Origin of the sequence: Arthrobacter parietis (genome assembly GCF_039530425.1) — a bacterium.
GTDB classification, from domain to species: Bacteria; Actinomycetota; Actinomycetes; order Actinomycetales; family Micrococcaceae; genus Arthrobacter_D; species Arthrobacter_D parietis.
Genome location: NZ_BAAAON010000001.1, coordinates 806,376 through 919,766, shown reverse-complemented (window position 1 = coordinate 919,766; position 113,391 = coordinate 806,376). Strand labels below are relative to the sequence as shown.

The following is a 113,391-nucleotide window of genomic DNA, read 5'->3' as shown; positions in this document are numbered from 1 at the left end:
TGCCTCCACTCTCGCAGCGACGGCCTGGGTGGAATCGGTCGACGGCGCCACCATGACTGAGCTGGGTGTCCTCGCCGGTCCGTCGCCGGTCAGCATCACGGAATCCGGGCTTACGGTGACCGGCCAGCCGGGGCTGGGCCTGGAGATCGTACCTAACTCACGGGGCTTTGTGGAGTGCGCGGCCGGCTGACGCGAGGAGCAGATCCACGAGTGTTATCAGCTCCTCCAGTGCCGCTGCCGGGTCCTCGTCCGGGAGGCTTCCCCGCCGCGGGGGCTCACCCTTCTCGATACCAGCGACGACGTCGACGGCCAGCTTCCAGCGAAGTGCAACCGCGGCGTCGAACCCCAGGCGGATGTTCTTGAACGTGACAGTGGGTGCTTCTGCCCTGAGGGCTGTGGAGTAGGTGTCCAGAGCCTCTTCAACCAGCGGCATCACCACGCTCGCGAGGGCATCGCCACGGCGGACCGAGGAGAAAAGCAACGAAGCCAGGTCTGCTCCCACGGGGCCGGGACCGATCGATTCCCAGTCGATCAGAACGGTCCGGCCGCGCGAGTGGAAGACGTTCGCGCCTCCAGCGTCGTGGTGGCAAAGGGTATGCGGAAGCGATTCCAGAATCCCGCGGTAACGGGCTTGGTTGAGGACCAGCTGCTCGGCGGCAGCCAGCCGGTCACCGAGATGGGCGGCTGCGCGTGGGTCCCGGCGACGCAGTGTGGCCAGGCCCTGCTCAATGGCCTCAGGCTGGCTATGGCGGTCAATCCACCCAGAGAAGTACCAGGGTTCTGGGAGCCGGCGCCCGGCCCACAGCCCACCCATACCGCCCAGATCATGCGCTGCGGCGAGGACAGTCTCCGCGTCCAGCGGCCTTGCACCCTCATGGCGGATTTCCTCAAGCCAGAGGGTCATCCCTCCCTCCGCATCACGCAATTTCCCGTGCATCCGTGGTGTGCCGATGCCGGGAGCTATTCCGGCCAGCACTCCGGAGGCGTATGCGTTGACCTCACGCCGTCCGTTGTCAAGAAGGTACGCGGAGGCCAGGGCCGGCCCCGCGGTGCGCTTCTCGATCATGGACCATGCAACGCGTTCACCCCCAACGAGCGCGTGTCCCTGGATTCGGCTCACCGTCCGGTGGGCGAGGAAGGCGTCGTAATCCAGCGGGATCCGCTCGACGTCAGCCAGAGCAGTAACGGGGCCACCCACGGCGTCGGTAACGGCTGCTTTCAGCTCGTAGAGCGCGTCGTTCACGGTCACACACTAGCGTCCGGTCCGGGGAATAAGCCCGAGGATGTATGCATTTGCATGTACAACGTCGACCGCCGGGGCCGACCGGAACCTTCCGGAGGATCACCATGACAGCTCACACCACGGGCCTGCACCACGTCACCGCCATTGCGGGTGACCCGCAGGCCAACATTGACTTCTATATCCGCGGACTCGGACTTCGGCTCGTGAAGAAGACGGTCAACTTCGATGACCCGTCCACCTATCACCTCTACTACGGCGACGACGCCGGCCGACCGGGCTCGCTGATGACCTTTTTTCCGTGGGGCCAGGTGGCGCCCGGGCGGATCGGTTCCGGGCAATCCACCACCACCGCCTTCTCGGTACCTGAGGGAAGCCTCGGCTGGTGGCAGAACCACTTCCGCCACCTCGGCGTGGAGTCCTCCATCTCGCGGACGTCCGCGGATGAGGAAAGGCTTTCGTTGCGTGATCCCGACGGGCTCCAGCTTGACCTCGTGGCCTCCTCGACCTCCGATCCACGCAACCCCTGGGACTCGTCCTTTGTCCCCGCCGAGCACGCCGTCCGCGGACAGCACTCATCCGTGCTGACGGTTACGGACCCCGAGCACACCCTGCGCGTCCTCACCGAAGACCTCGGGCTGCGAATCTCCGACGAGGCTCCCGGACGCACCCGTCTGCAAGCAGGCGTCGGCGGCCCAGGCAACATTGTCGACGTTCTTGCCGATCCTGCCGGGCCCTACGGACTCGTGGCGGGCGGAACCGTGCACCACATCGCCTTCCGGGTTCCGGATAAAGCCACGCAGGAGCTGTGGCGGCAGGATCTCGTTGAGCGTGGGTTCGCCGTGACAGCGATTCTCGACCGTCAGTACTTCACCTCGATCTATTTCCGGGAGCCTGGCGGAGTGCTTTTCGAAATTGCAACGGACACTCCGGGCTTCAACGTCGATGAGCCGCTCCTGGAACTCGGGCGCTCACTGAAGCTGCCGCCGTGGCTCGAGCCCTCGCGCGAGGACATCGAAGCCTCGGTGGCGCGTATCGAGGTTCCGGAAGACAACAACACGCTTGCCGAAGGCGAGGCCAGTGACGCGGCTACGGTCCCGTCCGGGCAGCCCGGAGGCGTCGCCTGATGACCACACCGCAGCTCACCGACTGGCCGCACCTCTACCGCGAGGGTGATTCCGGGCGCCCACTCCTCCTGATGCTGCACGGCACCGGCTCACACGAAGAGGACATTGCGGCCCTCGCGGCGCAGCTGGATCCGGCCGCAGCGGTGCTTGCGCCACGCGGCAGGGTGCAGGAGAACGGCATGCTGCGCTGGTTCGCCCGGCGCGCGGAGGGAGTGTTCGACGTCGACGACGTCATCCTCCGTGCCGGTGAACTGGCCGGTTTCATCGCTGAGGCACGGGAACACTATGACGTCGGCAACCGGGAGATCATCGCCGTCGGCTTTTCCAATGGTGCCAACATCGCGCTGGCCACCGCGATGCTGCACCCGGAAGCGCTGAACCGCGTAGTTGCGTTCTCGGGCATGTACCCGTTCGGTGAGCGGAGCACGGAGGTTTCCCTCTCCGGCAGCCGGTTCATCGTGCTGAACGGGCGGTCAGACCCGATGGCGCCGCTGAGCAGCGTTACCACGCTGATGTCCGAGCTGGAACGGCAGGGCGCCGATGTCGAACAGGTTCTTCGGGAGGGCGGTCACGGTATCGATCGCGCAGACCTGGAAGCGGCGGTTGACTGGCTGGGCCGCCGCTGACCTCCAGGAACTGCATCGAATATCAGTTCCCTAGATCTCGAGGGTCATTGGCCGCTGCAGGCCGTTCACCTCGACCGTCGGCCAGCGCTCGTCGACGCTGAGCACCCGGATCCCTTCGGCAGTGAGCAGCACGGTGTCTTCGATCTTCACTCCGGGGCCGGACGGGTTCCAGGTGAACGCCTGATTGGGCACCACCTTGTCATCCGTCGACGCCGTAACCCGCGGATCCCTGCCCGCATAGCCGGCGGGGCCGCCCTGATGGTGCAGCCGCCACTGATCCGGCCCGAAGCCGTGAGCGGCATAGGAACTGTGGATGACCTCGAAGATTCCGTCCAACCGCGCACCCGGCACGGTTGCCGCGAAAATGTCAGCCTCCACGGCAGCAATGCGTGCTTCGGCGTCGCGCTCGGCGGCCGTTGACCCGTCAAACCGGACCCAACGCGTGACGTTCGCAACCATTCCCCGACGCCGCGCGCACACGACCGCCATCGCCCGCCGACCCAATGGCGACGACGTCGGCAGCGGGTGCCGGAAAGCCGACCGCTCACGGCCGTTGCAGAGCAGGACCAGTGGCTCAGCGCCCATGGCGATGACCCGCGCGCCCAGCTCAGCGGCGATGCCCCGTTCCGGTGTATGCGGCCTGGCAGCGGAGAGCACATCAGTCAGCGCACCCGCGACCTCCCTGTTCAATTCTGTGTACTGCTCCACTTCCACGGGAAGCAGCGACTGCCTCGCGTCGCGCAGCTCCCGCCGCACGCTCGCCTCATCCAGCGGCCGCGACGAGGACAGCCGGCTCATCACCTCGTGCATGGATCCGTGCCAGGGAACAGGATGAACGACGACGTCGGCCGGCAGCTCCTCGCGGATCAGCCTGTCCGCTTCGTTATTGAACGTGACCAGGTGGTCCCGTTCGCGGTCAACGAGCAGCATGGCGATGGGATCCCCCGCGAGGCTGATGTGCAGACGGCTCCCGCCCAGGTACCACGTCATCGCCGTGTTGCTGGTCAACAGCAGGGACTCGTGGCCGGTACGGTCAAGAATCTCAAGAACCCGGTTGCGCTTGATGGCGCGCTCGTCGCCGGAGTCGTCGACACGCGCGGCAGTTGGCGCGGCAGTTGGAGCAGGGAGCGTCTCAAGGCCGGGGGCTGAGGTGGTGGTCATGGGTGCCTTTCTTCGGCCGCGAGGGTGCTCACGGCGTCAGGAGTCAGAGCGCCGTCGGCAATGAGGATGGTGACGGAGCGGGCCAGGGGAGCCTCGCGCGTGGTGGTGACCGGCCGGTCCCAGGCGAGGGCAAGCCCCACCCCGGGGTAACCCTCGGCCCTCACGAACCAGGGGTCGATGGCGTTGTCGTTGGGCAGGAAAAGGAGCGTCGCCGGCCGGCCCTCGAAGGTGCCCTGCCAGCACAGCCAATCCGACACTGTGCCGTGAACACCCGCCTCGCCAGAGGCGTCCGCCGTCGTAATAGTGGTGTTTTCGCTGGTGGGGAGGCGCCAGAAAAAGCCGCCGTAGCCGCCGCCGGACCGCCCATTCGAGCCCGGGCTCCCAAGGGCCACCGGGTTCTCGCCGGCGGGTGTCAGCGAGAAGTCGATCGTGAGCGCCCAGACGGCGTCGTTCACCGTACGCCAGCTGATGCGGCGGGCTTCGTGCAGCAGGGCGCCGCCGTCGGGGCGGCTCCAGCGCAGCGTCTCCTCGAGGGAACTGCGGTGCTGCGCCAGCCCCGTGCGGGTGATCCGGCCGTGGTCCGGGCGCCACACGTAGCCCTGCGCCTCGCGACGGTAGGTTCGGCCGCCCCAGAGGTTGACGCCGTCGACGTCCTGCACGGCAACGCCGGCTCCCAGGTGCCACACATGGTCTGCGGGGAAGTGGTCGGTGACGGTTACGCCGCGACGCGTTGTGACGGGATGCAGGTAGGGGCGCGGCGAAAGAAAGGGAGAGACGGCGGTGCCGTCCCGGTAGGACCCGACCTCGCGGCCGTCCAGCACAAGCGGTAAGGACGACGGCGACACGGACGACGACGACGGCCGCGCCCAGCCCGGGCCCAGTTCACCGATAGTCGCCTGGGCGAGACACGCCCGCTGCAGGAGTTCCTCGATGCCGTGCAACACGGGATGGGCTTCGTCGCCGTCGCCGATCCAGGTGACGTACGAGGGATCAATGGGTTGCGGCGGTGGGGCCAGCCGGACGGCGTCGAGCACCCGCATGAACGCGCCGGAGCAGGCGAGCGGGCTGAGCAGGGGAGTGCCGGACGCCCGGTGTTCGAGCAGATTCTCCAGCAGGTTGGCGCGCCCAAAGTGCTCAATGACGGTGCCGTCCGCCGTGGTGACGGCCAGTTCGTCCTCCGTGTAATACAGCACGGCGGTTCCCTGCGTGCCGTGGAGCGTGACGCTGGGTCGCGTCTGCTCCGCGGCACACAGGGTGAGTGCGAGCATGACCACCGTCCCGGACGCCGTCCGAACCCGGATGGTGGACGTGTCATCGCACTCGATGTCGTGGGCCCGGTACAGGTCCGTCTCGACGGTAGCCACGTCGGACGACTTCCGTGCACCGGCCACACGAAGGGCGGTCGCAACCGCATGGGCAAGCGGATTGGTGGCCACGCCGTCGACCACGTCCACTCCGTCCAGCGTCCGCTTCCCCGCCCAGCGGGAACGTCCAAAGTAACCCCGGGTCCGCACCCACGTACCCAGCGCACTGACGCCCCGAACCGAACCCAGCGTTCCCGATGCCACGAGATCGTCGAGCCGGTCAAGCGCCGCCGAACCCAGGCTTTGAAACCCGGTCTGCACGGCAACGCCTGCTGTGTCGGCAGCGGCGAGGAGCGAGTCGTATTGCTCCATCGACGCCACCGGAGGCTTCTCGACGTAGACATCCGCGCCCGCCTCGATCGCCGCATGGGCGAGCGGCGCGTGCGCCTGGATGGGGGTGGCAATAACGACGACGTCGGGCGCCACCCCTGCGGCGAGAAGGTCCTCCAGATTGTTGAACACACCGACCCCGGCACCCAGCGTCCCGTCCTCGGGCGGACGGGGGTCCGCCACGGCAACCAGCCGAGCGGCGCCGTCGTCCTCCAACCTGCGAAGGTTGTCGAGGTGCCGGGCACCGAAGCCATGAACGCCCACCAGGGCCACGCGTGCAACGCGGGCGGGGCCGTCAGCGACGGGGTTTCCTGTTCTGTGCCGGGAAGGCGTCAGACGGGATGCGGGGTCAAGCATGATCAATGTTCCGTTCCGGGACAATCAGCCTGCGCTGATCATCCCTTCGATTTCGGCGGTCAGTTTCTCCGTTGCCTCAACCGGAGTCAGGTTGTCGAAGAGGACCTCGGAGACGTAACGCTTGACCGCGTCCTGGACGCCACCGGCACCAACCGGGGAGGGCAGCGGTGCCGCAGCCATGTCGGGGCTGATCTCCTCGAGGAAGTCGACCACCGTCTGATCGGTTTCGTTCAGCTCGGGGGCGATGGCGGCGGCCATGTCCGGGTTTGCGGGTACCCCGCGGTCAACGAGCATCTTCTTCGCAGCCTCAGGGTTGTTCGCAAGGTAGTTCACGAACTCGGCGGCAGCTTCCTGGTCATCGGACTGGCTGGAGACGGACCAGTACATCGAGGCCTTGTAGTACATGCCGTTCTCAGCGGCGTTACCTGACTCCGACGGCGGACGAAGCATGGTCACTTCGCTGCCGCTGGCGGACTCCACAGCCGACAGCTGGTTCGACCAGTACCAACCCATTGCCGCGCGGTTGGTGGCGAAACCGCCGGCTTCGAAGGATCCCGACAGCTCCTCGGTATAGCGGGCGGCACTCGGGCCCCCGCCGTCGCGCACCTCCAGGAGGTGTTCGAACCAGGCGGTCAGAGTTTCCGGCGAGTAGCCCACCGTGCCGGGTTCATCCTCGTTGTAGAGGTTTTCACCCGGCTGGCGGAGCCAGATCCGCAGGTCGACGTCCTGGGCGCCATACTCGGTGCCGACGATGTCCCCGCCCAGCTTCTCAGTCAGCTCAGCTGAGATGCGGTAGTAGTCGTCCCACGTCCACGTGGTGTCATCCGGGAGTTCCATGCCTGCCTGCGCGAACAGGTCCTGGTTTGCCATGATCACGTAGGCGTTCTGACCGGTGGTCAGCCCGTACAGGCCGTCCTCATAACGTCCAAGGTTGAGGGCGGCGTCGTCGAACTTCGACGTATCAAGGCCCTCCAGTGTGCTGAGGTCCGCAAGCGCTCCCCGTCCGGCATACTCCTGCAGGTACTTTTCATCCATCGTGATGACATCCGGCGCATCCCGGCCGGCCGTCGTCGTCGCGAGCTTGTCCCAGTAGCCGCCGAAGTCGGAGTACTCACCCTCGATGGTGATGCCCTCGTTCTCGGCCTCGAACATGTCGATGATCTCCTGGTTCGCCACGTGGCGTGGATCCGAGCCCCACCAGGAGAAGCGGAGATTCCCGTCACCTGCTGCGGCGCTGTCACCGCCGCCGCCGTTGCCGCAGGCGCCCAGTGACACCGTGAGCACAACCGCGGCAGCCGCAGCTGTGAGAGTTCGCGTCGAGCGAGAGAAGTTCTTCATTGAATCTCTTCCTGTCTTATCGGGTGAATAGCAGTTCGGTCCGATGCTGCGTGGTCAGCCTGCGCTGATCATGCCTTCGATTTCAGCGGTCAACTGCTCGGTTGCTTCCTCGGGGGTGAGGTTGTCGAACAGGACCTCACCGACGTAGCGGACGATGGTCTCCTGGACGGTTCCTGCGCCAATGGGGGAGGGCTTCGGCGAGTCGGAAACCTCGGGCTCGATCTCCTCGAGGAAGGAGACAACCGTCTGCTGGGACTCATCGAGCTTCGGTTCAATCGCTGCAGCCATGTCCGGGTTGGCGGGAACACCGCGGTCCACGAGCATCTTCTCGGCGGCCGCGGGATCATTGGCCAGGAAGTTCACGAAGTCCGCTGCGGCTGCCTGGTCATCGGACTGGCTGGAGACGGACCAGTACATGGAGGCCTTGTAGTACATGCCGTTGTCCTCGGCGTTGCCGGACGGCGAGGGCACCCGGAGAATGCGGATGTCGTCACCGGTGGCGGCACGCAGGGCGCCGAGCTGGTTGGACCAGTACCAGCCCATGGCGGTCTTCTTGGTCGGGAAGTTCTCGGCCTCGAAGGTGCCGGCAGCAGCCTCGGTGAACTGCGCGGCGCTGACGCCGCCACCGGTGTCGCGGACGTGGAGCAGATGTTCGAACCAGGAGAGCAGGCTCTCCTGCGAGTAGCCCACGGTGCCCGGCTCATCCTCGCTGTAGAGCTTCTCGCCGTTCTGGCGCAGCCAGATGCGCAGGTCACCGTCGAGTGCGCCGTAGTCGGTTCCCGCAACCTCGCCCAGGTTCTCGCTGATCGTGGCCGAGAGTTCGTAGTAGTCATCCCAGGTCCAGGTGCTGTCATCCGGAATTTCGACGCCGGCTTCAGCGAAGAGGTCCGCGTTGACCATCACGGAGTAGGCGTTCTGGCCGGTGCTCAGCCCGTATACGCCGTCTTCGTAACGCCCAAGGTCCAGTGCGGCCTCAGGGAACTTGGACAGGTCGAGGTTTTCGAGTTCGGTAAGGTCAGTCAGGGCGCCGCGGCCGGCGTATTCCATGATGTATTTCTCGTCCATCGTGATGACATCCGGCGCATCCCGGCCGGCCGTCGTCGTCGCCAGTTTGTCCCAGTAGCCGGAGAAGTCTGAGAATTCACCGGCTACGGTGACGCCCTCGTTGTTCGATTCGTAGATATCGATGATTTCCTGCGTGGCTTCGTGGCGTGGGTCCGAGCCCCACCAGGAGAAGCGGAGGTTGCCGTCGCCGGCGGATTCACTTCCGCCGTTTCCGCAGGCGCCCATCGATAGTCCGAGGACCGCGGCGAGGGAGGCTGCGGTAAGGGTGCGGGCAGGACGCGAGAACTTCTTCATTGAATCTCTTTCCAATCTTTCGAGTTGTTGTCTTGTGACCGGAGCGGTCTATTTGATGCCTGTGGTGGCGATGCCCTTGACCAGGTACTTCTGGCCGAACAGGAACACCAGGAAGACGGGCAGGAGGGAGACGATGGACATGGCGAACATCGAGCCCCAGGAGGAGGTGGCGGTGCTGTCCACGAAGGAGCGCAGGGCAACGGGCACCGTGTACATCTCGGGGTCGGTCAGGTAAATCAGCTGGCTGAAGAAGTCGTTCCACGTCCAGATGAAGGTGAAGATCGTGGTTGTTGCCAGTGCCGGCATCATCAGCGGAAGGATGATGCGGGTGAAGATCCGCACATGGCCGCAGCCGTCAATCCGCGCCGCTTCGTCCAGTTCTTTCGGCAGCCCGCGGATGAACTGCACCATGAGGAACACGAAGAACGCGTCCGTGGCAAGCAGCTTGGGCAGCACCAGCGGAATGAAGGTGTTCACCCAGCCCAGCTCCGAGAAGATGATGTACTGCGGCACGATGATCACGTGAATGGGCAGCATGATCGTCATGAGCATGATGGCGAATAGCAGGTTACGACGGCGGAATTTCAGCCGGGCGAAGGCGTAGGCGGCCATTGAGCAGGACACCAGGTTCCCGATGATCGAGCCGACCACCACGATCATCGAATTGATCATGTAGTGCCCGAACGGTGATTGAAGGGCGTTCCAGCCTTCCGTGTAGTTGCTGATCTCGAAGGTGGTGAGCCAGAGGCCGGCCTCCCGGAAGATCTCGTCATTCGGCCGGAGCGAGCTCACCAGCATCCACAGCAGCGGGTAGAGCATGATGATGCCGAAAGCGATGAGCACAATGTGCTTCAGCAACCGGCTCCCGGTGCTTCCGCTCAGTTCCTCGTCGTTTCGCTTCTTCCGGCGGACCGGCGGTGCCGCTTTTGTCGGCGTTCGGGTGGCCGCAGGGGCTGTGTTGGTCTGGGGCGCGATATTAGTCGTCATAGAACACCCACCATTTCGAGGCGATGAAGTTGATGAAGGTGAAGGCCGCAATGATGAGCAGCAGCAGCCACGCCATGGCCGAGGCGTACCCCATATTGAAGTTGCCGAAGCCCTGTTGGTAGAGGTACAGCGTGAAGAACATCGTTGAGTCCGCGGGGCCGCCGGTGCCGCCGGAAACGACGAACGCCTGGGTGAACGACTGGAAAGCACCGATGATCTGGAGCACCAGGTTGAAGAAGATGATTGGGGTCAGCAGCGGGGCCGTGATGGTGGTGAACTGGCGCACCTTCGATGCGCCGTCCATTGCCGCTGCCTCGTAGTACATGGTGGGGATCTGGCGGAGACCGGCCAGGAAGATCACCATCGGTGCGCCAAACGTCCAGACGTTGAGCACCATCAGCGTGCCCAGCGCAGTGGAGGGATCAGCGATCCACCCCATGCCCTCGATACCGACCAGTGCCAGAAGCTGGTTGATGAGCCCGGAGGTTCCGAAGATCTGCCGCCACAGCACTGCGATGGCAACGGAGCCACCGAGCAGGGACGGCAGGTAGTAGACCGAGCGGTAAAAACTCAGGCCCCGCATGCCGCGGTCCAGGATCAGAGCAAGCGCCAGTGCTGCAATGAGCTGGAGGGGAACGGAGACAAAGACGTAGAGGAAGGTCACTCCCAGGGAGTTCTGGAGCCGGGTGTCCTCGAACATCCGAAGGTAGTTGTCCAGTCCGGTCCATTCCGGTGGCTGGAGGAGGTTGTAGTCGGTGAAGGAAAGGTACAGCGACGCCGCCATGGGGCCGATTGTGATGAGGGCCAGGCCCACCAGCCAGGGAGCGAGGAACAGGTAGGAAACCAGCTCCTCCTTCCTCTCGGCAGCTGTCAGCTTCCGCTTCTTTCCTCGCGGCTCTTTCTTCAGCCGGGACATCTCACTCAGAGCTGACATCACCGCTCCTTTCCGCGATCTGGCGGGCGCATTCCGGCGCCGCCGCGAACGCGTCGTTCGGAAGCTTCATGGGAACCTTCTGTCGGGTTGTAGGGCTCTTGCTGGCAATCCGAGAAAACGCTTTCTCAGGACTGCAAACGACCCTAGTGTGTGATGCACCACACGTCAAGGAAAACGTTTTCCAGTAGGGCTCACGCCGTCACACGCCATCGCAATTGCCGGCCGGACCTTATGAAAGGGAGGGAATGATCAGTTGCTGAGGGAATCAGCCAGAAACGTCAGGGCGTCCTGAAGCATGTCAACAGTGACCACATGGCCGGCGTCGTACCAGGATCCGGTATAGCGACCCGGCGCATCGTGCGCGAGGGCACCCAACACCGCGTCGGCGTCGTGCATGCCCTGGGGTGTGAAAAGTGGATCCTCACCGGCGTACTGGACGAGGTAGCGGCACGCGGTGTTGACGGCCGTGAGCTCCGGCCAGTCGAACAACCGCGACAGCCCCGGAGTGGCGAGCAGCCACGAGTGAGCGTCCAGGTGGGAAGGAGCGAGGCCCTCGAAGGTGGTCATCATGCAGCAGACGACGGCGGCACACACCTGAGGCGCAAGGGCCGACAGCACCAGCGCCCGGCCTCCGCCACCCGAGAAACCGCCGACGCCGACACGTTCCTTCTCGACGCAAGGCAGGGTGCGCAGGACATCCAGCGCAACCAGATCTTCGAAGGCCACCATTCCGGCGTAGCTGGTGCCGAGCAGGCCTGCGGTCTTCGCGATTGTGTGTTCGTGGAGGGCCGCAGCGGCGTTGTACTCCATTGATGGCGTTGGCTGCACGCCTTCCTGATGCCAGAGCGCCCGCCGTGCGTCGAGCCCCTCAGCTACGCGTTCCGGTGGCGGATTGAGCAGGAACCGCCGGCTGCCCCAGCTGAAGGAATCGTGAACGAGCACGGCGAAGCCTGCGCGAGCCAGGTCGTTGGCGACGGCGTGGCCTGAGTAGAGGTTCCGCTGAAGCGCGTCCACGTCGGCGCTGGTCTCAGCGCCGGCGTCGATCAAGCGCTCTGCACCCAGCCACTTGTTGCCGGCATGACAGTGCAACCACAGAACGCCGGGAAGGGGGCCCTTCGTTCCTGCAGGCGTCAGCAAGTAGCCCTTCGTGAGGGGACCGTACGGCAACTGCCACTCCAGTTCCTGCAGCTCGACGCCGTCGAACACTTGAGCGCGGCGCACCGTGACGGGCGGTGCGGGGATGGGTGCGGGTACGCCGAGGGCTTGGGCAAGACTGGCGCTCGCGGTGTTGTGTCCCTCGTGTCTACCGAGTTGCCGCAGAGCTGCGGGCCAGTCCTCGAAGCCGGCGATCGGGCTCGGGGTTGGCGTCATCGACGGTCCGCGGAGCATGAGGTGGGCCGGGCCACGAACCCGGCGGCCGGGTCTCCCAGGACCATCATTGACCATCTGCCGAGAATGAGCCGGGCCAGTCCTCGAGGCGAATTCGCCTGATCCGGCGCACCTCGCCGAGAGTTCCCCATTCGTCCCGGCCGAGGCGGGACAACGGTTCGAGTAGATCCACACGGGGGTGATCGCCGTCGAGCACCTGTTCGGAGACGGCTGCGTGGACCACCTCACCCAGGATCAGGGTGCAGTTCCCCACGGGAATGAGACTGTGCAGACGGCACTCCAGCGCAACGGGAGATTCGTATACGCGCGGTGTGCTGATCAGGGTGCTCGCCTCGCGTTGCAAGCCAGCGGCGTCGAACTCGCTCACCTCCGGCTCGAACGCGGTGCCCGTTGCGTTGACGCGCTCGAACAGGTTCTCCGGCGTGAAGTTCACGGTGAATTCGCCGCTTGCACGGATGTTTCGCAGGCTGTCCTTCTCGCCGACAGACGTGAACTGGATGATCGGGGGGTCTGTTGACGCGACGGTGAAGAAGGAATGCGGTGCGAGGTTATCGACACCGTTCGCCGACCGCGACGCCACCCATGCTATGGGCCGCGGCACAACCGTCGCTGTCAAGAGTTTGTAGAACGCGGCGGCTGAGTGCTGGTCGCGATAGAAGTCCCTGCGCATGTACCGAGCCTAAGGTGCGGCGGTGCAGCATCCCACTGGATTGCGGGTTTCACTGGGAATGTCCAGACACTCCCAGTGAAACCCGTTCTTGAGGGGGACGCTTGGCATCAAGCACGCGAGGGAAGGCTTGCAAGCAGTTCATCAAGGCGCTCATAGCCCTCGGTCATGCCGCCTTCCATGCCGGACTGCGCCATGCCGTCCCGGGCCTCCTGGGAGGGATAAACGGAATGGCCGACGAGCTTGCAACGCCCGCCGCCCAGGTCCTCAAAGGTCAGGAACTCAATGCTGACGACGTCGGGGTAGCCGAGAAACTCGAAGGTCTGGATAGCGAACTCGTTGTCCCGCACGGTGTGGAACACGCCGCTGAAGTCATAGCGCTCACCGTCCGGGCTGACATGGGTGTAGCGGTAGCTACCGCCGGTGCGGAAATCATAGTGGTCGATCTCCGCCTTCATTCCGCGAGGCCCGAGCCAGTTCGCGATCATCGCGGGATCCCGGTGCGCTTCGAAGACGGCTTCGACCGGGAAATCGAACTCCCGCTCGACGTCAATGTAGGGAACGCCTTCCGGCACGGAAAGCTTCAGTGGATTGCTCATGGTTGGTCCTTGGGTGAATGGCCATCTCTGGCCTGAGATCCGAGTAGATCATCGAGTGCGCGGAACTGGCTCTCACGGGTAAGCCTGTATTGGTCAATCCACGCGGTGAGCGACTCCAGCCGTGCGGGGTTCAGGTGCACGGGGCGACGCTGGGCATCACGCGAGCGGGTTACCAGTTCAGCCTGTTCAAGGACCTGAATGTGCCTGGAGATTGCCTGCTTGGTGATGTTGAACGGTGCAGCCAACTCGTTGACGGTTGCCGGGCCCCGGCTGAGATGAGCGATGATGCTGCGGCGCGCCGGGTCTGCCAGAGCCATGAAGGCCCGATCCAGACGATCAGCGTCCACGTCCATGGTCAACTATTTCCTTTATCAACAAATTGGTTGAATACAACGGTAGACCTGCCGCGTCACAGAGTCAAGGATCGTTCCCGGCACCGGGGCGGACGCAGGGGCCTTACCTCGTGAGCAGTGTCTCAAGATCCAGTGGTGCTGACCCGGTGAGTTCCTGCACCGCCGTCGTCGTCCGTTCCAGCTGGCCGGAGGCAATCGCCGTGTAAGTGCTGACCCACGCGTCCAGCTGCCAGTCCGGCACACCATAAGAGGCGCGCGAGGCATAGGCTTCCTCCACCGTCTCCTCCTCGTAGCGGGTTGCCCGGCCGGTCACCCGCGTGATGATTGCGGCAACCTCGCTGAGCGAGAGGGCTTCGGGGCCGGTGAGATCCCAGGTCCGCCCTACGTGCGCCTGCGGATTTCCAAGCACGACGACGGCGGCACGCGCGACGTCTGTCCGTGCCACTGCTGCCACCCGGCCGTCGCCGGCAGGTCCGCGCAGTACGCCTTCGTTCCCAGCGAAGAGGGGCAGTACATCGAGGTAGAAGTTGTCGCGAAGGAATGTGTAGGCCATCCCGGAGTTGCGGATGTGCTCCTCCGTTGCCCAGTGGTCCCGGCCCAGCGTGAAGGTTGCGTCCGGCGCGGCGGCAAGGAAGGAGGTGTAGACGATGTGCTGAATACCGGCTTCGGCGGCGGCATCGATGAAGGTACGGTGCTGATCCACGCGGTCCTGGGCTTCGGCGCCGGACACCATGAACAGCACCTCACTCCCGCGCAGCGCCTCAACCGCGGCCTCCCGCTCGGCGTAGCTGGCCTGGGCAAGCTTCGCTCCCGGCAGATCGGGCGCCCGCGCCGGGTCCCGAACAATGAGTTTCTGTTCATATCCTGCGCTGGACAGGAGGCGGGCTACTTCGCCGCCGACGTGTCCGGTTGAGCCGGTAACTGCGAGTCGTGGAGTCATGTTGGGTGAAGCGCGTGATCAAGCTCCAATATTCCGAATTCATCAAGACTTTCCCGCGGCGAAAGATGGACGACGAAGGGACGTCGTCCGTAATCCCTACCGTGGAGCGGTGTCCAGACTCTATGTCGCAATCGGTGATTCCTTCACGGAGGGAGTGGGGGACTGGGACTCCCGCTATCCCAACGGCGTCCGTGGCTGGGCGGACCGTGTTGCCAAACAGTTGAGCAAAAAGGACTCGAGCTGGCGCTACGCCAATCTTGCGATCAGGAGCAAGCGGCTTCGACAGATCGTCGACGAACAGCTGCAGCCTGCACTCGACCTCCACCCCACCGTTGTCAGTGTGTACGCCGGCGGAAACGACATCCTCGAACTGCGCGCGAGCATCACCCCGCTCATGGAGACCTACGAGGAAATGGTGTCGCGTATTGCGGCGGCTGGTGCCCGCCCGCTCCTCTTCACGGGCTTTGACGTGCGGCTCCACCCGGTCCTCGAACCGATGCGACGCCGGAACTGGATCTACAACGACCACGTCCGCCGGATCGCCGAGACGTACGGCGCACTCCTTGTGGATTACTGGTGCTTCGATGAGTATCACGACCCGCGTTTCTGGGACATCGACCGGCTCCACATGTCACCGGCAGGCCACAGGAACATGGCCGCCCACGTACTGCGCGAGCTCGGCATCGACCACACGCTCACGTCCAAGCCCCTGCGTCCCCGGCAGCGGCTGACCATGACCGAGCTGCTCCGCCGGGAATCAGTGTGGTGGGGCGAGTGGGTGATCCCGATGTTCGGACGGCGCCTGCGCAACGTGACCCTCGGAGATGACCTTGAACCGCGTTGGCCGGTGCCCATCCGCCCCGCAGACGGGTTGAAGCGGCTGGCAGCTGAACATGCCGCACGCCGTGCGTGCAGGGACTAGCACGACGTGCTTTGGCCTCTTTTCCGTACACTGGATTGATCATGACTTTCATCAACAAGTACCGCACCCCGATTGTCTGGCTCGTCGTTATCGCCATGGTGGCCTCCATCGGAGCCGGCTTCTTCGTCACCATTTTCTAGAGCTACTTTCGCTGCACTCACCACAGGCGGCCGGCACCCGGAACCTGAATCCGCAGCCACCGGTATCCGTAGGCGGGAAGTTCCACCGTGAGCGTCTCGCCCGGCTGGATTTCCGCGCGGGTGTCCTCGAGCAGGTCCGTGAGGATGCCGCCACCGCTCGGCACATCGCCGTCGTTCAGTTTCACCGATACTTCGGCGGGCTCGGCCGCAAAGTTGTGGAAGATGAACAGGGAGTTCTCCTCCCAATCACAACGGTGGGCCAGCACAGCGGGGTTGGGGGTGTCGATCAGCGAAAAGGTTCCCCAGCCCAGCTCAGGGCATTCCCGGTAGCGGCGGATCAGGATGCCCATGAAGCTGAGCAGGGAAGACGGATCTCGCCTTGCGGCCACCACGTTGACTTGGCCGGGCCCAAAATCGCCTTCCACGAGAGGTGCCACCAGCTTGTCCGGCGGCGCGGAGGAGAAGCCTGCGCTGTCCTCATCTGTCCATTGCATCGGGGTGCGTACTGCCAGCCGGCCCTCGGCTGCCAGGTTCTCGCCCATCCCGATCTCCTCGCCGTAGAAGAGCACCGGCGTCCCGGGTAGGGAGAACAGCAGCGAATACACCATGCGGATACGCTGCGGATCCCCGCCCAGCATGGGAGGGAGCCGCCGCTTGAGGCCGCGGCCGTACACCTGCATGTTCTTCTCAGGTCCGAAGGCGTCGAAAACTTCCTGCCGTTCGGAGTCCAGCAGTTTGTCCAGGGTCAGCTCGTCGTGGTTCCGGACAAATGTGGCCCACTGGCTGTCGGGATCGATCGAGGGCCGGTCCGCGAGAGTACGTGCCAGCGCGCGCGCATCGCCCCGGGCCAAGGACAGGTACATCTGCTGCATGGTCACGAAGTCGAACTGCATGTTGAGCTCATCAGCGGCATCCCCGAAGAACTCAACCTGCTGCTCATAGGGCAGATTGACCTCACCGAGAAGCACCGCGTCACCGGTGCGCCGGGAGAGGAACCGGCGGAGGTTGCGCAGGTAGTCGTGCGGATCCCCGGCCTGATGATCAATGCCCTTCGTCTCGAGGAAGAACGGCACAGCGTCCACGCGGAATCCCGAAAGGCCGAGTTCCAGCCAGAAGCCCATTGCCTTGGCGATCTCGTCGCGGACGATGGGATTCGAAACATTGAGGTCCGGCTGGTGCGAATAGAAGCGGTGCAGATACCACTCACCCGTCTTCCGGTCCTTGCTCCAGATGGAGTTCTCCTTGTCCGGAAACACCACCTCGCTGGAGGTATCCGGCGGCGGGTCTGATCGCCAGACATAGAAGTCGCGGTAGGGGTTGTCCTTCGAGGATCGGGCCTGTGTGAACCAGGGATGCTGGTCTGAGGTGTGATTGACCACCAGATCCGCAATGACGCGCATCCCGCGGTCCTTGGCAGTACGGATGAACTCCACCAGATCGCCGAGGGAGCCCAGCCGCCCATCTACGCCGTAGAAGTCCACGATGTCGTACCCATCATCACGCTGCGGCGAAGGATAGAACGGCATCAGCCAGATGCACGTAATGCCGAGTTCGGCGAGATAATCCAACCGCTGGGCAGCCCCGGCGAAGTCACCCACGCCGTCGCCGTCGGAATCACAGAACGTCTCGATGTCGAGGCAATAGATGACGGCGTTCTTCCACCAGAGGTCCGAGGTGTCCGTGACGCGCATCAGCGGACCTCCGGCAGGACATGCTCGGCAAAGGCCTCAATAAACGGCTTCTGCTCCGTCCCCACGTAGTGCAGGTACAGCTCATCGAAGCCGAGGTCTGCGAACTCCCGCAATCGTTGGGCATGGACCGCGAGATCTGCTGAGATTTGTACGGTGCTTCGAAGCTGCTCCTCGGTGACTTCCCGGGTTGCCTCCTCGAAGTCGGACGGGCGGGCGAGATCCCACGTAGTGGGTGGGGTCAGGGAGTTTGATCCCCATTGGACGCGCGCCACCTCGAGAGCTTCATCCTCGGTAGGTGCCCAGGAGAGGTGTACCTGAAGGATGAGTTTGCCCTGGCCGCCGTTGCTCCGGTAAGCAGTGATCATTTCCGTCAGCTTCTCGTGCGGCTGGTTCACGGTCACCAGTCCGTCAGCCCAACCGGCGCTCCGCGCCGCGGTTTCGACACTCACGGCCGGGGCTATCAAGGGTGGTTTGACCTCCGGCGCATCCCAGAGCCGCGCCTGTTCTGCGGTGACCAGGCCGCGGTGGGTAACCTCCTCGCCGTCGTGCATTCGGCGGATGATGTCTATGCACTCCTCCAGGCGCTGCTGTCGGATCTCTTTGGCGGGCCAGGAATCGCCCGTGATGTGTTCGTTCAGATTCTCCCCGCTGCCCAGCGCTGCCCAGAAACGGCCGGGAAACATGCTCGCCAGCGTGCCGCTTGCCTGCGCGATTATGGCGGGGTGGTAGCGCTGGCCGGGGGCAGTGACGACGCCGAAGCGCAGGTTGGTGGTGGCAAGCGCGGCTCCCAGCCATGACCAGGCAAAACCTGAGTGACCCTGGACCGCGGACCACGGCTCAAAGTGGTCGGAGCACATAGCGGCGTCGAAACCAGCCTGCGCAGCGAACTGCACATCGGCGAGGAGCTGTGCGGGGGCTATCTGTTCGTGTGAGGCGTGAAATCCGATGAGGGGCATGCGCGGACCTTTCCATTGGCGGCTCTTGAACGGGTGAACCGGTCCGTCCTAGTGTGATCAGTAGGCTTAGCAATATGTGTCGAGCCTAGCTGTACTGCAGAGAGCCCCTCAAGGGTGCTGCCCAAACTTCCATATGTACCAGGAGGAAAGCATGAGCGATCAGTACACCTTCCAGAACCCTGTGACCCGGTTTCCCGAGATCTCTCCGCCCAAGCAGGACCAGCCGGAGCCTGGGCTCGACCAGCAGCTTGAACCACAAAGCGACCGCGGGGAGGAGTCGTACCGCGGCACCGGCCGTTTGGAAGGCAGGAAGGCGTTGATCACGGGAGCGGATTCCGGGATCGGCGCCGCCGTGGCTATCGCCTTCGCTCGGGAAGGCGCCGACGTCGCACTCTCCTACCTCCCGGAGGAAGAGGCGGACGCCGACGAGATTGTGCGCCTGATTGAAGAGTGCGGCCGCACGGCGGTAAAGCTGCCCGGCGACATCAAGGACGGCGAGTTCTGCAAGGAACTGGTGACAAGCGCGGTGGAGGGCCTGGGCGGCCTCGACATCCTCGTCAACAACGCGGGCAAGCAGATCGCGGTGGAGCGGCTTGAGGACATCGACGACGAGCAGCTTGACCACACGTTCAAGACGAACATCTACTCGTTCTTCCGCATCACTCGGGAAGCGCTGAAGCACCTGCCGGCCGGGTCGAGCATCATCAACACCACGTCGATCCAGGCCTACAACCCGTCGCCCACCCTCCTCGACTACGCCAGCACCAAAGCTGCAATCAACAACTTCACCAAGGGCCTCGCCCAGCAATTGGCGCCGCGCGGCATCCGCGTGAACGCCGTCGCGCCCGGTCCTTTCTGGACACCGCTGCAGGTCTCGGATGGGCAGCCGAAGGATGCTCTGCCCGAGTTCGGAAAGTCCACCCCGCTGGGACGTGCCGGCCAGCCCACCGAGCTCGCGCCCGCGTATGTCTTCCTTGCGTCGCCCGAGTCGAGTTACGTGCTTGGCGAAACCCTGAACGTCAACGGTGGGAGCCCGACGCCGTAACCCGGCTTGTGCGCGCCGCTGTGGGGCCGCTCTGCAGCATCGGAGAAGAGAGCATCCGGAGTGATTCCCGGGCGGGGCCGTCTCAGTCGGGGAAACGGGACGGCCCCGCTCGGGGGGGCTCTGGCAATGCCAGTGCCGGCAGGAGGAGAAGGTGGTCTCGCCCTCCTCTGTCCTGCGCCTTCACTATGGCGAACGCACCTTGGGAAATTCTTGGAACGCCTTCGCAGCGAAAATAAGTGTGCTTATTACTTCCCTTCCGTCGGGGGCTCGGGTTAGCGTCGAAAAACGAGGTTCCGCGGTCTCCAGCCCGGACAGATGAGTTGGCCGAACAGATCCGGAGCCACAATCACGGAGGTATCCCCGTGTTCTTTCACAAGCAGGAACTACAGTTCAAATCCACACCCGACAAGCCAGACGCCGTGTACGCGAGGAAGCTGCAGGAGGTTCTCGGCGGGCAATACGGCGAGATCACCGTCGCAATGCAGTACAGCTTCCAGGCGTGGAACAGCCACATCCCGGGCAAGTACCGCGACTTGCTGTTCGGGATCGGATCGGAAGAATTCGGCCACGTCGAGATGCTGGCGACCATGATCGCCCAGCTGCTGGAAAAGGCGCCTCTGGGTATCACCGACGACGCCGTCCAGTCCGATCCTGCGATTGCCGCCGTCGTCGGTGGTACTGACATGCAACAGGCGATTGTCGCCGGCGCGGGCGCGCGGCCGGTGGATAGCATGGGCAACCCCTGGTCCGGCAGCTACATCACCGCGAGCGGCAATCTGCTGGCCGACTTCACGGCCAACGCCAATGCCGAGATGCAGGGCCGCCTGCAGGTTGCCCGGCTCTACCACATGACCGATGATCACGGCATCCGGGACATGCTCTCCTTCCTCCTCGCGCGTGACACCATGCACCAGAACCAGTGGATCGCGGCGGCTCGTGAGTTGCAGGAAGAAGGCTCGGAGAACCTTCCTGTGCCGAGTAATTTCCCCCTCAAGAAAGAACACCGAGACGTTTCCTACCAGTACTGGAACCTCTCCGATGGGAAAGCGGCCGCCGAGGGTTCCTGGGCCTCCGGTCCTGCGCCGGACGGCAAGGGCGAATTCACGTACCACGACGGACCCACGACATCGGCGCCGATGCCGCCGCCCACCCATCCGGATTCTCGGTTCTACGGAACGACTGAACTGCCGAACACCATGGAGAAGATGGCCGGGAGCATGCAGGACAAGCTGAACAAAGAGTAGGTTCCACCTTCGGTTGAACAGCCCGTCATGCCTTGTGCGGCGGGCTGTTCCGCGTGCGCACGTCCTAAAATAAACAGCAGGCTTAGTACTATGGTGGTGATGGGGACGACGTCGTCGGCCCACCGGGTAGAAAGGGGTTTGCCATGAAGAGTCCTGAACCACGCGGGGTCGCCAGCGCGGCATTGGTGGAGTTGCTCCCGCAGGCACCGGATGGTGAGGCCATCGGGACCCTCCAGAAAGCAGTGCGTGCCGGGCTTGGCAGTTCTGCCGGAATACTGGCAGATGAAGACCTTCAGCTGGCCCTCTTTTGCCTCTATGAGCTGCACTACGGCGGCATCGACGGAGCGCACTCCGCCTGGGAGTGGGAACCCGGCCTTCTTGCGGTCCGCCTGGAGATGGAGCGGGACTTTGAAGCTGCCCTCCGCGCCGCAGTGGAGCTTCCCTCGCTGGAGCCGCGCGACAGCGAGGGCGTGGCAGCCGTTCTGTTCGAGCTCACCGCGGGTGATACTGGCCCGAGCGTGTCCCGGTTCGTTGCGAAGAAGGCAACCCTTGAACAGGCGCAGGAGTTCCTGATCCACAAATCTGTCTACCAGCTCAAGGAAGGCGATCCGCACACCTGGGCCATCCCGCGGCTGAAGGGGCGCGCCAAGGCGGCAATGGTGGAAATCCAGGCGGATGAGTACGGCGGCGGGCGGCCGGACCGCATGCACTCGGCGCTCTTCGCGCGCACCATGCGCGGCGTGGGACTTGATGACACCTACGGCCGCTACATTGACGCTGTGCCGGCCCTGACCCTCGCATCCTCCAACATGATGTCCCTGTTTGGGCTGCACAGGCGGCTGCGCGGCGCCATTGTGGGGCATCTCGCAGCGTATGAGATGACCTCGTCCCAGCCCAACCGTCTGTATGGCAACGGGTTCCGGCGGCTCGGATTCGACGAGGACGTGACCTGGTACTTCGACGAACACGTCGAGGCCGACGCCGTCCACGAGCAGATCGCCGGGCGGGACCTCGCGGGCGGATTGGTGGAGGCCGAGCCGGAACTGCTCGAGGACGTCTACTTCGGAGCAACGGCTGCCCTCACCCTCGACGGCATGCTGGGCGAGCACATCATCGCCAGCTGGGAGAAAGGTGAATCGTCCCTCCGGGTCACCGCGCCCGTTCCGGTATGACACGGCCCGCAGCAACCTACATCCTGCCCCTGCGGTGGACTGAGGACTGCGGCCTGGCCGCGCTCGCTGTATACCTCGGAGAGGTTGCGCAGCAGGCTGAGGTGCTCGTAGTGGACGGATCGCCGGCTGAACTGTTCCACCGGCATGCAGCGGCCCTGTCGCCGGCGGTTCGCCACCTCCGGCCCCGGTTCACCTGCCGCAATGGAAAAGTGGCGGGGGTGCTGACCGGACTGGCAGAGGCCTCCTGTGAACGGATCATCATTGCCGACGACGACGTCCGCTACGATCCGCCTGCGTTCCGGCGGATGCTGGAGCTGCTTGACGACGCCGACGCCGTCCGTCCCCAAAACTACTTCCTCGCCCTTCCGTGGCATGCCCGCTGGGATACCGGGCGAACCCTGCTCAACCGCGCCCTGGGCTCCGATTTCCCGGGCACCCTGGGCATCCGGCGCTCCACCCTGAAAGCCACTGACGGCTATGACGGCGACGTCCTGTTCGAAAACCTCGAGCTCCTGCGCACGGTGCGGGCCGCCGGTGGGAAGGAAATTCGCGCGGATGACCTGTTTGTAGGGAGAGTCCCGCCTCCCGTCCGTCATTTCCGTCGGCAACGGATCCGGCAGGCCTACGATGACTTCGCTCAGCCGCCGCGGCTCCTCCTCGAGCTGTTCCTGCTTCCCGCGCTGTTCCTGCTGGTGCGCCGCTATGGTGCGCTTGCCGTCCCGGCGGTTGCCGCCGTCGTCATCGGTTTGGCGGAGACAGGACGACGACGGCGGGGCGGCAGGCTGGTTTTTTCGGCGACAGCCGCCCTGTGGGCACCGGCGTGGATGGCTGAGCGAATGCTGACCGTCTGGGCGGCCCTGTTTCTTCGCCTGACCGGCGGAATTCCCTACGCCGGATCGAAACTGGCGAAGGCCGGGAACTCACTGCGCTTTCTGAGGCTTAGACACGCGGAAGTAAGGCTGCCGGGCCACAGCGTGCCCTTGTGGGGCCCGGCGGGCTTCGCTACCGTCAAAGAGGACCCATCGATAAGCGCGCTGGTTCCGTCCGGCAACCAACACGCCCAGCAATCTTCACCGAGACACTGGAGGCGAGTGCATGACCAAGAAGGACCGCATAGCTGAACCATGGGGTACGCGGACCCCATATGCGTCGGGTGAGCAGTGGCCCATACGGGTGGACATGCACTTGGAGGAAGGCCTGAGCGCGGCGAACGTCGATCGCTGGGTGCAGACTGCCTCCATTCTTCACTCCAACGGTGATGCACTCGACATTGCCGTGAAGGATGACCGTATCGCCGGCGTTCGCGGGAGGGCTGATGATCGTGTCAACCACGGGCGACTCGGGCCCAAGGACCTGTATGGCTGGCAGGCCAACTCGTCTCCTGACCGGCTGACCAAACCGCTCATCCGCAAGCGCGGCAAGCTTGTCGAGACGGACTGGGACACCGCGATGGACAGGATCGTGGGGAAAACCCGGGACCTGCTCGACGAGCAGGGAGCCAGCGCAATCGGCTTCTACACCACGGGCCAGCTGTTCGCTGAAGAGTACTACACCCTCGGCATCGTCGCCCATGGCGGGCTCGGCACCAACCACGTGGACGGCAACACGCGCCTGTGCACGGCCACTGCGGCCGCCGCCCTCAAGGAATCGTTCGCGTGTGATGGCCAGCCCGGTTCCTACACGGACATTGATCACGCCGATGTGATCGCACTCTACGGCCACAACATGGCAGAGACGCAGACGGTGCTCTGGACGCGGGTCCTTGACCGCCTTGCCGGTCCCAACCCGCCGCAGATCATCTGCGTGGATCCCCGCCTGACCCCGGTGGCCAAGGCGGCAACGGTACACCTCGCTCCGCGCCCGGGGACCAACGTGGCCCTCATGAACGGGCTGCTCCACGAGATCATCGAGAACGGTTGGATCGATTCCGACTACATCGAGGCGCATGCAGTCGGCTTCAGCGAACTCGAGAAGCGGGTCAAGGAATACCCGCCGGAGGTTGTGGAACACATCTGTGATGTGCCGGCTGACAAGATCCGGGAAGCTGCACGGATCATCGGACAGGCCGAAAGGCTGCTCTCCACTGTGTTGCAGGGCTTCTATCAGTCCAACCAGGCCACGGCCGCAGCCGTTCAGGTCAACAACATCAACATCATCCGTGGAATGCTGGGCAAGCCCGGCTGCGGAATCCTGCAGATGAACGGCCAGCCAACCGCTCAGAACACCCGCGAGTGCGGCGGTGACGGGGACTTTCCCGCATTCCGCAACTGGTCCAATGACGCCCACGTGAAGGATCTCGCGAAGGTCTGGAACGTGGAACCCATGCAGATTCCGCACTACTCGCCGCCGACGCACGTAATGCAGATGATGCGCTACGTCGAGGACGGATCCATCCGCATGCTCTGGGTCAGCGGAACTAACCCGGCTGTGTCACTCCCGGAACTGCAGCGGGTGCGTTCAATGTTGACGCAGGACCGCCTGTTCCTGGTGGTGCAGGACATCTTCCTGTCCGAGACCGCGCAGCTGGCTGACGTTGTCCTTCCTGCGGCCACGTGGGGAGAGAAGACCGGTACCTTCACCAATGTGGACCGTACGGTGCACCTCTCTGAGAAGGCCGTCGATCCGCCAGGGGAGGCCAAGCCCGACCTCGACATCTTTCTCGACTACGCGCGCCGGCTGGACCTCCGCGACAAGGACGGCCAGCCGCTGGTCAAATGGCATGACCCGGAATCCGCATTCGAGGCCTGGAAGGAATGCACGCGTGGCCGTCCGTGCGACTACACCGGCATTACCTATGAAAAGCTCCGCGGAGGCTCGGGAATTCAGTGGCCCTGCAATGAGGAGAACCCGGAGGGTTCCGAACGCATCTATGCCGACGGCAAGTTCTGGAGTTCCCCGGAGTACTGCGAAAGCTACGGGCGTGACCTCGTGACCGGTGCGCCGCTTGAACCCGACGAGTACAAAGCCATGAATCCTGAGGGCAAGGCGATCATCAAGGCGGCTGAATACATGCCGCCGCATGAGATCCCAAGCGAGAAGTACCCATTCCAGCTCATTACCGGCCGAACCCTCTACCACTTCCATACCCGGACCAAGACGGCGCGAGCTCCGCAGCTCCAGGCCGCCGCTCCCGAGGTATGGGTGGAGATGTCAGACCACGATGCCAAGGCGTTCGGTATCTCAGAGGGAGATCAGACCCGTGTGTCCACGCCACGCGGGTCTGTTGAGGCGAAGGTGAGGATCAGCGGCATCCGCGACGGCGTGCTGTTCCTGCCGTTCCACTACGGCTACTGGGACACGGACGGGGGTCATAAGCCGGACAAGGCCGGCCGGGCGGCAAATGAGCTGACAATTACTGACTGGGATCCGGCGTCGAAACAGCCGATCTTCAAAACGGCGGCAGCAACCATCCGGAAGCTCAAATCCGGCAAAGGGCATTCGGCAGCGCCGACAACGACGGCGTCTGCTCCCGTCCGCCCGATCGGGTGGGAAACGAAGGGCTCGCATAACGCCGAGGCCCAGGAGACGCTGAATGGCGCTGGTACGGGAGGGCAACGATGAAGATCGGTCTGGTACTCCACGAGCTGCATCGCTCGGAGAATGACCTGGCACTTGAACTGCTGCAGGTCTCCGAACGCAACAAGGTGGATCATGAGATCTACCACCTGGGCAGGGACCTCGCGAGGTGGTCACAGGACCACGTCCGGGAGATCGCCGAGATCGGCAAGAACTATGGCCAGAAGCTTGATCCCGAACCGCGGCAGGAGTTCAACCTGGCTGAGAAAGTGCGCGAGGCAGGCAGCGATATTCTCGGGCGGCGGAGCGCCCCGGCATTGTTGATGCTGCGTGACCTGCGGGAAATCTATATGAAGGCATCCGGTGTATCAGCGGACTGGGAGATGCTCGCCCAGGCCGCGCAGGGGATCAAGCACACGGATCTCCTCGACGTGACGAAGCGGTGCCATCCCCAGACGCTGCGGCAGATGCGCTGGGCCAACGCCATGTTGAAGGTGAACTCTACGCAGGCGCTGATCAGCTAATCCGCCCAAGAAATTGTGCAGCTCCGGTGGGCCGACATCGTCGGATCCCACCGGAGCTGCACAAAACTTGCCCTTGCGCTACCGGTTGTCGATGGCGTCGTAATCCGTGCGGTCGATCTTGCGGTGATACCGCATACCGGCCAGGCCACCCAGCACCGCACCGGCCAACGCTGCAAGCAGCGCCACAACGACGGCGATGATGCCGGCCGTGGTGAGCGTGCCCTCATTCAGGGGCAGGCGGGGGAAGCTGTTCAGGTTGGCCAGGACATCGAACTGCGATCCGAAAATCAGGCCGAGAATGGCAACGAGGATGGCAATGATGATGGCCCACAGCCACACGGCAATGCCCTGCTTGGCGCCGTTGAAGCGGGCCATGCGCCCTGCAACGTATCCGCCGCAGTAGTAGGCGACGAGCAGTATGACAAGCAGGATGATCGCACTTGTGATTCCGACCGTCTGGGCACTCTGTGATGCCTGGTTGGTTGCCTCATTCAGGCTGGTGTTGGTCGACAGGCCGAACGCCGCGCCTGCAGCCGCTACCAGTGCGGTGAGAATGACAGCCATGCCGGTGGCTGTCAGCCAGCCGAAGAAGGCGGCGCCGAACTTCATGCCGCCGAACGTCTCTTTCTCGCGCTGGTGAAGCGCATCCCGCTCCGCTCCGACGGGAACCGGCGTGACGGCGCGGTCGCGGTCATAATCCCGATTGGCGTCGGGATCGAGGTCCCTTCCACGACGGTCGTGGTCCTTCCGGTCACTGGTGTGTGACACGGGTACGGCCGCTGTGTGGCTCGAGCGGTCATCGCGCTGGGAGCGGTCGTCAACGCCGTCGTTATTGCGGTCAACGTCCATCGCCCGGGTCTCGGCCTCTGGCGTGCGCGCGTCGGAGCGCCGGGAATCACCGGCGTCCAGAGGGGCGGACTCATCCGCATGTTTGGGGCGGTAGTCCCGATCGTTGTTCCCTGTTCCTGGTGTACTCATGGTGCCTCCTGATGTCAGGGCCCTAAGGCGACTTCATAAGCAACCTTAGTATTACGACGTTGTGCATACAAGGGCGCCGCTCCGCGCGGTGGCATGCTTGGGGGTATGGATTGGGAAATTCTTGTCACCGTGATCTGCGGGTTGGCCATCGCCGTCGGAGTGGCTGGCGTGGTCATCCCCATCCTCCCCGGCAGCATTCTCATCATCGGTGCGCTGTTGGTGTGGGCTTTCACCGTGACGAGCGGTCCCGGCTGGACTGCGCTCGCCGTGGGCGGGGTGTTCGCTCTGGCCGGACTCCTGGCGGGAACCATATTGACGGGGCGAAAGCTGCGTCAGCGGAAGATTCCGGGGCGGTCCATCACTGTAGGGCTGGTGCTGGGCGTCGCGGCGATGTTCGTCATCCCGGTGGTGGGATTGATTGTCGGATTCGTTGTTGGCCTGCTGCTCAGCGAAACCGCAAGGCTGCGCGATTTCAGGGCGGCTGTAACCTCCAGCGGCGAGGCCTTGAAGGCTCTGGGCCTTGGAATCGTGGTGGAACTCCTGCTTGCGTGCGCGGCGGGCAGCGCATGGATCCTTGCCGTCTGGGCACATTTCGCCATGCGCTGACCCGCCACGGAATGAACGCCTACCGCCGGTAGCCGCGGTTCTTCCCGCGCGTGTTCTTGGCGTTGGTTTGGCCCTGTTGGCGCTTGCCGAGCAGTTTCGATGCAAGGACCGGTGCGAGCATCCAGAGGATTTTCTTCAGCATGTTGTTCCGCCTTTCGTGGAATGAACCTCCATGGTAAGCACACTGATCAATTCTGTGCGGGATCGACGGTGACGAAATTCCTGAGGGCCTCGAGTTGCGCAAGCCTGCACTCGGGCTTCAGATACATCATGTGACCGGCCTCGTGGTAGTGGTGCGAGATCCTTGCCCGAGCCTCATCATTGAGCGCCATATGGGCGAAGACGTACTCGGCCGCGAAGTGCGGAGTGGCGCCGTCCTGGTAGCCGTAATCCACGTGTACCCGCAGCGCCGGATTGTGGACCATGAGCCGCTCAAGCACGTCACTGACGTCAACGGGTGCGCCTTCGAAGGTCCGGTAGCTCCAGGGCTGGACCCGCGCGGTAAGGATCTCGTACGGGAGGTCATTCTCATACCCAAGCTCGGCGCGCACGTAGTGGTTGATCGCCGCCGCAAACGGCCCTGTGATGGCGCGCATGCTCGGATCATCCGTGGAGCTGGAGGACTGCGGGTTGGCCGGCGGCGCTGTGAAGCGCCCATCGATCCGCCCCACTGCGAGTCCCTCCGCCCGCAGGAGCTCAGCCGCGAATTCGTGGTACGCCCAGCGCAGGTTTGTGCGGCGGATGAAGCCCTCGTCGAGGGTGGTGAGCGCGCTCAGGCGGGTGACGGCGTCGTCGTACTCGGGTTGGGTGAGCCGGGCGCCCTGACTGAGGGCATAGCCGAAATCGCGGGAGGCGTACTCCTCCGCCTCGCGAACGACATCGGTGAGCTCCCTGCCGGGGTGGCGGCCGTGATAGTGGGCGATCGCCGCGTAGGTGGGGAGGTGGAGTGCATACGGGGTGTCGCTGCCCGGGAAGAAGCGGAGTGTTGACATGTTGAGCACCGTGGAAATGAGGCCGAGGCCGTTGACCGCCATGCCATAGGCATCGAACAGGCGGCCGGCAACGGCGACCGCCCGAAGGGTTCCGTAGGACTCGCCCACGAGGTACTTGGGCGAGAGCCATCGATTGTTGCGCGTAGTCCACAGGCGGATGACTTCCGCCACGAGGTCGCGGTCCTCGACGAAAGCGTGGAACTCGTCGGTCTTCTCACCCTCGATCACCCGCGAAAAGCCTGTGCTCACCGGGTCAATCAGAACGAGGTCGCTGTGTTCGAGGAGGGTCTCGGGGTTGTCAACGAGACCGAAGGGCGGGGGAGTCATCGCCCCGACATCACCTGAGTCCACACGGCGTGGTCCCAGCAGTCCGAGATGGAGCCAGACCGAAGAAGAACCTGGACCGCCGTTGAACGCGAAAGTGACCGGCCGCTCAGAAGTGCTGTTGTCCTTGGTGTACGCGACGACGAAGATCTCGGCCTTCGGCTTGAACCCCTCCGATTTGCCGTCTTTGGTTTCTTCACGCCGCAGAACTAGCCGGCCGGTGGTGGTGGTGTATTCGAGGCCCGCGGCAGCGGTGTGCTGCCGTGTCACGAAGTCGTCGCTGACTTCCTTGACGGCGTCGGGCTCCGTTTTCTCGACGGTGGTATTTTCAGTTGCGAATTCTTCTGTCATCCCTTGAGCCTATCGGTGGTTACGGAAGGCAACTACCCCCGTTTGGAAGTTTGCATGGTCGGTTCGACGTCAGCGCTCCATAGATGATTCTGTTCCGGACGGGCGAAGAAGAGCGCTGCGATCAAACCGATGACGACGACGGTTCCAGGCAGAAGCAGCGACTCACCCATGGCTGCCGCATACTCCGCCGACCGCGCCGGTGTGCCCACGGCACCGTTTGCCGCCAGACGTGCCTGCATGATTGCCGCGATGCCCGCACTTCCAATCACGGCTCCCACCTGCCGCGTGGTGTTGTAGACGCCGGATCCGGCGCCGGCGAGCGACGGCGCGAGATTGCGTGTGGCTGTCAGCGAGACCGGAGCCCAGATGCCTGCGCTTGCCAGGCCGATCAGCGCGAGAGGCAGCAACAGCAGCCAGATAGGGGTGGTCGGTGTGAGCAGTGACGCGAGCCAGAACAATGCAACTGCCATGCCGGTGAAGCCGAAAATGGCCATGTACTTGGGGTTTCCGCGTTGGACGAGCTTTCCGATGAAAGGAGCCAGCGCACCGGAGATGATCGCCATGGGGGCCAGCAGCATCGCAGCCTGCGTGGGTGAGAGGTTGCGAACGTTCTGCGCATAGAGCATGAGCGGCAGGCTCATGGTTGTGATGGTGAAACCCATGGCTGAGATTGCCGTATTGGCGAGCGAAAAGTTGCGGTCACGGAAAAGCTTCAGCGGCACCAGCGGTTCTTTGCGGTTGTAGCGCTGCCACACCAGGAAGGCAGTGAAAAGCACGGCACCGGTGATGATGAGGGACCACACTGAAATGGGCCCGGCAATAGGACCCCAGCTGTAGGTCTGACCCTCCTGAAGACCGAACACCAAGCAGAACATTCCTGCTGCACTGAGAACCACGCCGAGGAGGTCGAAGGAGTGGTTTGTGGTGGTCAGGTTTGGAACCAGGCGGTAGGCCAGGAAGAATCCGATGACGCCGACAGGCAGGTTGACGAAGAAGATCCATTCCCAGCCGAGCGTGTCAACAAGGACACCGCCCAGAATGGGGCCGGCAAGAGTGGCGATGCCCGCCACGGAGCCCCAGAGACCCATGGCTGAGCCCCGTCGGTCCGGAGGAAAGATGCGGGTGATGACGGACATTGTCTGGGGCGTCATGAGGGCCGCGCCCAGCCCCTGGAAAACGCGGGCGAGGATAAGTAGTTCGATGGTCCCGGCGAAACCGCACATGGCGCTCGAAGCAGTGAAGACTGCCAGTCCGGCGAGGTAGATCCGGCGGGGCCCGAACCTGTCACCCAACCGTCCCGTGACCAGCAGCGGCACGGCGTAGGCAAGGAGATAGGCGCTCGTGACCCAGATGGCGCTGTCTATGTCTGCCTGCAGGCCCTCCATGATGGCGGGCGTGGCGACAGAGACAATGGTGGAGTCAACGAGGATCATGAAGAACCCGATGACGAGCGACCATAGCGCCGGCCAGGCCCGGATCTCCGGAGCGGAGGATTGCATGATTCGAGGGTACAGCCGGGCTCTGACAGTTGGTTCTTGTCCCGCATGCTGAGGTATCTTGGTTGCTCCGGGGCTTTAGCTCAGTTGGTAGAGCGTTTCGTTCGCAATGAAAAGGTCAGGGGTTCGATTCCCCTAAGCTCCACTTGTTCCGCGTGATGGCGCGGTTCTCCAGCTTCGGCGGAATTGATAGCCAGCTCCGCATACCAGTAATCGACCAAAAACTCGTCGCGTCTAATCCTTGTTGCTGGGCGGAAAGACTTCGATCGCATGCTTCGACGGTAGCTCGTTTCTCCTCACTCGGTCTATATACGCATCCTTCAGTCAGGGTGCCTTTACTGGTATCGCAGTCTTCGTAGACTGGTGACTGGGAGGGGCCGATTATTCAATTGCCGGCGGATGAGGGCAACTCCGGTATGCCCGACTGAAGAAATCAATGATGAAAGCGGCGTAGACCTACCCGGAGCGCGTGCGGACCTAGGTCAGGTCCGCCACCCATAGCCGATTTTGGCGCAGACATCACGGCAGGTCACAGCCACTCGCCCCCAAAAGGCCGGGATCCTTGAGCCACGTCAGGGCAATAAGCCCACTTTCCCTGCCGACACCAAAATTCTAATTGACGGAGAGCGGTAGGGGTGGTCTTATCCATCGCCAATGGCCCCAAATGTTGCGATCTTGTTGAGTCGCTGCGCCTTTCGCTATCGTTCCAGGAGGCAAAAGGAACTGCGGGTAGGCTCGTGAGAAGTTGGAATGGGGCGGTCCCCTTGCAGGAAGATGAAAGGAAGGAGATTGCATGTTCTCGTTTAAGCAGTGGCTGGAATTTGTCGACCAGCTAATCGTATCGACCGAGTCTGGCACCCTTGATTGGCTTCAACCGGAAGATAATGATCCAGCTCGGCTGTACTACGCGAAGCTAAACGACACGCACGCGGTGCATCTCTATTCCTTAAACCACGATGGGGAAGCAGACTTTTCTATCAGCATTCAAGAGTTCGTCGAAGGCGGCGGACATGGCCAGGCGCTGGAGGAAATCGAGACCGATGCACTCCAGAACACTCGGGACCCGGCAGGGGAAGCCGTTGACGAGAAGCTCCAGGTTCTCTGGGACACCGTAGTCCGCAAGATCACTGAACCTGACGAAAAATTCGAGGAGATGGTCAGTAACGAGCTGCATCGCACTCTCATGCAGGGGTTACGCGGGACATAACCCGTGGCGCTGGGTCCTTCGGCTTCCTTCTTGGTGCTGCCCGGACGCCAAGGGCCATCTGGGGTCTACCCGGTACCTTTCATGGCTGACACGGCTGCATCCAGGCCTGCCGTGCTGCGGTGCATGTTGATGACAGCCTGCTCCGCCTCCGCGCTGAACCGCTCGGGAACTGCAGCGCCCATTGGGTCCCTCCCTTGTTTCCTGATTCCCATTGTTCCCCTGCAACCGACTGTGCCGAAGGCCCATCGGGGACAAAGGAAACCGATTAGGCTCAAGCCCATGAGCGCGCTGTCCGACCTGCTGAACGATTCGAACACTGAGCAGTTGTCTGCCCGCCGGATTACCACCATCGCCGCCTCCAAGGGCGTCGAGGTGTCCAACACGTCGATTTCCAAGTACCTGCGGGCCGTGCCGGAAGAGCCCAGCGAGAAGATCCTGCAGGCATTCTCCCTCGCCCTGGACATTCCGATGACGAAGCTGCGTGAAGCCGCCGAGCTGCCGACAGGGGAGTTGGAGCCGTTCGTGCTGCCGGAGTCGGCGAACCGGCTGAACGCCCGTCAGCGTGAGCTTGTCCTGCACACGGTCCGGGTGCTGCTCAACGAGGAGTGATTCACGACCTCGGGGTTCCAAGATGCACGTTGGTAACGTGGAAGCCGCGGGGGAGCTGAGTATCTAGGGGGAGCGATGTCTCAGGAGTGGTATAGGGATTTTGACCGGAGAAGGTCGCAGCGAGTCACCAATCAGTGGCGCAGCCACAATCAGTCGGCCGGGAGGAGGCAGCTGATCGCAGGCTCCGTAACGGCTTTGGTCGCGGTTGTCCTCCTGGTCCTGGGAGTCAACCAGTACGTTGACGCCACCTATTCGGATCCCAGTGCCAGCCCCACGCTTGGCATCGTCCTTGTCGCCGCCGCCGGCGTCATGCTGGTGGGATCCGCGGTCCTCTCCGGCATCGGATACGTCAAGCAGCGTGCGGATCTGAAGAAGGTGCGAACATACGACGACCTTGGCTGAGCCGACCCAATACGTGACCGTATCTCACAGTCGACGTGGGGGTAGTCTCACATCATGGGGGAACAATCAACGCCGCTGGCCAACGCATGCTTCAGGATGATCATCTTCGGGGCCGCTGTCGGTGCGGTCATCGCCGCGGCTCTTTACGTCGTCGAATCTTTCGCCGATGGTCTGGACATCGTCACGTTGGGCGTGCACGCCGGCTTCGCCTCGATGATTGGTGCTTTGAACGCTGCGACAGTGGCGGCGCCGGCCATCGGACTGCACCGGCTGGCTGAAGCCAAGAAGCCGACTCTGCGGGTTCCTGCTGCGGCGCTCGGGGGTGCGCTGGGCCCCTTGACGGCCGCCGGCCTGCTCATGGGCGGCTCGCCCTTCAACGCTCCATTACCGGCCCTGTACTGGATACTCCTCCTGCCGGCGGCCGCACTTGCGTCCGTCTACTTCACCCAGCCGCTCCGGCAGAACACCGCCGCACACGAGCCAGCGTGACCAATTCCAAGCCCGCCAGCCGCCCGGTATCCCCATCGGCGGACAGCACGCCAGTACGTCCCATGCGGGCCCTCCGATGAGGACCGGAAAGCACACGGCACCGACTACGAGATCATCACCAGGCTACGGGCGTCCTGAGGCGCCGCAGGCAGTAGCTGCAGAGAATCGGCGCGCGGGCATGTATTTTGAAGATGATTCAGGGTGAAAAGCTCACCCGTCTCTACACACTTATGGGGGAAGTATGCAGATTCAGGGATGGCACATCCTCGTTCTCATCGCTTTAGTCATGATCGCGGCCGTGATCGTCGCGGTTGTCCTGATCGTCAAAGCCGTATCGAAGCGCTCAGACAGACCTGCAGCGGCCGCTCCTCGTCAGCTGGCGGGCAAGGAACAACGTCTGGCCGAACTCGACGACCTGCGGACCCGCGGCCAGGTGTCTGATGCCGAGTACGAAGCAGCTCGCGCCGACATTCTACGGTCCTAGCCGAGGCCAGGGACGGCCAATGGCTGAGCTCCATCCGATCCTGACCGACGCTGGCTTCGATGACGCCGTCAAGAAGGTCGGCAGCTACTTTCATGACCCGGGGAAATCGGGTCGGAAGTATTACACCGGTGCCTACTTCGATACGTGGGTCGGCGGCGGGGACGGCTCGACCGCCAATGAGTTGACCGGTGATGACTTCGTAGCGGTATCCATGCTTTCCGTTTTCGTGCCGGCCGAGGCCGCAGCCGGCCTGCAGGATAAGGCGAACGAGATCCGCGGGCTCCTGGCCGCACTGCCGGGTGGCCTGGACTTCACGGACCTGAATCGTTCAGGCTTCGATCGGCACCTAGGACCAGACAGCGCCGCCCAGAAACTCTGGGACGTCCTGCGCTCACACGGCGACTCGTGGGGCATCGGTCCGACGACGGCGAGCAAGCTCATGGCCCGGAAGCGGCCGGCGCTCATCCCGATCTACGACTCCGAGGTAGGACCCCAGATGGGTCTCCAAAACTCGGCCCTGCAATGGGAGAAGTGGTTCCGAACCTTCCAGGACGATCCGGGGTTGGGTGCTCGGCTTGACCGGATCGGCGCGAAGGCGGATGTCCCGCACATCTCCCGGCTCAGGATTATGGACGTCGCCCTCTGGCGCTACGCCAATGACGAGCGCCCGGCCCCGGCAAGCTAGTAGTCCTGCCCGCCCTCGTTGAGGCGTGCTTCCTTCTCGAGCTCCTGTTCCATGTGGAGGATCTCCTGCTTGAAATTTCCCACCTTGTCATCGGCCAGTTTCTCGGGCGCGTAGGCGGCGGTGTCCAGCAGCGTGATGACGTGCTGGGCAAAGATATTTACCTACCACCCAGCTAGGGGTTCAGGTCTTCGCGGATTGCCCGATTCAGTTCGCCAAGGTGTCGCGCTAAGGCTCGGTAATCGTCCCTGCTTAGGCGTCTCTTGTGGCTGATGCCGTTCATAAACGTCAGCGTTGTTTTAGCAGCTTTTCGAACAGGCGGAGTGCCGATGAGGCTCAGCTTCACATACTCGTGATGTGTCTGCATGTGAATTTGTCTGGAACGTCTGCTCCTGAGCGTATCGGCTCCGAATGGCTGCATTACCTCTAGGAATCGGATGTACGCCTTGAGTCTCTCGTTCCGCAGCCACTGCTTGTGCTCTGTAGTCCGGGTGAGGTAGGAGCCTAGAAGGCTACCGCCCAGCGCCGATATGGCGGCGATAAGGGCAATTAGAAGCTCTTGAGACATACCCTCACGCTACACATGACCAAGGCCTCCTGCGGAGCCCTATTTCACGCGAAGATCTTTGCGCATGGCTATTAGGAGTCGCTCGGTAGCCGCGTAGATCTTGGTAACGTCTTTCTCCTCTGAAGGTTGGTGCAGAACGAAATCCATGTAGCCGTTGATTAGGTCTAGCACCTCCGAAACGGCCTTGCGCAACTCCGTAGGCATGAAAAGTTCGGCCCCGTTTCGCCGCAATCGTCGAAGGGCAGTTGTGATGTCCACCCCAGCGGTAATTGCCTGCTCTTTAGATAGCAACAGCTTCGGCAATTCACTCGTGACCGCTGTTAGCTCCGAGTAGTATCCGAAATACTGCGCCCGCTTCTGATCCCTTAACCACTGCCGGTGCTCGGTGGTGCGCGACAGAAAAGCACCGACTCAGCCGCCAACCAAAGCCAGCACACCGGAAGCTCCTGCGCCAGCGATTGCGATCAATAGTTGTGCTTCCTGATCCCCATTCATGGCTTCAGATTACATAGCAAGGCCTCCTGCGGAGATTCAGGAGGCCTTGCGTGTGAGTGGAATTATCAATTCATCGGGATTCGAAGGTTGATCATATAGAAGGCCGGATTAGATGGGCCTGTGTAGCGGGTAAGCGAACCGATGTTGTTCAGCCCGAATTTCCCCAGTCGTGGCCCCGCCGCCACACACCGCCCAGGCTCCAAGGAAACAGCAGGCCCGGGCACGGATGCTTGGGCTGGGACCAGCCGCCACGATCTGGCGAGAACTCCCGCCGGGCCGGGCCCGTTCCCGCTGCCTCCGGCCGGTCACTCCTTGCATAGGGAACCAGCCCATTTGTTCGAAATATGCACCAGAATCCAGGGCATCAGATCGCCACGAAATGGGTGGATCCTGACGACAGGTCCAACGCCTCCTGACCGGGCAGTGGAATGGGTGCTAGGGGCTGACCGAACCTGCGGCGAGTCCAAAGACGAGGATGGCGGCGATGAGCCCGATTGCCAGGCTCGCGTAGCCGATGACCAGTCCGGCGATTGCCAGGCCGCGGCCGGTTTCGCCCGTCTGCTTGATTTGGCTCAGCGCTATGTGACCCAGGATGATGCCAACAATGCTGATGAAGAACGACGTGATCAGCGATGCGATGGCCAGGCCGTTCGTCCTGTTTGGCTGGGTCGCATTACCCGGGTGGGCCTGGTTCTGCTGGTAAGGCTGGCTCTGCTGGTAGTTGCTGGTCATGACGGGTCCCCCATAGTGGTGAGTGGCCGCGGAATCGCGGGGAGTCCACGTAATGTACCAAAGCCCCGGGGCTGCCGGTGGAACGCTCGGACATGGCTAGTGTGGGTGGGCCCGCTGTGCGCCGACGGTCAGTCTTGCGCGATGTCGAGGATAAGCGGCATGTGGTCGCTGTGGGGGAGCCAGTCCTCGTACCGGCCAATGGTGAGCTTGGCGGGGATTCCACTGCTGAGGAACGCGTAGTCGATGTGGTGCGGCTTCTCCGGGTTGCGGCCGGCGAAGAACGTCGGATGCTCCTCACCGCCCTGGGCGAGGGATTCCTGCCGGTGGTAGACGCTATCCAATCCGAGGTGCTCGAGCTTGTCGACCAGCATCGAATGGTTCCGGCTGGGATGCAGCTTGTCCCAGAGGGCGCTGCTGTTGAAGTCGCCGGTCAGCAGGGACCGCGGGTGCCGCAAAAATTCCTGGTGGCGGTCGACGATCTCATGGGTGACCCTGACGTAGCGCAGCTGCCGGGTATGGACGTGTGCCCACAGCGCGACGATGTTCATGCCGTCCACGCTGAACGGGATATGCCACGGCAGCAGTCGGCCGGCTTCATGCTCCACGTAGGTTCTGTCGCCGTAGCCCAGGACGCCCAGGCCCTTGTTCGGGTTCGAACCCACCCACGTTTTGAACGGCACATCTGACTCCGTGATGGCTTTCATGGACACCTCGGGAAGGATTGCGACATCAGGTTGCAGAGCTTCGACCGGCTGCCGCTTCTTGGCGAAACCCATTGCGCAGTTCCACGAGACTATCCGCATCGGTTAGGCAGCAGGGGAGCCGAGGGCTGCGGTCTGCAGCCGGGGGAAGTCCTCCGGGTACATGGTGGCCAGGTCCTTCACCTTTGGGTGGTGGGCGCTGTTGTGCCAGAGGTAGCAGACGGTCCGCGGCTTGCCGCCGAGGTCCATCTCGATGATGCTTTGGGCCGGGTCAACACGACCCGTGGTTTTGTCGTCCTGGCCGAAGCGCGGGAACTGTCGGGTGACCTCCGGGTATGCCCGGAGGAGCCGGTCGCGGGCCTGTATGCCCACGACGATGATCAGGTTCGCCGGTGTCGCGGAGAGGATCCGGTCCATGTGCATGGAACTGCAGCGGTCGGCTGCTTGCTTGACGCCGTCCTCGCTGCCGGACTTGCAGTGGACAATCTCGGTCATGGCCACGTTCTCGTACCAGGGCCTGCCGTCGCCGACCAGCGCCTCGGTCTGCTGCTTCACCCAGGACCAGTATCCCTCTACGCGCCCGCGGGATTCTCCGTCCACTTTCAGGTGCTGCAGCTTCTCGTTCACCCACTCCGTCTCCTTGCCATCGAAGCGGTTCAGCATGAAGTCAGCAACGCGCTCGTCCTCCCAGTCAGCGGTCGGGTAAATCTCGGCTAGGCGCTTGAACTGGGCGGGTGCTTCCGGCACACCGGCGCTGATAGCAGGATTCGATGACAGGAACACCACCTTTGCGGTCTCAAGCTTGCCGGCCCACGCCTCAGGCACCTGGAACGGGCCCTCGTATTGGTCCTGGGAGTGCACGACCCTGTGGCACGGGTGCGCTGGGTCCGCGGCAGCCAGTGGTACCTCAGGGCAGCGGGCAACGCTCAGCGCGAGTTCAGCAAGATGTACCGGCATATGATTCCCCCAGTTCGATGACGTTGTGGTGAGCCTACAGTTCCGTGCTCCGTTTATCAGGCGTTTGCGCCCTGCTCATGCGCGTGGATAGCTTCAACGACCGGGGCAGCCCCTTCGAGCCGATACACATCAATCGGCCGCGTACCAAGGTGGCTGTTGTTTCCTTCCAGCCAGAGCCGGGCTTGGGCTGGCGTGAATACAGCCAGTAGGTGCTCGAGCAGGGTGTCAAGGTCGCGCAAACCGGCGGAGAGCGGCTTCGTCAGGTGCTGCCTGACCGTTGGTCCAAAGGAGGAGGAGATTTTCGTCTACGCCCAGCAGCGCGGCAACAGTGCTGCTGCTGAGTGCGCTCACGATCCGTTGCGCTGTAGCGTTCGCACCTGCCTCGCCCGGCTTCGCCATGGACCCCACGCTACCCCTTATGGGGCTGGGGGCAGGGAAGGATCCGAACGAGGGAGTAGGCGTTGCGGGGTCCCTGTCCGGGTTGATGACGTCGTAAATAGTGCGGTCGAGGTCAACTCCGAAGAACCCCTCGATGATCCGCATGATTGTTGCCGATTCCAGTGGCATGTACACCTTGGTGATCCGGTACTCGGACAGGTACTGCTTCAGGAAAGCCCGGTCCCCATCCACGCCCTCACTGTTCGGCCGGTAGGAGAACCCGTGGAGTCGGTCGTTCTTGATTAGCCACCTCCACGCGGCGCGGATATGCGCTGGCGTGTCGAAGAGGAGCCATCAACGCCGTCAACGACGTCATCCTCCATCTACGGATTCACACCCGAAGGGGCTCAGCTCAATAGCTGGCCGACCTGCAGCGGTAAACCCTCGCATCACTGGCGCTATACATCGGCCGGTACACCTGTACACAGCTCACCACCGATCAGAAGGAATGCCTCGCCGACGCCATCGACAAAGACCGTGAAGAGGAACCGGAGTTCCTCCCGCCTGTTGACCGCTGGTGGCAGGACTGAGGCGGGGATCCGCCCGGGTAGCATGACCGCATGGCGATTCTGACGGACAACCAGGGCAGGCTCTTCACAATGAATTCCTGCCCCATGTGCGAATCACCGGGGCCACACCTCGAGGTTGAGAGGTCGGACAATCCAACCTTCCAATGCGTCTTCTGCAAGGCAACGGTCATAGACACCTCGGAGCTTCCGCCGAGATGAAACTGCGGTTCGGTTAGCCTTTTGGTATGCCTGAATCCCGTTTTCTCAAGCTTGACGATGTTTGTACTGAGCTGAGCATCTCCAATTCCCAGGCGTACGCTTTGGTGCGCTCCGGGGACCTGCCTGCCATCCAGGTGGGCGGCCGCGGGCAGTGGAGGGTGGAGCGCTCAAAACTTGAGGAGTACATCGAGCGGATGTACGAGCAGGCGGCCAGGAACCTGGAGAAGCTGCCGGCGGATCCCAAGGACGATGACGGCTGAGGAAGCTAGTCCTGAAGACCAGTGGCCGCCGGCCAGGTCCGAGGACGAATGGCTGCTCTTCTACCTGCACGGCCTCAGCGGAGCCCGGATTGCCAGGCTTTGCCGGGTGCACCCCGAAACCGTCCGGTACAGTCTGAGGCACCGTGAGACCCTCGATCCGTCCATTTTTGGGCGTCGCCTTTTCCTGCACGACCACCCACGGTACCGGCCGCTCACGCGCGGGCGGGAGACCGCCTGGGACCGGCGCTACACGGCAGTGTTCCGTTTCGTCGCCGACCAGGGCCGCCTCCCGAAACAACTCGGCGGATCCATCGAACGCGGCCTGCAGCGGTGGCTCTATACGCAACGGCTCAAACTCGAGGCCGGGAAACTGGATCCGCGGCAGGTGGAATTACTGGATGTGCTGGGGGAGTGGCGGAGCTAATGTCTAGCCTCCGTGCTCTGCGTATTAGGCTGGCGTGATGTCGACCCTGCTGCTTCTCGTTGGTCTCCCCGCGGCAGGGAAGACGACGAGGGCGCGGGCACTTGCGGACGAGAGGCATGCTCTTCGTCTCACTCCGGATGAGTGGATGATCCCGCTCTTCGGTGAATCCGACGACGGGAAGCACGACGTGCTTGAGGGGCGGTTGATCTCAGTCGGACTGCAGGCCCTCGTTCGAAAGACCAATGTGGTCCTCGACTTCGGATTCTGGGGCCGGGACGAACGGTCCGCCCTGCGGCATATAGCGCACTCCCTGGGCGCCACACCGGAAGTCATTTACCTGCCCATCGAGCGGGATGAGCAAATCGACCGGATTGCGCAGCGCGCGCGCACAACCCCGCAAAGCACCTTCCCCATGTCCGAGGACGACGTCGACCGCTGGCGCGCCCAATTCCAGGAACCGGATGACGCCGAACTGGCAGGCGCACCAGTCCCACCGCCGCCGGCCGGGTGGACAGATTGGTGGGACTGGGCGGCAGACCGGTGGCCATCGCTGGTCTGGCCCTGATGCCGCTACGGCAGCCGGATCAGACTTTCGTGATGGTCAGCTTCACGGCGGCGCACTTGTCGGCCCACTTGATCAGCGCGGCCTTCTCCGACTTGTCGACCGTCATGCCCCAGCGGGCCTTTACGACGGTCCACTGGGCGATGTAGGAGCACTGGTTGGCCGGCGGCATCCACTGCTCCGGTCCGGAGGCCTGCTTCGAGGAGTTCAAGGCGCTGGTCTGGGCGTTCAATGATCCGGCGTAGCCGAGGTCGTTGTAGAAGGCCACCCGACGGGCCTGCGTCCAATTGCGGGCCCCGGAACCCCATGCCTCATGGACCGGCACCATGTGGTCGATCTGGACGGTGGTAGCCGAGGTGTGGGTCTTGTTGTCGAAGGTGGTGATCCACTTGCCGGTCGCGACCGAGCACAGCTTGGTCGACGTGAACTTCGGGGTGACCCTGCTCTCCTGGATGAGAACTTCGTGGCGGGTGTTCTGGCAGTCCCGGTTCTGGTCGATCCACTGCCCGAAGTACCGGTTGCGGTCATACCCGACATTGTTCTCCGCTGCCACGGGCAAGGCGCGGACCGCGCTGCGCAGATCCGTCGTGTACGTGGTCGCAGCCTGTGCCGGCACGGTGAGGCCGGCGAAAAGCAGGCCGGCGGTGAGCGCAGTGACCAGCGCAGATTTCAATCTCATGGTGTTCCCCCAAGTCGGAGCGCCCTCACTGGGCGCTGAAACTGATCATGGCACCCGGCACCTACACTTCCCTTGGAAGTGCGGATAAGCTTCGCAAACCTTCGCTCTTGGCCGAAGCGGCCAGCTTCCCGCGGATAGCTCAGCAGGGAGGATTTCTCGTGGCCATTGACCAGCAGCGCCAGCCGATGAACGCGTCACCGGTTTTCGGCAGCATCTCAACGGCAGCCGCGGGGTGCCTGTCCCTCATTGACCCGTCGAAGCTGGACGCGACGGAGCGCGTCGTGCGGTACACGCCGTAACGGCTGGCCTGACCGGGATGTACGTCGCCGCCACGGTCGCCGGCAGCAAGACGGGACTGGTGCCGCTGAAGGTGGTGGCCGGGATCGCGGCCATTGGTATCACCCTGCGTTTCGCGGACGCCGGCGACAGAATCGATCTGCGCCTGGAAGCGAAGCTGCGCGAAGCAGGGGCCAGGCATCCGCGCCACTGGATGGCAACGGTGGCAGCAGTCGCTACCTTCGCTGGTTACCTGAGCGACCGTGCTTCGGCGGCACGGAAGGAAAGGTACGAGATTGTGCCCGGCCATCCGCCGGGACAAGAGAGGGACCTGGCCCCGGGGCTTCGAAGCATTGTCGAAGGCATCCTGGGTGCACGGCGCATCCCTGGGGCGCGCGAGCTCCTCGCGCAGCTGGACGCCGCGCAAGAGGTGCACTGGGGGAACGAGTTCGACTCCACCGCCCACTTCCGCGTGCCGGAGGATCTGCCACGAGCCGTGCCCCACAATCAGGTGTTCCCGGTTCGCGCCCAGTTTACCGGGCCCGACGGCACCCGGCTGCAGCTCCTGCTGCACATCTACGACGGCGAGCTGGAGATATTGACCGTGGACGCGGCCGACCCGGATCACACCGGCTACGTTGACGGGGATCTAACCGGATGGCCGGATCCCTCCGCGGTCACATATGTTATGGACAGTCCAGACGGAAGAACTGTGCCAGTCGGCGGGTGATGAGGGGGGCTGCCGCCGTGAGGCTCACGCCCGTGAGCCTCAACGCCTCCACCCATCCCGGTGCGGTACCCGTGGAGGTTACATAGCCGACATCACCAGTCAACAAGCACGGTGCAGCCACCTATAGGCGCGGCCATCCTCGACGGCTAACTTCGCGGAACAATGTGCTGCCCAACGAGACTCCCGATGGGACACGTCTCAAAAGACGTGTACTCTCACGAGTTGCGATCTCGGACGAGGGAGACGCTCCCGACGCGCCGGAGCGCTGGGCCGGCCAGCTGAAGCAGTCGCCCGTGCGCGGATGCCTGTGAGGCAGGGCCACATCGATAATGTCTTGGCGGTAACTCCGCCTCAAGCTAGCCCGGGGCATAATCAGCGTCCATCCGTGAACGCCAGCTCACCAGTTCAGGGCGTCAACAGAATCGGGGGCAGCCCCACACTTGGGAAGCTGGGTCTGGGTCGCGGCTCCATCAAGGCGGCAGGCGCGGCGGCAACGCCAGCGGTGATAGGTGCTATAAAGGCCGCTATCACGGGCCTTACCGGGTACCCATCCCGTAGAGCAAACGCAGGGCTAGGACTGCCCTTCCAGTTGTACACGTTCCCGGGCGGCAAGGCGCCGTTTACGGGTCAGCCAGTACAGCCAACGCCAGCGTGCCCAATGCCACCACCTGAGGAACGGCGGAGTGGTCGGGCTAATCATCGTGGCGGCCCTCCGCACGCCCTGCAGGGCTTCGTCCAGATAACCGTCTTCCGGCCGGTAGAAGGACAGAAGGTTGTCTACGTCCCCGATGACACGGCCTACGGCTAGCGCGTAGCGCTGGGGGACCGCAAGTTCCACGTAATCCTGCACTAGTCCTAGTTCGAACATTTTCATTCTTTGTTGCGCGCGGTCGCTCACATAGTTGTCTTCGGTGCGGCCCATGTAATTTTTTAGTCCAAACAGAATCAGTGCGGTCTGCCGAAGCTTGCCTGCTAACTGGTGGGCAAGCATGGCCTGCTCTAGCTTCACCGCCTTATGGGCTTCCAGCCAGGGGGCGAACACGTACTGAAAGACAACTCCCGTAATGAACGCTGTTATCACCGCAGTGCCCACTGTCTCCCAAAACCCCATACTTGAAAGCTAACAGAGCGGCTAGGTAAGCCCGGCAACCCTGTGTCGGGGAACTGGGCAGGGTTGCCGGGCGCTCCAACTGTCACCTGTCCGTAGGTCGTATGGGGTTTGAGCGAGAGCACCCGGTCGTACAGGCAACTACCGACACTGACGGCACACGTACAAAAAGACGTGTACTTCCGCGCTCTTAGTTTTGGACCGACGTAGCCTCATTATCGGGCAGGGAATAACTCCTGCAATGGACGGATGGTCCGAGGGCGTGGCCTCTGCCGCTAAGCGTGGAACACACACCCGATGGCCTCGCCGACGAGGTCAGGGGGTGGACAACGAGGACGTGATGGGCCTGATTATTGCCTGTGGCCTTTGCCTTAGCACGGCTTGACGACTTGCGCACTGCAGATCTGGTACTCAAGTGGAGTGCTTGCCCAACAGTGATCCGCTGCGGTCGGAACAGCGTCGGGCGGGTTGCTCATTTGTCACGAACTCCGTATTGTTTTGTGACATGAGCCCTTCCACGAAGATGACTGCTTCGGCCTACCTGGAGACCATCCCGGTTAAGTCGTATGTTCGTGCTCGTGACCTTCCGGGGTCGCCCGAGGCTTCCCGTGCCGCGCTGTCCCGTGCAGCGAAAGACGGTAAAGTCGTCAAGGCTGCCCGCGGCCTGTACTTCAAAGGACCTAAGACCCGCTTCGGCATGGCACGGCCCAACACTTTGGACACCGCCTTGGAGGTCCTTGGCAAGGAAGGTATCGGGCCTTGCGGATTCTCTGCCGCGCGTGCCTTCGGTTTGACCACCCAAGTGCCGGCGAAGGTTGAGCTCGCCATCTCCGGCCCAGCCCCGGAAGGGTTGGACGGCGTCAAGCTGCATACCAGGAACAACCCGGCCCGACGGAAGCTTTCCTACTTGGACATTGCCCTATTGGAAGTGCTGCGCGAACCAGCAGTAATTGAGAGCGGCTGGACCGCCTTCGTCAGCGCCGCCAAGCGCTCGGTAAAAGAGAAGCGCATACACCCGGACCTTATCGCCGCGGCCGTGCCGCGGGAGAGCCCGGACGTCCGCCGCCGGTGGAGCGAGTTGACAATGGCGCTGGCGGCTTGACGACCCCTCAGCTCCGCACCGAGCCCGACGAACTTCAGGCTCTCGTTGATGCCGCAGCCAGGGACCGCGGTCTCCCGCAAGCATTCGTCGAGAAAGACTTTTGGGTCATCGAGGTGCTCCGTGCCGCGATGGCTCCCCGGAGTGTCACAGACAAGAGTGGCGCTATTCTCCCCGTCGCTGCCGTATTCAAGGGCGGCACCAGTCTGAGTCGCGGCTTCGGCATCATCGAACGCTTTTCCGAAGATGTCGACCTCCTGATCGGATTCCCGGACGGCTGCTCGCCGGGCGCGAGGGACAGGCTGCTCAAAGACATCTGTACAGGGGTCGGAGACCACCTCGGCCTCGGGCTGGACAGCCGAACGTCCGAGGGTTCATCTAAAGGGGTGAAGCGGAATATGCGCTACCACTTCCCGGCCACCTACGGCTCTCCCGACATCACCGAAGGGGTCCTGCTGGAGATGGGAACCCGCGGAGGAACGTTCCCGACCGAAAGTAGGCACATCCGGTCGATTGCAGCGGAGTTTGCCCTCCAGTCTCTCGGGCAGGACGAGTCAGAGTACGAGGAGTACGCCGCCGTGTCGGTCGAGGTGCTATCGCCGGAGCGCACGCTGCTCGAGAAGCTGGCAGCAGTCCATGACGCGGTGACGCGGCTCCCTGACGAAAAGGCGCACGCCGCGCTGCAGCGCGGCGGCCGCCACTTCTATGACATCCACTGCCTACTTACCGATGACCGCGTCTTGACCGCGCTGCAGAGAGCTGGCCAAAGCGGCGTCGCTCACCTTGTGGCAGACATCGGCAGGCACTCCGAGGCAGCAGGATTCTCATTCAGTGAGCGACCGGCTGGCGGGTACTCCACTAGTCCCGCGTTCACGCCCGACCAGACGGCCCGAGCACACATGCAAAGCTCGTACGACCTAGCCGCAAGACTGATCTACGGCAATGCCCCAACGCTGGAAGAATGCCTCAGTACAGCCCGCACAGCCGCCCATCTGATTTGAAGTGGCGATCAACAGTTCGAGCCACCTCCCGTGGCCGCGCGGGGTCTCGCGAGTTCTGGTTTGAGGCTGCACAGGTAAAGTCACCCATACGGATCGCTTGCCACATCAGAAGTATCTCACCAAGTCTGTCGCGCTGAGGTTATCCGTTGTTCACGAGTTCGAGGTACAGGCCGTTCAGGACCTCAACCGGATTCTCTGCAACAAGTCCCAATCTCACTAGATAGTTCCGTCGTCCCTCATCTTTTTGCCCCGGGCGAATACCCGTCAATGCCGGGGTGTAAGTGTATGCGCCGGGTGTCCCTTGAGGGCTACTCGCAGCCGACCCCGTCGCCGTCGCGGTCGAGTTGGCTGCCGTAGCCGGCCTCGCCCGCATACACCGGTGCTGCGCCGGCGCCTCGGGCCTCTGCGCAGTTGTCCCACGACCAGTTCGAGTACTGCTGCACTGGAGCGACCTGCTGGATGTCGGCGGTCGCCGGCTCCTCGTAGGTGCTGGTCGGCCGCGGCTCTGACTCCGAGCCACCACCGAACAGGCTGATCCCTCCGAGCAGCATCAAGAAGAAGACGAGTCCGAACATCGTCGAACTGAGCCCCTCGCGAATATCCCAGTCCATGGTTCCCCCAGCGTCGTCGGGAGTAGCAAGAATGGCGAATTTGAACGCATCTGTCATCTTATGCTCCATAGCGTTTCCGACGTTCGGCCGCTTCGCTTGACCAGAGCCTCGAGCCGTTTGGCGGCATCTTTGTTGGCGCTCTCGGTCCACGAGACTTCAAGGTCCGCGTAGATGATCGCCTGCTGGACCCAGTAGGTAGCCAACCGCCTTTCACCGGATCGCAGCTCGTTGAGCCTTGCACCGACCCATTCCGGATCAAGTACCGCTTTGTTCAATGCCTGGTAACCCAATCCGCTCATGTGCCCTCCGCGGTATTTCGCCAGCCGTCCAAGGACGCCGCCATTCCGGCTTTCACTTGCCCGCGGACCCGCATGGCCGACGTAGACAACAGCACCTGAATCTTTGTGCCTGACCCGGTAGACGCCAGGCTTGTTGGTGGCGCTCCGGGCGGCTTCCTCGAAGACAAGCCATTCACTCCATACCACGTCATCGAGAGGGTGCTCATTCATGGAAGCGATGCTACCCGTGCACGCCGGGCGAGCGTTTCTCTTGAGACAAGGGCCCGCGTTCGTTGATCTCACCAGTTTCGAGCGGCAAGCTAACATTCCGGGCGAGATCGAGCCCGGGTTCATCCAGTACCGCCCGGGCGAAGGAACCAACGTGCTGCTGCTCAACGTCGACGGGGGCTCGTTCCTGCTTACCGAGCCACCGGACGTGGTTTGCTGATCTCATACCCCGACGACGAAGACGAGGTCTGGTCCTTCCGAAGTGAGCAGTACAGCTCGCCCACGCGCACCGACCACGAGACGTTTCACGACCTGGTCACCAGTGCCCGCCACGACCTCACGTGCCAAAGGCGTGGCTGGATGACGGGGACAGCTTCCGCTTTAGCGAATTCGGCATCAACGGGAGGACAGAGGTCAGCGACTTCGGCGTCCGGTATGACGACGCGGGCCAGCGCGTTGTCGCGCTCGGCATACGCAGCGAAGGAACCACGATCACAAAGCTGTCCGGGAGCCGGCCAGGTAGGGGAGGGGCGCTGCCTGGTCAACGCGCCATACTCCCCGGAATGCGGCTGTCCCGCCTTCGTTTAGCCCGGTCCGACCGCTGGCCGGAGCCTCGATGGACACGCTTTCAGGGTATAAGGCCTAGTCACAGGCACATTGAACCCCTCCCAACGGGTCTGTCCGATCTGGCTAGGTGGAAAACAGGACACTTATATAGAGAGGGTGAAGAGTTGGGGATGAAGAAGAGGAAGCTGGATATAGGGCCCCCTATGTGTAAGTAGCAATTAAGTAGTCGTACAAGTCATATCTATCTATCTATGGCCCCTCCTTCCCTTTACTGAAGCGGAAGTTCCTGTCCGACCACATCATGGGACAGCGGTAGGACAGGACGGACAAGCTCGAACCATACGGGTTGCGATTTCCGGGCACTCTGGCTGCGCCGGTGCCGGCCGTGCGGGCCCGCTCTACGCATGCTTCAGGGCAGGATGAACACAGGCCCGCAGCAACCGCACGATCGGCCCCAAGGGGTGCCAGCGCGACTAAGGCTGTGCCTGCCGCTCGGACCGCGAAGGCCAAGCCCGCCGAGGTGTGCGCGAATCCCGGCAACTGTCCCGCGCTGACCTGACCTCCGTTGGCTCCGAGACGCTCACTCATGCTCAAACCCATTCACGTCAGAGGCGTGTGGCTGCCAGCTCTTTCACCTAGTCGGGTGTCTCTTTGCCGAGCTTACTGTCGGCCGGCAGGTGATTGTCGAAACCGACCAGCCGCCGGTGGAGGTGCTGTAATCCAAGGACTGTAATGCGAAGAGTCAGGATGCGAGCGGCTCTCGTTCTTCGAATCCACGGCGCAGGTGCCGCGACGTGTCCGTTCTACCAGCCGGCCGCGGGACCAGCTGGTGGACGCGGTCATCCGCTGCGGCAGGGCCGTGTCGGAGAGGCCTGCCGGCTTCGCCGTGGCCTGATGGATGGTGCGGGCGGCGGTGACCGAAGCCTGTCTGCTGCAGCTGCCAGGCGTGGACAAGATCAGCCCGAGAATGCTCGACCATCGATGAACACCGGTTCCGGTCCGTGCGCTACTTCTCGGACCCGGGAACGAAGGCATGGAGACCGTTTGAGCCGTGGATAACAATCATTCGTGGACCCGGACGCCAGACAGTTCCTGGGCGTCGTTTACGGGCGGGACCACACCGAGGACCTGCGCGGTGTCCAGATCCACGATGGTTGGAACCGGCACCGAAGCGACCAGCACCAAAACACATACCGGCATCTGTTCCACGGGAAGTACAGTAAGGACACGCCGCCTCACAACATCGACCGGTAAACCGGAACATGGCAGGCTTATGCGGGCAGGACAGGGCTTGCCAGCGTCGCGTTCAGGCCGCGGATGCGTTGCCTAGCGGGAGGAATTGGCTGAGGCCCAGAGGCAATCAAAAGCTACGCGCATTGCCTCGAAAAGTTCGGATTCGTAGCCCCCGCGTCTACGGTCAACGACTAAGAATCCCTCTCCAATGGCTGCTGTTCGTCCCCCCTTGCGATGATAGAACTTTACAGCGGCGACATGTTCGAAAATTAGTCCGCCCAGCATGAAGTTGTCCCACACCGCAGTCCTGTGGCTGAAGGTGGAACGCAGCGCTTGAATTCTTTCCTCTAATCGCAGCATGTTGTTGAAGACATGAATCTCCTCGCCGTCGCTTCTTTGTCGAGTGACAAGGCGTACCGTCGTTCCGGTGGAAAGGACTACCTTTCTAGGATCGTGCGCACCAGCATCAAGACATGTCCGCAACTGGTCGCCTGCGGAGAAGACGCAGTCAATCTGCTGACTTTCCTTTCCATACTTGGCGAGTACCTCCCCGAGATTCATACGCCTAGGGCGTCCTGGCTTAGCCCGCACGAACAAGGCATAGAGTCCGGAGACGACTAAAACTAAACCGAGAATAGCTGCTGCCAGAACAATGCTGCCTGGAACACCGGTAACTTGCAGAATGCCGGAAGCTACCGCCAAGGACACTCCCGCCGCACCCGCGTACCTAGAGAAGGCACCTTTACCGTCAAAATGCATATCTTACCCCCGTTCTTTCAGAAACGCCTCAAAAGTTGCCTCTGTATCTCTAACACGCTTTCGCACTTCAACTAGGAATACTTCCTGATCTTGAATCCGATCGAACTTTTCTACCGCAAAAGGTCGCAGCAGTTCCCACACGGGATCATGAAATGTACTTGACATTCTAGCGGCTGCGGAGAGGACAGCAGCTTTTTGGTGTGCAGTGAGGGACCGGCTGCGGTGTAGTGCATTATAGACAGGCTCCAGTTGACGCGAGACATTGGGGTAGTAATCAGTCGACAGAACATCATGAGGAAAGAACTTATAGGCTTGGCCGTAATCCACAAAGAAGGGCCGTCGGCCTTCCCAAAGTACGTGATTTATGTGGGCGTCATGGTTACTTAGAGTCCAATCAGCAACCTGACGGCATAACACTTTGACTAATAGTGAATCGTCGTCGCAAATATTGGATAAAGAAATGACGTGGGCATCAGCAAGATAAGGTTGAATAGTGCCTGATAGTTCTTCCCAGGTGAACTCCGCAACGGGGACCGATCGTTCACGGTCCAGTATCTGCAATATGTCTGCTGCGGCGATCTCGGCAGCCTTTGCTGGGCCGTCACCTACCCCGTAGGACTTGAACAAAAACTGCGACTCGTGATTCCTTAACAACAGCTTCTGGTACCTTCCCTTGAGCGTCAGGGGAAGGAAGTCGGCCGAAACAAGCGAAGACGGATCGGGCGGCCAGATTGATTGCAGTGTCCCTCTCACATGCGTCGCATCTTTTCGATGGCCACTGAGTGAAGAGCAGAGTTTGACGATACGGCGCTACCGGACACTTGTGCCTGGTTTCCATCAAGATCTGAAAACTTCCCTCCGGCCTCACGGACGATCAACGATGGGGCAGCATAATCCCAGTCCTTTCCGCCCATGCTCACGGCCAAATCAACAGCCCCACGCGCTACGAGCATATGTGCCCAGAAATTTCCGAGGCCATAGGTACTACCCGCTTCGGCAATTAGCGACGCCATTCCTGATGCTCTTCCATCGGCCGCAAGTTTTCGTGGGCTGTGAATCGAAATCATGGCGTTTTCCAAGCGGTCTATCTCAGACGTCTGAATCCGCGTTCCATTTTCAAAGGCACCTCCCCCTTTTGTGGCCCACCATCGCAATTTGAGCGAGGGTGCCGATATGACTGCCGTTCGAATCTCTCCATCAACTTCATGGGCAAGCAAAGTCGCATAAAGTTCTATACCTCGGAGATAGTTTCGAGTTTGATCCAAGGGGTCAACAATCCATCTTTCTCCACTCCCTCCAACCTCACTATATTCCTCGCCAAGAAACCCAGCACCGGGGTGAGAATCTGCAACAATCCGCCGGAGCCGGGTCTCAACCGTGAGGTCGATTTCGGAAACGGGCGAGCGATCCCACTTAGTGGAAATGGCATGGCGACCTGCGCGAAATCCTTTAAGTGTGATGTCGTCTGCCGCGTCTGCTAGGGAAAAGGCCAAGGCAAGTTGGTTATTTGCGCCCACGTCTTCCTTCTTCCTTGTTGCAAGTCAACTTGGCTCCGTGCTCAAGGGCCGCAGAGGCGAAGTCCACATAGCAGAGGTTAGGAAAGGAGAGGTCCGCGTCTGTGAGATCCGGCCGGAGCTCTTTCCGGGACGGGGGATTCCCAGACGCGCCCCTGGCCGCAGGATTCACGGGGTGAGCAGCAAGTGAGGATGAACCCCTAGGAATGAGGTTACCTATCGATGTACCCAACGGAAGGAACGATGCCATACAAGCACTCTAATGGCCTATGAGTATTTGAAATCGGTCTTGAGGCAGTTGTGGGGTCGTGGACGTGGCTCTTATGCGGGCAGGAAGCCCGGGTAGAGACCATGGGGAAATAGCGCCAGGGCCTCATCAACGCAATAAGCATCGCCGATGTCACCGGTAGCGCAGTGGGGTCAAGTAACCTTTGTCGTAGACGACCGTCGTGCAGATCAGTGAGGCTAGCATCATTGGTGTGATCGAGGCTTCGCCGCGGAAGTGCGTCTTGTCGGCGGGCGCGCTCAGTGCTCTACTGATGTCTGTCTCCGTTCTCTTGACAGTTGACAGGTCGGTCACTGCTCATTGGCACAGTCGTCCCACTTGTATCTGGCGCAATTCGCGAGGATAGAGGTATCGTCCGGAGCATGGGTGAGTTTGAGAGCCGATTATGAGTCTGCCTGAACAAGGGTGTCTAGCTTGTGCATCTGGAAGCGAAAACGAATCGTGCCTGGGTTCTTTTGCGCGGATCGGAGTGGTCCGCGCTCACTGGGACTGCTGGGATAGATGCAATCTGTCGTGTGCTTTTTGTTTTCGTAGCCGTAGTGACCCGATCGACACGAACAAGGCCCGGCTTCTGCTCGGCGCTCTAGCCTACTCGGGCGTAACACACATGGTCTTCACCGGTGGTGATCCGAGCCTTCGGAAAGATCTGTCGCAGCTCATTACATATGCAAAGTCATTCGGAATGTTTGTTGAGGTGCTAACCAATGCTCATCACCGACCTGATGAACTTGCTGCGGTCTTGTCGGAGGCCGATTTGGTTGGCGTTTCACTGGACGGCGCGACTGCTGATATTCACGATCAGTTTAGGAATAAGAAAGATAATTTCAAGCGGGTAAACCGGTTGCTCGATCTGTTGGACTCGCAAGGAAAGCCATATATTGTACGAACGATTATCTCGGCCGAAAACGCTGCATCTATACCGGCTATGGCCGACGCGATGCACTCTAGAAAGATGCTCACCCGATGGGGGATTCAGCAGTTTTCGCCTGTCGAGGAAGGTTATGTTAACCGTGACAGGTATGCCATATCGGACGTCGAGTACAGGTCAGTTGTCTCGGTCTTGATGAACTCGGCTTCGCAGGAGCTGAAGCCGAAGATAAGCACTCTGTCTGTAGATGATCGCATAGGGTTGTACCTTCTGCTAAACCCTGCTGGTGCGGTTTTCGGCCGCGACCATAGCACTGAAGATGGGACGTTTCCTACTGTCGGGTCTGTTTTCACTGATCATCTCTTTGATTTGTCGGAGGCCCTATCCTTTGATCGCGGCAAGCATGAATTGAGATATGCCAACTGGTTCAAGCAGGATTCTAGGTGAAAGTTATATTAAGTGGACTGACTGCTGCTGGAAAAACAACGCATACCCGCTTGCTTGCGACAGAGTTGAGAATCGACGCTCTGCATACCACAGACCTATTGTTGTCTGCCCTCGGCCAATCTGTTGAGGATGGCCATACGTGGCTGAGGCGGCTGAAGGAAGTTGAACACTCCCGCGATCGCGATCAATCCGCCGATGACCTCGTTGATGCGGCGCTTTCAGCGTGTTTGGCAAGTGGACAGGATTGTGTCATTGATTCTTGGGCCTTGCCGTGGAGGAGTGGTAGTGAGACTCTCAATATCTGGATCGGATCGGATCGATACTCGCGGGCAGTCAAGTGCCGCGTATCCCATCTCCAAGAGAAGGTACTTGCAATTGACGAGGCTATGAGCCACGTCGATGAGAAGGATACCCTGACGAGGCACCGTTTTGTTCACCGATATGGTTTTGATATTTTTGCGGATCGAGCGCCTTTTCAGGTTGTGATGGATAACTCTCATCTGATTATTCATCCCACTCCTGCCGATGCCGAAACAGGTATCAAGATATTTCATGACGCATTAGTGGCTGTTGTTAAAGCGTGGAGAGACTCAACCCCAACCGCCCTTGACAGCTTCTTGCGCACTGCATCGGATCAGTCGAGAGCATGCGTAGTGAATTTGAGTCAGTCATACTTGGCTGCGATCAATTGGCCGGGTTGCGTTGATGCCGCACCCTTGATGGTCCCCGTTAGGATAATTTAGCCTTCTCCAAGACGGCTCTTCGCTTTTACGCGTGTTCTTCTTGATTGTTTCGTCGTGGGCGATGTCCGTCGGCGCGGTTAGGTGTTTACTTTTGGCGCACCGATGGCGTTACACCTCTTGACAGGTCAGGCGTAATATCCCGCGGTCCGCAACGGAACTGGTGCAGATCTTAGTGGCACTACTAGTACCCCTCTAGTCGATCTGGTGGCCAAGGGGGACTGCCCCGGCTTTGGTTGACTCGGGGTCTTAGGCCGCTATTAGCGCGGACCGGTTGATTGCTTCATATTCGGTGGGCGTGAGTTTTCCTAATCGCCGCTGCCGCCGCCGGCGGTGATAAGACGGCTCGATCCAGGTCGTGATCGCTGCTTACTGAACTTCAACACCCTGCAGGTCACCGCCAAGGGAATCCCCTCGGCGGCAAGATCCGTGACCAGCGGGTAAGTCTGTAATGGTCCTTAGCCGGCCCGAGGCCGCCTGGCAGGCTTGTCCCGGGAAGCGGTGCGTGACTCAGGGTATGTCGACCCGCGCCCCGCGGTGTCTTGAGGATTACTCGTCCACGCTGCTTCCGGTGGGACCAGTGGTATGCGGCCGTCTTCCAATTCATCGCCGACCACGGGCGCTCTCCCCGACAGCTCGGCGGGCCATCCGAGAGAGGTGTGCAGCGGTGGCTGTACACGCACGGCTCAGGCTCCGGAACGGTGAATTCAATGACCGGCCGCATCGAACTGTTGGATGCGCTGGGGGAGTGGCGGTAACCGGAGGAAGCAGAAAACCCGCACCCCACCAAGGATGCGGGTTTCGCCGAATTGGCCAAGAGCAGGTCGGTGGTGAGCGCAAAGACAAGCGCCTCTTTGAATCTCATGGTGTCCCTTAGAAGTGATGAACGCCCCGCTGAGCGTTGGAATGAGGGGTTTCACCCGGGCGGCGCGGCGGTGGAGGAAGTTGCGGGGGTGTAGCTAAGCGCCGCAACTCGGGTGCGGGACCGTTCGATAGCGCGGTAGACCGTCCCCCGGGATACAGAGAACAATTCGGCGAGCTCGCTCACGGTGTGTTCACCTGCTGCATGTAACGACACCAGATGTGCCTCTTGCTTAGGGCTGAGTTTCGGTTGCCGGCCGCGGAGTCGCCCTTTGGCTTTCGCCAACTGCATGCCCTGGCGCGTCCGGGACCTGATCAAATCCGCCTCGAACTCCGCCACCATAGCCAGCGTGTTGTACAACAAGCGGGCCATGGGATCTTTCGGGTCGTGGATCGAGGTTCCCAACTGCAGGCTTACTCCCTGCGCGTTCAGTTCCTCCAGTATGTCCCGCGCGTCAGGCAGGGATCTTGCGAGCCGGTCCAGCTTGGCGACGATCAAAATGTCCCCCTCGCGAACTGCGGCAAGTGCCTCTCGAAGACCTGGCCGATCCCTGTTAGTTCCAGTCAACCCGTGATCGAAATAGACACGAGTAGCACCGAGCTCCTGGAGCTGGGTTCGTTGAATTGCGAGGTCCTGCTCCGCGGTGCTGCACCGGGCGTATCCGATCTTCATGCTCTTCTCCATCGTGTTCTTTTGGCACCCGTTCTCCGGACAGTTCATCGGACGGGTGTAACGGACGCCCCTGCCGATACTTGCTCTTGTGAATGCCCTTGTTCCGGTAGGCGATCCCCATACGGACAGTCCCTTGCCGTGTCTCTACTTGTTCCTCGACTCGGCGGCGAGATTAATCAACAACTGCGCGCGCCAGACGGGGTCGGTTAGAAGGAAGGCAAGGGCGACGAATTCAACCTGGACCGCCCGGGAGAAGGAGAGCGCCTCTAGTTCCCCTGCGAAGTCGAGCAGCTTCACTCTCGGGTTGTCCTCTTGCGGGTAGACAGCGTCGCAGAATCGGGACATCCAGTCCTTCGCCGCCGCTAAATCCTTGGCCCTCTCGGCAACTTCCACGAATGAGTCACCGCCGTCGCGGTTCGCCAGGATTAGTTGCTGGTGCTCTTCAACCCATCGGGCGGAATACGTAACAACGTCCTCGAGTTTGAGGGCCACGGCACCAAGGAACAAAACGTCGTCTAACATCTCCTCGGCGACGCCATATGGTGCGCTCCGAATTCCCTCACATGCCTGCTGAATTGCTTCCGCGCAATAGTGGTATGGCTGGTTCATTTGTTACTCCTCCGTCGGATGATCTTCACAGCTCGTCATGTGTGCGGATCGGCCATGAACTCTCACCGCGATTAGACGGAGGTTGGGGCGGTACGGCACGGACCGGCCTCCGAAGGCCAGCACCTGATGATCGAGCTGTGCGCGATGAGCGCTGGCAGCATGGTGTTGACCCCGCAGATCGGTCGTGAGTTCGTCGGCTGGGAGCCGATGACCGGTGACGACAGCGCACTGGGAGTAGTTCCCTTTTCGATTTGCCCGCACCTCGCGCCCGACGGTGCACCCGGTAACTCTTTAGCGGCAGCAGAGAAATGGGCTGGCGGTATACAGCACCCGTCCTACGCCATCGATGACCAAGACGGCCATCAGCGTGACTGATGATGCGGTAGACGTCCTCACAGAGGGCATCTGGCGGTACTTCCCAAAGTAGACGACGGCCAACCTCACCGCCAGGAGGCCCAGCTTGCCGGCAGTGAGTCGGCCGTCAGCGTGCCCTGCCGCGCGTTGAGGGTTCGGCTTACGCCGCACTGGCCCGTCGGCAAGCGATGATGGAATTGTGTTAATCAACGGGTTCGTCTTTCGGGGTTACAGAAGCTTTTCTTCAGAGCAGCCAGCAGCGCTCTTTCCTCTACGCAGGGTCAACCTCATCGCGGGTCAGAACAACACCGGAAAGTCGAACATTCTGCGAGTCATTGCCGATACGTTCACCGACGAGAAAAAGCCAGTCTCCAAGTGGGACCGCCCACTTGGAGATGCTGAACACACCTTCGTGCGGCTTCAGCTGCATAAAATTTCAGATGTCCTCATTTGGGGAGAGATGAAGAGTCAGCCTCGTCACCTACTTGAATCGCTGAGAAAGTTTCTCTGCCTTCCCGGGATAGCTTCCCCGCTGGACCCTGACTTCGTTAGCTTCGGGATTTCAGGACAAGGAGCTATCGATGGTGAAGCTTTGAGGCGGATGGCCCGCGATGCAGGCGATGAGGGGCTGGCTGCCGCCCTGTCCAAAGCTCTGACCAGCAGCTGGGGCGGGAGTTCAGGAGACGACGCGCTTCGGGTTCTTCAGTGGATTGTTAAGCAACGCCCGCTTGCTCCGTCTGCCTTCACGGTAGGTGGCGTAAGGACAATCTCCGAGGACAGCAGCCAGGTTCCCGACTTGAACGGGCAGAGCATCAAACGCCGTCTCCTAGAGTTGCAGAATCCGTCGACAGACCGTTTGGAAGACAAAAGCATCTTCCTGAAAGTGCAGGAGTTCGTCCGCTCCGTCCTAGACGACGCCACAATTACGATCGATGTACCTCACGATCTATCGACCATCCATGTCACCCAAGGGGGGCGCACACTTCCCATTGAAAATATAGGAACCGGCGTTCATGAAGTAGTGATCATAGCGGCTGCAGCGACGGTCACTCAAAACTCGATTCTGTGCGTCGAGGAGCCTGAGGTGCATTTGCATCCGATCCTTCAGCGCAAGCTGCTTCGATACTTGGCGCTGAGCACAACGAATCAGTACTTCATCGCCACTCATTCTGCCCATATGCTCGACTCAGAGATTGGGAGCATCTTTCACGTTACCCGCGAGGAGGGTATCTCACGCCTCCGGTACGCGGGCGCAGCGCAGGAGAGGGCGGCGGTGTGTGCGGATCTTGGCTACCGCCCTTCAGACCTGGTGCAGACGAATGCAGTCCTGTGGGTTGAAGGACCCTCCGACCGCATCTATCTCAAGCACTGGATCGAGCTCCTCGCTCCAAGCAAGTTCGTTGAAGGAACGCACTACTCCATCATGTTTTATGGCGGAGCCTTGCTCAGTGCGTTATCGCCACTTGACGCCGACGAAGTTCAGGAGTTCATTTCCCTTCGCAATCTCAATCGGTTCATGATGGTGCTGATTGACTCCGATAAGACGAGCAGCAGCACCCGCCTCAATGATAGTAAGCAACGGGTGATCGCTGATCTCAACAGCGATCCATCGACGGGCATGGCTTGGGTAACTGCCGGCTACACCGTTGAGAACTATGTCCCGGAACTTGTGCTCACGAGCGCGATACACACGGCGCATCCCTCCACCAAAAAACGAACGCTATCTGCTCAGAGGCGCTGGTCGAATCCGTTGTCTGCTGACCGGCTCGGCATCAAGCAACCGAGTAAAGTCGCGATCTCGAAAGTTGTGACGCAGAACTGGGAAAGCGAGTGGCCCTTCGATCTGAAAAAGAAGGTGCAGGAAGTCATTCTCCTAATTGAGGCAGCCAATAGCCATACCTAAGTCGCGTCCGGTGGAGGATCCTGCAAGTGGAATCTTGTGGTGGTGCTTGGAGTTGGTCGCGCTATTTGAGCGCCGCGTACTCGGCGATTTCCCCGATGGTGAACCCGGCCGCTCGCGCGGCAAGGATGGGCTCCTGGTTGCGGGCGACGATAGCGTTCCCGTCGAGCCCGTCCTCAGTGATGAACAACGCGACGGCACCCAGCCAGATCGCGGCTGGGACATCCTCGTCACGCAGCGGCGGGAAGTCATCGTCACCGAGTCCATTCTCCTGGGCGAGCTGGTAGCTGCGCTCCGCCTGCACCAGGTGTTCATGGCAGTCTTGATCTCGTTAAGGTTCGAATCTGCGGTGGTCATGATGGTTCTCCATTGCTTGCTGTTGTCCGGGGCAAGTCGCCGTCCGGTCGTGGCAGTCATGTGTGCGGCATCCCGCCAAAGTCTTCCCGTTCTCACTTCAAGGCAACAGACCTCCGACATGTCCTCAGGGTGCGTGCAGGATGTCGGGCAGAGCTTTCCACGTAGGCGAGAATTAGCGGGTGAGTTTTCCGGGGATCACTTCCAATTCAATGCATCTTGGGGACGCTCGCCGTGTCCTGCCAAGATTCTTGGCCGTCGGCTGGGAAAGCAGCGTGAAGCTCTGCTACCTTGATCCCCCGTTCAACACTCGTGGGGCTCACTCAACCCGCGGCCTCTATCGGGATCACCGGACGACCCGGGGATGGGCCGACCTCATGGGTGAAGTCCTGCAGAGTGTGCACTCCTTGCTCCGGGAGGACGGCTCGCTATGGCTTCATGTGGATGCCAATGAACTCGGCACAGCACGGGTGCTTTGCGATGAGCTTTTCGGCGCGGACAATTCCGCCGGAATCATTACCTGGGAACGCACACGGCGCCCGGCTTATGTGCACGGACAAATGTCCTCGGTGACGGACTTCGTTTTGGTGTACGCAAAGGATCGCCGAAAGCTTCCGCCCCTCACGGAGGGATTCACGAGACGTGGCACACGGACGCCCCTTGCCCATAGGGGAAACCGGGTCGTCGAACTCGCCTTCCCGCCGGGTACCGTCAGGTTCAATTGCGGCGACGGAACCTACACCGCGGGCGACCACTCATCTCCAGGCATCGACGCGCATCTCACCAAGGACGTCACTGTATCCGGCGGCCGCAACACGACCTGGCTGCATATGACGCTCCCCTCGCGTTATTCGGCGGCCAAGGTGAACCAGTTGATTTCCGATGGTGCCGAGTTCTTAATTCCGAAGGTGCCATTTCGCATCAGCTATATCGCACCGGGAGGGAGACCGAAACTGGTCACGAACCTCTGGTCATGGCAATTCGGTGGGATGGAAACGAACGAGGACGCTGCCCGTCAGCAGCAGGAGCTATTCCCAGGTCGGCCGTTCACCAGTGCGAAGCCGGAAGGCTTACTGCGGCGCATACTGGACCTGGCTTCTGAGCCCGGAGACGTCGTCCTTGACTGTTTCGCAGGGTCGGGCACCACCGTGGCAGTCGCACAGAAGCTTGGGCGGCGTTGGATTGCAGTCGAAGAGAACCGCCAGACCATGGAAGGGTACCTCCTGCCAAGAATGTCCAGTCTGTTGGAAAACGGATCGGAGATCGAGGTTCGGGCGGACGTTCATCTTTGAACACTCGAATCGACGCCGCGCGCTTCATGGCTGAGGTACCCGGTTGCCCTGGTGTCTTCCTCCGGAAGGGCGTCCTTGACCGCCAGCGGCGGTTCTCACCATTAGGACTGCTGACCGCCCAAAAGTTCCGTTCGTGTCGGCGAAAAGTTGTGCCGAGGGCCGGATCCCGAGCCCGGAGAAGACGACCGAGCCAGTCTTAGGTTGTCCGACTCTGTCCGCGCCTGTCCGACCGGGTGGTCGGACACCGACTTCCGCGCCGTTACTGGCCAGAAGGCTATATATATCTATCTGTCCGACTTAACTCACAAAATATATATACTCCACACGGAGGGGGACCCATATAACCCCCATCCCCCTCCGGTCTATATATATCCCTTCTCTCCTAAGTGTCCTGTTTTCCGGTCGGTCTGGTCGGTCACCCGCCGAAAATCACCCTAAAAGTGGGTCTGACTAGGCGTTATACCGTCCAACCACGGTCCCTTTCTTGGTCGGGCAGCGTCGGACACTGCGGGTCAGTCCACGCCCGGGACACGGTTTTGGTCGCGCTTCACCCCAATCCGCCCCGCCGGTTTGCTGCCGAAGACTAGCCGGACGCTACCTCGCTGCGACAAAACACCGAAGGACCGCTCCAGTGAGGAGCGGTCCTTCGGTGTTTTTGGTTCTTGGCGGTCTTGGATGGGTTTAGGCAGCCGCAGCGGATTCCACGGCGTCCATCAGGACGGGTCGGGATGGCCGCCGGTGAGCATGGTGGCCAGGGGCACCGGTACACCTGAGAACCGCTTGTACCCCTGGCGCGCCCGGTGGGTGTTGAGGAGCGTTCCACGGGTGTTCGTTTGCCGTTCGATGAAGCCCGGTGCGAGACCCTCATTCCATACCGCGGCCCATGCCGAGGGTGCTCCCTGTCCGGGCTGGATCAGAGATGGGTAGGCCCCCTTCGCAGCCTCGAAAGCGGTGTCCACGGAGAATAGGACTACCTTCTCATCCTTCAAGGTCACGAGTGTTCCGATACTATTGCCGCTGGGTCGTAAGCCGTCGCCGCCCGCGCTAGCTGCCCAGCCGAGCTTGTGGTTGGCCAGGTCTGCACCCTCCACCTCACCAGGCACGGGCGGGCGTGCGGGATCGTCACCGCTGATGATGTGTCCCTGCCCGGAGTCGAGCAGGGACGCCAGCGCGGAGAGCAGTGAACGGCCTGGGGAGGCCTTCTTGTTCTCCTCGTGGGCGTTCGTGACCAGACGCACGATCGGGACACCGATGGCAGCGATTGAGAACTGCTCGATGAATTCGCGCTCCATGTCCAGCTCGATCGCCAGCAAGCGCAGCACCTGGAAGGTCAGCAGAAGATCAGCTGCCAGTTTCGACGTCCGTTCAAGCGATCCCTGCGCCGCGTTCATCTCCTTCATCATCCCTGCCACGGCCTTGGAGTCACTATGACGGATCTCCTCCAGCCTGGCTAAGTAGGCTCCCCAGCCACCCTTGGTGCTGGTTGCTTCGCGCCGGATGAAACGCAGCAGGTGCAGGGTGAACCGCGCCTGCACGCGGTCCTTTTTGGAGAGCTCATTGATGTGGTCGGTGGCGATGCGTGAGGGGTTGAGCTTGCCCGGGCCGATGTATGCGGGGATGAGGCGTTCCTTCGCGGACGGCGTGGTGAGCTCGTTCTCGGCGGTGATGATCAGTTGCGCGATCGGTTTGTTGACCTTGCGGCTTGTCATGTCCGAGTTCATGCGGCCCTTGGGCGAGTTGTTAAAGATCGACCGGGTTAGGTCAGCCAGCTTCGCCGACTCAGCCTCGGCCTGCTGGCGCAGGGCGGACGGCGCCAGATCATCGACCACCCAGATGGGCATATGAGCCACACAGTGCTCGATGTACGCCACGGTGTCCTTGGCAGCGCCGGGCAGCTGGTCCTGCCAGTCGCCGCCGTTGCGTGCCCAGAAGTACATGGCGCACTGGGCGCTGAAGGACTTGCCGGCGTTAGGAGGCCCCCAGAAGAAGACGGTGGAGCGCGGGCGCAGCGGAATGGCCGGGCGCAGGCCGGCGGACAGGACGATCGCAGCGGTGGCCTCGTCGGTCCAGGCAGGGCCTTCCGGTCCGCCGGTGATGTACGCACGCCAGACCTTGCGGAAATCATCGCGCACCAGGTCCCGGTACTCCTCGTCCTCGAAATCGCCGTCTGTTTTCTTGTCTGGGTACTGGACACCGAAGTGGGGAGCCACCGGGATTTCCTTGACGTCGACCCCGCAAGAAGTCTGCTCGGTGCTGTCGGTGTCGCCGATGATCTGGTCGCCGGTCAGGAACGCAGGGGCCGCGCCCTCAACGGGAACCCATCCCATCTGCATCCACTTGGTCTTGATGACCGTCTCGTCGGCGCGGTGCGCCTTCACTGCGGAGATCCACTTCTCGCCCTTGACAAAGCGGGGCGGCCACTCGCGGTGGCACAGCAACTTTGAGGGGATGACCGCTTTCTCGCGCACCCATTCAGCCGGGGGGAAGCTCAGGATTCTCTCCGGGCCCCTCACGATCGCGGAGCGGTCCTGGCCGTTCTCGTTCCAGCTGACCTCGATTTCGACCGTCGAGTCCTTAACGTCGTGGACACTGACGTTTGCGTCGAAGACGCCGGTCTCAAGCTCCCGGCTCGTGGGCTGGCGCCGGGTCTCCAGAGACAGGATGCGGCCGCCCAGCTTGACCCGCTCCTCCCACCGGTAGCCTCCGATGGTCCCGCCGGGGCCGCTGTTGATGGCTACGCACTCCTCGGCGGTCTGGCCGCTCGGGGGGATCCTCCAGTTTCCGTGGCGTTCCTGTGGGTCGCGTGGCGGTGCGGCAGGCATGGCCTTCGTGAGCTGCCCGACCAGGTCGTCCCAGGTGCCGTGCTTGGCGAGGAAATCGTCAACGCTTTCCTTGGACGTCAAGCCCTCATCGCCGCGAACAACCTGAGGATTGAGAAACAGCAGCTCACTCATTTTGGACCTCTCGGTCAGGCGTTCGCAGAGGTCCTCGGCCGCCTTGTGGACGTAACGGTTGAAAGCCATGTCCGCGTCGAACGCGATCCATCCGGTACGGTCCTTGAGATTGATTTCGCGCCAGTCGAATGGTTTGCGGGTGGCGTTGTGAATGCCTTCGACTGAGACGATCAGGACGCGATTCTCAGCTGGGATGGCCGCCATGAGGGAACGCAGCTTGGCTGCGGGATTGTCGACGCCGGCGCTGCGCAGGTCGCCCCAGGAGACGCCGTTAGCGCGCAGGTAAGCGCTCAACGCGGCGTCGCCCGTGAGCATGCCCTCTGTGATCATGACGACCGGGGTGTTGTCGATCCAGCTGACCGGGGTGGCCGGGTGCACGTCCATAGGAGTACTTATCTCCTGGACGAACTCGTACTCGATCGGCTTGCCGTGGTCGTTGTCCTCGGGGTGCGAGGGCCGGACCTGGTGTGTGAATGGGGCGGGAAAGGGTGAGGCTTCGTTGCGGGAGGCTATCTGGATGTCGGCGACCGAATACCAGGGCATTGCCATGCCGTCCTGGCCGGGGCTTTCGCCCATGCAGCGTTTCATCCGCCGCCCCTGCCGGGTGACGGTCTTGATGCCGAAACTCTTCATCTGGGCGGTGCAGTTAGAGGCATCGATCCCGGAGTAGCCGCGCGCCGCTGCGACCAACGGTGCCACACCGGCGCCGGCGAGCTTGGCTGCTCCGGAGCCGTTGATGAAGGAGGCGTAGTCTGCGGGTGTCCACCGCGGGAGGTCAGGAGTCGTGCGACGAAGGGCGTTCCACGCGTCCTGCTTTGGTGTCGCGGGCCCTTCAGGCGCCGCAACATTCTCCGCACCGGTGGTGCGCTCGGTGATGGTCAGTCCTGTGACGCTCGATGGTGAGGAATCTTTCTCGCGCAGCCGGGCGAAGTCGTCTTCACTCGGTGCGTCCTCTGGGGCGAGCTGGAAGCTGTGCTCCACGTGCACCAGATGATCACGGGCGTAAACCTCGTGGCGGTTCGAACTTTCGGGGGGCATGATGCTCCGTATCGGTAGGGTGTTGCTGTTGCGGGTAGGTGTTGCTGTGGGCCGTTGCTATCCGGCCGTGGCAGTCATGTGTGCGGCGTCCCGCTGAACTCTCCCCACCCCATGCGCAAGGCCGCGACTCTCGCAGATCGTCAAGACAAGCGCAGCGGTGGGCTCTTGTGGTCAGCCGATGATTCGTAACCGTGCCGGCAGCTGCGCGTCCCCGGCGACGCCGACACCAGACCCGAGCAGGCGGCCCTTGGACAGTTCCGGCCGTGCGGGTGCCGGATGAGGGACTTGCACTCCGGCGCGGTCCATGGGGGTGCCAATTAGGTGGGTGTGCTCGCCCTTGCGAAGCCAGTGCGGTGTGGCCGTGAGCAGCTTGGAGTTGTCGATGACGGCGGTCGCATCGAACGTGTGCCAAGGGGTGAACTCCATGTCGAGCATGCTCCGCCTTGCCCACCGGTCAGAGCCCTTGCCGTCGTTGATCGCGAAGTCAGCCTGGAGATTGAAGAACGCTTCGCTCATCTCGTGGCGGGCGGGGAACCACTCATCCCAGGAGGCAACGCCGATGCGTGCGGCAGGTGAGTCCTTGCCGGTGCCGGGGAATTCACGCAGCACCTTCGCGAGGCGGCGGTAGATTTCCTGACGAGGATCCGTATGGCCGCCGAAACCGAGGTTGGGGTGGGGTGCTGCGACGAACACGACGGTGAGCCCAGATGTTTCGAGCGGACGCTCACTGATGATCTGCGCCCAGCGCCGGACCTTGTTTTCGAACCCCTTGGTCGCTGAGGCGGTCAGTTCGTAGGCGATTCGCATACCGTCAGATCGCACGATGGTCCCGTCAGCACGCCGGTTGTCGGGGCGATGCAATCTCTTGCCAAGCCCCGATCCTGCGAGCAGGTCAACGCTGGAGAACTTCTCCCCCATGATGGTCCCGATGGGAAGGTACTCGGCTGCCCGAAGGGCCAATTCGACAGCCAGGATGTTGTGCCGGTCGTACTGGCCGCCGGAACTCCAGGGATAACTGCCGGTGACCGAAAGCCACTCCGGCCAGGTGAGCGTGTCCTTAATCAACTTTTCGAACACTGTGGAGTTGCTTGGCCGGTAGAGGCTGCTGCGCCTCAACCCCGGCGCCATCATGTAAGGACTGGCGTAGACGCCGATGTCCACGACGCTCATCGCGAAGGACGCACTAACCTGTGAGAAGTTCGGATCCAGCAGCAGCCGGTAGCCGCTGAGCGCGGCAGCTTGCTCGGCAGAGACGGTACGCCAGGAATCCAGCACGCCCCACAAGGCTTGGCGGGGTGCTCGTCCGCGGTTGGAGGTGAGGTAGCGCATCGCTTCGGCTTCGTCCATAACTTTGCGTTGGTTGGCCCGGCCCAGCTTGTACTTCCAACTGCGACGCGCAGTTTGGCTGTCGATCCAGGCCGCTTGGGAGCCCGGCGCCCAGAGCCGGTCCCAATACGGGTCGCGGCGAGCTTGGGTGCACAGTTCGTCGTCGATGCACGCGGAGGGGACGAGTTCGGCGTGGATCGCGTCGCCGCCGGAACGGCGGCGGGGGACAGCGTTGGTGGTCATAGTGTTACTCCGGTCTTGTAGCCCTGTAAGGCAGGATTGGCGGCATTGTGATCGCGCAGAACTGGACATTGAGGGTCGGTAACCGGTGCCGGTGGATCACGGATCCAACACCGTGCTGTAGTGCCGGTGCTCATCCAGCGGTGCAAGATTGCGTCGCAGATGCCGCCGACCCTGTGAGCGAGGGCGACCCTCAACTGATGAGTGGTGGTACGACTGTTTGCGGTCATGCCTGGGTGGGCGAACCGACGGAGTATGTGTTCCATGCTCTGAAACATGCGTAGACGGCGGCAGCACGGCGGCGCGACGGCAGACCGTAGATTCCGGCCGAATTAAACATCGGAAATCCTGTGGCATTTACCGCGAATCGCCGGTACGAGGTGCCGAGAGCGGTCCCCAGTTACGGGCCATCTCAGAAGGTGTCACCGTCGTGGGCGATTAACCGCTCGATACGCGTGCGGTGCCCGCGAATAGCGAGCGTTGATCGCAGCCTCGCTCGGGGTTCCACCTGCGACCGAGGTGCAGCCGCTCCTTCTGACTTGTTCTACAACGGCTGTACGGCATTCCTTGTCTACCGCTGGGCACCATTTCGTTACATCCTGCTGGACAAGAAGCAACTTTCAGGGGGATTCCAATGGACGCACATGGGCGAGACTCCGACGGTCGGTCAAAGAATCCTCCAGTCCGGCACCGTATAGCACGTGAGCATGGAGCACCGTTAAGGAAGGCAGCATGAACTCCCGTGCAGATGATGTCGATGACTGGTCCTGACTACCACGGGAAGCCGACTGTAGCCCGGACAGTGACGGGGAAGCCGACATTACGAATGAGGCCGGTGCGCTCCTAGAACCATCCGTGAACCCTCGGGGGCGCAGCGCACTCCAGCATGGCCGTAACGACAAGTTGCCCGCACAAAAACTCGCTACGGTGAACGGGATGTGATCGCGTTGCCGACAATGAGGGACGAGGGGCAGAGCCCCGAGTCTTCTTGATATAGCAGCGCAACTGCAGCACAGTCGGAGCTTCAGCGGGCCGGTGCTGCGGCTAACGCCGACCCCACACACAGCAGGGCAGCTAGAAGAATTCGCAGGCAGCACCAGCAGGAGTCGACGCCACAAGCAGCGCGGGCCGGTGCGATGAGGGGCAGCTATCTGAGAAAGGGGCCCTGATACTCCTAACCTGTCAGCTCACGGGTCAGCTGATCAGCATAGGCATGAAGAAGCGCCGGGCTAAGAAGGCCGAAGCCGAACAGGAGACACGCTCGAACGCCGTCCGTGGGCGCGCCCAGGATGGAACGACCGACCTCACCTAGCGGGACTGGCTAGGTGTATTGCCCTGTGAGGTTGGGAGCGCGGCTGGCTGTTGGTTGACCTTTCAGTCAGGTGCGGCCTCGGTGGTGAATATTAGTGGCGGAGCCAGTCAGGGAAAGCCGACACATGTGCGGCTTCTGAGGTTCTACGCGGTGGCGTAGCCCCCATAGAATATGAACAATCAACCGGTCCGCGCTCACCGCGGCCTAAGACCCCGAGTCAACAGTAGCCGGGGCAGTCCCAGGTGTATACGCGACAAGCAGCGAAGCGGATGGACCAGTCCTAAGGTTGTTCTCACTATGCTGAACAACCGCTGGGCGGAAGCTATAGTCCATCTGAAAAAGTCATAGGTCACGCGCAACGGAAGCCGGCAGAGGAATAGTCGTAAGCCTAGCTTGAGGGCAAGCTGCGGATCTCAGTGATGCTGCTAGCAGCCCACTCCTCAGGGGTCGTGCCGTCGTTGCGCCGCCGGATACGGACCGCGCGAACAAAGCGGCCAGGCATGACGTCATCGGGGAGCTGGCTGTCGGTTATGCCGGTGAGCCACTGTCCGCCGATACGAAGTGCGGTCACTCCAGAGCTTGAGCGCTCGATGCGGGAGACTGTTCCCTCAATGGCGTCCGGGGGGTCCCAGGCGGTCACGGCCTTCCAATGTGGTTCGCAGGTCATGCGCTTCATGCAATACCGGCACACGTCTGCCTCTGGTCGTGCGAGGGTGCGTTTCATCAGTTGCGCGGTGCGGATCTGATCGAGGAGGTCGGTGATCGTGGAAGGCGCGACTTTGACTTCTGCGGGACCTTGCCGCAGGTTGAAAACGATTACGTGCTTCGGAGGCACGCCGTAGGCGACTTGGAACAGATGAGCGTAAAACGTCATCTGATGCTTGACGGCTGGCGACTCCACGGAGGCGTCACGTCCGGTTTTGAGATCAATGATGAGCCCTTCGGCGCCGCCAGCTGTGACGTCGAGGATGCCGAATAGACGATTGGCTTCGTCGGTCAGCAGCAACTCGGTGCGAATGCCAGATTCTGCGCCCGCAAGGATGACACTGAGTTCCCTCCCACGTGACTTCAGCCTTGCGCGCGTGATGAGAGCCTGTGGCATGCGGGCAAGGTCGATCCCGCGGGCTGCAGCGATCTCATCAAAACCACCTTGCAGCCGTATGCCCGGATCCTCATGGCGCCATTCGCCGTTCTCAATCCACTGCTGAAGAGCGAGGTGCGCAATGGAGCCAGCATTGCCAGGCCCCTTCGCCGGTGGCTTGGCAGGCTCGTAACTTGGCACCGCCGAGGAAGGGCAGCGCAAGAGGCGCCAGGTGGTAGAGGACGACCACCATTGCGCTAACTCGTATGCGGGTTTCACGCGCCCATTGGATCGGAGTCAGAGATGAGCTTGAGCACCCGGCGGGGATCGCGGTCCAGAGTGAAGGAATCGACGAAGACGACTCCGTCCAAGCCCTCTTCGGATGCTTCGATCTCAGCCATCGCCTCTGCAAGGCGCGGCGCGATTAGAGTGTCCTCGGAGGCTTCGAAGGGGTGACGGGCAATCACAGCGAACGATCCCTCACTCGCGCTGTCCAAGCGTGCCGCGGGGACGGTGCTGCTGATAGGCGTCGCATTGTTGGCCCGGGCCCAGCGTTCGATAGCTGCCGCCTCCGCGGCCGTATCGATGCTCAAAGGCTCGCCTTGGAGGATCCGGAACAAGTCTCTGGCAAGCCGCCAGTCAAGCAGTGCGTGGTATGCCATGTTGCCGTAGTCCCGCAAACAGCGGTAGCAGGAGGAGTCGCAGTCAACTGCGTGGGACGGAGCATCCAATTCCGTGAGGTAGCTGGCGATAGCATTGAGGAATTCGGGCAGGAACCCAGATGAGCCGAGGTGCGTGCTGAATCCGGCACCGTTTTCGAGCGTGTCGGCCAAGAAGGCATAGGTAGCCGGAGTCCCGCTCGTCGTGCCTGAGTAGATGCCTGCTGCGAGCTCGAGGGGCTGGATGTCGAGCGCAGCAGAAGCGACGGTGCGCAAGAGGAATGCAAATGAGTACCACGCAGCACGGCGGCTGTCGGTGACTTCCTGAGCGCCATATGGCTGGCGGACGCCGGAGACCAAGTTAAGACGGAGGCCGGAACTGGGAATCGTGGGCGCGGCGGCGCCGGCGAAGAGAAAGTCGGTGTGCTGAATGGCACCGAGGGCAACGCTAATCGGGTCTCCCGTGGCGGAGGAGGGATGAAGTAGCCCTGCTTCAATGGCGCGCGATGAGACAAAGCCACCCCACTCCGGGCCACCAGGAGCTGCCCGTCGAAGGGTGAAGCACTTCCCACCATTGTCATTGATGATGTAGCGGGAGCCGGGGCCGGCGAGAAAGACGGCTTGGCCGGGACTCTGCCGGGTGAGGGCATCCATGTCGGTCATGGCTCTGGCGGCCATTGCGCGCGGGCTCCAGGAGAAGTTGCCATCGAAATCGGTTCCAGGTGCGCTGCGGAACCCGAGCGGTTCGCGCATAGGGACAGTGCTGTAGAAAATGGGCCCGGCCCCGCATCGTGGACAGGTACTCGTGGTCTGGCCACCGGCCGCCTGCTCTCCAAGATAGGAGCAGGCGCGGCAGATCGACAGTGGTGACTCGGGACCGAGGGGTTCTGGCACCGGCTGGGGACGAGGGCCCGCGGCCTTGAACGCGGTGATTCCTACGACCGGGTAGACAGTACCGTCGCGGACGACTTCGCTCATCGGAGCGAATTGGCTGACAGCCATGCTCAAATCGCGATCGATGGCTTTGGCGGGAGGCCATGGGTAGGAGCGCTGCGGGCGGTTTAGGTGGAGATAGCGCACTGAGGTGGGAAATCCGAACATGGGCAGGAGTCCTCGTTCAGCAAGTAACTGGCTGAGGTCCTCGTGTTTCTGTGTAACAGCGGCTGCATCGATGTCGGAGACAAGCGTTGCAACGCATCTTGACGCTTCATCGTTTGGGTTGTCTTCGAAGACGGTACCTCCCGCGAGTGAGCGAGCAGCGTCCCGAATCACGTTTGGGTGGTCTTGGAGCCACCGTACGAAACGGGGCCGTAGGATCGTCTGCCAGTCGGCGGTCTTCCCAAATGCGCCATGAACGTTAACGCTGGGGTTTTCCCCGTCTGTTGTGGAGATGATGTCGGCGGACGCTTGTCGAAGTATTTCGCTGCGCAACGAGCGGGCGAAAATTTCCTGCCGATTCAGAGCAAGGTAAGGCTTGGGAGTGGGTTCGTTCGTGATGCGGTCAGGTCGCTCGAAGTAGTACTCGTCGTGGCTGCGTCCGCGGCATACAGTCAGGGCGATCGCAATAGGCGAATTTCGCCGTCCGGCGCGGCCCACGCGCTGCTGGTAGTTGAACCGGGTAGGAGGCATGTTGCCGAGGACGACGGCGGAGAGTGCACCGATGTCCACGCCGGCTTCCATTGTCGTAGTGACGGAAAGAAGGTCGACGGCGTCGGTGAGCTCGTTCTCACCGGAACCTAGGAATACGTTCTGGAACCGTGATTGACGGGATTGTGCATCGATTCGGTCGGTCTGACCGGTTAGCTCTGCGGTGTTGAGCCTGAACATGCCGTCGCCGCGGGTGGCCTTCCAGGAGTAGTAGTCCTGGCTCACATCGATCGGGATTGCGTGTGGAGGCAGCGCGGCCGCGCACTTCGTGCAGTAGCCATTGCCGGTGGTCAGGTGCTGACGGCTGCATTTTGCGCAGATCCAGGCACGTCCCTCGCCCATTCTCAGCACAACGGCGGAGGGATCGATCAGGTAATCTGCGATGGCGGGGCCTGCCTTGGTCATCGCGTCGTCTCGGATGCTGTCGGCGGTGGCTCCCTCAGCGGTAGCGACCGCGGCCCAGAACCTCCGCAGTTTCGGCGTCGGGTCGTCCCGTCGGCGGCGCAGGTGGAAGAACCTGCGCTGGTCGGCGAGGATGCGCAGTGCTGAGCGGGTCTGGCTGGTGGCCGGATCGGCGGCGACATCGGCAGGCGCAGTGTCGGAGGCTAGGGCAAGCCAACCGAGGCCCAGAGATTCGAAGTCTCGTCCTCCACCGGAGAACAGTCCTTCGAGCAGTTCTTCCTCCAGTGAGCGGCTGATTTCGTTCAGCAGCGCTGTCTGGGGGTCGGTTAGGCCTGATTTGGGTGACGGCGGGTTTACCCGCCAGTCGTACAACTCGGACCATGGCACTGTGGGGTCTTCGGAGGTCTCCCTGAGGCGGGCATGGGGGCCGCCTGGGTTTATCCCACGGCTGAGGAGGTCGGCAGACACTTCGGCGGCAAGCTCTCGCAGCGAGGGCGGGGCTGAAAGTGCGCGCTTAAGGTTTTCGGCGTCCGCCGGACCGGTACCGGGTTTGCCGTCCCAGACCTCGCGGATCTCGGCGAGTAACGCTGCATGGCGCTGTTTGAGCCTGTCTAGGGCGGCGAAGGATTCCGGAGATTTTTCGTTCTGAAGCACGTGGGCTTCGGCCAATTCGACGTCATGAGCGGTGCCGCCGGAGGCGGAGAGCCGTGTGTAGAGCAGCTGGCGTAGGAGGTCCTGATAGTGCCGGAGGCCAAGGCCTGACGAGAGCTTTGCGGCGTCCTGACGGCTGTCGGTGAAGACGATGAGCTTGCGCTCGGCGTCTCCGAGATCATTGGCGAGCTCGGTGGTGAGTACCTGGTTGATTTTCTCGAAACCGGTGCGCATCTGCCGGATGGGTGAGCGCTGCGTGGCCGGATCCGTGGGCTTGAGACGCCGCCCGTTGCGTCCAAACTGGATCTCCCAGTCGTCCCCGCAGTTAGGGCACTGCGTCGGGAAGGGGCTGACGGTATCGGCTGCACGCTGCAGTTCCCCCGTGGTTCTGTTTCGGGCGATACGGGCATGAAAACTCCACCCGGTGAATCCTTCGGCAACGTTGCTGACCTCACCTGAAGCTGGGTTGAGCGCACTTCGCCTGAAGGCGTAGGAGACGGCATTGTTGTCGCGGTTCCAGGACGGTGAATCAAGGTTCGTCAGAGCGGTTTCAGGGCGAGGCCAGTAGACGAGGTAGGTGTGAGCGGTGCGTTCAAGAGTGACCTGGTCAGGCAGCTTGGCGAGTTCAGGGACGTCGGCAAAGAGCATGGTCTTCACGGCTGGCTTCTGAAGTTCGCCTTCAGGAGCAAAGCCACCGAGCATGACGTCGCCGCAGTTCTGGCAGTACAACAGCTCGAGTACGCGCCCACCGCACTCGCAGCGGGTTACGGGCCCGGCATGCAGCTTGCCTATGGTTCTGTCTGACTTCGGTTCAGGTACCGCGGTGCAGGCGGGGTCGCAGCATGCCCATATGCCGACGACGTTGCGGAAAAACAGGTGGGCTCGGAACTTTGGGTCGCTGGGTTGTGGGGCTTGGGCGAGGCCAGCGAGGACTTTTGAGATCGCGTTCTCCGAGACTTCTGCTGGCGTGCCCGGGAAAACATCTTGGGCGACCTGACTGAGGGTTTTGGCCCCGCCGGTCCCATCACCGTGGAGGACTCCTCTTAGAGCGTTGACGACACCGCCCGTTCGACCGTGATTGGCTGCGGTTGTCGCATCAGCCGTCGCCAGAGCGGCCGGATCGACTGGGGGCGGTGTGCTGAAGTCAGACGGGGTGATCCCGGAGCCTCCAATGAATTCGAACGTTCCCGGATCGACGTCGAAGAACTGGTGCAGATAGTTACTGTCGCGGACGGGGTCAAGGGAGGCGGAAGCGGCGAGGACGCGGAACTGTTCGGGGCGCGCCTCCAAACCTAGGCGGTGCTTGAGTGTCCGCAATAGGTAGGCTACTTCCGTGCCGGCGGTACCGCGGTAGGTGTGGAGTTCGTCGACCACCAGAGTAAACACGTTGGCTGGGTTTTCAAGCCATTCGCGCGTGGAGTCGAAGAAGTGCCCGTCCCGCTCTCGCAGAAGCATAACGTTGAGCATGGAGTAGTTGGTGATGAGGATGTCGGGCGGGTAGTCGAGCATGTCCCACCGTGAGCGCATCTCCGCACCATCCAGACGTGGCACGAAGTAGCGGAGGTCGTCATCGGCCTTCTGCGATGCGATTTCCCGTGCGCGGGCTCCGCGCCGATGGGTTTCCCGCAGGTAACGGCGTAGTTCTCCGAGCGCAAGGTTGTTAGTTCGGGCGCCGGTGACCGGCGTGGCGCCGGTGTAGCGGCCGAAGTAGAAGCGGTGTCCGTTACGGTTCTCATCCAGCCATGCGCGAATACCGTCATTGTCGAGGGCGCGACGCAGGCGAAGGAGCTGATCGTCGACGAGTGCGTTCATCGGATAGAGGACGAGGGCTCGGACGGCGGCTTTGCGCCCCGTTTCGCCGTCTCGCTGGGTGAAAAACGGGTTGCTGTCGCCCGTCCACCAGTCGACTGGAGCTGCGCCCTGTCCCGTCCATGACCGAGATTCATTGAGCAGCGACGACAGGACCGGCAGGAGGAACGACTCCGTCTTGCCTGACCCGGTACCGGCGGTGATGACCATGTGGCGGCTTTGTTGAACACCTGCGGCGAGGGCTTCCTCTTGGTGCCTATAAAGGGAGGGGACGCCTTGGAGCAGGCCGTCGCTCGCGAAGTCGGCGAGATCTGGGTCGGCTCCTGCTACTGCAACCGATTCAGCTAGGGTGCGGCCGGTGCTTTCGTATTCGGGTCGAAGTTCGAGCAATGGTTTGCGGTAAACGCCGCCGTCTCGGTCAAGCAGCGCTCGACGCTCCATCTGGAGTTGCGGGTCCGCTAAACCGAAGGGCGTGTCGTAGTAGCGGAAGTAGGCGTCGCGAAGGTGCTCGAACGTTTGGATTGCGTCAAGGTGCGTGCTGCCATTTTCCATGAGTACCGGTCTTCCCGCTAGCTACTGATCTGAAGAGTTTGTCCGAGCGAGGACGCGACGAGCTCAGCGATCTCGCGAGGGACGTTGTCGTGAAGTTCGGTTTGGGCCGTGCTGTCGGACCGCGGTATGAAGCCGCTGCAGAGGACGAGCACCCGCGAGTGGAGCGGGGGGAGGGGGACGGACCGATCGATGATGACGGTGCCGGTTCGGCTGTAATTGTCGTTGTCCGGCTCCCAGTGAATGACCGTGTCACCTCGTCTGGCAAGCTCGGCAAAGATGCCGAGCGAGAGCTCGACGGAGTGCCAACGGCCTTCACGGCGTAGCGTGTACCGCCAACGGCCGTGAATCTGCTCGCGATAGAGGCCGTCTGGCGGTGCGAGGTCCCTGGGAGAGGTTGCTTTCCAGCGCTGGGGACTGAAGCCGACGAGCCGCTCAAATAGGGAATCATAGGCCGGCGGTGCGCTATTGACTAAGGGGGGGGACGGCTGCAGCTTCCCGGCTATGCCGACAGCCGCGCAGCCGACATAGTTAACACCGATGCCGCCAGCGGCGTCTTCGAGGTCCTGGGCCCGCTGGTAGGGGATCAGGATCGTGGCTGGCGCTGGGAGCGTTCTTTCACGACTCGGTCGTCTTGCGCGCTCAACATAGAGTTCCGTATTCTCGATGGCACGGATTAGCCGGGGTCTACGGGCGCCGACGAGCACCGCAAGGCCATCGGCAAGCGGGAGTCTGGTGATCACCGGCGGCGCAACGGACCATCTGCCGTGCTTCCAGTCGACTTCACAGTGTCCCAGAGCTGCAATGTCTCGCAGCCATTTCCCACCGACGTTGTCAGACACAGTGAGGTCTTCGGTACGGGCCAGCCACAAGGCGCGTGTGTTGAATTCGGCGATCGTGCCGCTGCCAGTTTCGCTCATCCAGGTCAGGAGGAGGTCACCGATCATGCCCCGTCCCCTGCCATCCGCATCCGCATTTTCCAGAGCTGTGCCGCGTTCGCGTCACTACATGCCCGTCTCCACGCGTTCTGAAGGTCAATCTCGACATCGTATTGTTTCGGGTTGGCGGGGCCGATCTCTGTGAGGCGCCAGAGGGGGCCACGACGCTGGGCGAGCCATCGAGCGCTTGCGTCTGCCCGAATCTCAAACACTGGCGAAAAGAATGAGATGTCAATACTGGAAAGAAACCGGGGCTGCGGAGGCTCGGCTACCATCTCTGCGCGCCCGTCATCACGCAGGAGCCAGGACTCGTCCCTGCCGCGGCGCCCGAGTACGGTCGCCACGTCATCATCGGACTCAGGGACAAGAGCGCCGATTATGGTCACGCCCTGATTTGATACGCTCATCTGTCCGCTGCTGGTCCACCCGAAGCTTCCGGTGCCGGCTGGCGGGGCAGGATCAGACCCCTCGTTCACTGTCGTGAATGAAAGCTCCTGCCCCTCAACTTGCACAACATGACGGCCCGTTCCGTCGATGAAGCTACGAATAGGTAGAGGAAAGCCGTTGGCGGCAATTCTGTCGCTCCTCCCATCGAGAGTGACAGTTACGATTCGATGTTCGCTGCCGAATGGCACGAGGAGGTCGGGCGCGCCGCCGCGGAGGTAGCGGGAGGTCGAGATTGACCCGTCGACAGGCAAGCCGTGCACGAGCTTGGCCCGCGGAACTACCTCCGCGACTGCACCTATGGCGCGAAGGCCAGGCAGGCGTGAGAGCACGTCCCTGAGCGCCTGTCCGTCGAAGAACCGCACTTTCTCGAAAAGGTCGTATCCCTCGAGAAGGAAGGATCTCCGCTGCGGGAGACGGCGCCAGCCCTCTGCAGCAGCTTCTTCCAGCATGCGCCGGAAGTCAGTGGCATGCTGAGAGCTGACCGCGACGACATGCTCCTCGAACGGCACCAAACCAGAAGTTGAGGACCAAGCACCGGTCTGTGGGTCAGGACAGAAGAAGACGACTGCCGAGGGGGGGAACACGGCAGCGAACTCCCCGCCCCGAAGCTGGAGCCCGGAGTGGACTCCTTCAAAGGTCACTGCAGGAGCGCCTTGATCGGTGTAGTACTCCCGGCCCTCGACGGCGTTGAGGCTAACCTCCTGCTCTTCGCCCTGCCCCGACAAAATGAGCATCCGCGGTCCTTCTTCCGGCACCGGGAAGAGCCAACGAGTCTGCCATGTTCCTAGATCGATGCCAAGCTTGACCGCGATCCTCTGCTTCCCCTCGCTGGTTAGTACTTTGCCGTCCCACGCCCGAGCGTGGGCCACGACGACCGACCCCAGCAACGAACGCATCTGGGGATCTGCGAGAGCACCCATGAATGTTTCACTAAATCGATTCCGCGCGTCTTCTGCCCAGATGTCGAGCGTGCATAGGAGGGTCTCCGGAACAGGCAAGTCATCTGGAGAGAGATGGAGTGCGTGGAATAGGCGCGTCAGAGATGCACGATCGCTTTGACGGACAAGGGCCTGCGAGAGGGGGTAACCGATTCGTGATGGGTAGGGAACTTCGGGGATGGTTGAGGTGCCGACGGCGCCGTGCTGATCCTCGATCCAGCGATGTAAACCAACCCACATCTCGACGACGGTGAGGAAGGCCCCGCGTTCTTCCAGGTTTCGTCGCAACGCTTCAAGCTCTGCGTCTCCGCCGCCCGGGAGGATGGTCTGGGCGAGGCGAACGTAGTAGTTAGTTGACCTCGCCACGTTGTCCGAGCGCATCCTCGTAGCTGCCAAGACGGAGACGGCAATTACCGGAAGCACGGGCGGCGGCTCGGTCTTCGGCCCATGCTGCCAGCGCCGGTAAGCCATGAGTAGACGGTCGAACATCGATCGACCAGCCGTCAAACGAAGGCGGGATCGGACGGCCGCGGCGAGATTGCGTGCGGACTCTTCAGCGCGCGTCAGACGTGCAAGTCCGCTGTCATCCACGAAAAAAACAGTTGGGCCGTCATGCGGATACAGGAACGCGTCTGCGAGTCTTCGCTGCCAATCCTCGTATGTGTCTACGAGGGACGTGGCAGGATCGGAGATAGCGTCTTCAGTATCTTGGTCAGAAGCACCAAAAACGGGCGACTCGTCGCTCACAGTCCCCAGCCCCCTCGTAGCCCCCGGCTCCATAGTCCAGCCCCCATTATCGATTGCCCGATTCAAGATTCACACTACATTTCGCGGACCGACTCAGGGGGATATGCAGCCACTAAGAATGCAATCTGCCAACAGGAATGGCGTCCCGGGACCAGAACGAGGGGTGCTCACATCCACGAGCGGCCCAGCCGGATCCCCTCCATTCTGGCCACGCCTGCTTTAGACGCCGGTCAGCTCGGGCTTCCTCTTGGCATAGCGACAGTTAACCTGCCGTTGGTATTATCTGTCGCTGCTTCAGCGCCCATGGATGAAGGAATTCTGCGTATTGAACGGTCGAGCCGGGACCCGGCCAGCGGGCGGGGACTTGCACGACGCAGCCCAGCCAGTCATCGAAGCGGAGCAACCGATAGATCGACGCTAGGGGTTTTCGCTTCCGAGTTCTACCTAGGAGGATTGTATGTCTGGGATCGCAAATTCGATCGGCGAGGCTCCGCGTATTGTGTAGCGAGTGAGCTTGGTCAACCTAGCCTGTGCAATTGCCGATCCCGCTGTAATGGCGGTGGCGGCGGAGTTTCGTCGACTTGACCCGGACGGACGCAGAATGGCGAAGGTGTTTCGGTCCACCTTCGACCAGCTTTATGACGGTCAGCACACTGGCCGCTACAGCGTGGAGCAGCTATTTAAGACGGAAAAGACTCACTTCGGAACGCTTATTGAGATCAATTTGCAGCGCGAGCTGAACCTTGCAGATGGGTCCGTATTGGACTTCATGATTGCCGGGTATGAGGTTGACTGTAAGTACTCCCACACCGGAGCATGGATGCTTCCCATCGAGAGCTTCGACCAAGTTGTCCTAGTGACGCAGGCCAATGACCGGAGGTCCGTCTGGAGCGCGGGCGTGGTGCGGGCAAGCCAGGAGAATCGGCGCGTCGGCGAAAACCGCGACAGAAAAACTGGCCTGAACGTGCGGGGCCGCTCGGAAATCGTCTGGCTCTTCAAAGATGCACAAATGCAGCCGAACGCCTTACTCCAGCTTCCGCCATCGGAGGTGTACAAGATTATGTCCGGGCGCAGTGGGCAGGCTCGGGTGAACGAGCTATTCCGAAGGGCTACGAATAAACGCCTTTCTCGCAACATCATTGCCACAGTCGCCCAGCAAGACGACTACATGAAGCGAGTTCGTTACAACGGCGGTTCCCGGAGCGCCCTCCGCCCGGAAGGATACCTGATTCTGGGGGGCGACTACCTTAATCAGCGCAACCTAGCAGCTGCGCTCGGCGCAGTTGTTCCCGCCCCGGGAGAACTCGTCAGCGTACGTGTCACGCGAGCGGACCCGGAGGAAGGAGTCGACATCGACGGCGAACGGTGGCGCCTCGCAGTCCAGAACGAGCAAGTCGACAGTCCCGCCCCGCTCCTGCCCAAGTGAGCGACACTGATTCGCAGACGTCGGACAGCGTTGAACTTCAACGGCCCCTGAGGTTGATGAGCTAAGCGTCCCGTATGACCGGCGTTTATGTCGGCCGACGGCGGTAGGAGCCGCGTTGCTTCAACACGCCCACACATTGAGGAAGACCGCCCCGTCCTTGTGCCCTCGCCTTCCTCCTCGGCCCGGCAGCCCCAGATCATGGGGTCTTCGAGACCAGTAATTCCGCCACGACAGCACAAAGAGACGAGTCGAAATCGGTTGCTGTGATTTTCGACCGCGTCCAAATAGGCTCAAGCCGAGATCCTCGTCAAATATCCACGCCACTAGGGCGTCGATCCCGACAAGACCATCGAGGACGATTCCACTAAGCCCCTCGAATTCGGCGTACCCGTGGGCGCGAGAGTCCGTCGTCTGGCGCGTCATCTGAATCGATTTCCACCCAAGGAGGGCATACACGCTCAACGCGAAATACGCGCCGAGCCTCGGTGGACCGCGAGCTAGGAGGACGGCATCACCGCCACGGGCGGCGTCGACCACAATTGCACCTCGCATTCCAACGGCACACCGCCCCTGCCCCGGTCCTGGCGGGCATGACATCGCTCGGCTGTCTGATCTCAGCCGCCGCGGCACGCACCGCTCCCGCTCGCTCAATCGTAGTCAGCCCGGTTCAGATTAGTAGGCGTCGGCCGCAGAATGATTCTTAGTCGGGCCGTCACTCGGGACTGGAGTTGGTATGACCGCGCCTCCCCGCGATGTCGGTGGTTCCTGTCAGAATGTATGGGTGAAAGAAGCGAAGAGGACTGATTCTGAGTTGACCGCGGTGGAGATCTGCGCCGGAGCTGGTGGCCAAAGCCTCGGACTGCACCTAGCTGGCTTTCGCCACACGCTCGCAGTCGAGCTCGACCGCGACGCAGCCGCTACGCTCGAACGCAATTTTTCCCGGATCGCTTCTGCGGCAGGTCAATCGCAGCCGGTCATCGCTGTTGGTGACGTTGCGGACGAGTCGGTCTGGAAGCCCGAGGACCACCGAGGCGTTTCACTGCTCGCAGGTGGAGTTCCTTGCCCACCGTTCTCTATTGCCGGCAAGCAACTCGGGTCGTCCGACGAACGGGATCTTTTCGCCTGGGCAGTTGAGGCAGCTGGCCGCATGCAGCCCGACGCCGTGTTGCTCGAGAACGTGCGCGGCCTCTCGATGCCGCGTTTTGCTGGCTACCGTCAGGCAGTGCTAGATCGCTTCGCCGAGTTCGGATACCGCGCCGACTGGCGGTTGCTCGAAGCCAAAGACTTCGGCGTTCCACAGCTGCGCCCGAGGTTTATCCTTGTTGCCCTTCGTGCGGAGTTCGCACCGTACTTCGCGTGGCCGGAGCCGACGCCCGCGGTCCAGACTGTCGGCTCCGCTCTATATGAACTGATGGCCGCCAACGGGTGGTCTGGTGCTGAGGCTTGGGCGAGAAACGCGCACCGCGTGGCCCCGACCATCGTCGGAGGCTCCAAGAAGCACGGCGGACCCGACCTGGGCCCCACGCGCGCGAAGCGCGAATGGCGCTCCATAGGCGTCGACGGTCTGGGCATTGCGGACGCTGCGCCCGGCTTTGATGTGCCCGCCGGTTTCATACCGAAGCTGACGAACGAGATGGTCGCGCGTATTCAAGGCTGGTCTGGACCCGGGTACGAATGGGACTTCGGTCACGGCAAGGGACGAAAGACAGCTATTTACCGGCAGATCGGCAATGCGTTTCCGCCGCCAGTGGCGCGCGCGATCGGGTTTGCGATTGCGTCCGCGCTCCGGAAGGAGGGGCATCCGGTGGGGGAGCACGGCGCGAACAGCCAATACCGCGATGAGGTATACAGGGTGCTGCGCGAGCAGATCGGGTTCATATCGCTTGCCGGGTTGCGCAAGGCTCTCGGGGGCAGCCTCACGGACGATGAGATCGAGCGCCGAATCGCCTTCATCCGCAGGGACTTCGAGGTCGAAGAGCGTCGTCGTGGCGCGAATGTCAACTACCGATTAGGCCAGTGGAGAGCATTCCGAGGGCAGGCTGAACACGTCCGACACGCTGCATTCGAGACGGACAGACTCCGCTCAAGAATTAGTTGAGATGGCACGAAATTTCGTACTTCCGAAGGACTGGTATCTCTCGGCTGTCACCGATCTTGTGGACAACACCTTGCCATCGGTGCTGGGCGAGCTGACAGCAGAGAACGCGTGGAGCTATGTCTACGCCATCACGATGTGGTCGCAGACCGTCGATGGGACTGAGTACCTCCATATCATTGAATCCGACAAACTCAAGACGAAGCCCGGGCGGAGGCTCGCCGCTCGGGCGGCGGATTACCTGGCTAAGCACCTTGTGCCAGGCGAGACCTGCAACCCCTTTGAGCTCGTCGACCACATCGGCAAGGCCTATATCGTAGAGAGAGCGAATCAAGGCTTCAGGCCTCCTGAGAAGAAACGAGACCCGAACATCACCGGTGCTGCTTTCGAAACGGCGCTTCAGGTGCTGATCGGAAAACTATGCGGTGTCAGCCCATCTCGCACGCCGCCGCTACGCAGTCTCCAAGGCTTCGAGCTCGCTCCGGAGGGATACCATTCGCGTCCCGATTTAGTGCTCTTCGGGCCCCGAGACTTCAGGCTCCTCATATCCACCAAGTGGACCCTCCGCAAAGAGAGGGTCGGCACGTACCTGCATGAGTCTTACTTCTACAGGCGACGTCGGCCCGACCTTCAGATTGCATTCGGGGTCAATGAGTTCCAGCCGAACATTCTGTGGCACCTGAGCACCGACCCCCTCGTGGACCGGGTATACCACGTAAACAAGACGATGCTGTTGGAACTCTATGCCCCATTCGCTGACCTTCCGCCGGGGACTGACATCCCGGCCTCTACTCTTACGAGTGATCATGCCAATGCGATGGCATACCGACGATGGATGCGCTTGCATGACCGTCTGTTCGATCTTACGGATATGTTCGCCGACATCACGATGCTGATGAACAAGCCCGATCAGGTACTCGGCCCTACACAGGAGAATGGCGAAGCCGAGGAAGATGAGGACGACATGGCCCTATGACTTGGCTGCTGCCCCAGCCCAGGGCGAGCTATAGTCCGGCTCGTCGGCGTTAATTGGGTGAGGCAATCCGTCCCGCAGAGGCTGTCGTTCGGCGCGTCGCTTGCCAACGCCGCGGCGGTGACTAAAAGGCACTGGCGCACGGCAAGGACGCTGACTTTCTGCTTTGACATGCACCATGCTCGGCCCACCAGGACTGTGACCATGTCCCGACTCATCTGTCACTGGTGCTGGGCCGGTGCGGTGATGGTTGACGGTGGCGCGCTGAATGGGATTGCGCCCAGCGCCCGCGTCCGATAGACAACGGCCCAATTCGCAAAGGCGACGAAAAGGCAGGGCAACGACCACCAAATCAAGCTTTGAATGCGGGGAGATAGGTTTTCCTTCGACGAGCACAAGGAGTCGTCCGCTATTCTACTTAGTGCCATAGGCAAGTTCCCGCAAGATCGCAGAGTGATCCGGTGCGACTTTGGACGGGCGGACATACACCTTCGTCTGACGCATGGAGCTATGGTCCAGCAACTTCTGAGCTTCTTCAAGCCTAGATCTTCCTTCAACGAATGTGGCGACCGTCCGACGGAAGGTGTGAGGCGTGATAGTTTCGAGATCGAGATCATCTGGAAGATCGAACATCACCCCCATATCCTTCCGAGCCTTGCGCCACCTAGAACGCCAGTTTCCCGGGTCTACCCAGCCACCGGAACGCGAGGGAAAGACTGCTCCGTAGGGGTTCCGTGCGATCTCCGCCTCGCGACGTCGCCGCAGGAGGGCGGCTAGCTCTTCCCCAATAGGGATGAGGAATCCAGTCGTCCCGTTCTTGGTGTACGGGCGTCGGAGAGTTCCGCACCCCTTCACCCACCGCACGCTTCCGGTGAGCGTAATGAAGTAGTTTGGCGCGCCTTCATCGATCTGCATGTCCACGTATCGCAGCCCGAGCAGCTCCGAAATGCGGATACCTGTGCCGCACAGTATCTCCATGCCGTCTGGCAAGTCCTTGTTCACCCTCGGGCCTGGTCGCAACGGCGGATTCTCGAAGTAAACGCGAGTGGCGGCGAGCAGATCAGGAACGTGTTCAGTTTCCACAATTTTGACTTCTCGGCCGCCACTACTGGGTCTTGAGGGAAGCTTGGCGACGTCACGAACAGGGTTCTTGGCCATTAGACCAAGGCCAGCTCCATGCTGACACACAGCTGAGAGAAGTGCTCGAAGCGATTCCGCCTTTCTGTAGTTGCGTCCATCAGCGATGAGGCCGTGAAGGTACTCCGCGCAGGCCCTGACACCGATCTCTGATGATGGGATCGATCCCAGCGCTGGGATGAGGTCCTTCCTGCATTGCCGCTCATATTCATACTTTGTGCTTGGCCTCCGATCCGAAACCCTCAGGTGATCCAGGTACCTCTCAATAATGGTGCGGAATGGCGGGTCTGCCGCTTCGGCCGCAGCCAGCTGATCACAGCTGAATTGTCGAAGGTCTTCATCATGCAGTTCACGGAGGTGCTTCTGCAATTCTTCTTCCGCTTTTCGAGCCGAGCTACCGTACCTAGCTCTCTTTACGACCGTTCCATCAAGGCGAGTGTAGTGAGCAAGTGCACGATAGCGGCCGTCTGACTGCCTCTTGGCGGGTCGGATAGTTGATGCAGAACCTGGTGTTCGCGCGGGCCTGCTCATCAGGAAGCCTCCCGCACCGCGCGCATCGCAGTCTGGAAAGCGGCTAGGTCCGGTCTGTAATACCGCGCATTTCCGCCTTCAGGTCGGTAATACGGCGGACCAACCCGCAGCCGTGCCCAGTTCGCGAGCGTGCCAGGGGAGCGGCCTAGGAAGTTGGCGGCTTCCTTCCTGGAGAGAAAGATTTCTGCCGGAGTTGCCTTTGGGTCGTGCTGTTCTCTGAGTTGCATGACTCCCTCTATGCCAAGACTGCGCCGGCAGGTGTCACATTCGGACTCATCTGGTTGTCTTGCTCGGTGTAGACCACGCAGTCCTGCATGTAGGTAACCAGGTCGCAACCGGGATAAAGTACGATCCCATTCATCGCGTACACAAAAGGGGGCCCAATTTTGGAGGCAGCCCAATTCTCGAGAGTGCCGATGCTTCTGCCGAGATAAAGAGCTGCTTCCACTCGAGTGAGGTGCTCGCCGGGAACCGGCAGGGGGAGTGGGCGAGTGGCAAGTACGAGGTTCATACCAGCCCTCTATGCGCCTACTGCTACGACGGCGAATGCGAGTCAGCGGCTCGCACACAGAGTGGTATCCTCGGCGCAGCGTGCTACCAATTTGCCTACCAATAACCCCATTAAGCTTCGTGGAACGACCGTGAACATCCGTGGACTTCCTGCTGACAAGATGCATAGTAGGAGGCCATAAATGCTGGTCAGAGGCAGTTTTCGAAGCGGCTCGGCAGAAGTCGTGGGCATTCGTTCGCAATGAAAAGGTCAGGGGTTCGATTCCCCTAAGCTCCACTGTCCCCGCCGCGATAGTGTGTATTCAGCACCGGCCTGGCAGGAAAAAGTCATCCACGGGTCCACTGATTACGAATCCCTTAATCCGGATCCAGATGAGAAGAGGCGGAGATGCCGGACACGGACCTTTGGACGACGGAACGAATGCTCACCACCGCTGCCCGCCTGACCGAAAATGCCTGGAACGAGCGTCTTCACGCGCTCGGAATTACGCATGCCGCCTTCATCACGCTGCGCACCGTCGAGGCTCACGGCCCGCTGTCTCAGGTTGAGCTGGCTGACCATCTTCATGTCACCGCGCAGACTGTCGGGCGAACACTGGCACGCCTCGGGCAGCAGGGTTTGGTCTACCGCCACAGCAGTGAAAGCGATCGCCGAACCTTCGTCGTCAGCCTTACCGAGCCTGGCAGATCGCTGCTCTCCGAGGCGGAGCGTCACGAGCGGGAATTCGCGCTCGACCTGCAGCGTGCGTCTCCTGAACTGCGCCGGCTGTTGATGAAGGTTATCGAGGATCTGCTTCCCGCCCGTTTCCCTTCGAACGGCGTGGAGCAGGCAGGCCAAAACAGCTGAACTAGGCGACAAACCGCTGGCGCTGTACGGAATCCGTACAGCGCCAGCGGTTTGTTCTTCAGGAGTTACGGCGTGTTCGAGCTGCTCTGAACGTTGGACTTGGCATCCTGAGCCCGGTCCTTGACGTCCGAGGCAGCGCTCGTGCCTTCTTCCTTGACTGTATTGGCTGAGTCCGTGGCGGTCTGCTTGACCGAGTCCATGGCCTGCTGTGCCGGCTCCTTCATGTCTTCGGCTACCTGCTTGGCGGCGTCTGTCACTTCGGAGACGAGAGGCTGTGCCTTTTCCTTTACAGCCTGGGCGGCTTCCTTTTCCTTCTGGCTCGCCGGGATGAGCGAGGAGGCAAGGAGGCCGGCTCCGAAGGCGATCAAGCCCGCGGCGAGAGGGTTTCCCTGCGCCTTCGAGGTGACGCGCTGCGGTGCGTCATGAAGTGCGTCACCTGCATGGTGTGCCGAGTCTTTCATTGACTGTGAAGCGCCGTGCGCACTGCCCTTGGCAGAGTGCGAGGCATCATGGGCTGAGCCCATCACGCTGTTCTTGACGTTGCCAAGCGCGCTCTTGACCTTGTCGGTCTGCCGGTGGGCAATGTTCGACGGACTTACCTTGTCCGCGACGGCGTCAACATCAGTGCCCAGTTCGCGGCGGGTGCGTTCGATGTCCGCACGGATTTCATCAGGTGTCTGGTTCATGGCGTGTGCTCTCCTGGTTTCAACGTAGGCGGAATTTCCTTGGCTGTCTCAGCGGTCTGCGGCATGCCCTTGATCGACTTCATTTCCTTCTTCCCCTTCAAGGCGAGGACTGCAGCGATGATGCCCCAGATCACGGCAACAATCACCGAGGCCCACCCAAGGCTCTCGATCCACTCGGCGAGGCCCCACATCAGAGCGAGGGAAAGAAAAAGAAGCACAAAGTGCCCAGCGACTGCGGCGCCGCCGAACATCCCAGCGCCCTTGCCCGCGCGCGTTCCTGACTCACGCAGTTCAGCTTTCGCGAGCTCGAGTTCCTGGCGCATCAGCGTCGACAGGTCACTGGTGACCTCACTGAGCAACTGCCCCAAAGAGGCATTCGAACCCTGGTCATTGTCCGGGCTCGGCGGCGGCGGTTGCGCCGCATGTGATCCGTGCAGGTGTGGCTCGGTCATTAGCGGAAGTCCCTCCCTGATTCAGTGCCGGTTACTCCGGGCTGGCTAAGCGGAGTGGTTGGTGTGACTGTAGGCGTGGTGGTTGGCGGGGCCACCGGCGGTGTGTCGATGCCGGCGCCATACGCCGGCTGGTCGGTTCCGTATTCGTCAGGCACCGGCGGGTAGGTAGCGACGTGCTGGCCGCCTGTTGCCGATCCGGCGGGGCTGCCGGTCGAGGGTGATCCGCTCGAATCGGATCCCCCCTGAAGGCCGCGTGCGAGGCGTCCCGCGAGGAGGCCTGCTCCGGCTGCGACCATCAGGAACGCACCGGGCCGACGGCGGGCAAAGCCGGTAACTTCGTCAAGCAGTGATCCCGGATCACGTCCCTCAAGCCATGAAGCAGCGCTCCCGGTTCGCTGGGCTGCCTGCTGAACGAGATGCTGGGCGGTGCCGCTCTCGGAGTTCTGCGCCATGGAATTCAGCTCATCGCTGAGGGAGCGCAGACCGTCGGTGACGCGCTGCTGCTGGGTTCCGGCCTGGCTCTTCAGGTCGGAGCCAAGCTCGCCGACAAGGTTCCTGGCCTGGGCGCCGGCCTCGTGTGCCACGTTCTTCGCTTCTGACCCCGCGGTCTGTGCGACGCCCTTGGCTGCGTCTGCGCCCTGCCGCCCTACATCCTTGGCTTCATCCTTTGCAGCAGACTTAGTGGACTGTCCGGAGGACGAGGTGTTCTGCGCGCCCGGCGTTGAAGTAACCAGCGGGTCTTCTGACCAGTTCTGTGTGCTCATAATGACTCCTTTATTGATGTGGAGGACTTCTGGAAGGTAAGCCATCGCATCTACACAATAAGCATGCTTAGCATATGATCACAAGACCGCAACGAAAACTCCCGTTCAAACCGCCAAGCTCGCTGGGACCTGCGTGGACAGCCAGCTTAGTATTCTCAGCGGGAGTCGGCCAGGGCTACAAGCGCAACCAGGGAGACTCATGACTGGATCATCCGCATCACCGGGATCATCACGGAACGACGACGTCAGCATTGTTGCCTGCCCCGACGGGCCTCTGCTCGTAAGGGGAGAGGTGCCCATCGTCACTCCCACGGGCGAACCGGTGCCTCGTCGTCGTAAGACTGTGGCGCTGTGCCGCTGCGGAGCCTCGACAATCAAGCCGTATTGCGACGGGACACATAAGCTCATCAACTTCCGCACGGAGCCGGATTTGCCGGACCCGGCTGACCTTCCGGATGGCCGGCAGTAGGGCTCAACGCAAAAGCCGCCGGTATCGCTGTCAAAGCGACACCGGCGGCGTTTCACCGTGATGCGGTCTGCTTACTCCGCGATGTACATTCCGTTCCAGCCCTGACCGATCTTCTGACCGCCGGTGAAGGATCCGGATCCGCTTCCGCTGTAAAGGAACAGGTCGCCATTGCCGTTGCGGGAAAGCAGGTCAGCGTTGGAATCCGAACCCCATGGTCCGGGCCCAGCGAACGCCGTCATGCCGTTCCAACCTGAGCCGGGCTGCGATTTCGGAAGGAACCCGCCTCTGCCGTTTCCCGGGTACAGGTACAGAGCACCACTTGAGTCGCGGGCGAAGAGGTCTGACTTACCGTCACCATCGAAGTCACCGGTGCTCAGGAGTGCCGTCATGCCGCTCCAGCCGTGACCTACCTTCGCCTTGCTGCCCCATCCGCCCCTGCCGTTTCCGGGGTAGAGATGAAGCCCGCCGTCGCCGGAACGGGCGAGCAAGTCGGGGAATCCGTCACCGCTGAAGTCCCCCGGTGTGACCAGAGCAGTCATGCCGCTCCAGCCGCTTCCAACCTGCACTCCCGCCTTGACTCCGCCGGTCCCAGTGCCTGCGTAGAGCCAGAGCAGGCCCCCTTTGTCGCGTGCCAGAACATCGGGGATGCCGTCACCGCTGAAGTCGCCCGGCAGGAGGATCATGTTCATGATGTTCCAGCCGGAGCCGATCTGCATCTTCCGTCCGAAAGTGCCGCTGGCGGTGCTCGGGTACATCCAGAGCCGGCCAGCGGAGTCGCGTGCAACGATGTCCGGATTGCCGTCCCGGTTCATGTCCGTGCGGCCACCCGAGGTAGCGGAGGGGATGGTGGCTGCAGGGTAGGGGTTGGTGTCGATGGTGACCGAAGCCGAAGTGTTGGAGACGGAATTGATACGCACAGCGGTTCCGGCGTGCGTCATGAAGGTGCTGCCGGCTTGCCACGCGGTGTTCTCTGCGTAGTAACCCGAGTACGGCTTGCTTGAGGGCATCAGGAGCAGCGACGAAGCTTCGGTGAGCCCGCCGCTCTGAACAATCTTGACGCCACGGTTGCCCAGGGTGGCGGTTCCTGCGTCAAAACCGACCGGGGTACGCAGTTCGAGGTAATAGGTTTCGCCACTCCTCGGATCCGTGAACTTGACGGCCCGGTTGGAGGCCGAACCGGCCCAGGGGTAAAGGGTGTAGGTCTTGCTCCCGGAGGCCACGCCGGTGTTTCGGATTTCGTCCCCGCGTCCGAATCCACCGTAGTCCCAGAAGCTTGAGCTGATAGCGGGAGTTTCGAACCAACGGGAGATGCCCATGAGATCGGACGTGTCGCCGTAGCTCCGGATCGAGCACCCCGAGCTGAAGCTTGCAGTGTCCGGTTGGCCGCTCGTGCACTGCAGCGAGTCGGAGTGCATGAGGCCAAGTACGTGCCCAAACTCGTGCGTGACGACGTTCGTGGTGAAGTTGCTGACCTGCGGCATCAGAATGCGACCACTGGTTCCGTTGCTGCTCCAGCCGTAACCGAGGTAGCCCTCCTTCAACGGCGTTGGAATGAAGACCACCAGCGCCGTGTATGGGCTGTAGGACCAGCGAAGCTCCGATGTCACCTTATTCATGATCTGGTCATAGGAATCGGTGGACTTGGCGGCCGATTTATGGTCCCACACCCGTGAGGCGACCGACATGGAGAGCCGGCCGTTCGACATGCTCCTCCAGTAGGTGCTCGAGACCGCGATCGAGTTCTCAGCCGTGGCGCGCGGAACTGTCGCGGTGCTGTCTGCCAGGTCGACTGTCACCAACCGCACCTTGATGTCACCTGCGCGCGAGAGCGTTCCGCCCGCACCGAGGGGTGACATGGCGGCCCCTTCAGTCGTGGAAGTGAACGAGCGACCATCCTTTGCTAACGGGCCCTCGAAAGTGTGGTCGGGATGGGCCGGGAACCCGTCCGGGAAGAGCTCATGAATGTCCGCGGCCTCGGCCGGCGCTTCCTCCACAGTCGCGACCTCAGCCGGCACCGCCTCAACGGGCACCACCTCGCCGGTCGTGGATTCGGCGGGTGAAACATCCTGGGGTACCGGGCTCTGCACCGGTTCCTGGGTTGCGGCAGGTGAGGTTACAGCCGGCTCCTGTGTTGCAATCGGCGAGGGCTGAACAGATTGTGCCGACGCCGGATGTACCCCGGCCGAAAGGCTTGCGGCCAGGAGCAAAACGCCGGTGAGCGCAGCTGTAGAACGCTGAAGTGAAAGCATGGAAGTCCTTGGTGGTACGAGTGTGGGGTGGGGCTGGCGCCGCCGTGTCCCCCTACGACGGCGCCCGGGCTGTTTCGAGACCATCAGCCCTAAAAGCCCCGCACCAAGTATAGGTTTAGCTATCTCCGGTAAATCGCCGGGAATTCGCAAAGGATTGTCCAAGGAAGCTCAGTTTTCCCGCAGGATAACCGCAAGAGGAATAGTGAGCGAAAAATGCTAGGCAATTCATAATTGCCTAGCCTAATTATTAGGCAAAAAGCAAATGAAATCAGGAAGCGGTGCGGGCAGTGTGCGTAAGCTCCGAGTGGCCCGTTCCGCGCGGGTCGAGCCGGACAACGACTGCGGCCTCCGCCGGAACAACCGGGCGGTTCAAGGCCATCTGGGCAAGAGCCAGCAGGAAAACGGGAAGAGAGAGCAGGATGAAAGTGAAGAGCGCGTACATGGCGATGATGGCGTGGATGGGGGAGTTGAACAGGCTGGCGATGAACGCCGCGCTGCCAAGCCACGTCCACAGCCAGAAGAGCACGACGGCGTAAATCACCGTACGGGCACGCCTGTATTTCAACGGATAATGCACCCGCCGTCGCTTCATTTTATGTGACCCCCAGGTCTCGCGGATCCCGCGCCCCGCGAGTTCCTCTCATGATAGTAAGCCCCGGGAAAGTATTTGTCGCCTAGTTGCCCTTCCAAGGAGATTTAGGCGGCATCTAGGCGACAAAAACTGTTAAAGGAACCGAACATGATCCGGTGTTAGATCCTCTACTCGTGTTACCCCGAGCAGCTGCATGGTGCGCGTGATTTCCTTTGCCAGGATAGTGATGGTGCGGTCTACGCCTGCCCGTCCTCCGGCCATGAGCCCATACAGGTATGCCCTGCCGATCAGGGTGAAGTCCGCACCAAGGGCGAGGGCGGCAACGATGTCGCCGCCGCTCATGATGCCGGTATCGAGCATGATGGACGTCTTGCCTTTCAGTTCGGCGGCGACGTCCGGAAGCAGCCGCAGGGGGATAGGGGCGCGGTCCAGCTGTCGGCCGCCGTGATTGGAGAGCACAATCCCGTCCGCACCGTGGTCCACCACCTTCTTGGCGTCGTCGAGCGTTTGAATGCCCTTGACCACGAGGTTGCCCTTCCACACCTCACGCAGCCAGTCGAGGTCATCAAAGGTCAAAGTGGGATCGAACATGGAGTTGATCAGGTCAGCGACGGTGCCCGAGTAGCGGTTGAGTGAGGCGAACGCGAGTGGCTCGTGTGTCAGGAAATTGAACCACCAGGCCGGCCGATAGGACGCGTCGATGACCGTCTTTACGGTGAGTGCCGGCGGGATGGTCATGCCATTGCGCACATCACGCAGGCGAGCGCCGGCCACCGCAGTATCAACGGTGACCATCAGCGTGTCATTGCGCACCGCTGCTGCACGTTCGATGAGCTCCATGGAGCGCTCGCGATCCGTCCAGAGGTACAGCTGGAACCAGTTGCGCCCCGACGGCGCTGCCCGCGCTACGTCCTCGATGGATGCAGTTCCCATGGTGGAAAGGGTGTAGGGGATTCCGGCGGCTTCGGCTGCCTGGGAGCCTGCGTATTCTCCCTCCGACTGCATCATGCGGGTGAAGCCGGTGGGTGCGATGCCGAACGGCAGGGCAGACTCCTTGCCCAGGACCGAAACTGAAGTGTCGACCTTCTCGACGTTCCGCAGGATCCCGGGGCGGAACTCGAGGTCAAGGAAAGCTTCGCGCGCCCGCCGCAGGGTGATCTCCGCTTCCGCCGCGCCGTCGGTGTAATCGAAGGGAGCAGTGGGAGTGCGACGCTTGGCGATGGTGCGAAGATCGCCGATCGTGTTTGCACGCCCCAACCGGGCACTTTGGCTGAACTCCGGCTTCTTGAACTGCATCAGAGGGGCCAGGTCAGCAACTTTGGGGATCCGGCGCTTCAGCGCTTCGGGCGTGTAGGACATGGGAAACCTTCGGGTCGGCGTGTGGTCCGACCACACTAGCTCGATGTGGTCTGACCACGCAAGGTAGCCTTATTTGATGCGCACCCACCAGCTTGTTCAGTCATGGCTTGAGGAACAGCTTGCGGCCGGGCGCCTTGCCGTTGGGGACCGGCTGCCCGGTGAGCGCATGGTGGCGGAACAGTTGGGTATCTCGAGGGCGTCGGCCCGCGAGGGGATACGGGTGCTGGAGGCAATGGGGATTGTCCGGGCCGGCGTCGGATCCGGGCCGGGTGCCGGCACGGTGATCACTGCCAATCCCGGTGCCGCACTGGGCGCAGCACTTCGCCTGCACATGGCGACCTCGCACCTGCCGATCGAGGACATCGTCCAGACGCGCCTGCTTCTGGAAACCTGGGCGGCAGCCCATGCCAGGCCCGCAGCGCCCGCAATGGAGAATGCCGCGGCGCTCCTCGAGGCGATGGAGTCTTCAGCTCCGGACGAGAACGAATTCCTGCGTCTTGATGCGCTTTTTCACGTTGCTCTGGCTGACGCGGCCGGCAACGTGCTGATTGGCGCCATGATGTCTTCGCTCAGGGAATCCATTGAGGGCTACACGCTCCGCCTCACGCGCACCCTGCCTGATTGGGCGGCGACCTCTGCCCGCCTCCGCGCCGAGCATCGCGACATCCACAATGCAATCAGGAACGACGACGGCGCACTCGCTGCGGAGATGGTGGCGAACCATATCGAGGGCTTCTATAAAGAGGCCGGGTTCTCCGGGTCCTGATCGCTGGTCTTCCGCTACTGATCTTCCACTGCGTGGAGTCCACTCCGCCCGCGGACCTGACGCTGCGGTTCCGCCAGTTCCTCGATTGCGGCTTGCAGGTGCGAGCGTAGCTCGGGAGACAACAGTGCCTCATCCGATACCAGCGTGCGCTCGATGTTGCGGCCCTTCTCCAGCGTCGCGAGACCTTTTTCGGTGATGCGGACTGTCTGGCTGCGGCGATCGTCATCCCCGCGGGTACGTTCAATATGCCCCTTGGCCTCAAGCCGATTGAGGGTCTTTCCAATTGTCTGAGCCTGCACATGCACCAGTTCGGCGAGCTGCGCCTGCCGGAGCGGCCCGTAACCTGCCAGTACGGCCAGGGCAGTGAACCCGGCGTGGGTGACGTCCAGTTCAGCCAGGCGTTGGTTCCACGATTGCTCAACGAGCCGCGCTGCTGTCGTGAGAAGCCGGCCTGTCGACCAGGCTGAAAGATCGGGCATGCGCTGTCACCTTCCCTGTCGATTCATTTATCCATCTAATCATCAGCTTACTTATGATTGCTGTGGAATCAACCGTGCAGGGCGGGAAAGGTAGCTGTCAAGCCTCAGGAATTTGAGAGGAGTGCCCTCAGGACAGCTTCGGAAGCGTCAGCCGCGTACCCTGCTGCACCGTCCATGGCGGCCGCAATTGAAGGAGCGGCGTCCGCCAAACTACGAGCCTGCACTACTCCGTGGGCTGCCAGATCGGCGTCGGACAGCGTGATGCGCCCGGCAACTGCAAGTACCGGCAGGCCGAGATCCCGTGCGCGGTCCGCCAACCCGAGCGGAGCCTTTCCGAATTGCGATTGCGCGTCGAGTGAACCTTCACCGGTGAGCACCACATCAGCGTGAGCGAGCTTTCCGTCCAGCCCGGTGAGGCCGGCAACCAGCTCAAAGCCAGGCTCCAGCGAGGCTTTTGTGCAGGCCAGGAAGGCGGCAGGGAACCCACCGGCGGCTCCTGCGCCGGGCTGCTGAACGTCCACCCCCGTGGTGTTTTCCAGAAGTTGTGCCCATCGGGTCAGTGCGGCGTCGAGCTCCGTGCGGAGGCCGGCGTCGGCACCTTTTTGCCCGCCGAACACGTGCGCAGCACCGTCGGGGCCGAAGAGCGGATTCTGTACGTCGACGGCGATCCGCAGCCGGACACGGTGAAGACGGGGATCCAGGCCGGAGAGGTCCAGGGCCGCCGCGCGTGCCAGAGCCAGCCCGCCCAGGGGAAGTTCCCCGCCGTCGTCGTCAAGGATCTTGGCGCCCAGGGCACGCAGGGCGCCCGAGCCGCCGTCGGTCATCGCCGACCCGCCCACGCCCAGCACAATCTCCGTGGCGCCGGCATCGAGAGCAGCAGCCAGCAGCTCACCGCTGCCGTAGCAGTGGGCCGAACCGGCCGTGGCTCCGCTAGGCGTGATGAACTCGAGCCCACTTGCACGGGCCGTCTCGATGACGGCCGTAAAACCGGTGAGCGCCCAGGGGGCGTCCACCCAGTCGGTCAGCGGTCCGCGGACCCTGGTCTGCCGCCTGTCGCCTCCGGCAGCGAGGACGGCCTCGAGGGTTCCCTCACCGCCGTCCGCGATGGGCTGCAGGGTGAGGTGCGCATCCGGCAGTACGCGGCGGACGCCGGCGGCCATCGCTTCGGCGGCTTCGGCTCCGGTCAGCGTGCCCTTGAATTTGTCCGGTGCTATCAGGATTCTCATGGCGCCGGGCTAAGCTCCTGCGGATTCGCGGATGATGACTTCTCCGGGGATCGGTGCCGGAGGCGCCTTGTCAGGATCCAGTGCAAGGTTCGCCGCCTCTTCACCCAGCTGCTCGAGAGGTAGGTGCACGGTGGTCAACGCGGGGAAGTAGTCGCGCAGGGTAGGGATGTCATCGAAGCCGGTCACCAGGGCATCCGCGGGGACCGAAACGCCCAGGGCGCGCAGGCCGGCGATCGCGCCGATTGCCATCACGTCATTCACCGCCAGCAGGCAAACGCCGCGTTCCCCCTTGAGCTCGTCCCAGCAGCGTTGCGCGGCGTCGAAGCCGCCCTCACGGTCGAACCCACTGACGACGACGGCGGCAGGCTCCAGCCCCGCTGCCTTCAGTGCGCGGGTGAAGCCGGAGACGCGGTCCCGTGCGGTATTCAGTTCGGTGGGCCCGGCCAGGATGGCGAACCGCGTGACTCCGAGCGAGACGAGTGAAGCTACGAGGTCCGCCGCGCCGTCGGCATTGCCCACCGGTACGGTCAGTCCGGAGCCGGGGGAGCCGCCGATGGTCACGACGCGCCCGCCGTTCTGCTGGTACCGGGCCAGCTCGTGCTCAAGCTCGGGATCTGCCTGTGCCCGGCGGGAGCCGGCCAGGATGATGGCGTCGGTGCGATGGGAGGCGAAGGCGGCGACGGCGTCGTGCTCCGCGCTTTCCGAAGGATCGGTGCTGGCCAGCAGCACCTGGCGCCGATAGTTCCGCGCCGCGTGCTGGACGCCGCGGGCAATGGAGGAGAAGTAGGGGTCCGAGATGTCGTGCACAACGAGTCCAACTAGGCCCGTGGAGGAGCGGGCGAGGGCCTGGGCCTGCGCGTTGGGCACGTACCCGAGTTCGAGAGCGGCGGCGCGGACCCGCACGGCGATCTCCTCGGCAGGGCGGCGGGAGGAGCCGTTCAGCACGCGGGATGCCGTGGCCAGGGAAACTCCGGCATGGCTGGCCACACCGGACAGGGTTACAGCGGCCACCGGGCTCCTTCGCGTAGTACATGCTCCCGCTGGGTGTGCGGCAAGCGACCTTCGGTGCGGTCGGAAGCTCACTCAGCGGGGAGGGGTTGACGTGGTCTCGATCACTACCCTATATTGGAAAGCGCTTTCCACCAACATTCTTTCCTCTTCGGGAGTAAACGTGACTGAGACCAAGACCATCCGCATCGCGATGAATGGCATCACCGGCCGGATGGGGTACCGGCAGCACCTGCTGCGCTCGATCCTGCCCATCCGCGAGCAGGGTGGCGTCACCCTTGCGGACGGGTCAAAGGTGCAGGTTGAGCCCATCCTCGTAGGACGCAACGAAGCGAAGATCCGCGACCTGGCCCAGCAGCACAAGGTTGAGCACTGGACCACGGACCTGGACGGGATCATTGCGGACCCCACCGTCGACGTCGTTTTCGATGCCTCCATGACCTCGCTGCGGGCCGCAACGCTCAAGAAGGCCATGGCTGCCGGCAAGCACATCTACACCGAGAAGCCCACGGCCGAGACCCTCGCCGAGGCCGTAGAGCTGGCGCAGATCGCCCAGGAAGCCGGGGTTACCGCCGGCGTTGTCCACGACAAGCTGTACCTGCCCGGCCTGGTGAAGCTGCGCCGCCTGGTGGATGAAGGCTTCTTCGGCCGTATCCTGTCCCTGCGCGGCGAGTTCGGCTACTGGGTCTTCGAGGGTGACCACCAGGCGGCCCAGCGCCCCTCGTGGAACTACCGCAAGGAAGACGGCGGCGGCATGACCACTGACATGTTCTGCCACTGGAACTACGTGCTCGAGGGCATCATCGGCAAGGTCAAGACCGTCAACGCCAACACCGTCACCCACATCCCCGCCCGCTGGGATGAGCAGGGCAAGGAATACAAGGCAACCGCCGACGACGCCGCGTACGGAATCTTCGAACTGGAGACACCTGCGGGGGAGCCTGTGCTGGCGCAGATCAACTCCTCCTGGGCGGTCCGCGTCTACCGGGACGAACTGGTTGAGTTCCAGATCGACGGAACCCACGGTTCAGCGGTTGCCGGGCTCAACAAGTGCGTTGCCCAGCAGCGGGCCCACACCCCCAAGCCGGTGTGGAACCCGGATCTTCCCGTCACGGAGTCCTTCCGCGACCAGTGGCAGGAAGTACCCGCGAACGCCGAGCTGGATAACGGCTTCAAGCTGCAGTGGGAAGAGTTCCTCCGCGACGTCTCCGCCGGCCGCGAGCACCGCTTCGGTTTGCTGTCCGCAGCCCGCGGCGTCCAGCTCGCCGAGCTCGGCCTGCAGTCCTCCGCTGAGCGCCGTACTCTCGACATCCCGGAGATCACGCTATGACCTCGCTCTACCTCCCCACTGCGGCCGGTTCGCTGGAGCGCTACGAACTCGCACCCGCTCGGGAATGGGCCAAGCCAGCGGCGCCGCTCACCGCCCGGCACGCGTACGCGGCTGCACACGTTATTCCTGAGGTCACCGCCGACAACACTCCCGGTGCGCCCGCGGTCCTCGACTGGGACACCACGCTCGCCTACCGTCGGGAACTCTGGTCCTACGGGCTCGGCGTCGCCGACGCCATGGACACCGCGCAGCGGGGCATGGGCCTCGACTGGGCGGCCACGCAGGAACTGATCCGCCGCTCCGGTGCGGAGGCTGCCGCCGTCGTCGGTTCGAATGCGGACGCTACGCGCGGCAAGACCGTCCGGGACCTGCTTGCCTGCGGTGCCGGCACCGATCAGCTGTCCATCGCGGACCTGCCGTCGGGGCGGGCCGGGCTGAACGCCGTCGTCGAGGCCTACCGCGAGCAGATCAAGGTGGTGTCCGACGCCGGCGCGAAGGTCATCCTCATGGCCTCGCGTGCGCTCGCCGCTGTGGCGCAGAGCCCGGCGGATTACCAGTACGTTTACGGGATCCTGCTGGCCGAGGCCGATGAGCCGGTCATCCTGCACTGGCTCGGCACCATGTTCGATCCGGCGCTGGACGGCTACTGGGGCAGCAACGACGTTTCCGCTGCGACCGAGATCTTCCTGGACCTCATCCGCGCGCAGCCCGAGAAGGTGGACGGCGTCAAGGTGTCCCTGCTCGATGCCGCCCACGAGACCGCCCTGCGCGCGGCCCTTCCGGCGAGCGTGCGGCTCTACACGGGCGACGACTTCAACTACCCCGAGCTCATCCACGGCGACGGCACGCATTACTCGGATGCGCTGCTGGGCATCTTCGCGGCGATCTACCCTGCCGCGTCGGCAGCCCTGCAGGCGTACGACGACGGCGATGCGGACCGTGGGCGCGCAATCCTGGACTCGACCCGGGAACTCGGCAAGCAGATCTTCAGTTCGCCGACGTTCTACTACAAGACCGGTGTCGCCTTCCTGTCTTGGGTCAATGGGCATCAGCCCGGATTCCAGATGGTCGGCGGCCTGCACTCCGGGCGCTCAGCGCTCCATCTAGCCGAAACCTTTCGCCTTGCCGACAAGGCCGGGCTGCTCGCTGATCCGGACGTCGCCGCGCACCGCTTCGAGTGGCTGCTCGCGAGCTATGGGGTGGGCGCATGAGCCGCCTCTCGCTGAACACGGCGACCACGAAGAACATCACCCTGGCGGAGGCGGTTGCGTTGTCCGCCGACGCCGGGCTGACGCACATCGGGCTGTGGCGGGACCGCGTGGCGGAAGCCGGGGTGGACAAGGCCGCGCGGCTCGTTTCCGAAGCCGGACTGTCCGTCTCAAGCCTGTGCCGCGGCGGGTTCCTGACCGCCGCGGATGAAGCGGGCCAGGCAGCTGCCCTTGCCGACAACACGCAGGCGATCGTCGAAGCGGCAACGCTGGGCACCCGTGAGCTGATCATGGTGGTGGGTGGACTGCCCGCTGCCGGTTCGCTCGCCGGCGGCACTGCCGTCGACCCTTCGGCGCCCGGCGCCAAGGACGTGGCCGCCGCACGCCGGCGGGTTGCCGACCGCATCGCCGAGCTGGTTCCGGTGGCGCAGGAGCATGACGTCCGCCTGGTTCTCGAGCCGCTGCACCCGATGTATGCGGCGGACCGCGCGGTGCTCTCGACGTTAGGCCAGGCGCTGGATCTGGCAGCCCCGTTCCCGGCGGAGACTGTCGGCGTGGTCGTGGATACTTTCCATGTGTGGTGGGATCCGGCGCTCGAGTCCTCGATCCAGCGTGCCGGGGCCGAGGGACGTCTTGCGTCGTACCAGGTGTGCGACTGGAACCTGCCCATCGCAGCTGATGCGCTGCTTTCCCGCGGGTACATGGGGGACGGCTACATCGACTTCGAGACGATCACCCGCTGGGTTGCCGCGACCGGGTATGCAGGGCCTGTTGAGGTGGAGATCTTCAACCGGGAGATCTGGGATGCGCCGGCCGCTTCAGTGCTGGCGACGGTGAAGGCCCGGTACGAGTCCCTGGTGGAGCCCTACCTCTAGGCTGAACGGCCTCGCTGGGGCGGGTTGTCGGCCTCAATGGGGCAAAAGCGCCGGTAACGTGCAGGATCGTGGTGTCGTCACCACGTTCCTGCACCTTTCCGGCGCTTCTGTGTGTCACTAGGCTGGGCGTATGAGTGGAAGCGACGTGCTGGTTGAGGCCTTCGGGCGAATCCCTGACGCGGTGTCCCGGGCGGTGGACGGGCTCGACGCCGGACAACTGGCCTACCGGCCAACGCTTGGCGACAGTTCGGGCTCGCCCGGGAACAGCGTCGCCTGGCTGATCTGGCACCTCACCCGGGTGCAGGACAACCACCTGGCCGACGCCGCTGATCGCGACGAATTGTGGCTCGCCGACGGCTGGGCGGAGAAGTTCGGTCTCAACCTGCCGCGGGAGGACACCGGCTACGGGCACACGTCCGATGACGTGGACAAGGTCCGTGTTGACTCCGCGGAGCTGCTCGTCGAGTACCACCGGGCGGTACACGTTCGCAGCATGAAGTTCGTCGAGGGATTGAGCGAGACGGATCTCGACCGCATCATCGACACTTCGTGGGACCCACCGGTCACCCTTCGAGTGCGGCTGGTCAGCGTCATCGAGGACTGCCTGCAGCACGCGGGACAGGCTGCCTACCTTCGCGGCTTACTCGCCCGGGCTGGTTAGGACTAGTTTCTCCAGCCGCTCCAGTCCTTCAGCCGCTCAGCCGCTCAACCGGTGCAAAAGTGCCGGGAAGGTGCAGAAACGTAGGGTCGTCCCCACGTTTCTGCAGTTCCCCGGCACTTTTGCGTTCAGCTCCGGTCAGCTCAGCCGGTGGGGGTAACCAGCAGCAACGTCGCGAGCAGCGTCATGGAACCAGCAGTGTCACGGGGCCAGACCCGTCACCCGCAGCGTGATGTTCAGCCGGCCGTCGAGACCCAGTATCGGGTCGGCCGTTCCCGGAAACGTCTTCATCACGCCGTGGTACGCCAGCCGCGACTCGCCGCCAAACACAAACAGGTCACCCGACTCCAGCCGCACGTCGGTCCACGGCTTGTTCCGGTTCTCGGTGTTACCGAACCGGAAGACACAGCTGTCCCCGATGCTCAGTGAGACCACAGGATTAAGGGACTTCTCCTCCTTGTCCTGGTGCATGCCCATTTTCGCCGCGGAATCGTAGAAGTTGATCAGGGCGGCGTCGGGGTTGTAGGCATCATCGCGGGAACCGTACGCCGCTTCGACGGCGTCCCGCCCCAACCCAGCCAACCAGGAAGGAAACGGAGCAACAGGGCCGCCGCCGACGTCGTCGGCTGTTTTGGTGTACCGGTAAGGAACCCAGTGCCAGCCAAGGCAGACCGTCTGAACCGACATCCGGGATCCGTTGGGCATGCGCGTATGCCGCATCGGTACCGGCCCTGCAGCCCAGTCGCGGCATGCCGTCACGAGCTCCCGCTGTCGGTCCAGGCTCACCCAGTCCGGGACGTGCACGGCACCGGGAGCGACGACGGCGGGATCACGCGGCAAGAGAGTGGCCATGGGAACATTCTGGTCCATTGAGTGTCCGAGCGGCGGGGGATACGCTCGCTTCCACCGGCACGCCAGGACGAGAAGTCATGCCCAACAGAGAGGCTCGTCGTTCCGCCAGGTCAGAAGGAAAGCTCCTCACGCAGATAGTGCAGCTGCGCAGCAACCGAATGCTCCGCTGCGCGGCGCACCGAAGGGTCAACCTCGGCGTACACCCGGTCGGTGACGGAGCCGACGTCGGCACTCCCAACTGAGAGGCCAAGGGTCAGGAGCGCAGCGCGCACCTGATCAAGCCGCTCCAAACGATGCATCCGGTACGCGCGGACAACGTCTCCGAGGTTCGGGAGCGTCGGTCCGTGCGCCGGCAGGACGGCGGGAGCGCCCAAAGACTCAAGCACGTCCAGGGACCGGAGGTAGTCACCAAGCGTGCCGTCGGGGTAGCTCAGCACGGTGGTACCGCGGCCGAGGATAGTGTCTCCCGTGAGGACGGAGCCGTTGGGGCCGTCGTCGGGCAGGTGGAAGCACCCCGAATCCGCGGTGTGCCCGGGAGTCGCGAGGACGCTGATCCGCACCCCGGCAGCGGAAAGAACCTCGCCGTCAGCCAGTGAGTTTCCGCCGTGACAGTAGGCAGAATCGAAGGCGCGAACCGGCGCCCCGGTCAGCTCATGAAACCGGGCGCTGGCCTCCGTGTGATCCCGGTGATGGTGGGTGATGAGCACCAGCTCCACCGGCCCGCAGGACTGCAGCGCGGCAAGGTGGGCCTCGTCCAGCGGACCTGGATCGACCACGACCACCCCTCGCGAATCCGGCGCCGAAAGAACGTAGGAGTTGGTGCCGTCCAGGCTCATCGGTCCGGGGTTCGGAGCGAGGCGATACCGTGTGAGCGGTCCGCTGGAGGTCAGCGTGCTGGAGGTGGGCCCGCCGTCGGCTGAGAACACCGGCTACCGGACTGTCTCGCGTACCTCGCCGAACGGCACTTCAGCGGAGACCTCGGCCTGTGTGTCAGGGCCGAGGTCGGTAGTGATCAGGACACCGTGCTCGCCTCCGGCCACGGACTGCTTGAGGACGGGCATGAGCGCAGCGGCCGTGCTGTCGTCGAGTCCTGCGAGGTACGCGCGGTAGGACTCGGGGAGATCTGAGTAATCGGTCATGGTTCCCAAACTACGCCCGCGCACGTCCCGCAACAACCGCCGAACCTCCGCGTCCGGAACCTGATCGAAGCTGCGGTAGGCGCTGCCGACGGCGGGCAGATCGGGCGCAGACCAGAGGTTCACCAGCTCGTCAACCGACGCCTGGATTGTTCCCGCAGCGGAGCCAAGGAAGACGGGTGCAGCGGCGATAATCCGGCCGGCTCCGGCTTTCCGGAGCGCCGCAACCGCGGCGAGCATCGTGGCTCCGGTGGCAACGCCGTCGTCAATGATCACCACCGTTGCCGCGCTGACCTCCAACGGGCCCAGCCCCTCCCGGTACAGCCGTTCGCGACGCACGAGTTCTTCCTGCTCACGCTCTGCAACCCGCGCGAATACCGCGTCGGCATTCCTGACATCGGCCAGAACCTTCGCATTACGGACGGTTTCCATGGCGCCGCCAATCGAGGCCACCGCGCCCATTGCCAGTTCAGGACATTCAGGGACGCCCACCTTGCGCACCATCACGACGTCGAGGGGCGCGCCAAGCGCCTCTGCCACACACACGGCCACCGGGACACCGCCGCGTGGAAGCGCCAGAACAACAGGGTTCAGCTGTGCCGCGATTGGGTGCACCGCGATCGCGAGTTGCCGGCCCGCATCCGCGCGGTCGGCGTATCTGTGTGGTTCCTCGTGAGCTTGCTTCATCGTGGGCGCCGGTCGTGAGGGGGTCTTTCATTCGAGCTTAGAGGATGATAAACCGGCAGTAGCCTTAGCAATCCAAGTCAGACGAAACCGAAGAGCAGGAATAGCAGGAGAAATAACAGGAGAGAGGTACGTCATGGCAGAGCGGGGAAACACAACCCACGGTCCGCAGGTGGACGACCAGATGAAGCACGAAACCCAGGGTTTGGTGCAGGGCAACCACCCAACCAGGGCAGAGGACTGGCGGGAAACCGAAACCGTGGATGACAGCGACAGCACCGAGGCGGACGATCAGCCCGTCTATGTTTCGCAGGATGATGACCGCAACGCTGATGAGGAGGCGCAGTGACCAATACCCTGCACACGCTTGCAGATGTCTATCGGAAGCCCGGGCCCTGGGTAACCATCTACACGGATGCGAGCACCGGGAATGTCGATTCGCTTCATGCCGACGACGTCCGGCCCGAAAACATCGCCTCGGCACTTGAGGAGGCAGGGGCCACCAAGGATGACCGCAAGGCCGTCGCGGAGGCGCTCCGCCGGTCCGCGAAGGGCCTGCCGGATCCCGTGGCGCGGCTGATCGTGGTGGCGAATGGTTCGGTGGAACTGGATGAGTTCCTGCCCGGGCCTCTCGCCCTGCCGGAGTTTACTTCGGTCAACGAGGTGCCGAACCTGTGCCCGCTGCTGTGGCACCGTCCGGACGACTTCGCTTACGTTGTGGCTGAAGTGGGGCGCGACGGCGGTGAGATCCACCTGCGCCGCGCAAACGGACTGCAGGATGACAGCATGACCCACATCGAGGGAGACACGGAGAACCTCAAAAAGGTTCCGAGCGGCGGTTGGTCGCAGGGCCGCTACCAGCACCGCACCGAGAACATCTGGAAGGCGAATGCTGCTGACATCTCCGGGGAAATCGACAAGGTTGTCCGCAGCTGCCGCGCCAGGCTTCTGGTTGTCGCAGGGGACATCCGTGCCCGCAACCTCGTGGCCGAACAGCTCAGCGAGCAGTCCAAGGACATCCTCACCGTCGTCGAAAGCCATAGCCGTACGGAGGGAGCGGACAAGGAAGCGTATGCACAGGAGATCAACAAACGGGTAGCGGAATGCATTGCGCGCCGGCAGGCGCAGCTGCTGGAACGGCTGAACAACCAGAAGGGACGCGCAAACCCGGAGTCAACCGAAGGCATCGGCTCGGTGGTGCATGCGCTGCAGCAGGCGCAGGTCGACACTCTCCTCCTGGAAAGCCAGGGCCTCAACGGTCACCGGCTGCTGGCCCTGGGCTCGGAGCCGTGGACCGCCGAGATCGACGGCGAAACCGCTGGCGCCCCCGTGCTGGGTGAGGTGCCGGCGCCGTCGTCGTTGTTGCGTGCTGCGGTACTGACCGACGCCGAAGTGGCGCTGTTCCCCTCCGGCGCGCTCGACGGCGGACCGGTGGCGGCGTTGCTGCGCTGGCCAGTCGGGCCAACGGTACCGACAGCCGGCTGATGGCGGACCGGCTGGTAGCTGACGGCGTTGTTGAACGGTTGGCGGCGTGGGGCGTCGATCGCGTGTTCGGTTACAGCGGTGACGGGATCAACCCGGTGCTCGGCGCGCTTCGGCGCGCCGGGTCACCGGAGTTCATCCAGGCCCGCCACGAGGAGAACGCCGCCTTCATGGCGGTTGGCCATGCCAAGTACACCGGCCGCGTTGGCGTGGTGCTCTCCACGCAGGGCCCGGGAGCCGTGCACCTGCTCAACGGCCTGTATGACGCCCGGATGGACAGCGTGCCCGTGGTTGCATTGGTGGGGCAGCAGAGCCAGACCGTACTGGGTTCTGCGTACCAGCAGGAAATCGACCTGCAGAGCCTGTTCAAGGATGTTGCCTCCGGTTTCCGTCAGCAGGTCAACAGCCCGGACCAGGCGCCCATGGTGATCGACCGCGCCTTCAAGGCAGCGCTCGCAACCCGGTCTCCCGCCGTCGTCATCCTGCCCCACGACGTGCAGCAGGAGCCTGCACCCGAACTGGAACACGAGCACGGAGTGATCCCGTCCGCTCCGCTGTGGAGCCGTGGGACTGTGATCCCGCAGGATCAGGACGTGCACGACGCCGCCGCCCTCCTCAACGCGGGATCAAAACTTGCGCTGCTTGTCGGGCAGGGCGCGCGGGGTGCGCAGGCGGAGGTGGCGGCACTCGCTGAGAAGCTGGGCGCCGCCGTCGTAACCAGCCTGCTCGGCAAACTGTACGTCGACGAGACCATGCCGTGGGCGGCGGGCACCATGGGCCATCTGGGGACCAGCGCCAGCGGATGGGCCATGGCCAACTGCGACTCCCTGCTGATCATCGGATCCAACGACCCATGGACGGAGTTCTATCCGCCGCCGGGAGCCGCCCGCGCGGTGCAGATCGACAGTGACGCCAAGGCCATCGGAAACCGCTACCCCGTGGAGGTGGCGGTGACGGGGGACGCCGCCGAGTCACTCCGGGCGCTGCTGCCGCTTGTCCACGAGCGTCTCGGGTGGCGGGGCGAGGTCGAACGCCACGTCGACGCGTGGCGGACTCTTTCCGAAGCGAGGGCCTTCACCGCTGCCAGCCCCGTGAACCCTGAGCGGGCCATCCGTGAGCTGAACGGGCGGCTCCCCGGGAACGCACAGGTGGCGGTCGACGTCGGCAGTTGCGTCTATTGGTACGCGCGGCAGCTGCACCTGCCGCCGGGAGTGCCGGCACATCTTTCCAGCACGCTCGCGAGCATGGGTTGCGGTCTTCCATACGGCCTGGCGGCAAAGCTCTCTGCGCCGGACCGGCCGCTGGTGGTACTCACCGGCGACGGCGGCTTCCAGATGACCGGGATGGCGGAACTCATCACCGTCAGCCGGCTTTGGAAGTCCTGGACAAACCCGGTCTTTGCCATCTGCATCCTCAACAACCGTGACCTGGCCGAAGTCAGCTGGGAACAGCGGGAAACCGAATCTGAACCGCGCTTCGGGGACAGCCAGGAACTGCCTGACGTGGACTACTCGGGGTACGCAAAGTTGCTCGGCCTGGACGGGGAGCGGGTTGAGTCTGCTGATGGCGTCGGGCCGGCCTGGGACCGCGCGCTTGCCGCTGACCGTCCCTATGTGCTGGATATCCGCACGGACGCCGATGTGCCGCTGCTTCCGCCTTTCCCCGCCGGCCAGGAACTGGCCAAATCAATGGAAGAGGCGCTGGAAACGGAGGGAAACTCCCACGCCCTGGAGTTGCTCCGCGAGTACGTCAGGCTGGAGGCGGAGTCGCAGCCCCGGGACTGAGCTACGCCCGTCGCTCCCGCCGGTAGTTGCGGAACGTCAGCAACAGGCGATGCGCCGTGATGACGAGCGCGAGCCACGCCAGTCCCAGCGTCCACGCCACGGCGACATCGGTGACCCAGTGGTGCCCCAGGTAGACACGCGTGAGTCCCATGATGAAGGCAAAGAGGACGGCGGCAGTAATGGTCAGCGCCCGCGCCCGCTTTGAATGCTGGCGCAGCACCAGCAGGTACGCGGTGATCCCCGAAATGACGACTGCGTTCAGGGTGTGACCGCTGGGGAATGACGGTGACATCTCGAACGGCGGCACCGCGTATTGGAGGTCGGGCCGCAGCCGCCCGATGGCATCCTTGCCGAGGACCGTCATCAGCAGGGAACCTCCCGCGGCGACAACCATGAGAATCAGCGGCGTGACGGACCGGCGGACCAGGGTCAGCGCGAGTACTGCACAGGTAGCAAGGATGGGCATGCCGATCGGTCCGCCCAGATGGGTGAACGCTGTGGCCGCACCATTGAGCCAGGGCTCGCGCAGCTCAAGCGCGGCGTTGAGTGCAGGCCGGTCCAGGGCGGCGATCCCGTCCTCCTCCACCACCGCCTCGTAAACCTCCGCGGACGCAACCGTGAGGGACACAGCAGCGCCGATGCCCACCACGAGCAGCAGCAACAGCGCCCAGCGCGGCCCGATCCACTGCGCCACACTCCGGACGCACGTGACGAGGAACCGGCCGAGCGGGGTAGTCCACCGGGTAAGGTCTCGCGTGCCGACGTGATGGTCTTCGTTCTCCGGGTCCTGGAATGACATCCTTCGAGGTTAGCAACGCGGCCCGAACCCTGCAGGGCTGCGAAAGCGCCGGGCGTAGGCTGGCCACCATGTACACACCGGTCCAGAACCTGCTGCGCGGACTGCCCGTCTTCCCCACAGACATGGCCTCATTCAACACTGCTGCCGCCCCGAATTCTCCGCTGGACCTGTTCACCGACTGGCTCAGCGCCGCGATCGACGGCGGAGTCCCCGCTCCGCACACAGTCACCGTTTCAACGACCGACGACGACGGCCATCCCGCCGCCCGCGTTGTCATCCTCAAGGACCTCGACCAGCGCGGCTTTTCCTTCGCGACCAGCAGCGAAAGCCCGAAAGGCCGACAGCTGCGGAATACACCGCATGCCGCCCTGACTTTCTTCTGGCAGTCAGTCGGCAGGCAGGTCCGCGTCAGTGGCACCGTGACGCCAGGAACGGCGGCAGAGAACGACGCCGACTTCCGCCGTCGTCATCCCAGCGCACGTGCCCTGGTGCTCGCCGGCGAGCAAAGCGCAACTATCCGGCCCTCAGAGTCCGTGAGCGCCGCCGTCGAACGCGAACTGGAAGGGATCGAGGACAAGGGCTCTGCGACGTGGACTGTCTATACGGTGGCACCTGAGCGCGTCGAGTTCTGGCAGGCGGACCCGGAGCGGCGCCATACCCGCCTGCTCTACGTGCGCAGCGGCGAGGGCTGGCGGCGCGAGCTCCTCTGGCCCTGAAGTTTTGTGCACCTCCGGTGACTCCACTTCGACGGAAGTCACCGGAGGTGCACAAAACTTCCGGTTGAACGCTAGTGGCCGAAGGAGTCGGAGTCCGTGATGTCGCCCTCGCCGGTGTCCAGAGCCGAGAGGAACTCGACTTCGTCCTGGGTGAGTTCGAACCCGAACAGGTTGATGTTCTGCTTGATGCGCAGTGGATTGGCGGACTTCGGGATGGCCACCAGTCCCAGCTGAATGTGCCAGCGCAGCACAATCTGCGCCGGAGTCATGCCGTACTTGTCCGCAAGCTGATCCACGGCGGTACTCTGCAGCAGGTCACTGCCCTTGCCCAATGGGCTCCATGACTCGGTCACGATCCCGTGCTTCGAGTGGAAGTGCCGTGAGTCCGGCCGCGTGTGGCGCGGGTCGAGCTGGATCTGGTTGACCTCCGGAACGAGACCCGCGTCGAGGACCCGCTCGAGATGGGCGGGCTTGAAGTTGGAGACGCCGAAGGCCCGGATCAGGCCTTCCTCCCGCAACCCGGCGAGTCCTTTGACCGCGTCCACGTAGCGGTCCTGCTCCGGGTTGGGCCAGTGCACCAGCAGCAGGTCGATGTAATCGACGCCCAGCCGGGCCGCACTCTGCTCGAAGGCTTTCCGGACGCCGTCCACGCCGTGCCACTGCTTGTTGAATTTGGTGGTGATGAAGACCTGGTCCCGCTCAATCCCGGACCGCCGGATTCCTTCCCCGACCCCGGCCTCGTTGCCGTAGTTCTCCGCGGTGTCGAAGAGGCGATACCCGACGGACACTGCATGCTCGACGGCGGTGGCCGCCTCCTCATCATCAAGCGGCCAGGTGCCGAGACCGAGCACCGGAATGGATGCACCGCTGAGGAGCTCTATGGTTGGTGCCGCTGCGTCAGTCATGTTCTCCTCGTATCGTTCGGGTGTGCAACTTCTTCCCAGCTTTCTAGCTGGGACCGTGATGCGTCAATCCGGCGACCGATTATGGCCGGGAGAAACGGTGGTGCCGGAAGGAACCTGAGGGCAGACTGGGACCGTGAGTCAAGGCCACAGCCCCTGGGTGCTGCACGTCGATCTGGACCAGTTCATTGCCGCCGTCGAAGTGTTGCGGCGGCCCGAGCTGGCGGGCAAACCGGTGATCGTGGGCGGCCGCGGAGATCCGACCGAGCGGGCCGTGGTCTCCACCGCGTCCTACGAGGCTCGTGCGTTCGGGGTTGGGTCCGGCATGCCCCTGCGCATCGCAGCCCGGAAAGTGCCCGACGCCGTGATTCTGCCGGTGGACTCCGAGGCGTATCTGGCCGCTTCCGACACCGTTATGGCGGCGCTGCGGGCCCAACCGGAGGCCACCGTTCAGGTGTTGGGGTGGGACGAAGCCTTCGTCGGTGTGACAACCGATGAACCCGAAACCTACGCGCGGCGGGTGCAGCAGGCGGTGCTGGACGCTTCGAAGCTGCACTGCAGCGTGGGGGTCGGAGACACTCTGGTGCGGGCTAAGGTTGCTACCGGGTTCGCCAAACCCGCCGGCGTCTTCCGTCTCACGAAGGAGAACTGGCTGGAGGTGATGGGCAGCCGGCCAACCATTGACCTGTGGGGCGTGGGACCGAAAGTATCCCGCCGCCTCGCGACGCTCAACATCACAACGGTTGCTGAGCTCGCCGCCTCCAATCCGGGTGACCTCGTTCCTGAGTTCGGCCCGAAGATGGGTCCCTGGTACGCGCAGCTGGGACGCGGGGACGGCGAGCGGGTGGTTGATGACACCCCGTGGGTTGCCCGTGGGCACAGCAGGGAAACGACCTACCAACAGGATCTGACCGAGCCTGCACAGGTGGATGACGCCGTACGGGAACTCGTGGCCCGCGTGCTTGAGGATGTCATCGCCGAGGGCCGGCCGGTGATCGGGCTGACCCTCAAGGTGCGGTACGCGCCCTTTTTCACCAAGACGTACGCCAAGCGAATCCACGAGACGTTCGACCGTGACCTCGTGCTTGCCGGTGCGTTTGACCTTGTTGCGAAGATCGAGCCCGACCGGCCGATCCGGCTACTTGGTTTCCGGGCCGAAATGTCCATGCCGGAGGAAGCCCGGAAGGGACATACGCCAACGCGCAGCGGTTGGTGAGTGCGCCGCCGTCGTGCGCTTGACCTGGAGCCTGCTCCTTCAACAGCAGCGGCTCCCCGGAAGCGGAAGCAACCGGGGAGCCGCTGGTCATGCGATCGAGCGAAGGTAACTAGGAAACCGTGACCGGTTCCTTGCGCTCGGAAACGCCGCGTACCGCTGCGTCGAACTCGGCTTCGATCTCCGCGTTCGGCTTCCAGGTCAGGCGGCTGATTACGACGGCGACAATCAGGTTGGCGAAGAACGCCGGCACGATCTCATACATCGTGGCCGCCAGCGGGGAGTTGCCCCAGGCGAAGACGACGACGGCGCCGACGATCATCCCGGACAGCGCGCCCGGCATGGTTAGCTTCCGCCAGAAGAGCGAGAGCAGCACGGTGGGGCCGAAGGACGCACCGAAGCCTGCCCAGGCGAAGGCGACGAGCGCGAGGATCGATTCGTTGCGGCCCGAGGCGAGGACGATCGCGACGATCGCGACCACCAGCACGCCGAGACGGCCGAGGATGACCCCCTGCTTGGCTGTCAGGTTCCGCTTCGAGACCATGTTGTAGAGGTCCTCAACGAGCGCGGAGGAGCACACGACGAGCTGCGAGGAGATGGTGCTCATGATCGCTGCGAGGACGGCCGCGAGGACAATGCCTGCCACGAAGGGGTGGAAGAACGCCTGCGACAGCGCCAGGAACACGGCCTCGGGGTCCTCGAGCGTCAGCTGCGGGTTCTGCTCGAAGTACGCGATGCCCACAAGGGCGGTGGCAACGGCGCCGAGAACGGTGAGGATCATCCAGCTGATGCCGATCCGGCGGCCGGCCGTGGCATCCTGCGGGGAACGCAGCGCCATGAAGCGGACGATGATGTGCGGCTGGCCGAAGTAGCCAAGGCCCCACGCTGCGGCGGAGATGATGGCGAGGATGGACCCGCCGGCTACGAACTCGAGCATCGACGGATCGATGGCGCGGATGGAGTCGGTCAGTCCGGTGAATCCGCCAACCTGAACGAACCCGATAATCGGAACGACGATCAGCGCAATGAGCATGAGGATTCCCTGCGCCACGTCAGTGAAGGTGGCTCCCATGAATCCGCCGAACAGCGTGTAGGAGATGGTGACCGCTGCAACCAGGATCATGCCGAGGGTGTAGCTGGAGTTGAAGGAGGACTCGAAGAAGACACCGCCTGCAACCATGCCCGAGGACACGTAGAACGTGAAGAACACCAGAATGATGACGCCGGAGACAACGCGGAGAACGCGTGAGCGGTCCTTAAGCCGGTTTTCCAGGAAGCTCGGCACGGTGATCGAGTTGTTGGACACCTCGGTGTAGCTGCGCAGCCGCGGAGCCACGAACTTCCAGTTCAGCCAGGCTCCGATGGTCAGGCCAATGGCAATCCAGACCTCAATCAGGCCGGACAGGTAGATAGCGCCGGGCAGTCCGAGCAGCAGCCACCCCGACATATCGGAGGCGCCGGCGCTGAGCGCAGCTACCCCGGGCTTGAGGCCGCGGCCGGCGAGCATGTAATCATCGAGATCGGACGTTTTCCGGTACGCGTACCAGCCGATTCCCAGCATGGCGGCCATGTAGAGCGCCATGGCAAGGTATTGGAAGGTCTGGTCAGTCATGGGTTCCTTTCACAGAATTCTTGGAACTGGCTGAGTGCAGCCGCCCACTATTCCAAGCCCGCACCCAGTTTGGCTAATAAAGTGACCTGGTTCACCATGGTTTCTGCACAAAAAAGAGAAGTTACCCGCGGGTAATATAGGACAATGCACCTGTTATTTCGGACCCTCTGGCTTCTGTTTGCCTCACGCCGCCGGGCGAAGGTGAGCATCTGGGATTCAACCTCCCTCCCGCAACGCGTTCAATTGACGGACATCGACATTGCGATGCACGTGAACAACGGCATGTACCTCTCCCTGATGGACCTGGGCAGGTTCGACCTCATGATCAGGAGTGGCATCTGGAAGCTCATGCGGCGGAAGGGTTGGACGCCCGTGGTCAACGCCGAGACAATCACTTTCCGGAAGTCACTCCAGCTCGGTCAGCGCTACACCATCGAGACGCGAATCATGGGCTTCGATGAGCGCGCCATCTACTTTGAGCAGCGCATGGTGCATGGCGGCGAGATCTACGCCCGTGCGTACATTGCCACCCGCCTGCTCAGCTCAAACGGGCCGGTGTCAAATGCTGAAATCTTCGAAGCGATGGGCAATCCGCCGGCGGACATGGCGCTTCCGGAGTGGATTCATGAGTGGCGCATCAATACCGCGCTCCCCAGCACCCGGCGTCCTGCCCTCCACGACTGGGTTCGGTAATTTTCAGCGGTAGTTCCGGTGCAGATTTTCTCCGCCGGCTGTGCCCACCGGGTGATCGGCAATCCAGGGGCCGGTTCCTTCGGACTGGTCAAGGACGCCCTCTTCAAGCCACGTATGGCGGCCATCGAGCACCTTCCCCGCGAGGCGCGTGTCCGCGTTGTCAGTGTTCCTCCACAGGTCGGTGAAAAGCTGCTCGATCCGCATCCGTGCTTGCCGACAGAACACCTCGGCAAGCTCGCCTGCCTCCCGCCGGCCCTCCCCCTCAAGGTGCTTGGCATGGGAGCACGTAGCCGCCATCGCAAACAGTTCCGCTCCAATGTCCACAATCCTTCCGAGGAACACCTGCCGGTGCTCAAGCTTCGCCTGCCACCGCGCCATGCCGAGGAAGGTGTGGCGGGCAAGGCGCCGGGATGACCGCTCAACGTAACGCACATGCCCGGCGAGCCGTCCGAAATCGGAGTAGGAGCGCGGCGACAAGCCGGGCCCGGCAAGAAGGCGCGGGAGCCACCCCGCGTAGAAACTGCTGGCGCCCGCCGCCGCCTTCGCCTTCGCTTTGAGGTCAGCGTCCGACGACGCCAGGTCACCTGCCGCCGCAAGGTGCGCGTCGACTGCCTCACGGGCGATGAGCAAGTGCATGATCTCCGAGGAACCTTCGAAGATCCGGTTGATGCGCAAGTCCCGCAGCTGCTGTTCCACCGGGACGGCCCGTTCCCCGCGCGCCTTGAGGGAAGCTGCGCTCTCATAACCTCGACCGCCGCGGATCTGCATCAGTTCATCAGCGATCCGGTAGGCCATTTCGCTGGACCACAGTTTCGCCAAGGCAGCTTCAATACGAACATCTTTCTGCCCGGAATCAGCAAGTGCCGCGGAGAGTTCGAAGACGGACTCGAGGGCGAAAGCGGTTGCCGCGATGAAGGAAATCTTCTGTGCGACTGCCTCGTGCCTGCCGATGGGCCGGCCCCACTGGACGCGTTCGCTTGACCATTCACGCGCAATCTTCAGCGACCACTTGCCTGCGGCCGCGCAATTAGCGGGGATGGAGAGCCGCCCGGTGTTCAGGGTGGTGAGCGCAATCTTGAGTCCCTGGCCTTCCCTGCCCAGCCGGTTCCCGATTGGAATTTTGACGTTCTCGAACCGGGTAACACCGTTCTCTATGCCGCGCAGGCCCATGAAGGCATTCCGATGCGTCACCGTGATCCCTGCGGCGTCCGCCTCCACGACGAAAGCGGAGATGCCTCCCCGACCGCCGCTGTGCGGAGGCACCTTCGCCATCACCACGATCAGCTCGGCAATCACTCCGTTGGTGGTCCAGAGTTTGCTGCCGTTGAGGACGTAGGTGCCGTCGTCGTCGTTACGGGTTGCTGTTGCGTTCATGCGGGCGGGGTCGGATCCGACGTCCGGCTCCGTGAGCAGGAAGGCCGAAATTGCGCCGGTTGCGCAACGGGGGAGGTACTCCTGCTTTTGCTCGTCGGTGCCGAACATACGCACGGGTTCAGGCACTCCGATGGACTGGTGCGCTGAGATCAGCGCACCGAGGCTTGGGTGAACGGAGGTGAGCAGCATCAGTGCGCGCCCGTAGTAGGCCAGTGACAGGCCCAGACCACCGTATTCCTTGGGAATCTTGATGCCGAAAACGCCGAGTCCGGCGAGGTCCCGAAGGTACTCGTCCGGGATTTGCGAGTCCCCCTCGATTCGCTGACCGTCCATCGTGGCCAGCAGCGAGGTGAGCTGTGCGAGGAACTCCTCGCCGTCGTCGTCGTCGGCATGTGAAGAAGTGGGGTGCGGATGAATGAGGGAGATGTCGCAGCGGCCCAGATAGAGGCCTTTTGCGAAGCTGGGCCGGTTCCATTCCGTTTCCCGGGCGGATTCTGCCACCTCCCGGGACGTGCGCTCGTTGACGTTGTCCTGAAGTGCTTCGGCGCTCATGGCAGCCCCCTTCAACGGCAGGCTCCGCCAGCCGGAACCCGGCCATGGGTAAATGCTACTCCCCAGTAGGAAAACGGAATCCTACCGTCACAATCCGAGTTAAAAGAACGGTCCTTATCATTTCCCAAGGAATGTCCAAGGTGCACGACGCAACCTTTCTGAACCGAGCCGGTAGTAAGCATGGTTTCGGTCTCACACGAGGGAGCTCACAATGTCAATCCATCAACCGGCGGCTGGTCCCGCCACGGGGCGCCGCACGCATCATCCCAAGAAAGTCACTGCCTCGGTGTTGGCAGGCGCGATGCTGGTCGTTGCGCTTGCACCGCTGGCAGCCGCACCGGCGAATGCCGCCCTGTCCGGCGTAGGGCCGGTCAGCACTGAACACGGTTTTCCGGAGTGGTACGACGACGGCGACGTGAAACTCGCACTCTGCTACGTCGACGGCTGCCTCGAAACCCTTCCTGACCCCACCGCAGCACCTGTCCAACCGAACTTCCCCGGCGAGGCGTTCTGGTTCGCTGCCGGTGCAACGGTCGGAGATATCGGCTCATACGAAGCGGCGCTGGAAGCAGCGCATGCCAATGAGGAAGCCATCGACGGCGACCAGATCGGGTTTGCCCGGCTCCGGTTCCGGTTCAACGGTCTTCAACCCAACACGGCCTACACCATCACCCACCCCTACGGTGTGGATGTCTTGACCACCGACGCCCTGGGCGGGATCAATGTCACCGAAGATGCTGGCGAGTGCCAGCCGGGAGACGCCTGTAACTGGGCGGGCGTGGGCAACGCATTCCTTGGTGATGCGGCAGGGCAATCAGCGAAGTTCCTGACACAGGTCGGAGCGCCGGCAGGCACCCTCGGAAGCATCGAAACGGCCCGGCGCGTCACGGGTTCCGTTCTCAACACCAACTTTGTCTCGGTGGTGGGTCCGGAAGGCGAAGTAGGCAGGACTGAGCTGTTCACAGTGCAGGGCCTGATTGCCAACGTTGATACCGGTGCTCCATCCACGCCGAACCTGGCCGACGCCAGCGATAGCGGATCATCAAACACGGACGGCATCACCAGCGACACCACACCAACGTTGAACGGCACGGCTCCGGCTGGTGCAACAACAGTTGAAGTCCTGATTGACGGTGCGTCAGTAGGCACCGCCACCGTAGCCGCCGGTGCCTACTCGTTCACAACCGCAATGCTTGCCGATGGCCAGCACACGGTGCAGGCGCAGGTAGCCACCACAACAGATCCGGACGGATTGGCCACGTCGGGAACTATGAGGGTCACAGTGGACACCGCGGCGCCGACCACCACGATTGTTTCCCCGTTCCCCTCGAGCCCGGGTGCGGACACTACGCCGACCTTCAATTTCTCGAGCAACGAGCCAACGGCTACGTTCGAATGTGCGCTGACACCGTCGAACGCCATCTTCACGGCGTGCACCAGCCCCAAGACCTGGGACCAGCAGCTCAGCGGATCCCATCGGTTCGACGTGCGGGCAACAGACCGCGCCGGTAATCTTGGGGCGGCCGCAACACGCACCATTCAGATCGGCACCACAGCAACGCCACCGCCTCCTGCCGGCACCGCCGAGCAAAAGGACATGAACGGAGACGGCAATCCCGACATCGTGGCTCGTGACTCCAGCGGCCGCCTGTACCTTTACCCCTCAACTGCCACCGGCGGTTTCGGGGCCCGGGTCCTGATCGGCACCGGGTGGGGTTCAATGAACGCCATCCTGCAGCCGGGTGATTTCAACGGCGACCGGCATTCGGACATCATGGCCCGGGACACCTCCGGACGGCTCTGGCTCTACGCCGGTACCGGCACCGGCAGAATCACTAATGGCGTCCAGATCGGCCAGGGGTGGCAGGGGATGACCGCACTGGTCACGCCCGGTAACTTCAATGGCACTGGCGGGGTAGATCTGCTGGCCCGTGACGGCGCCGGACGGCTCTTCCTCTACCCGGGCAACGGCAACGGCACCTGGGGCACACGCACTCAGCCCGGCAGTGGATGGAATGGCATGACAGCCATCGTCGGAACCGGCGACTTCAGCGGTGACGCCAGGGCAGACCTGTTTGCCCGCGATGCCAGCGGAAGGCTCTACCTGTACCGCGGAAACGGCACCGGAGGATTCCTTTCCCGCCTTGTCTACGGAACCGGTTGGAACGCCATGACCGGTCTGACGGCACCGGGCGCCTTTGGATCCGGGGCCACCCGGGACCTGATCGCGCGGGACACCGCCGGAGTGCTGTGGCTCTACAACGGAAATGGTGCCGGCGGC

At 62.5% G+C, this 113,391-nt stretch carries 104 protein-coding genes and 1 tRNA gene (1 of these 105 cut by a window edge); 48 read left to right on the top strand and 57 right to left on the bottom strand.

Annotation, left to right across the window (positions count from 1 at the left end; all coding sequences use genetic code 11):
- A protein-coding gene (locus tag ABFX19_RS04300) for a mandelate racemase/muconate lactonizing enzyme family protein (RefSeq protein ID WP_346027617.1) crosses the window boundary here: on the top strand, positions 1-190 show its final stretch. Its footprint begins 911 nt before the window's first position; only the last 190 of its 1,101 coding nucleotides appear in the window; its start codon lies off the left edge, out of view; its stop codon occupies positions 188-190.
- On the opposite strand, the gene ABFX19_RS04295 is transcribed toward ABFX19_RS04300, so the two are convergent.
- Entirely contained in the window at positions 158-1,243 is a 1,086-nt protein-coding gene (locus ABFX19_RS04295; RefSeq protein WP_346027616.1) for a phosphotransferase family protein, read from the bottom strand. The genes ABFX19_RS04300 and ABFX19_RS04295 overlap by 33 nt on opposite strands.
- A 104-nt stretch (positions 1,244-1,347) precedes the next feature.
- Between ABFX19_RS04295 and ABFX19_RS04290 the strand changes: the two genes are divergently transcribed.
- Positions 1,348-2,367, top strand: coding sequence for a ring-cleaving dioxygenase (locus ABFX19_RS04290; protein ID WP_346027615.1), 1,020 nt, complete (start codon positions 1,348-1,350; stop codon positions 2,365-2,367).
- The gene (locus ABFX19_RS04285) at positions 2,367-2,993 is read left to right on the top strand and encodes an alpha/beta hydrolase (protein ID WP_277359287.1); all 627 of its coding nucleotides are present in this window, start codon (positions 2,367-2,369) and stop codon (positions 2,991-2,993) included. Before ABFX19_RS04290 ends, ABFX19_RS04285 begins: the two co-directional genes overlap by 1 nt.
- Before the next feature lie 30 nt (positions 2,994-3,023).
- On the opposite strand, the gene ABFX19_RS04280 is transcribed toward ABFX19_RS04285, so the two are convergent.
- The 11 genes from ABFX19_RS04280 to ABFX19_RS04230 all read right to left on the bottom strand — a co-directional run bounded on the left by ABFX19_RS04280 (position 3,024) and on the right by ABFX19_RS04230 (position 14,771).
- On the bottom strand, positions 3,024-4,154 hold the full coding sequence (locus ABFX19_RS04280) for a M24 family metallopeptidase (RefSeq protein WP_346027614.1): 1,131 nt from the start codon (positions 4,152-4,154) through the stop codon (positions 3,024-3,026).
- On the bottom strand, positions 4,151-6,205 hold the full coding sequence (locus ABFX19_RS04275; RefSeq protein ID WP_346027613.1) for a DUF6807 family protein: 2,055 nt from the start codon (positions 6,203-6,205) through the stop codon (positions 4,151-4,153). Before ABFX19_RS04275 ends, ABFX19_RS04280 begins: the two co-directional genes overlap by 4 nt.
- Positions 6,206-6,229: 24 nt before the next feature.
- A complete protein-coding gene (locus tag ABFX19_RS04270; protein ID WP_346027612.1) occupies positions 6,230-7,543 on the bottom strand; it encodes an ABC transporter substrate-binding protein in 1,314 nt (437 codons plus the stop codon).
- Between the two features lie 54 nt (positions 7,544-7,597).
- Positions 7,598-8,902, bottom strand: a complete 1,305-nt coding sequence (locus tag ABFX19_RS04265; protein WP_346027611.1) for an ABC transporter substrate-binding protein — start codon at positions 8,900-8,902, stop codon at positions 7,598-7,600.
- A gap of 48 nt (positions 8,903-8,950) precedes the next feature.
- On the bottom strand, positions 8,951-9,889 hold the full coding sequence (locus ABFX19_RS04260; protein ID WP_346027610.1) for a carbohydrate ABC transporter permease: 939 nt from the start codon (positions 9,887-9,889) through the stop codon (positions 8,951-8,953).
- On the bottom strand, positions 9,879-10,823 hold the full coding sequence (locus ABFX19_RS04255; protein WP_277358899.1) for a carbohydrate ABC transporter permease: 945 nt from the start codon (positions 10,821-10,823) through the stop codon (positions 9,879-9,881). The genes ABFX19_RS04260 and ABFX19_RS04255 overlap by 11 nt, the downstream gene beginning before the upstream one ends.
- Positions 10,824-11,072: 249 nt before the next feature.
- Positions 11,073-12,194: an alpha/beta hydrolase family protein gene (locus ABFX19_RS04250; protein WP_346027609.1), complete on the bottom strand. Its 1,122-nt coding sequence runs from the start codon at positions 12,192-12,194 to the stop codon at positions 11,073-11,075.
- Between the two features lie 64 nt (positions 12,195-12,258).
- Positions 12,259-12,882, bottom strand: coding sequence for a flavin reductase family protein (locus tag ABFX19_RS04245; protein ID WP_346027608.1), 624 nt, complete (start codon positions 12,880-12,882; stop codon positions 12,259-12,261).
- Positions 12,883-12,989: 107 nt separating this feature from the next.
- Positions 12,990-13,478 carry an SRPBCC family protein gene (locus ABFX19_RS04240; protein ID WP_056545077.1) on the bottom strand — a complete coding sequence of 163 codons (489 nt, stop codon included), beginning with the start codon at positions 13,476-13,478 and terminating at the stop codon, positions 12,990-12,992.
- Positions 13,475-13,831: an ArsR/SmtB family transcription factor gene (locus tag ABFX19_RS04235; protein WP_277358902.1), complete on the bottom strand. Its 357-nt coding sequence runs from the start codon at positions 13,829-13,831 to the stop codon at positions 13,475-13,477. Before ABFX19_RS04235 ends, ABFX19_RS04240 begins: the two co-directional genes overlap by 4 nt.
- Positions 13,832-13,934: 103 nt before the next feature.
- Entirely contained in the window at positions 13,935-14,771 is an 837-nt protein-coding gene (locus tag ABFX19_RS04230; protein WP_346027607.1) for an SDR family oxidoreductase, read from the bottom strand.
- 109 nt (positions 14,772-14,880) lie between these two features.
- Between ABFX19_RS04230 and ABFX19_RS04225 the strand changes: the two genes are divergently transcribed.
- A complete protein-coding gene (locus ABFX19_RS04225) occupies positions 14,881-15,693 on the top strand; it encodes an SGNH/GDSL hydrolase family protein (RefSeq protein ID WP_346027606.1) in 813 nt (270 codons plus the stop codon).
- A 157-nt stretch (positions 15,694-15,850) separates the two neighbouring features.
- On the opposite strand, the gene ABFX19_RS04220 is transcribed toward ABFX19_RS04225, so the two are convergent.
- Both ABFX19_RS04220 and ABFX19_RS04215 read right to left on the bottom strand, forming a co-directional pair.
- The gene (locus ABFX19_RS04220; RefSeq protein WP_346027605.1) at positions 15,851-17,524 is read right to left on the bottom strand and encodes an alpha-amylase family protein; all 1,674 of its coding nucleotides are present in this window, start codon (positions 17,522-17,524) and stop codon (positions 15,851-15,853) included.
- On the bottom strand, positions 17,524-18,480 hold the full coding sequence (locus ABFX19_RS04215; protein ID WP_277358906.1) for a TIGR03885 family FMN-dependent LLM class oxidoreductase: 957 nt from the start codon (positions 18,478-18,480) through the stop codon (positions 17,524-17,526). Before ABFX19_RS04215 ends, ABFX19_RS04220 begins: the two co-directional genes overlap by 1 nt.
- Positions 18,481-18,631: 151 nt before the next feature.
- Here ABFX19_RS04215 and ABFX19_RS04210 point away from each other — a divergent pair, with 151 nt between their 5' ends.
- The 6 genes from ABFX19_RS04210 to ABFX19_RS04185 all read left to right on the top strand — a co-directional run bounded on the left by ABFX19_RS04210 (position 18,632) and on the right by ABFX19_RS04185 (position 25,981).
- Complete coding sequence (locus ABFX19_RS04210) at positions 18,632-19,525, top strand: SDR family oxidoreductase (RefSeq protein ID WP_277358907.1); 894 nt, start codon at positions 18,632-18,634, stop codon at positions 19,523-19,525.
- Between the two features lie 362 nt (positions 19,526-19,887).
- Positions 19,888-20,769 carry a manganese catalase gene (locus tag ABFX19_RS04205; RefSeq protein WP_346027604.1) on the top strand — a complete coding sequence of 294 codons (882 nt, stop codon included), beginning with the start codon at positions 19,888-19,890 and terminating at the stop codon, positions 20,767-20,769.
- A 143-nt stretch (positions 20,770-20,912) separates the two neighbouring features.
- Complete coding sequence (locus tag ABFX19_RS04200) at positions 20,913-21,941, top strand: iron-containing redox enzyme family protein (protein WP_346027603.1); 1,029 nt, start codon at positions 20,913-20,915, stop codon at positions 21,939-21,941.
- Positions 21,938-23,062: a glycosyltransferase family 2 protein gene (locus tag ABFX19_RS04195; protein WP_346027602.1), complete on the top strand. Its 1,125-nt coding sequence runs from the start codon at positions 21,938-21,940 to the stop codon at positions 23,060-23,062. The genes ABFX19_RS04200 and ABFX19_RS04195 overlap by 4 nt, the downstream gene beginning before the upstream one ends.
- Positions 23,037-25,502, top strand: a complete 2,466-nt coding sequence (locus ABFX19_RS04190; protein ID WP_346027601.1) for a molybdopterin oxidoreductase family protein — start codon at positions 23,037-23,039, stop codon at positions 25,500-25,502. Before ABFX19_RS04195 ends, ABFX19_RS04190 begins: the two co-directional genes overlap by 26 nt.
- Entirely contained in the window at positions 25,499-25,981 is a 483-nt protein-coding gene (locus ABFX19_RS04185) for a hypothetical protein (RefSeq protein WP_346027600.1), read from the top strand. The genes ABFX19_RS04190 and ABFX19_RS04185 overlap by 4 nt, the downstream gene beginning before the upstream one ends.
- A gap of 78 nt (positions 25,982-26,059) precedes the next feature.
- On the opposite strand, the gene ABFX19_RS04180 is transcribed toward ABFX19_RS04185, so the two are convergent.
- Positions 26,060-26,959, bottom strand: a complete 900-nt coding sequence (locus ABFX19_RS04180; protein ID WP_277358913.1) for a hypothetical protein — start codon at positions 26,957-26,959, stop codon at positions 26,060-26,062.
- A gap of 105 nt (positions 26,960-27,064) precedes the next feature.
- On the opposite strand from ABFX19_RS04180, the gene ABFX19_RS04175 reads away from it, so the two are divergent.
- Complete coding sequence (locus ABFX19_RS04175) at positions 27,065-27,565, top strand: DUF456 domain-containing protein (RefSeq protein ID WP_346027599.1); 501 nt, start codon at positions 27,065-27,067, stop codon at positions 27,563-27,565.
- Between the two features lie 19 nt (positions 27,566-27,584).
- Here the strand turns inward: ABFX19_RS04175 and ABFX19_RS04170 are convergent, their stop codons facing one another.
- Genes ABFX19_RS04170 through ABFX19_RS04160 form a run of 3 tightly spaced genes read right to left on the bottom strand, consistent with a single transcriptional unit; the run spans position 27,585 to position 30,731 of the window.
- A complete protein-coding gene (locus tag ABFX19_RS04170; RefSeq protein ID WP_346027598.1) occupies positions 27,585-27,707 on the bottom strand; it encodes a hypothetical protein in 123 nt (40 codons plus the stop codon).
- 46 nt (positions 27,708-27,753) lie between these two features.
- Positions 27,754-29,232, bottom strand: coding sequence for a S10 family peptidase (locus ABFX19_RS04165; RefSeq protein ID WP_346027597.1), 1,479 nt, complete (start codon positions 29,230-29,232; stop codon positions 27,754-27,756).
- A gap of 32 nt (positions 29,233-29,264) precedes the next feature.
- On the bottom strand, positions 29,265-30,731 hold the full coding sequence (locus ABFX19_RS04160; RefSeq protein WP_277358917.1) for a DHA2 family efflux MFS transporter permease subunit: 1,467 nt from the start codon (positions 30,729-30,731) through the stop codon (positions 29,265-29,267).
- A gap of 69 nt (positions 30,732-30,800) precedes the next feature.
- Between ABFX19_RS04160 and ABFX19_RS04155 the strand changes: the two genes are divergently transcribed.
- The 7 genes from ABFX19_RS04155 to ABFX19_RS04125 all read left to right on the top strand — a co-directional run bounded on the left by ABFX19_RS04155 (position 30,801) and on the right by ABFX19_RS04125 (position 34,604).
- Positions 30,801-30,873 (top strand) — tRNA-Ala (locus ABFX19_RS04155).
- A 648-nt stretch (positions 30,874-31,521) separates the two neighbouring features.
- Positions 31,522-31,935, top strand: coding sequence for a hypothetical protein (locus ABFX19_RS04150; protein WP_346027596.1), 414 nt, complete (start codon positions 31,522-31,524; stop codon positions 31,933-31,935).
- Between the two features lie 279 nt (positions 31,936-32,214).
- Positions 32,215-32,544 carry a hypothetical protein gene (locus ABFX19_RS04145; RefSeq protein WP_346027595.1) on the top strand — a complete coding sequence of 110 codons (330 nt, stop codon included), beginning with the start codon at positions 32,215-32,217 and terminating at the stop codon, positions 32,542-32,544.
- A 195-nt stretch (positions 32,545-32,739) separates the two neighbouring features.
- On the top strand, positions 32,740-32,946 hold the full coding sequence (locus ABFX19_RS04140; RefSeq protein WP_346027594.1) for a hypothetical protein: 207 nt from the start codon (positions 32,740-32,742) through the stop codon (positions 32,944-32,946).
- A gap of 54 nt (positions 32,947-33,000) precedes the next feature.
- Positions 33,001-33,435, top strand: a complete 435-nt coding sequence (locus ABFX19_RS04135) for a hypothetical protein (protein WP_346027593.1) — start codon at positions 33,001-33,003, stop codon at positions 33,433-33,435.
- 241 nt (positions 33,436-33,676) lie between these two features.
- Positions 33,677-33,919, top strand: coding sequence for a c-type cytochrome biogenesis protein CcmI (gene ccmI, locus ABFX19_RS04130; protein WP_346027592.1), 243 nt, complete (start codon positions 33,677-33,679; stop codon positions 33,917-33,919).
- A 19-nt stretch (positions 33,920-33,938) separates the two neighbouring features.
- The gene (locus ABFX19_RS04125; RefSeq protein ID WP_346027591.1) at positions 33,939-34,604 is read left to right on the top strand and encodes a DUF6308 family protein; all 666 of its coding nucleotides are present in this window, start codon (positions 33,939-33,941) and stop codon (positions 34,602-34,604) included.
- Between the two features lie 172 nt (positions 34,605-34,776).
- On the opposite strand, the gene ABFX19_RS04120 is transcribed toward ABFX19_RS04125, so the two are convergent.
- From ABFX19_RS04120 to ABFX19_RS04100, 5 genes are all read right to left on the bottom strand, one after another.
- Positions 34,777-35,169, bottom strand: coding sequence for a hypothetical protein (locus ABFX19_RS04120; RefSeq protein WP_346027590.1), 393 nt, complete (start codon positions 35,167-35,169; stop codon positions 34,777-34,779).
- A gap of 930 nt (positions 35,170-36,099) precedes the next feature.
- Positions 36,100-36,396 carry a DUF4190 domain-containing protein gene (locus ABFX19_RS04115; RefSeq protein ID WP_346027589.1) on the bottom strand — a complete coding sequence of 99 codons (297 nt, stop codon included), beginning with the start codon at positions 36,394-36,396 and terminating at the stop codon, positions 36,100-36,102.
- 128 nt (positions 36,397-36,524) lie between these two features.
- Positions 36,525-37,172 (bottom strand): endonuclease/exonuclease/phosphatase family protein, encoded by a 648-nt coding sequence (locus tag ABFX19_RS04110; RefSeq protein WP_346027588.1) that lies wholly within the window; start codon positions 37,170-37,172, stop codon positions 36,525-36,527.
- A gap of 30 nt (positions 37,173-37,202) precedes the next feature.
- Complete coding sequence (locus tag ABFX19_RS04105) at positions 37,203-38,054, bottom strand: hypothetical protein (RefSeq protein ID WP_346027587.1); 852 nt, start codon at positions 38,052-38,054, stop codon at positions 37,203-37,205.
- Between the two features lie 225 nt (positions 38,055-38,279).
- Positions 38,280-38,684, bottom strand: coding sequence for a hypothetical protein (locus ABFX19_RS04100; protein ID WP_346027586.1), 405 nt, complete (start codon positions 38,682-38,684; stop codon positions 38,280-38,282).
- 562 nt (positions 38,685-39,246) lie between these two features.
- Here ABFX19_RS04100 and ABFX19_RS04095 point away from each other — a divergent pair.
- Genes ABFX19_RS04095 through ABFX19_RS04085 form a run of 3 tightly spaced genes read left to right on the top strand, consistent with a single transcriptional unit; the run spans position 39,247 to position 40,469 of the window.
- Positions 39,247-39,480: a helix-turn-helix transcriptional regulator gene (locus ABFX19_RS04095; protein WP_346027585.1), complete on the top strand. Its 234-nt coding sequence runs from the start codon at positions 39,247-39,249 to the stop codon at positions 39,478-39,480.
- Positions 39,470-39,904: a helicase associated domain-containing protein gene (locus ABFX19_RS04090; protein ID WP_346027584.1), complete on the top strand. Its 435-nt coding sequence runs from the start codon at positions 39,470-39,472 to the stop codon at positions 39,902-39,904. Before ABFX19_RS04095 ends, ABFX19_RS04090 begins: the two co-directional genes overlap by 11 nt.
- A gap of 37 nt (positions 39,905-39,941) precedes the next feature.
- Positions 39,942-40,469, top strand: a complete 528-nt coding sequence (locus tag ABFX19_RS04085; protein WP_346027583.1) for a P-loop nucleotide/nucleoside kinase family protein — start codon at positions 39,942-39,944, stop codon at positions 40,467-40,469.
- Positions 40,470-40,488: 19 nt separating this feature from the next.
- Here ABFX19_RS04085 and ABFX19_RS04080 read toward each other — a convergent pair whose 3' ends face one another.
- Positions 40,489-41,145, bottom strand: a complete 657-nt coding sequence (locus ABFX19_RS04080; protein ID WP_346027582.1) for an HNH endonuclease family protein — start codon at positions 41,143-41,145, stop codon at positions 40,489-40,491.
- 158 nt (positions 41,146-41,303) lie between these two features.
- Between ABFX19_RS04080 and ABFX19_RS04075 the strand changes: the two genes are divergently transcribed.
- Positions 41,304-41,444, top strand: a complete 141-nt coding sequence (locus ABFX19_RS04075) for a hypothetical protein (protein ID WP_346027581.1) — start codon at positions 41,304-41,306, stop codon at positions 41,442-41,444.
- Positions 41,445-41,461: 17 nt separating this feature from the next.
- A complete protein-coding gene (locus ABFX19_RS04070; RefSeq protein ID WP_346027580.1) occupies positions 41,462-42,151 on the top strand; it encodes a hypothetical protein in 690 nt (229 codons plus the stop codon).
- A 571-nt stretch (positions 42,152-42,722) separates the two neighbouring features.
- Here the strand turns inward: ABFX19_RS04070 and ABFX19_RS04065 are convergent.
- Positions 42,723-43,262: a hypothetical protein gene (locus ABFX19_RS04065; protein ID WP_346027579.1), complete on the bottom strand. Its 540-nt coding sequence runs from the start codon at positions 43,260-43,262 to the stop codon at positions 42,723-42,725.
- A 502-nt stretch (positions 43,263-43,764) separates the two neighbouring features.
- Between ABFX19_RS04065 and ABFX19_RS04060 the strand changes: the two genes are divergently transcribed.
- Both ABFX19_RS04060 and ABFX19_RS04055 read left to right on the top strand, forming a co-directional pair.
- The gene (locus ABFX19_RS04060) at positions 43,765-44,361 is read left to right on the top strand and encodes a hypothetical protein (RefSeq protein WP_346027578.1); all 597 of its coding nucleotides are present in this window, start codon (positions 43,765-43,767) and stop codon (positions 44,359-44,361) included.
- Positions 44,358-45,359 (top strand): nucleotidyl transferase AbiEii/AbiGii toxin family protein, encoded by a 1,002-nt coding sequence (locus ABFX19_RS04055; protein WP_346027577.1) that lies wholly within the window; start codon positions 44,358-44,360, stop codon positions 45,357-45,359. The genes ABFX19_RS04060 and ABFX19_RS04055 overlap by 4 nt, the downstream gene beginning before the upstream one ends.
- A gap of 308 nt (positions 45,360-45,667) precedes the next feature.
- Here the strand turns inward: ABFX19_RS04055 and ABFX19_RS04050 are convergent, their stop codons facing one another.
- Both ABFX19_RS04050 and ABFX19_RS04045 read right to left on the bottom strand, forming a co-directional pair.
- On the bottom strand, positions 45,668-46,027 hold the full coding sequence (locus tag ABFX19_RS04050) for an excalibur calcium-binding domain-containing protein (RefSeq protein ID WP_346027576.1): 360 nt from the start codon (positions 46,025-46,027) through the stop codon (positions 45,668-45,670).
- The gene (locus ABFX19_RS04045; RefSeq protein ID WP_346027575.1) at positions 46,024-46,479 is read right to left on the bottom strand and encodes a hypothetical protein; all 456 of its coding nucleotides are present in this window, start codon (positions 46,477-46,479) and stop codon (positions 46,024-46,026) included. The genes ABFX19_RS04050 and ABFX19_RS04045 overlap by 4 nt, the downstream gene beginning before the upstream one ends.
- Here ABFX19_RS04045 and ABFX19_RS04040 point away from each other — a divergent pair.
- The gene (locus ABFX19_RS04040) at positions 46,478-46,696 is read left to right on the top strand and encodes a hypothetical protein (protein ID WP_346027574.1); all 219 of its coding nucleotides are present in this window, start codon (positions 46,478-46,480) and stop codon (positions 46,694-46,696) included. The two genes, ABFX19_RS04045 and ABFX19_RS04040, sit on opposite strands and share 2 nt — an antisense overlap.
- A gap of 1,409 nt (positions 46,697-48,105) precedes the next feature.
- Here ABFX19_RS04040 and ABFX19_RS04035 read toward each other — a convergent pair.
- From ABFX19_RS04035 to ABFX19_RS04020, 4 genes are all read right to left on the bottom strand, one after another.
- The gene (locus ABFX19_RS04035) at positions 48,106-48,252 is read right to left on the bottom strand and encodes a hypothetical protein (protein ID WP_346027573.1); all 147 of its coding nucleotides are present in this window, start codon (positions 48,250-48,252) and stop codon (positions 48,106-48,108) included.
- A gap of 117 nt (positions 48,253-48,369) precedes the next feature.
- Positions 48,370-48,978 (bottom strand): hypothetical protein, encoded by a 609-nt coding sequence (locus ABFX19_RS04030; protein WP_346027572.1) that lies wholly within the window; start codon positions 48,976-48,978, stop codon positions 48,370-48,372.
- 60 nt (positions 48,979-49,038) lie between these two features.
- Positions 49,039-49,788, bottom strand: a complete 750-nt coding sequence (locus tag ABFX19_RS04025) for a hypothetical protein (protein ID WP_346027571.1) — start codon at positions 49,786-49,788, stop codon at positions 49,039-49,041.
- The gene (locus ABFX19_RS04020) at positions 49,785-50,552 is read right to left on the bottom strand and encodes an inositol monophosphatase family protein (RefSeq protein ID WP_346027570.1); all 768 of its coding nucleotides are present in this window, start codon (positions 50,550-50,552) and stop codon (positions 49,785-49,787) included. Before ABFX19_RS04020 ends, ABFX19_RS04025 begins: the two co-directional genes overlap by 4 nt.
- Positions 50,553-51,220: 668 nt before the next feature.
- Between ABFX19_RS04020 and ABFX19_RS04015 the strand changes: the two genes are divergently transcribed.
- Complete coding sequence (locus ABFX19_RS04015; RefSeq protein WP_346027569.1) at positions 51,221-52,150, top strand: radical SAM protein; 930 nt, start codon at positions 51,221-51,223, stop codon at positions 52,148-52,150.
- Positions 52,147-52,893 carry a nucleoside/nucleotide kinase family protein gene (locus ABFX19_RS04010; RefSeq protein ID WP_346027568.1) on the top strand — a complete coding sequence of 249 codons (747 nt, stop codon included), beginning with the start codon at positions 52,147-52,149 and terminating at the stop codon, positions 52,891-52,893. Before ABFX19_RS04015 ends, ABFX19_RS04010 begins: the two co-directional genes overlap by 4 nt.
- 913 nt (positions 52,894-53,806) lie before the next feature.
- On the opposite strand, the gene ABFX19_RS04005 is transcribed toward ABFX19_RS04010, so the two are convergent.
- Positions 53,807-54,424 (bottom strand): recombinase family protein, encoded by a 618-nt coding sequence (locus ABFX19_RS04005; protein WP_346027567.1) that lies wholly within the window; start codon positions 54,422-54,424, stop codon positions 53,807-53,809.
- Between the two features lie 144 nt (positions 54,425-54,568).
- Positions 54,569-55,033: a hypothetical protein gene (locus tag ABFX19_RS04000; RefSeq protein ID WP_346027566.1), complete on the bottom strand. Its 465-nt coding sequence runs from the start codon at positions 55,031-55,033 to the stop codon at positions 54,569-54,571.
- A gap of 144 nt (positions 55,034-55,177) precedes the next feature.
- Here ABFX19_RS04000 and ABFX19_RS03995 point away from each other — a divergent pair, with 144 nt between their 5' ends.
- Together ABFX19_RS03995 and ABFX19_RS03990 are read left to right on the top strand one after the other, a co-directional pair.
- Complete coding sequence (locus ABFX19_RS03995; RefSeq protein ID WP_346027565.1) at positions 55,178-55,408, top strand: hypothetical protein; 231 nt, start codon at positions 55,178-55,180, stop codon at positions 55,406-55,408.
- 178 nt (positions 55,409-55,586) lie between these two features.
- Positions 55,587-57,290 carry an AAA family ATPase gene (locus ABFX19_RS03990; protein WP_346027564.1) on the top strand — a complete coding sequence of 568 codons (1,704 nt, stop codon included), beginning with the start codon at positions 55,587-55,589 and terminating at the stop codon, positions 57,288-57,290.
- A 61-nt stretch (positions 57,291-57,351) separates the two neighbouring features.
- On the opposite strand, the gene ABFX19_RS03985 is transcribed toward ABFX19_RS03990, so the two are convergent.
- Positions 57,352-57,591, bottom strand: a complete 240-nt coding sequence (locus ABFX19_RS03985) for a hypothetical protein (protein WP_346027563.1) — start codon at positions 57,589-57,591, stop codon at positions 57,352-57,354.
- Positions 57,592-57,853: 262 nt separating this feature from the next.
- On the opposite strand from ABFX19_RS03985, the gene ABFX19_RS03980 reads away from it, so the two are divergent.
- Positions 57,854-58,933: a DNA methyltransferase gene (locus ABFX19_RS03980; protein WP_346028037.1), complete on the top strand. Its 1,080-nt coding sequence runs from the start codon at positions 57,854-57,856 to the stop codon at positions 58,931-58,933.
- A 713-nt stretch (positions 58,934-59,646) separates the two neighbouring features.
- On the opposite strand, the gene ABFX19_RS03975 is transcribed toward ABFX19_RS03980, so the two are convergent.
- From ABFX19_RS03975 to ABFX19_RS03950, 6 genes are all read right to left on the bottom strand, one after another.
- Complete coding sequence (locus ABFX19_RS03975) at positions 59,647-62,925, bottom strand: hypothetical protein (RefSeq protein ID WP_346027562.1); 3,279 nt, start codon at positions 62,923-62,925, stop codon at positions 59,647-59,649.
- 171 nt (positions 62,926-63,096) lie between these two features.
- Positions 63,097-64,494: a hypothetical protein gene (locus ABFX19_RS03970; RefSeq protein ID WP_346027561.1), complete on the bottom strand. Its 1,398-nt coding sequence runs from the start codon at positions 64,492-64,494 to the stop codon at positions 63,097-63,099.
- Between the two features lie 1,697 nt (positions 64,495-66,191).
- Positions 66,192-67,163, bottom strand: coding sequence for a PD-(D/E)XK nuclease family protein (locus ABFX19_RS03965; protein ID WP_346027560.1), 972 nt, complete (start codon positions 67,161-67,163; stop codon positions 66,192-66,194).
- Positions 67,160-72,604 (bottom strand): DEAD/DEAH box helicase, encoded by a 5,445-nt coding sequence (locus ABFX19_RS03960; RefSeq protein ID WP_346027559.1) that lies wholly within the window; start codon positions 72,602-72,604, stop codon positions 67,160-67,162. The genes ABFX19_RS03965 and ABFX19_RS03960 overlap by 4 nt, the downstream gene beginning before the upstream one ends.
- Positions 72,605-72,621: 17 nt before the next feature.
- Positions 72,622-73,548, bottom strand: a complete 927-nt coding sequence (locus tag ABFX19_RS03955; RefSeq protein ID WP_346027558.1) for a hypothetical protein — start codon at positions 73,546-73,548, stop codon at positions 72,622-72,624.
- Complete coding sequence (locus tag ABFX19_RS03950; RefSeq protein WP_346027557.1) at positions 73,545-75,515, bottom strand: hypothetical protein; 1,971 nt, start codon at positions 75,513-75,515, stop codon at positions 73,545-73,547. Before ABFX19_RS03950 ends, ABFX19_RS03955 begins: the two co-directional genes overlap by 4 nt.
- Before the next feature lie 664 nt (positions 75,516-76,179).
- Here ABFX19_RS03950 and ABFX19_RS03945 point away from each other — a divergent pair.
- The 3 genes from ABFX19_RS03945 to ABFX19_RS03935 all read left to right on the top strand — a co-directional run bounded on the left by ABFX19_RS03945 (position 76,180) and on the right by ABFX19_RS03935 (position 80,168).
- Positions 76,180-77,097 carry a NaeI family type II restriction endonuclease gene (locus tag ABFX19_RS03945; protein ID WP_346027556.1) on the top strand — a complete coding sequence of 306 codons (918 nt, stop codon included), beginning with the start codon at positions 76,180-76,182 and terminating at the stop codon, positions 77,095-77,097.
- A 781-nt stretch (positions 77,098-77,878) separates the two neighbouring features.
- Positions 77,879-79,195: a DNA cytosine methyltransferase gene (locus ABFX19_RS03940; protein ID WP_346027555.1), complete on the top strand. Its 1,317-nt coding sequence runs from the start codon at positions 77,879-77,881 to the stop codon at positions 79,193-79,195.
- A gap of 1 nt (position 79,196) precedes the next feature.
- Entirely contained in the window at positions 79,197-80,168 is a 972-nt protein-coding gene (locus ABFX19_RS03935; protein WP_346027554.1) for a hypothetical protein, read from the top strand.
- A 411-nt stretch (positions 80,169-80,579) separates the two neighbouring features.
- On the opposite strand, the gene ABFX19_RS03930 is transcribed toward ABFX19_RS03935, so the two are convergent.
- Positions 80,580-81,671: a site-specific integrase gene (locus ABFX19_RS03930; protein WP_346027553.1), complete on the bottom strand. Its 1,092-nt coding sequence runs from the start codon at positions 81,669-81,671 to the stop codon at positions 80,580-80,582.
- A 1,060-nt stretch (positions 81,672-82,731) separates the two neighbouring features.
- Between ABFX19_RS03930 and ABFX19_RS03925 the strand changes: the two genes are divergently transcribed.
- A complete protein-coding gene (locus ABFX19_RS03925) occupies positions 82,732-83,190 on the top strand; it encodes a MarR family winged helix-turn-helix transcriptional regulator (protein WP_346027552.1) in 459 nt (152 codons plus the stop codon).
- Positions 83,191-83,255: 65 nt separating this feature from the next.
- Here ABFX19_RS03925 and ABFX19_RS03920 read toward each other — a convergent pair whose 3' ends face one another.
- The 3 genes from ABFX19_RS03920 to ABFX19_RS03910 are packed head-to-tail and all read right to left on the bottom strand — an operon-like array spanning position 83,256 to position 85,092.
- Positions 83,256-83,876, bottom strand: coding sequence for a DUF3618 domain-containing protein (locus ABFX19_RS03920; protein WP_277358919.1), 621 nt, complete (start codon positions 83,874-83,876; stop codon positions 83,256-83,258).
- A complete protein-coding gene (locus tag ABFX19_RS03915; RefSeq protein ID WP_277358920.1) occupies positions 83,873-84,328 on the bottom strand; it encodes a phage holin family protein in 456 nt (151 codons plus the stop codon). Before ABFX19_RS03915 ends, ABFX19_RS03920 begins: the two co-directional genes overlap by 4 nt.
- Positions 84,328-85,092 (bottom strand): hypothetical protein, encoded by a 765-nt coding sequence (locus ABFX19_RS03910; protein ID WP_277358921.1) that lies wholly within the window; start codon positions 85,090-85,092, stop codon positions 84,328-84,330. The genes ABFX19_RS03915 and ABFX19_RS03910 overlap by 1 nt, the downstream gene beginning before the upstream one ends.
- A gap of 199 nt (positions 85,093-85,291) precedes the next feature.
- Between ABFX19_RS03910 and ABFX19_RS03905 the strand changes: the two genes are divergently transcribed.
- Positions 85,292-85,561: a CDGSH iron-sulfur domain-containing protein gene (locus ABFX19_RS03905; protein ID WP_346027551.1), complete on the top strand. Its 270-nt coding sequence runs from the start codon at positions 85,292-85,294 to the stop codon at positions 85,559-85,561.
- Positions 85,562-85,632: 71 nt separating this feature from the next.
- Here ABFX19_RS03905 and ABFX19_RS03900 read toward each other — a convergent pair whose 3' ends face one another.
- From ABFX19_RS03900 to ABFX19_RS03890, 3 genes are all read right to left on the bottom strand, one after another.
- Complete coding sequence (locus ABFX19_RS03900) at positions 85,633-87,810, bottom strand: FG-GAP-like repeat-containing protein (protein WP_346027550.1); 2,178 nt, start codon at positions 87,808-87,810, stop codon at positions 85,633-85,635.
- A gap of 268 nt (positions 87,811-88,078) precedes the next feature.
- Positions 88,079-88,387 carry a hypothetical protein gene (locus ABFX19_RS03895; protein WP_346027549.1) on the bottom strand — a complete coding sequence of 103 codons (309 nt, stop codon included), beginning with the start codon at positions 88,385-88,387 and terminating at the stop codon, positions 88,079-88,081.
- A gap of 147 nt (positions 88,388-88,534) precedes the next feature.
- The gene (locus tag ABFX19_RS03890; RefSeq protein WP_346027548.1) at positions 88,535-89,761 is read right to left on the bottom strand and encodes an alpha-hydroxy acid oxidase; all 1,227 of its coding nucleotides are present in this window, start codon (positions 89,759-89,761) and stop codon (positions 88,535-88,537) included.
- Positions 89,762-89,837: 76 nt separating this feature from the next.
- Here ABFX19_RS03890 and ABFX19_RS03885 point away from each other — a divergent pair, with 76 nt between their 5' ends.
- Complete coding sequence (locus ABFX19_RS03885) at positions 89,838-90,527, top strand: FadR/GntR family transcriptional regulator (protein WP_346027547.1); 690 nt, start codon at positions 89,838-89,840, stop codon at positions 90,525-90,527.
- A gap of 14 nt (positions 90,528-90,541) precedes the next feature.
- Here ABFX19_RS03885 and ABFX19_RS03880 read toward each other — a convergent pair whose 3' ends face one another.
- From ABFX19_RS03880 to ABFX19_RS03870, 3 genes are all read right to left on the bottom strand, one after another.
- Positions 90,542-91,006, bottom strand: a complete 465-nt coding sequence (locus ABFX19_RS03880) for a MarR family winged helix-turn-helix transcriptional regulator (RefSeq protein ID WP_346027546.1) — start codon at positions 91,004-91,006, stop codon at positions 90,542-90,544.
- A gap of 104 nt (positions 91,007-91,110) precedes the next feature.
- Positions 91,111-92,232, bottom strand: a complete 1,122-nt coding sequence (locus ABFX19_RS03875; RefSeq protein ID WP_346027545.1) for a glycerate kinase — start codon at positions 92,230-92,232, stop codon at positions 91,111-91,113.
- Positions 92,233-92,241: 9 nt separating this feature from the next.
- The gene (locus ABFX19_RS03870) at positions 92,242-93,243 is read right to left on the bottom strand and encodes a LacI family DNA-binding transcriptional regulator (RefSeq protein WP_346027544.1); all 1,002 of its coding nucleotides are present in this window, start codon (positions 93,241-93,243) and stop codon (positions 92,242-92,244) included.
- Positions 93,244-93,433: 190 nt separating this feature from the next.
- Between ABFX19_RS03870 and ABFX19_RS03865 the strand changes: the two genes are divergently transcribed.
- The 4 genes from ABFX19_RS03865 (at position 93,434) to ABFX19_RS03850 (ending at position 97,314) form a co-directional block, all read left to right on the top strand.
- Entirely contained in the window at positions 93,434-94,570 is a 1,137-nt protein-coding gene (locus ABFX19_RS03865; RefSeq protein ID WP_346028036.1) for a Gfo/Idh/MocA family protein, read from the top strand.
- Positions 94,567-95,781, top strand: coding sequence for a dihydrodipicolinate synthase family protein (locus ABFX19_RS03860; protein ID WP_346027543.1), 1,215 nt, complete (start codon positions 94,567-94,569; stop codon positions 95,779-95,781). Before ABFX19_RS03865 ends, ABFX19_RS03860 begins: the two co-directional genes overlap by 4 nt.
- Entirely contained in the window at positions 95,778-96,653 is an 876-nt protein-coding gene (locus ABFX19_RS03855; protein WP_346027542.1) for a sugar phosphate isomerase/epimerase family protein, read from the top strand. Before ABFX19_RS03860 ends, ABFX19_RS03855 begins: the two co-directional genes overlap by 4 nt.
- Before the next feature lie 130 nt (positions 96,654-96,783).
- Positions 96,784-97,314: a mycothiol transferase gene (locus tag ABFX19_RS03850; RefSeq protein ID WP_346027541.1), complete on the top strand. Its 531-nt coding sequence runs from the start codon at positions 96,784-96,786 to the stop codon at positions 97,312-97,314.
- 198 nt (positions 97,315-97,512) lie between these two features.
- Here the strand turns inward: ABFX19_RS03850 and ABFX19_RS03845 are convergent, their stop codons facing one another.
- The 3 genes from ABFX19_RS03845 to ABFX19_RS03835 form a co-directional block, all read right to left on the bottom strand.
- Positions 97,513-98,163, bottom strand: a complete 651-nt coding sequence (locus tag ABFX19_RS03845; RefSeq protein ID WP_346027540.1) for an alpha-ketoglutarate-dependent dioxygenase AlkB family protein — start codon at positions 98,161-98,163, stop codon at positions 97,513-97,515.
- 110 nt (positions 98,164-98,273) lie between these two features.
- Entirely contained in the window at positions 98,274-98,999 is a 726-nt protein-coding gene (locus tag ABFX19_RS03840) for an MBL fold metallo-hydrolase (RefSeq protein WP_346027539.1), read from the bottom strand.
- Positions 99,000-99,092: 93 nt separating this feature from the next.
- Positions 99,093-99,986, bottom strand: a complete 894-nt coding sequence (locus ABFX19_RS03835) for a phosphoribosyltransferase (RefSeq protein ID WP_346027538.1) — start codon at positions 99,984-99,986, stop codon at positions 99,093-99,095.
- A 133-nt stretch (positions 99,987-100,119) separates the two neighbouring features.
- On the opposite strand from ABFX19_RS03835, the gene ABFX19_RS03830 reads away from it, so the two are divergent.
- Genes ABFX19_RS03830 through ABFX19_RS03820 form a run of 3 tightly spaced genes read left to right on the top strand, consistent with a single transcriptional unit; the run spans position 100,120 to position 103,249 of the window.
- Complete coding sequence (locus ABFX19_RS03830) at positions 100,120-100,332, top strand: hypothetical protein (protein WP_277359882.1); 213 nt, start codon at positions 100,120-100,122, stop codon at positions 100,330-100,332.
- Complete coding sequence (locus ABFX19_RS03825) at positions 100,329-101,468, top strand: baeRF2 domain-containing protein (RefSeq protein ID WP_346027537.1); 1,140 nt, start codon at positions 100,329-100,331, stop codon at positions 101,466-101,468. Before ABFX19_RS03830 ends, ABFX19_RS03825 begins: the two co-directional genes overlap by 4 nt.
- Positions 101,468-103,249, top strand: a complete 1,782-nt coding sequence (locus ABFX19_RS03820; RefSeq protein WP_346027536.1) for a thiamine pyrophosphate-requiring protein — start codon at positions 101,468-101,470, stop codon at positions 103,247-103,249. Before ABFX19_RS03825 ends, ABFX19_RS03820 begins: the two co-directional genes overlap by 1 nt.
- 1 nt (position 103,250) lies before the next feature.
- Here ABFX19_RS03820 and ABFX19_RS03815 read toward each other — a convergent pair whose 3' ends face one another.
- Positions 103,251-104,048 carry a phosphatase PAP2 family protein gene (locus ABFX19_RS03815; protein WP_277358688.1) on the bottom strand — a complete coding sequence of 266 codons (798 nt, stop codon included), beginning with the start codon at positions 104,046-104,048 and terminating at the stop codon, positions 103,251-103,253.
- 68 nt (positions 104,049-104,116) lie between these two features.
- On the opposite strand from ABFX19_RS03815, the gene ABFX19_RS03810 reads away from it, so the two are divergent.
- On the top strand, positions 104,117-104,764 hold the full coding sequence (locus ABFX19_RS03810; RefSeq protein WP_346027535.1) for a pyridoxine/pyridoxamine 5'-phosphate oxidase: 648 nt from the start codon (positions 104,117-104,119) through the stop codon (positions 104,762-104,764).
- 71 nt (positions 104,765-104,835) lie between these two features.
- Here the strand turns inward: ABFX19_RS03810 and ABFX19_RS03805 are convergent, their stop codons facing one another.
- On the bottom strand, positions 104,836-105,669 hold the full coding sequence (locus ABFX19_RS03805; protein ID WP_346027534.1) for an aldo/keto reductase: 834 nt from the start codon (positions 105,667-105,669) through the stop codon (positions 104,836-104,838).
- Positions 105,670-105,802: 133 nt separating this feature from the next.
- Between ABFX19_RS03805 and ABFX19_RS03800 the strand changes: the two genes are divergently transcribed.
- Entirely contained in the window at positions 105,803-106,882 is a 1,080-nt protein-coding gene (locus ABFX19_RS03800; protein ID WP_487046887.1) for a DNA polymerase IV, read from the top strand.
- A 109-nt stretch (positions 106,883-106,991) separates the two neighbouring features.
- On the opposite strand, the gene putP is transcribed toward ABFX19_RS03800, so the two are convergent.
- Entirely contained in the window at positions 106,992-108,491 is a 1,500-nt protein-coding gene (gene putP, locus ABFX19_RS03795) for a sodium/proline symporter PutP (RefSeq protein ID WP_346027533.1), read from the bottom strand.
- A gap of 144 nt (positions 108,492-108,635) precedes the next feature.
- Here putP and ABFX19_RS03790 point away from each other — a divergent pair, with 144 nt between their 5' ends.
- Positions 108,636-109,184, top strand: a complete 549-nt coding sequence (locus ABFX19_RS03790) for an acyl-CoA thioesterase (RefSeq protein WP_346027532.1) — start codon at positions 108,636-108,638, stop codon at positions 109,182-109,184.
- Between the two features lie 3 nt (positions 109,185-109,187).
- On the opposite strand, the gene ABFX19_RS03785 is transcribed toward ABFX19_RS03790, so the two are convergent.
- Positions 109,188-111,110 carry an acyl-CoA dehydrogenase family protein gene (locus ABFX19_RS03785; protein ID WP_346027531.1) on the bottom strand — a complete coding sequence of 641 codons (1,923 nt, stop codon included), beginning with the start codon at positions 111,108-111,110 and terminating at the stop codon, positions 109,188-109,190.
- Between the two features lie 211 nt (positions 111,111-111,321).
- On the opposite strand from ABFX19_RS03785, the gene ABFX19_RS03780 reads away from it, so the two are divergent.
- On the top strand, positions 111,322-113,391 hold a 2,070-nt coding region (locus tag ABFX19_RS03780), incomplete at its 3' end, for an FG-GAP-like repeat-containing protein (protein ID WP_346027530.1).

What these genes read in the sequence shown, in the direction of transcription:
- ABFX19_RS04200 (WP_346027603.1), top strand. Translation starts at nt 20,913, where the DNA reads ATGAAGAGTCCTGAACCACGCGGGGTCGCCAGCGCGGCATTGGTGGAG.
- ABFX19_RS04245 (WP_346027608.1), bottom strand. Translation starts at nt 12,882, where the DNA reads ATGCGCAGGGACTTCTATCGCGACCAGCACTCAGCCGCCGCGTTCTAC.
- ABFX19_RS04265 (WP_346027611.1), bottom strand. Translation starts at nt 8,902, where the DNA reads ATGAAGAAGTTCTCGCGTCCTGCCCGCACCCTTACCGCAGCCTCCCTC.
- ABFX19_RS03875 (WP_346027545.1), bottom strand. Translation starts at nt 92,232, where the DNA reads ATGAGAATCCTGATAGCACCGGACAAATTCAAGGGCACGCTGACCGGA.
- ABFX19_RS04240 (WP_056545077.1), bottom strand. Translation starts at nt 13,478, where the DNA reads ATGAGCAATCCACTGAAGCTTTCCGTGCCGGAAGGCGTTCCCTACATT.
- ABFX19_RS03910 (WP_277358921.1), bottom strand. Translation starts at nt 85,092, where the DNA reads ATGAGCACACAGAACTGGTCAGAAGACCCGCTGGTTACTTCAACGCCG.
- ABFX19_RS04255 (WP_277358899.1), bottom strand. Translation starts at nt 10,823, where the DNA reads ATGTCAGCTCTGAGTGAGATGTCCCGGCTGAAGAAAGAGCCGCGAGGA.
- ABFX19_RS04110 (WP_346027588.1), bottom strand. Translation starts at nt 37,172, where the DNA reads ATGGGTTTCGCCAAGAAGCGGCAGCCGGTCGAAGCTCTGCAACCTGAT.
- ABFX19_RS04210 (WP_277358907.1), top strand. Translation starts at nt 18,632, where the DNA reads ATGAGCGATCAGTACACCTTCCAGAACCCTGTGACCCGGTTTCCCGAG.
- ABFX19_RS04270 (WP_346027612.1), bottom strand. Translation starts at nt 7,543, where the DNA reads ATGAAGAACTTCTCTCGCTCGACGCGAACTCTCACAGCTGCGGCTGCC.
- ABFX19_RS04165 (WP_346027597.1), bottom strand. Translation starts at nt 29,232, where the DNA reads ATGACAGAAGAATTCGCAACTGAAAATACCACCGTCGAGAAAACGGAG.
- ABFX19_RS04285 (WP_277359287.1), top strand. Translation starts at nt 2,367, where the DNA reads ATGACCACACCGCAGCTCACCGACTGGCCGCACCTCTACCGCGAGGGT.
- ABFX19_RS04150 (WP_346027596.1), top strand. Translation starts at nt 31,522, where the DNA reads ATGTTCTCGTTTAAGCAGTGGCTGGAATTTGTCGACCAGCTAATCGTA.
- ABFX19_RS04235 (WP_277358902.1), bottom strand. Translation starts at nt 13,831, where the DNA reads ATGGACGTGGACGCTGATCGTCTGGATCGGGCCTTCATGGCTCTGGCA.
- ABFX19_RS03805 (WP_346027534.1), bottom strand. Translation starts at nt 105,669, where the DNA reads ATGACTGACGCAGCGGCACCAACCATAGAGCTCCTCAGCGGTGCATCC.
- ABFX19_RS03860 (WP_346027543.1), top strand. Translation starts at nt 94,567, where the DNA reads ATGACCTCGCTCTACCTCCCCACTGCGGCCGGTTCGCTGGAGCGCTAC.
- ABFX19_RS04175 (WP_346027599.1), top strand. Translation starts at nt 27,065, where the DNA reads ATGGATTGGGAAATTCTTGTCACCGTGATCTGCGGGTTGGCCATCGCC.
- ABFX19_RS04290 (WP_346027615.1), top strand. Translation starts at nt 1,348, where the DNA reads ATGACAGCTCACACCACGGGCCTGCACCACGTCACCGCCATTGCGGGT.
- ABFX19_RS03865 (WP_346028036.1), top strand. Translation starts at nt 93,434, where the DNA reads ATGAATGGCATCACCGGCCGGATGGGGTACCGGCAGCACCTGCTGCGC.
- ABFX19_RS04185 (WP_346027600.1), top strand. Translation starts at nt 25,499, where the DNA reads ATGAAGATCGGTCTGGTACTCCACGAGCTGCATCGCTCGGAGAATGAC.
- ABFX19_RS03880 (WP_346027546.1), bottom strand. Translation starts at nt 91,006, where the DNA reads ATGCCCGATCTTTCAGCCTGGTCGACAGGCCGGCTTCTCACGACAGCA.
- ABFX19_RS04280 (WP_346027614.1), bottom strand. Translation starts at nt 4,154, where the DNA reads ATGACCACCACCTCAGCCCCCGGCCTTGAGACGCTCCCTGCTCCAACT.
- ABFX19_RS04135 (WP_346027593.1), top strand. Translation starts at nt 33,001, where the DNA reads ATGGGGGAACAATCAACGCCGCTGGCCAACGCATGCTTCAGGATGATC.
- ABFX19_RS04090 (WP_346027584.1), top strand. Translation starts at nt 39,470, where the DNA reads ATGACGGCTGAGGAAGCTAGTCCTGAAGACCAGTGGCCGCCGGCCAGG.
- ABFX19_RS04220 (WP_346027605.1), bottom strand. Translation starts at nt 17,524, where the DNA reads ATGCGCGTCACGGACACCTCGGACCTCTGGTGGAAGAACGCCGTCATC.
- ABFX19_RS04000 (WP_346027566.1), bottom strand. Translation starts at nt 55,033, where the DNA reads ATGAACCAGCCATACCACTATTGCGCGGAAGCAATTCAGCAGGCATGT.
- ABFX19_RS04230 (WP_346027607.1), bottom strand. Translation starts at nt 14,771, where the DNA reads ATGACTCCACGACTCGCAGTTACCGGCTCAACCGGACACGTCGGCGGC.
- ABFX19_RS03915 (WP_277358920.1), bottom strand. Translation starts at nt 84,328, where the DNA reads ATGACCGAGCCACACCTGCACGGATCACATGCGGCGCAACCGCCGCCG.
- ABFX19_RS03835 (WP_346027538.1), bottom strand. Translation starts at nt 99,986, where the DNA reads ATGAAGCAAGCTCACGAGGAACCACACAGATACGCCGACCGCGCGGAT.
- ABFX19_RS04125 (WP_346027591.1), top strand. Translation starts at nt 33,939, where the DNA reads ATGGCTGAGCTCCATCCGATCCTGACCGACGCTGGCTTCGATGACGCC.
- ABFX19_RS04060 (WP_346027578.1), top strand. Translation starts at nt 43,765, where the DNA reads ATGAGCCCTTCCACGAAGATGACTGCTTCGGCCTACCTGGAGACCATC.
- ABFX19_RS03850 (WP_346027541.1), top strand. Translation starts at nt 96,784, where the DNA reads ATGAGTGGAAGCGACGTGCTGGTTGAGGCCTTCGGGCGAATCCCTGAC.
- ABFX19_RS04145 (WP_346027595.1), top strand. Translation starts at nt 32,215, where the DNA reads ATGAGCGCGCTGTCCGACCTGCTGAACGATTCGAACACTGAGCAGTTG.
- ABFX19_RS03890 (WP_346027548.1), bottom strand. Translation starts at nt 89,761, where the DNA reads ATGTCCTACACGCCCGAAGCGCTGAAGCGCCGGATCCCCAAAGTTGCT.
- ABFX19_RS04095 (WP_346027585.1), top strand. Translation starts at nt 39,247, where the DNA reads ATGCCTGAATCCCGTTTTCTCAAGCTTGACGATGTTTGTACTGAGCTG.
- ABFX19_RS04275 (WP_346027613.1), bottom strand. Translation starts at nt 6,205, where the DNA reads ATGCTTGACCCCGCATCCCGTCTGACGCCTTCCCGGCACAGAACAGGA.
- ABFX19_RS04045 (WP_346027575.1), bottom strand. Translation starts at nt 46,479, where the DNA reads ATGAATGAGCACCCTCTCGATGACGTGGTATGGAGTGAATGGCTTGTC.
- ABFX19_RS04005 (WP_346027567.1), bottom strand. Translation starts at nt 54,424, where the DNA reads ATGAAGATCGGATACGCCCGGTGCAGCACCGCGGAGCAGGACCTCGCA.
- ABFX19_RS03855 (WP_346027542.1), top strand. Translation starts at nt 95,778, where the DNA reads ATGAGCCGCCTCTCGCTGAACACGGCGACCACGAAGAACATCACCCTG.
- ABFX19_RS03960 (WP_346027559.1), bottom strand. Translation starts at nt 72,604, where the DNA reads ATGGAAAATGGCAGCACGCACCTTGACGCAATCCAAACGTTCGAGCAC.
- ABFX19_RS04105 (WP_346027587.1), bottom strand. Translation starts at nt 38,054, where the DNA reads ATGCCGGTACATCTTGCTGAACTCGCGCTGAGCGTTGCCCGCTGCCCT.
- ABFX19_RS03995 (WP_346027565.1), top strand. Translation starts at nt 55,178, where the DNA reads ATGAGCGCTGGCAGCATGGTGTTGACCCCGCAGATCGGTCGTGAGTTC.
- ABFX19_RS03845 (WP_346027540.1), bottom strand. Translation starts at nt 98,163, where the DNA reads ATGGCCACTCTCTTGCCGCGTGATCCCGCCGTCGTCGCTCCCGGTGCC.
- ABFX19_RS04260 (WP_346027610.1), bottom strand. Translation starts at nt 9,889, where the DNA reads ATGACGACTAATATCGCGCCCCAGACCAACACAGCCCCTGCGGCCACC.
- ABFX19_RS03955 (WP_346027558.1), bottom strand. Translation starts at nt 73,548, where the DNA reads ATGATCGGTGACCTCCTCCTGACCTGGATGAGCGAAACTGGCAGCGGC.
- ABFX19_RS04195 (WP_346027602.1), top strand. Translation starts at nt 21,938, where the DNA reads ATGACACGGCCCGCAGCAACCTACATCCTGCCCCTGCGGTGGACTGAG.
- ABFX19_RS03885 (WP_346027547.1), top strand. Translation starts at nt 89,838, where the DNA reads ATGCGCACCCACCAGCTTGTTCAGTCATGGCTTGAGGAACAGCTTGCG.
- ABFX19_RS04180 (WP_277358913.1), bottom strand. Translation starts at nt 26,959, where the DNA reads ATGAGTACACCAGGAACAGGGAACAACGATCGGGACTACCGCCCCAAA.
- ABFX19_RS03900 (WP_346027550.1), bottom strand. Translation starts at nt 87,810, where the DNA reads ATGCTTTCACTTCAGCGTTCTACAGCTGCGCTCACCGGCGTTTTGCTC.
- ABFX19_RS04115 (WP_346027589.1), bottom strand. Translation starts at nt 36,396, where the DNA reads ATGACCAGCAACTACCAGCAGAGCCAGCCTTACCAGCAGAACCAGGCC.
- ABFX19_RS03815 (WP_277358688.1), bottom strand. Translation starts at nt 104,048, where the DNA reads ATGTCATTCCAGGACCCGGAGAACGAAGACCATCACGTCGGCACGCGA.
- ABFX19_RS04120 (WP_346027590.1), bottom strand. Translation starts at nt 35,169, where the DNA reads ATGTCTCAAGAGCTTCTAATTGCCCTTATCGCCGCCATATCGGCGCTG.
- ABFX19_RS03820 (WP_346027536.1), top strand. Translation starts at nt 101,468, where the DNA reads ATGGCGGACCGGCTGGTAGCTGACGGCGTTGTTGAACGGTTGGCGGCG.
- ABFX19_RS03790 (WP_346027532.1), top strand. Translation starts at nt 108,636, where the DNA reads ATGCACCTGTTATTTCGGACCCTCTGGCTTCTGTTTGCCTCACGCCGC.
- ABFX19_RS03840 (WP_346027539.1), bottom strand. Translation starts at nt 98,999, where the DNA reads ATGAGCCTGGACGGCACCAACTCCTACGTTCTTTCGGCGCCGGATTCG.
- ABFX19_RS04040 (WP_346027574.1), top strand. Translation starts at nt 46,478, where the DNA reads ATGGAAGCGATGCTACCCGTGCACGCCGGGCGAGCGTTTCTCTTGAGA.
- ABFX19_RS03785 (WP_346027531.1), bottom strand. Translation starts at nt 111,110, where the DNA reads ATGAGCGCCGAAGCACTTCAGGACAACGTCAACGAGCGCACGTCCCGG.
- ABFX19_RS04215 (WP_277358906.1), bottom strand. Translation starts at nt 18,480, where the DNA reads ATGCCCCTCATCGGATTTCACGCCTCACACGAACAGATAGCCCCCGCA.
- ABFX19_RS04070 (WP_346027580.1), top strand. Translation starts at nt 41,462, where the DNA reads ATGTACGTCGCCGCCACGGTCGCCGGCAGCAAGACGGGACTGGTGCCG.
- ABFX19_RS04085 (WP_346027583.1), top strand. Translation starts at nt 39,942, where the DNA reads ATGTCGACCCTGCTGCTTCTCGTTGGTCTCCCCGCGGCAGGGAAGACG.
- ABFX19_RS03975 (WP_346027562.1), bottom strand. Translation starts at nt 62,925, where the DNA reads ATGCCCCCCGAAAGTTCGAACCGCCACGAGGTTTACGCCCGTGATCAT.
- ABFX19_RS04170 (WP_346027598.1), bottom strand. Translation starts at nt 27,707, where the DNA reads ATGCTGAAGAAAATCCTCTGGATGCTCGCACCGGTCCTTGCATCGAAA.
- ccmI (WP_346027592.1), top strand. Translation starts at nt 33,677, where the DNA reads ATGCAGATTCAGGGATGGCACATCCTCGTTCTCATCGCTTTAGTCATG.
- ABFX19_RS03970 (WP_346027561.1), bottom strand. Translation starts at nt 64,494, where the DNA reads ATGACCACCAACGCTGTCCCCCGCCGCCGTTCCGGCGGCGACGCGATC.
- ABFX19_RS04080 (WP_346027582.1), bottom strand. Translation starts at nt 41,145, where the DNA reads ATGAGATTGAAATCTGCGCTGGTCACTGCGCTCACCGCCGGCCTGCTT.
- ABFX19_RS04250 (WP_346027609.1), bottom strand. Translation starts at nt 12,194, where the DNA reads ATGACGCCAACCCCGAGCCCGATCGCCGGCTTCGAGGACTGGCCCGCA.
- ABFX19_RS03830 (WP_277359882.1), top strand. Translation starts at nt 100,120, where the DNA reads ATGGCAGAGCGGGGAAACACAACCCACGGTCCGCAGGTGGACGACCAG.
- ABFX19_RS04190 (WP_346027601.1), top strand. Translation starts at nt 23,037, where the DNA reads ATGACCAAGAAGGACCGCATAGCTGAACCATGGGGTACGCGGACCCCA.
- ABFX19_RS04065 (WP_346027579.1), bottom strand. Translation starts at nt 43,262, where the DNA reads ATGGGGTTTTGGGAGACAGTGGGCACTGCGGTGATAACAGCGTTCATT.
- putP (WP_346027533.1), bottom strand. Translation starts at nt 108,491, where the DNA reads ATGACTGACCAGACCTTCCAATACCTTGCCATGGCGCTCTACATGGCC.
- ABFX19_RS03980 (WP_346028037.1), top strand. Translation starts at nt 57,854, where the DNA reads ATGCATCTTGGGGACGCTCGCCGTGTCCTGCCAAGATTCTTGGCCGTC.
- ABFX19_RS03905 (WP_346027551.1), top strand. Translation starts at nt 85,292, where the DNA reads ATGACTGGATCATCCGCATCACCGGGATCATCACGGAACGACGACGTC.
- ABFX19_RS04160 (WP_277358917.1), bottom strand. Translation starts at nt 30,731, where the DNA reads ATGCAATCCTCCGCTCCGGAGATCCGGGCCTGGCCGGCGCTATGGTCG.
- ABFX19_RS03935 (WP_346027554.1), top strand. Translation starts at nt 79,197, where the DNA reads ATGGCACGAAATTTCGTACTTCCGAAGGACTGGTATCTCTCGGCTGTC.
- ABFX19_RS03810 (WP_346027535.1), top strand. Translation starts at nt 104,117, where the DNA reads ATGTACACACCGGTCCAGAACCTGCTGCGCGGACTGCCCGTCTTCCCC.
- ABFX19_RS03925 (WP_346027552.1), top strand. Translation starts at nt 82,732, where the DNA reads ATGCCGGACACGGACCTTTGGACGACGGAACGAATGCTCACCACCGCT.
- ABFX19_RS04015 (WP_346027569.1), top strand. Translation starts at nt 51,221, where the DNA reads ATGAGTCTGCCTGAACAAGGGTGTCTAGCTTGTGCATCTGGAAGCGAA.
- ABFX19_RS03920 (WP_277358919.1), bottom strand. Translation starts at nt 83,876, where the DNA reads ATGAACCAGACACCTGATGAAATCCGTGCGGACATCGAACGCACCCGC.
- ABFX19_RS04050 (WP_346027576.1), bottom strand. Translation starts at nt 46,027, where the DNA reads ATGACAGATGCGTTCAAATTCGCCATTCTTGCTACTCCCGACGACGCT.